This is a genomic window from Sphingomonas sp. 320_CC (genome assembly GCF_059691795.1).
Genome location: NZ_JCAWAE010000002.1, coordinates 57,672 through 173,014 on the forward strand (window position 1 = coordinate 57,672; position 115,343 = coordinate 173,014).

A 115,343-nucleotide genomic window follows, 5' to 3' on the forward strand; every position below is an offset into this window, starting at 1 on the left:
TCGTCGCGGGGCGCGGACAACCACCCCCTAGAAACGCCAAATTCCGAGACGTCACGTCCCAGCAGTGCGAGGTACAGATGACCCGTCCCGACATCACGCTACCGACCCCGAACGATCGGCTGGAGACCTTGTTTCTTGAGAATTATCGAGCGCTACTCGGATTTATACGCTCGCGCGGTACCGGCGAAGCAGCGGAAGATATTGTCCAGGAACTCTGGTTGAAGGCTCGCTGGACGGATGCAAGGGTCCAGACGACACCTCTTCTCGATGACCCCCGCGCGTTCCTTTACCGCATGGCTATCAACCTCGTTGCCGATCATTACCGCACTAGACTTCGCCGGCAGCGGCGTGATGGCCTCTGGGTGGAGTGTACTGGACCAGTAGCAATCGGCAGTTTCGAAGCATCAGCCGAAACGACCTTGATCGTCCGCGAGCAACTCAGCGCTGTCGAAGGCTGGCTGACCACGATGGGCGCGCGCGCATCCGCCATATTCAAGCGCTATCGTATCGAAGGTGCCAGCCACGCCGAAATTGCACGGGAACGGGGCATCACGGTGAGCGGCGTCGAGAAGCACCTCTGCCGATGCTATCGCGCGCTGGAGCATTTACGCTGCGACCTCGCAGTTTAGATCCAGCGACAACGCCGCGGCGTACCTCGCATTACAGGGTTCAAGGATCGGGATATAAGGATGCCGCCCCCCAGCAAAACTGTACCAGCGCAGTTGCGCGCGATCCTTCAATTCGACGCGTATGCCGCCTTGATCCCTTTGCCGGGTATGGCGCTGCTGCTGTTCGGGGGAGTCCAGCTCCATGAGCAGATCGCCGCTGGAATTGCGGCGGGCGCAGCCTATTCCGTCGGCCTTGGCGTAACCAAGAAATTTTGGCGAAGTCGTAGCTACGCAGTGGTTCTTACCGGCACTGGTATGACGGCGGTGGCGTTCATTGGCACGCTTGTCGGCAATGACCCGATCGTCGAGCTTGCCGCCACCGCTATACTGGGCGCGTGCTGCGGCGCGCTATCACGCCGTAACGCAGACCATTGGTGGGCGTGCCTGCAGATCATCATCGCCTTTCTGCTGGCCGCAAGCTTCCCAGGTACGGTTACGGATGGGGCGCTTCGTGCCGCAATCGTTGCCGGAGGTGCGGCGCTTCAGTGCGTCAGCGTCATGGCGATGATACATCTCATTGGCGAACCCCGTCCGACAATTCCCGGCCCCGCCGATCATTCGAGCACGGTCGAAGTCCGATTTCACGCGTTGCGCGCGGCCATCTGCATATCGGTCGCACTCCTAGCAAGCCGAACGGCTGGCTTCGCCCACAGCTATTGGGCGCCCATGACCGCGATGCTCGTTCTGAAGCCGGGACTGCGTGATACCGCCGGCCAGGGACTGGAACGTATCGCCGGGACAATCGCAGGGATCATCGTTGCGTCGGGCCTGACGCGTATCGCACCCTCCGACGCCTGGACGGCAACCTTTGCAATCCTCACAGCGAGCGTTTCATTCGGTCTCCAGCAGGCACGATATGCCGTGTTTAGCGCAGCCATCACGACCAGCGTTCTTCTGATGATCGCTTTGGCGGGTGGAGCCTTACCAGGCGCAGACCGGGAAAGGCTGCTGGCCACGTTGCTGGGTGGGGCGATCGCCTTGGCCGGTGCCGCAATCGCCCCGCGCTGGCGCACCAACAAGAACAGCGGCGGCGATCACCTTTGAACGAACAGTCCATGCATGTGAGGAGACCGCAGCATTGACCCCCGTTCCAGTAACGGAGCACCGAGAGAGATGTACACCCCCACCGAACTCGTTCCGTTGCTGGAAACCCTACGCTGATACAAGATCGTGCTGACCGTATAATGAAATGCGTCGTTCCGAGGCGAACGACACGTATCGACGACGATCGGCACGAGATCGCCCTTTCATGCCTATTAATAGATTTTGCCTGATCACTATACAGGTTAGATTTTCAGATATGTTGATTGATATACCTTTGTATACTTGGGCAGCACCCGCACATTCTAATAGATGGAACCTATTAGCACGCATAACGGACGCAATCACACGCTTGCTAGTGATACCCACAACCGATACTTGGCCAAGAAAGATCATCCTCCATGAAATTCCGGTCCAAACTCGTGCTTGCAGCCAGTGCTTTACTGGCGACGACTCCAGCGGTGGCTAGCGCCGAAACCGTCAAGAACATCGTTCTTGTCCATGGCGCATGGGCGGATGGCTCGGGATGGAAACCGGTGTTCGATATCCTGACGCGCAAGGGCTATCACGTCACGATCGTTCAAGAACCGCTGACGGACTTTCATGCGGATGTCGCCGCAACCACGCGCATTCTGGCTGCCCAGGACGGGCCGACGATCCTCGTCGCGCATAGCTACGGAGGATCGGTTATCACCGTCGCGGGAATGGACTCGCACGTCGTGGGCCTGGTCTATGTCGCGGCACACGCGCCCGACGTCGGCGAGAACGAGGCCGCGATGGGTGCCAAGACGCCAAGTGCCTTGAAGAACTCGCCGGCAGCCACGCAAAAGACTGCGGACGGCTTCACGTATTTGACCCGGTCGATGTTCCCCGCATTCTTCGCTGCCGACCTGCCGCGCGAACAGGCCGTTTTCGAGGCGCAATCGCAGGTTCTGACGGCGGCAAGCGTCTTCACGACACCGATGACCGCCGCCGCATGGAGATCAAAGCCCAGTTGGGGCATCATTGCCGGATCGGACAAGATCATCAGTCCAGAATTGGAAGCATTCTACTATCGGCGCGCCAACAGCCACACCTCGACACTCGTGGGCGCCAGCCACTCGGTATACGAGTCTAGACCAAACGAAGTCGCAGCGGTTATCGAAGCGGCCGCGAAAGGCGCTTCAGGGAAGACGAACGACGCCCGGCCTTGATAAGTGGCTTAGCGAGAAAACGTTCCTCGCGAAATCAGTTTGGCGGTTGCCATCATTCCGCTTGGTACAAGTCGCTCTTTGTCAGGCAGCAACACTGGTACTGCACCATACGCGGTCGAGACCGGCCACGACTTACGCCGTTGCTTCATGACAGGAAAGTCTCAGCGGGTAATGCGATCGAACGCTGGGAAGCCACCAGATGCTGCAGACCGGCGCCCCCTTGATCCAGCCAAGGCGAGGCCCTCTCTTAGTCGCAGCAGAGTTGTCCTACCGCTGCTCGCGTTTTGGGCGGGTGCCGCAGCTGCCTTTGCTTTCTCGATGTTGGGCGGAATCTTCACCGCGAACATGACTGGCAACGCCGTATTGGCAGCAATGTTCGAGCAACCGACGTGTGGCACGGTCTTGATCGACGCCTTTTCGGCAATAACTGGCTTCACCATTGCCCTTTTCATTGGATTTCGGCTCACCCGCTCACCGCATGGCAACCCTGTCCATGCGGCACTAACGGCGGCGGCTGGATGCCATGTGATGGTAGCCCTGTTGTGGTGGTTTGGACCGCACACTCGCGGGTTCGTTTGCCTTCTGCTTTCTGGGTCCGCTGCTGGCATGGCCCTACAGACGGTTGCTGTGAAACGTGGCGGAGTCGAGCATGGCCCTCCAACGACGTATGTAACCGGTGTCCTGACGGATCTAGTACACGATATCGTCGGCGGGAATGCTGGCTGGACGAACTCCCGATGGCTACCGCTTGCCGCCTTGCCTTGCGGCGCGATCGCCGCGGTTCTGGTGACGACGGCGGCGCCCTCGCTGACGCCGCTCATCCCCATGCTGACTACTTTTGCGTGCATCGCGTTGATCTCGCGACATGTCGAGCCAGGACGGACGCCCCTCGGCCCTCAATCGCAATAGTCGTCGTAGACCTGATCGTCAGGGTCCCAATAGGGGCAGTTCTGATCGTTGCCGTACGGATAATATCCGCCATACCCGAGCAAGTTGCCGCCAAACCCGTAACCCAGCGGATAGCCGGAATATCCACCATAGCCGTAACCCGGATAATACCCGCGCCCATAGCCACCACGATACCCGTGCCCGCCATGATATCCATGCCCCCCGTTGGCAAATCCGTAGCCACCCCCAGGGCGGTATCCTCCACCGCCGGGTTGTCCACCATAGCCATGATTGCCACCACCATGGCCGCCACCACCGCCGCCGTGAAATCCTCCATCATCCGGCGCTCCCCCCGCGTGCGAACCACCGCCACCGTGCGAACTACCGCCACCGTGCGAACCACCGCCACCGTGCGAACCACCGCCACCATGCTGGGCCAGCGCTGGCGTTGCTATCAGAACCGCCAAACTGGATAAGGCGGCGAACAGGCCATTTGATGTACGCATTTCCATTCCTTCATTTATCTCCCGATCGATCTACATAGGCAGTGTCGAACATCATAAATATGGAACGCGCTTCAGCTTTTCGTATAGTTGAATTAGTTCATACAGCGCTGAAACATCTCTTCACCTAGCACTCGCTCGGGTATGTTCGCACATTACCGATGGCGTGATTCCATGCTCTGTACTTTAACTGATCGGCACGAGATTGGCATTTAACTGGTGGACCGCGAGAGTTTTCCTTATCCAATTGGAAGAGCGCCGCACTAACCACCCAAACGTTCGTATAGTGTCTTGAACGACATCATCGGCCCAAGGTCATCTTCCAACAGAGGATGCACCATGACCGAACGCCGTCCAGAGGGTATCCGAGAATATGATGCGCCGGCCGGCGGCTGGGGATCGGTGCGGGCGCTGGCGCAGACGCTTCGACACCAGGACGTCGTCGTTCAGGGGATCAGTACGCTCCTGAAAGCGAACCAGCCGAACGGCTTCGACTGTCCCGGCTGCGCATGGCCCGACCCCAAGCATACGTCCTCGTTCGAATTCTGCGAGAACGGCGCAAAGGCCGTCACATGGGAGTCGACCGCACGTCGCATCGGTCCCGACTTCTTCGCGGAGCATACGGTCGCCGAACTCTGGGAGCGGTCCGACCATTGGCTAGAAGATCAGGGCCGCGTCACTCACCCGATGCGCTACGATGCCGCGACCGACCATTATCTGCCGATATCGTGGGACGCTGCGCTGGCAGAAATCGGTGCCGGACTGAGCGCGGTCGGCGATCCGGACCAAGTCGAGTTCTATACCTCGGGACGGACATCGAACGAAGCAGCGTTCCTGTTCCAGCTGTTCGCCCGGCTATACGGTACGAACAACTTCCCCGACTGCTCGAACATGTGTCACGAGGCGACGTCTGTCGGCCTCCCGAAGTCGATCGGCATCGGCAAAGCCACAGTCACGCTCGAGGATTTCGACGCTGCCGACCTGATCATCTCGATGGGCCACAATCCTGGCACCAACCATCCGCGGATGATGACACCCCTGCGCGATGCGTCCCGCAGGGGTGCGACGATTCTGGTCTTCAATCCGCTCAAAGAACGGGCGCTCGAACGGTTCGCGGCACCGCAATCGCCGATCGAAATGGCGACATACTCGTCGACGCCTATCGCGACGACATATCTTCAGGTGAAGGTCGGTGGTGATGCCGCGGCACTGAAGGGCGTCTGCAAGGCGTTGGTGGCAATGGATATCGCGGCTCGGGCGAACGACACCGCACCGGTTCTCGATCACGCCTTCATCGCTGGCCATACAGCGGGATTCGAGACGTATGCCGCGGATCTCGCGGCGACAGACTGGGCAGCGGTCGAACGCGCGAGCGGATTGCGTCGCGCCGATCTCGAGATGGTCGCCGTCGCCTATGCCAAGGCTGACGCGACCATTCTCTGCTACGGCATGGGGATCACGCAACACCGGACCGGTACGGAAAATGTCCAGCAGATCGCTAATCTGCTGCTGCTCAAGGGTAATATAGGCCGGGCAGGCGCCGGCATTTGTCCGCTTCGTGGACATTCGAACGTGCAAGGCGATCGTACGGTCGGCATCACCGAAAAGCCGTCGACCGCCTTCCTGGACCGGATGGCCGACGTCTTCGACTTCGAACCGCCGCGGCAGCACGGCCATTCGGTCGTCGAGGCGATCCAAGCCATGCTGGATGGCCGGTCCAAGGCGATCGTCTGCCTCGGCGGCAATCTGGCGGTGGCGGCATCCGATCCTCAAGCCTGCTTCAAGGCGTTCAGGCGCCTCGAACTGTCCGTCCACATAACGACCAAACTCAATCGCACGCACCTGCTGACGGGGCGGGCGACCTACATCCTGCCCTGCCTTGGTCGTACGGAGGCGGATCTCCAGGCGACGGGGCCACAGGCGGTGACGGTGGAAGACTCCATGTCGATGGTGCATGCCTCGCGCGGGTTTCTGAAACCGGCCGGCGACCAGCTTCGCTCCGAGCCGGCGATCATCGCCGGGATTGCCAAGGCAACGGTCGGATCGCGAGCACGGGTCGACTGGGATGCGCTGGCCGGGGACTACGCCTTGATCCGGGAGGACATCGAAAAGGTCTTTCCCGAATTCGAGGCCTTCAACGATCGGATCCGGACACCGGGTGGGTTCCAACTGCCGAACTCGGCGGCAATGCGGGTGTGGAAGACAACGACCGGCAAGGCCAATTTCCTGATCTTCGACGGACTGGAGGAAGATGCGCTGGTGTCGGAACCCGACGTCCTGCGACTGACCACGCTTCGATCGCACGATCAGTACAACACAACGATCTATGGTCTCGACGACAGGTATCGCGGGGTGTTCGGCCGTCGCGATATCCTTTTCATGGGCACGACCGACATCGAACGGTTGGGGTTCGCCGAGGGTGACGTCGTCGATCTCTGGACCGCGCTGGATCATGCCCGACCTGACCGGGTCGTGCGCAATCTCACGATCGTCCGCTATGCCCTGCCCGACGGATGCTGCGCGTCCTATTATCCCGAGACGCAGCCGCTGATCGCGCTGGACCACAGCGATCCGCAAAGCCTGACACCGTCCTACAAATCCGTGCCTGTCCGCCTGACGCGGTCCGCCGGGACCGAAGAACCGGACCGCATAGTGGGCCACGCCGGCGTATCGGGTCGCACCCTCAGCAAGGATCTTTGAGCATGTATCAGCCCAGCATCGTCCATTTCGCCGAGTTGGCCAAGGAAAAGGCGGCGGGCCTCAACCGCTCGCCCGTCGGCTTTTTCATCGGCGCCATGCTCGCCGGCAGCTATATCGGCATCGCCATGATCTTGTCGCTCAGCGCGGCTGCCGGGGTCCCGCCGGGCGTCCGGCCGCTGCTGATGGGAGCGGTGTTCGGCATCGGCCTGATCCTCACCGTATTCGCGGGAGCCGAGTTGTTCACGGGTTACGTGATGTATGTGGGCTTCGGCCTCGCACGACGCAGCATTTCCTGGAATGATGCAATTCGCCTGATGATAGTGGTGTGGATGGGGAACCTTGCGGGTGCCTTGGTCCTCGCAGCCATATTCTCTGCAGGCGGCGGTGGCGCGATCTTTGCGGCTGGTGCGGAAAATCTGCACGCCTATGTCGCGCACAAGGTCGAAGCCAGCGCAATGGCGCTCATTGCCAGGGGCATCCTCTGCAATTGGCTCGTGTGCCTGGCGCTTTGGACTGCGGTGCGGGTCGAGGGCGATACAGCCAAGATGGTGGCGCTGTCGTGGACGCTCTTCGCGTTCGTTACTGCTGGGTTCGAGCATTCCGTCGCGAACATGACGGCCTTGAGCCTTGGCCTCTTCGTTCCGGCAGCCACGATCGACCTCGTAGGCGCGGCACGAAACCTGCTGTTGGTGACCGTCGGCAACGTCGTTGGTGGCGTCGTATTTGTCACCGGCGCGTACCTCGCCGCCGCGCGAACCGATCCAGCGGGACGTCCCCAGCATGACGTAGGCCCACTACCTGTGTCGGCGCGCACCGGTTGAGTACTAACATCACTTTTATCACGCAGATCACTACGCCGAATACCGCGACACTCGAAAGACCGGGCCAGTCTGCACGGCACGCCCGCTGGCGATCGCACGGCACTACGCCCTTTCAGGGCCGTCCTAGAACAGGTAAATGGCGGAGAGGGTGGGATTCGAACCCACGGTACCCTCGCGGGTACGCCGCATTTCGAGTGCGGTACGTTCGACCACTCTGCCACCTCTCCGCAGGTCATCCGAAGCTCTGCGAACAGCGCCTCCGATCGGTCGAAGCGCGGCCTCTAAAGAAAGGGCCCCAGCGATGCAAGAGGGTTTTGAGCGCTCCGGGCGTCGCTCGACGCGTTTTCCTTGTGCGGCGCAAAACAAACCCTAAATTGGCGGATATGCCCCGACACGACAGTATCGCTCACGACATCACCCGCCCGATCGTGCCCGCCGAGGTGGTCGCACCGCCGGTTTCGCATGCGAATTTCTCGATCGGCGACGTCGTGCGGCACCGGCTGTTCGATTTTCGCGGGGTGATCTTCGACGTGGATCCCGTGTTTGCGAACAGCGACGAATGGTATGCGGCGATCCCCGAGGACATTCGTCCGCGCAAGGACCAGCCGTTCTACCATCTGCTCGCCGAGAACATGGAGTCGAGCTACGTCGCCTATGTGAGCCAGCAGAATCTGGTGCCGGACGATAGCGACGAGCCGGTCGACCATCCGGCGATCGATGGGCTGTTCAGTGAGTATGCGGATGGTCGGTACGCGCTGCGGCAGGTTCATCGGCACTAAGGGCGAATCGCTTAGCTTTTAAAAGCTTGTTCTCCCGCGAAGGCGGGAGCCCAAACTGGGTCCCCGCCTTCGCGGGGAAACAATCCTCTGCCTCGCCTATGGGCAGCACCTCGCGGTAAACTACCCTTTCCCGCCCCTTCGCGGTTGACAACCCTCCCCCCCTCGCTTAGCTGCCCGGCTTCTTCCGGCGGACCCTGCGTTCGTGGGATACACGTATTTGGAAAGTGACAAGGGCCATGTTCGCAGTCGTGCGCACGGGCGGCAAGCAGTATCGCGTCGCCGCCGGAGATAAGATCGTCATCGAGAAGATCGAGGGCGATGCAGGTGCGTCGGTGACGCTGGGTGACGTTCTGCTGGCGGGCGAAGGCTCGGAGCTGCGGTCCGTCGAGGGCTTCGTCGTCGCTGCAGAGATCATCGCGCAGGCGAAGGCGGACAAGGTCATCGTCTTCAAGAAGCGTCGTCGTCATAACTATCGTCGTAAGAACGGCCATCGCCAGCAGCATACGATCCTGAAGATCGTGTCGGTCGGCGGCCAGACTGCAAAGAGCAACGAGGGCGACACCGCCCCGGCCGCTCAGGCATAAGGAGTAGCTTCAGATGGCACATAAGAAAGCAGGCGGCTCTTCGCGCAACGGTCGCGATTCGGCCGGTCGTCGCCTCGGCGTCAAGAAGTTCGGTGGCCAGGCGTGCGTCGCCGGCAACATTCTCGTGCGTCAGCGCGGGACGAAGTTCTATCCCGGCACGAACGTCGGCATCGGTACCGACCATACGCTGTTCGCGCTGGTCGATGGCCGCGTTGTGTTCAGCCAAGGCAAACTCGGGCGCAAGTTCTGCTCGGTCGAGCTGGCAGCGAACGACACGGCAGAGATGCCGGTAGCAGCCGAATAACATCGGGTAACCATCCGGGTTGCCCACCAGGGTGACCCGGGTCGCGAAAGCGAACCTGAACAAGGGAGACGGGTCACCCCGGCTCCCTTTTTTATTGCTCCCTCCACGCGGCTGTCGCGGTCCCGTCATCCCGACGTGGCATGCGCGCAGCCAATGACGCGATAGGAGAGAGCCGTGTTCGCGCGCACCAAGAGACTGACATTGCGGCCGGGTTGGCCTGAAGATGCGCCTGCACTGGCGCGGGCGATCGGCCATGAGTCGGTGGTCGCCAAGCTGGCGCGGGCGCCCTGGCCGTATGCGCTAGGCGATGCCGAGGCGTTCCTCGCACAGCCGCGGGGGCCACATGACCCCCATTTCATGATCGAGACGATGGAGGCGGGCACGCCGCGACTCGTCGGCGGGATCGGTATCCGCGCGGCGGAAGCCGGGCACGAGTTGGGCTATTGGCTGGCGCCGGACGCCTGGGGTCGCGGGTATGCTACCGAGGCTGGTGAAGCGGTGGTGGCGATGGCGCGGCATGCGCTGGGCTTGCGGCGGCTGGATGCGTTTCATTTCGTAGACAACCCAGCGTCGGGGCGTGTGCTGGCGAAGCTTGGGTTTCGACCGACTGGGCGGGTCGAAGCGCGGACTTCGCGGGGGCGTGGGGGTGAGGCGCCTGCGGTGATGTTCGAGCTGGATCTGGATGAGGACCGATGTGCGCCGATGCCTTTGGCGGCGTGAGTCGGAGATTCGCTACCCCCTAAAGGTACGCCACCCCGGCGAAGGCCGGGGCCCAGTTGGGAGACGTTACTAACGAAGGACATTGCTTCGCTATTGCGACCTTTCCAACTGGGCCCTGGCCTTCGCCGGGGTGGGGCCTTAGTTTAGGCGAGCAGTTGCTCTGTACTAACTGTTCCCCCGCGAAGGCGGGGGTCCAGGAATCACAGGCGGTGTCGTTTGGTATCCTGGGCTCCCGCCTTCGCGGGAGAACTAGGAGAGTAGGGAGAAGCCTGAAGTCCGGGGCTCAGGCCACCGCTACCGCCCGCCTCGCAACCGGCAGCACCGCCGCCTCATACTCGCTCTCTGCCAAGCCGATCAGCGCGCGATCGTCGTGCTTCCACGGGTGGAAGCCCGGCAGGAAATACGCAGCCCAGACGCCGGCGATCTTGCGCGCCATTCCCGGGTTGCCGAACGCGTACCACGCCATTCGCGCCCAGACGCGAGGCCCGGTCAGCCCGTCCTGCCGCAGCAGTTCCGCCATGCCCCGCGCACGCCCGGTGAAGAACCGCCATGTCGTGATCAGCATCACCAGCGACTTCACCCGCCAGCGCGTGAACCGCGGCCAGTCCCGCGTTGCGTGCAGCCACGTGTCGTAGGCGACGCCCTTGTGCTCGATCTCCTCGGCGGCATGCCACAACCAGAGCGCAGCCGCCTGCTGATCGCCACCCGCGAGGTGCTTCGGGTTGGCGATCAGTTCGTGCGCCAGCATCGCGGTGAAATGCTCGAGCGCAGTGGTGGCGGCGAGGCTCGCGATCTCCGGGCGCCCCTTGGTCAGCGCCAGCGCCGCGTCGACATCCACGATCAACGGCGCGACGTCGTAGCCCTGGTCGGTGACGTGGCGGTTGAACGCGACGTGCTCGCGGGTGTGGATCACTTCCTGCTTGATGAAGGCGTTGATCTCGGCGTGGAGTTTCGGCGGCGTACCCTCGCGGAACTTCCGCACGCTGTCGACGAAATAGCCCTCGCCCTTCGGGAACGTCACCGACAACGCGTTGTAGAACGCGGTCGCGATGGGATCGTCGTTCAGCCACCAGCGGCGAATCGCGGCACCGCGGCCGAAGCGGCGGTCGCGCGGGGTGATCGTCAGATCGGCAGGCGTGGTTGCTTTCGCCACGGAAACCTCCAAACAGGAATGAACACTCGTTACTTACATTGATGTAAATAGGTTTCCCGGTCCGTGACGTCAACACCGCGCAAGCGACTCTCCCCCACCGAATCGCGTGAAGCCGCCGTCGAGGCTGCGCGAGCCTTGCTTGTCGAGAGCGGCCCCAGCGCTGTGACGTTGAAGGCTGTGGCAGGCCGCGTCGGGCGGACGCACGCTAATCTGCTCCACCATTTCGGCTCGGCGGAAGCGCTGCATACCGCGCTGATCACGCGGATGGCGGCGGACATCGTCGGCACCATCGGCGCAGCGGTTCTACGCGTGCGGGCGGGCGAGTTGGACCCGCGAGAGGTCGTCGAGATGACCTTCGACGCGTTCGGCAAGGGCGGCGCGGGGGCGCTGGCGAGCTGGATGATCCTGTCGGGCAATACCAATGCGCTCGATCCGATCCTGACCGCGATCCATGACCTCGTCGACGAACTGGCGGAGGGCGACATGCCCGGCGACCAGCCGATCCAGGAACAGACCCTGACACTGGTGCTGATGGCGCTCGGCGATGCGCTGATGGGGGCACCGATGGCGCGCGCGCTCGGCCTCCCGGTCGGCAAGGCACGCGAACTCGCGCTCGACGCACTGCTCGCCAGCAAGGACGCCGCCGCCCCTGCCCGCTGCTAAGCGCACCCGTTCGGGGCTCGAATCGCGAGACGAATCGCAGAGGGTGGAGATTTTCGCCAATTTCGCTATGGGGCGGCGATGCATTTTCTAGACCAAGCCAAGATCTACGTACGTTCGGGTGAGGGCGGCCCCGGTGCCGTCAGCTTCCGCCGCGAGAAATATATCGAATATGGCGGCCCCGACGGCGGCAATGGCGGCAAGGGCGGCGACATCGTGTTCGAATGCATCGCCGGCCTGAACACGCTGATCGACTTCCGCTACACGCAGCATTTCCGCGCGCCCCGCGGCTCGGGCGGATCGGGTTCGAACCGCACCGGCGCGGGCGGCAAGGACCTGGTGATCCGCGTTCCGCTCGGCACGCAAGTGCTTTCGGAGGACAAGGAAGAGGTGCTGATCGACTTCACCGAGGTCGGCCAGCGCGAAGTGCTGTTCCGCGGCGGCGACGGCGGGCGCGGCAATGCGAGCTACAAGACGTCGACCAACCGCACGCCACGCCAGCACGGCACCGGCTGGCCGTTCGGCGAGGCGTGGGTCTGGCTGCGGCTGAAGCTGCTCGCCGATGCGGGCCTTGTGGGCTTGCCGAATGCGGGCAAGTCGACCTTCATCAACCAGGTGACGAATGCGCAGGCGAAGGTCGGCGAATATGCCTTCACGACGACGCGACCGCAGCTGGGCGTGGTGCGCCACAAGCAGCGCGAGTTCGTGGTCGCGGATATTCCGGGGCTGATCCAGGGCGCGGCCGAAGGTGCGGGGATCGGCGACCGGTTCCTCGGGCATATCGAGCGGTGCCGGGTGCTGCTGCATCTGGTCGATGCGAACGACCGTGACGTAGCCGAATCGTACCGGATCGTGCGCGACGAGCTGGAGAATTACGGCGAGGGGCTCACCGACAAGAAGGTGATCGTCGCGCTGAACAAGATCGACATGCTCGATCCTGAGCTGATCGCGGCACTGTCGGCGGAGCTGGCGGAAGCTAGCGGTGCCGAGGTGATGGCGATTTCGGGGGCTAGTGGCGCTGGTATCGAGGCGGTGCTGGACCAGCTGATCGAGGCGATCGGGCCTGCGCCGGGCGCAGCGAAGGAACTGGAAGAAGGCGAAGTGCCGGTCGCATGGTCGCCGCTTTAGGGGCCGTCTTAGCCCTCTCCCCTCCGGGGAGAGGGTTGGGTGAGGGGTTGTTCCAAGTGGAGCACTGCTTGGCTACCCCTCACCCCGGCCCTCTCCCCGGCGGGGAGAGGGAGCAGTGATGTTTCCGCCTTCGTCTTGCGCGCGGCTGATCGTGAAGATCGGGTCGGCGTTACTTGTCGACCCTGATGGGAGCGTTCGGCGGGAGTGGCTGACCGGTCTCGTCGCTGACATTGCCGCTCGGACCGATGAAGGCCAGCAGGTTGCGATCGTGTCGTCCGGCGCAATTGCCTTGGGTGCGCGCCGGCTGGGTCTTCCAAAGGGTGGGCGAGCTAGTCTCGAGGACGCGCAGGCCGCCGCGGCGACCGGCCAGATCGCACTTAGTCAGGTCTGGGCCGAACTCCTCGCCGCGCAGGGGCTTAACGCGGCGCAGATCCTCGTCACGCTGGACGACCTCGAAGACCGCCGCCGCTATCTCAACGCCGCGGCGACGCTCAACCGGCTGTTGTCGCTGAAGGTAGTGCCCGTCATCAACGAGAACGACAGCGTCGCGACCGAGGAAATCCGGTTCGGCGACAATGACCGCCTTGCCGCGCGCGTGGCGCAGGCGGCGGGTGCGCAGGGCGTGATCCTGTTGTCCGACGTCGACGGGCTCTATACCGCCAATCCGCATACCGATCCGTCCGCGACTCATATCGCCAGCGTGCCGCGGATCGATGCGGTCGCTGGGATGGCGGACGACGGATCGGGCTCTGGGATGGGTTCGGGTGGGATGGCGTCGAAGATCGCGGCCGCGCGGATCGCGACGGGTGCGGGTATTCCGCTGGCGATCGCTTCGGGGCGGATCGAGCATCCGCTGTCTACGCCTGCCCGTCATACGATCTTTACAGCTGAGCGGACGGCGTCTGCACGGAAGGCCTGGCTGGCGGGGGGGCTGACCGCGAAGGGTGCGATCCATGTCGATGCGGGGGCTGCGGCTGCGCTTGGACGGGGGCGGAGTTTGCTCGCCGCTGGCGCTACTCGAATCGATGGCGGGTTCGTGCGGGGCGATCTCGTGACGATCGAGGGGCCTGCCGGGACGGTCGCGCGAGGCCTGGCTGAGTATGATGCGGCGGATACCGCGCGCCTGCTTGGTCGACATAGCGACGATCATGCGGCCATCCTCGGCTACGCTCCAAGATCCGCGCTGGTGCACCGCAATCACTTGGCGCTCATATGATCGGCCAAACAATGTTCACCCGCGAAGGCGGGTGCCCAGACTGGGCACCCGCCTTCGCGGGTGAACATACTTCTTATGCTACCTCGGGAGCGCGGTCATGATCCTGGCCATCACCGGCGGCACCGGGTTCGTCGGCAGCCACCTGATCGATCACGCGCTCGAGACCGGGCACATTGTCCGTGCGCTCGCCCGGAAACCGCAGGCCAAGCGCATCGGCGTAACCTGGATCGAAGGCGCACTCGATCGCCCGAAGAGCCTCGCGACCTTGGTCGAAGGCGCGGACGTGGTCATCCACGTCGCCGGTGTCGTCAACGCGGCCGACCGCGCGGGCTTTGCCGAGGGCAATGTCGCCGGCACCGAAGGCATCCTACAGGCGACGCGGGCGGCCGGCATCCGCCGCTTCGTCCATGTCTCCTCGCTTGCCGCGCGCGAGCCGACGTTGTCGAACTATGGCTGGTCGAAGGCCGAGGCGGAAACGCGGGTGCAGACGTCGGGGCTGGACTGGACGATCGTCCGCCCGCCCGCGATTTTCGGCCCGCGCGACCATGAGCTGCTCGACGTCTTCAAGGCGGCACGGTCCGGCTACGTCCCAATGCCTCCGGCTGGCACGCGCGTCTCGCTGCTGTATGTCGAGGACCTGACCGCGCTGCTGCTCGCGCTCGCCGAGACCGCCGATGCGCCGTCGATCATGGAGCCCGACGACGGGGTGCCGAACGGCTGGGACAACCGCGACTTTGCGCGCGCGATCGGCGTGGCCGTTGGCAAGCCGGTCAAGGTCTTCTCGACGCCCCGCGGGCTCCTTAAGCTCGCGTCCGCCGCCGACCGGCTCGTCCGGCGTCGCAAGGCGAAGCTCACGCGCGACCGGGTGAGCTATTTCTGCCACCCCGACTGGGTCTCGCACAAGCCGCCGCCGCCCGCGCTGTGGACGCCGTCCGTCCCGACTCCGCAGGCGCTCGCGCAAACCGCGGCGTGGTATCGCGCCGCCGGGCTGCTATAGCGCCGAAAAGCCGCCGCAATTCCCTGTCAGGACTGCGCCGACACCCGGAAGGATTACGATGAGCGACCGCCAGCAGATCTACGACACCGTCACCGCGCAGATCGAGCCGTTCAACAAGAAGAACGCGCCGCTGACCGATGCGACGACGTTCCAGCGCGACTTGGAGTGGGACAGCCTGACCGTCATGGATTTCGTCGCCGCGATCGAGGACGAGTTCGACATCATCATCACGATGAACATGCAGGCCGAGATCGAGACGGTCGGCCAGCTGGTCGACGCGGTCGCGAAGTTGAAGACCTGACCCCCCTTGCCGTTCGTGCCGAGTAGGGATCGAGCGTAGCCGAGAGCCCGTATCGAGGTACATGTCCTTCGATACGCCATCTCGACAAGCTCGACGGCTACTCGGGACGAACGGTTGGGATACACATTCCAACCTCATGGAATCATTAGAATGACCGAAGCCGCCACCACCGCCCACGCCCTCCCCGTCGACGCGCCCGAGGTCGCCCCCGAACGCGACCTCATGTCGAAATTCGACGCGCTTATCGCCGAACGCGAGGCGCTGATCGCCAGTGGCGTGCGCAATCCGTTCGCGATCGTGATGGACGAGGTGAAGGGGCCGACGCAGGCGGTGATCCGCGGCAAGGACACGATCCTGCTCGGCACCTACAATTACATGGGCATGACGTTCGACCCCGACGTGATCCAGGCGGGCAAGGACGCGCTCGACGCGTTCGGGTCGGGCACCAACGGCAGCCGGATGCTCAACGGCACGTTCCACGATCATATCGACGTCGAACAGGCGCTGCGCGAATTCTACGACATGACCGGCGCGATCGTGTTCTCGACCGGGTACATGGCCAATCTCGGGATCATCTCGACGCTCGCCGGCAAGGGCGAATACGTCATCCTCGACGCCGACAGCCACGCGTCGATCTACGACGGCTGCAAGCAGGGCAATGCCGAGATCGTCCGCTTCCGCCACAACGACGTCACCGATCTCGACAAGCGGCTCGGTCGCCTGCCGAAGGAAGCGGGCAAGCTGGTGGTGCTCGAAGGCGTCTATTCGATGCTCGGCGACATCGCGCCGCTGAAGGAAATGGTCACGGTCGCCAAGAAGCATGGCTGCATGGTGCTGGTCGACGAGGCGCATTCGATGGGGTTCTTCGGCCCCAATGGTCGCGGCGTGTACGAGGAGATGGGCCTCACCGACGAGGTCGACTTCGTCGTCGGCACCTTCTCGAAGTCGGTCGGCACGGTCGGCGGGTTCGTCGTGTCGAACCACCCGAAGTTCGAGATGGTGCGGTTCGCCTGCCGTCCGTACATCTTCACCGCCTCACTGCCGCCGTCGGTGGTCGCCACCGCCGCGACCTCGATCCGCAAGCTGATGACCGCGCACGACAAGCGCGCTCAGCTCTGGAAGAACGCGCGGCGGCTACACGGCGGGCTGAAGGCGATGGGCTTCAAGCTCGGCACCGAGACGTCCGATTCGGCGATCATCGCGGTGATCCTGACCGACCAGGAACAGGCGATCGCGATCTGGCAGTCGCTCCTCGAGGGTGGTCTCTACGTCAACATGGCGCGTCCGCCCGCAACGCCCGCGGGGACATTCCTGCTGCGGTGCTCGCTGTGCGCGGAACATACCGACGAGCAGATCACGACGATCCTGGGCATGTTCGAGACCGCTGGCCGCGCCGTCGGCGTGATCGGCTGACGGTTTCCTCCTCTCGCGGGGAGGAGGAAACATCCGTGAAATGTTCGATCGGTACCGGCGTTCCAAGTCATTGCGTGTGGGCAACGACGCGTTAGGATGCCGGCCGTGACGCAAGACGAGGTCGAAACTGCGGCCCAGGGGGGCGGGGCGAGATGGCGCATAGCCATGCTGGTCGTGATGGGCCTGCTCGGTGCGGCTGTGCTCATTGCGCTGATCGTGACGCTCGGCCACGCCAATCGCCAGCGCGATCGCGCGCTCGAACTTCAGGCGCACAGCTATGACGTGATGATCCTCGCGCGCACGCTGTCCGGGACGATCGCGCGATCGGAGGCGTCGCTCGGGCGGTACGTCATCAGCGGCGACAAGCAATTGGGGCAACTCTATTTCGACGAATGGCTGCTCGCGGGGACGCAGATCGACCGGCTCGACCAGATCACCAACGACAATCCCGAGCAGCAGCCGCGAGTCGATCGGCTTCGTGCCGCCTATGACGCGCGCGGGCGGGAGTTGTCGCTGACGGCGCTCAACACGCGCTACGGCAAGAACGGCCAGGCGCTCGCACGCTATTACCAGGGGCGAAAGGCGCCGACGCTCATCGAGATCAACACGACGCTCGACACGCTGATCGCACGCGAGCGCGCGTTGCTCGACGACCGGACGGCGGCGGCCTTGGGGTCGGTCGAGCGATCGAGCTGGGTCGCAGGGGTGCTGGCGATATTCGGCGTGCTGATCGTGCTGGGCGCGATCCTGCTCGGCTGGTTCACGATCCGTGCGGTCGGCGAGCGGGCGACCGCGCTGGCCGATGCGGAGCTGGAACGCGAGCGCGCCGACGAGCTGACCACCGCGGTCGCTGCCGCCACCGCCGAACTGCGCGTGCAGGAGGCCAAGCTGCGCCAGATCCAGAAGATGGAGGCGGTCGGGCAGCTGACCGGCGGGATCGCGCATGACTTCAACAACATGCTGGCGGTGGTCTTGGGCGGCCTGGAACTGGCGCGGCGCAATCTCGCGAGCGATCCGGCCAGCGTCCGTCGCCATATCGATAGCGCGACCGAGGGCGCCAATCGCGCGGCGGCGCTGACCCGCCGGCTGCTCGCCTTCAGTCGCGAGGATTCGCTGAAGGCCGAGACGATCGACGCCGCCGCGCTGGTCTCCGGGATGTCCGACCTGCTCGATCGCACGCTCGGCGACGCGATCACCGTCATCGTGCGCGACGATGCGGCGGGCGGATGCGTCCGCGCCGACCGCGTCCAGCTGGAGAACGCAGTGCTGAACCTGGCGGTCAACGCGCGCGACGCGATGAACGGGCGCGGCACGCTGACCGTCGCGACCGGCATGACGACGCTAGCGGCGGAGCAGGTCGGGCGGTGCGCGGCGGGCGACTACGTCACGATCATGGTCGGCGACGATGGCTGCGGAATGGCGCCCGACGTCGCCGAGCGCGTGTTCGAACCGTTCTTCACCACCAAGGAAGTCGGCAAGGGCACCGGGCTCGGGCTCAGCCAGATCTTTGCGCTGGTCCAGCAGTTGCACGGCGAGGTCGGCATCGTTTCCGCACCGGGCGAAGGGACGACCGTCACGCTGTATTTCCCGCTCGCGGCCGAGCTCGTCGCAACGCCCCTGCCGACCGTCCCGATCGCGATGGTCGAGCCGATCGCACCGACGATGCCCGAGACGTTGCAGATCCTGGTGGTCGAGGACGATCCGCGCGTGCTGGCCGCGACGACCGGCGCGCTGGAGGAGATCGGGCATCACCCGATCGCGTGCGACGATCCGCTTGCCGCCCCTGCGATACTGGCGGCGAATCCGGGGATCAGGCTGATCATCTCAGACGTGCTGATGCCGCGCCAGACAGGGCCGGAGATGATCGCCGCGCTCTCGCCACTCTATCCGCACGTCGCGGTGCTGTTCGTTACCGGGTTTGCCGGCGAAGTGAACGTCGCGCAGTTCGGCGGACACGAGGTGCTGCGTAAACCCTTCACGCTCAACGGGCTGGAGCGCGCGGTCATGACGGCGATGGCCGCGGAACGCCGCGAGACGAACCACCCGATCGCCGCGGAATGATCGTTCAATGACGTGTTGCGATTGAGGATGACGCCTAGCGCGTGCGCCCCTATACCCGCGCGACCCAGCATACCGAGCCCAACCCGCGCATGAAATCCATCGACCGCTACATGGCCCGGCTGATCGCGGTGCCGCTATTTTCGACGCTGCTGATCGCCGTCATGCTGTTCGTGCTCGATCGCATGCTCGGACTGTTCAATTTCGTCGCGACGCAAGGCGGCCCGATCAGCGTCGTATGGCGGATGCTCGCCAATCTGCTGCCCGAATATCTCGGGCTCGGTATCCCGATCGGGCTGATGCTCGGCATCCTGCTCGCGTTCCGCCGGCTGTCGACCTCATCGGAGCTGGACGTCCTGCGCGGCGTCGGCATGAGCTACAATCGGCTGCTGCGCGTGCCGTACATGTACACGATCGCACTGGCGCTGCTGAACCTGGCGATCGTCGGCTATGTCCAGCCGATCGCGCGTTATTATTACGAAGGCCTGCGGTTCGAGCTGCGCACGGGTGCCCTCGGCGCGTCGATCAAGGTCGGCGAGTTCACCAATCTCGGCGACCGGATGACGCTGCGGATCGAGGAGAGCAAGGACAAGGGCCGCGAGCTGTCGGGCATCTTCGTCCATGCGTCGAGCCAGAATGGCGACTGGCTGGGGGTGACCGCGGAGAAGGGCAAGTTCCTCGCGACCGACGATCCCAACGTCATCATCTTCCGCCTTGCGAACGGGACGCTGATCCACAACCGGCCCGAGTTCAAGACGCCGCGCGTGCTGACCTTCAGCAGCCACGATCTGCCGATCAACCTGCCGAAGTTCGAAAGCTTCCGCAGTCGCGGCGGGCGCAATCTCGAATACACGCTGCCCGAGCTCGCCAAGCAGGGCCAGCGCGGCGCGACGCTGGAGCAGCGCGACGGCAGCCGGTCCGAATTCCACTTCCGCCTCGCCGAAGTCGCGACGATGTTCCTGTTGCCGCTGCTCGCGCTCGCGCTCGGCGTGCCGCCCAAACGATCCTCGTCCGCGCTCGGCGTGTTCCTTTCGATCGTGATGATCGTCACCTATCACAAGGTGAACCAATACGCGGCGGACGTCGGCGAACTCGGGCGGATCGATCCGATCATCGCGCTGTGGGTGCCGTTCACGATCTTCGCCGGGCTGATCCTGTGGATGTACTACACGATCGCCTATGTACCCGGCGGGCAACCGATCGGTGCGCTCGAACGCGTCTTCTCGAAGACGTTCAAGGCGATCACCAAGCGTATCCCGGGCTTCCGCAAGAGCAAGGCCGCATGAACATCGTCAGCTTCTTCCCGTCGCGGACGGTCGCGATCTACATGGGACGGATGTTCCTGGTGCGGACGTTCGCGGTGCTCGCCGCGCTCGTGCTGGTGCTCCAGGCGCTCGACCTGCTGAGCAACTCCGGCGACATCCTCGCCTTTCCGGGCAATGGCGATGCGCAGGTCTGGCAATATGTGTCGCTGCGCGCGCCGCAGATCGTCTCGCGGTTCCTGCCGTTCTCGGTCCTGCTCGGCACCATCCTGACGCTGATCACGATGAACCAGAACAGCGAGATCGTCGCGCTGAAGGGCTCCGGCCTGTCCGCGCACCAGGTGCTGGCGCCATTGCTGGTCGCGAGCCTGGGTGTCGCGGTGATCAGCTTCGTGTTCAACGACCGCGTGGTGGCGCGGGCGACGGCGACGCTGAACCAGTGGCAGAAGGTGAATTACGGCAAGCTGCCGATCGATCGCGGCGACCGCGCCAACGTGTGGGTGCGCGACGGCGACGACCTGATCGAGGTCGCGCAGATCCGCGGGCGCGGCGACGCGACGCGGCTTGGCGGGATTACGCTGTATGATCGCACCGGCGGCAACCTCGTCGCGATCCTGCGGGCGGATCATGGCAGGCGCGTCGCGAGCGGCTGGGAGGTAAGCCCTGCGACCCGGTTCGACGTGAAGAGCGGCAACGTCCGCCCCTTGGGCGCGGTGGTGATCGCAAAGGACGTACGGCCGGACCAGTTCACGCTGGCGAGCGTCGATGCGGACGGGCTGTCGTTCGGCGCGTTGAAGGCGGCGATCGCCGACCTGTCCGACGCGGGGCGACCGACCAAGGCGCTCGAAGGGTCGTTGTGGCACAAGCTGTCGGGGCCGCTGTCGTCGGTGCTGATGCCGCTGCTGGGCGCGGTCGCGGCGTTCGGCATCGCGCGATCGGGCAAGCTGTTCGTGCGCGCCGTGATCGGCATGGGGCTCGGTTTCGCGTTCTTCGTCGCGGACAATTTCGCGCTCGCGATGGGCAATCTCGGCGCCTACCCGCCGTTCCTTGCCGCCTGGGCGCCGTTCCTGCTGTTCTTCTTTATCGGTGAGGCGGTGCTGATCCGGTCGGAGGAATAGGACTGTGCCGGTCGGTCGTACCCTTTCACGCCCCCGCCCCCGTCCCTATCTGCTGGTCCGAACAACCCTCGGAGCCAGCATGAAATATCTCCACACGATGATCCGCGTGACCGACCCGGCGAAGACGATCGCGTTCTTCGAGACGCTGGGCCTGAAAGAGGTCCGCCGGATGGAGAACGAGAAGGGGCGGTTCACGCTGATCTTCCTGTCGGTCCCCGGCGACGAGAGCGCAGAAGTCGAGCTGACGCACAATTGGGATCCCGAGGAGTATGACGAGGGCCGCAATTTCGGCCACCTCGCCTACCGCGTCGACAATATCTACGACACGTGCCAGCGGCTGATGGATTCGGGTGTGACGATCAACCGGCCGCCGCGCGATGGCCACATGGCGTTCGTGCGGACGCCCGACAACATCTCGATCGAGCTGTTGCAGGCGGATCGTCCGCTCGACCCCGCCGAGCCGTGGGCGTCGATGCCGAACACCGGCAAGTGGTGACACGCTGATGCTCGATATCGTCCGCGTTCCGGTGCTTTCCGACAATTATGCCTGGCTGATCCACGACACCGTCTCGGGCGAGACGGTGGTGGTTGATCCAGGCGAGGCGGGGCCGGTGATCGCCGCCGCCAAGATGCGCGACTGGCGGATCGACCGGGTGTGGACGACGCACTGGCATCCCGATCATACCGGCGGCAATGCCGAGATGAAGGCGTATGGCGCCACCGTCGTCGGACCGGCTGCGGAAGCGGACAAGATCCCGACGCTCGACGAGCAGGTCGGCGAAGGCGACGTCGTCCGTCTTGGTGCGCACGAGGCGACCGTGATGACGGTGCCGGGGCATACGCAGGGGCATATCGCGTTTCACTTTGCCGACGACGCGGCGATCTTCACCGGCGACACGCTGTTCGCGATGGGCTGTGGGCGGCTGTTCGAGGGCACGCCGGCGGACATGTTCGCGAACATGCAGCGGTACGCCAAGATGTCGGACGAGACCGAGGTGTTCTGCGGGCATGAATATACGCAGAGCAACGGGCGCTATGCGCTGGTCGCCGAGCCCGACAATGCGGACATCGTCGCGCGGATGGCAGAGGTTGACGCGGCGCGCGCGAAGGGTGAGCCTACCGTGCCGACGACGATCGGGCGGGAGCGGGCGACCAATCCTTTCCTGCGGGCAACCTCGCTTGAGCAGTTTGCGGGCTATCGTGCGGCCAAGGATGCGTTTCGCGGGTGAAGCGCGTATGAGGACGATGGGATTTTGAGGAGCGTTTCGATGCGTATGCGGACCCTGCCACTCTTGATGCTGCCGGCGCTTTTGTTGCCCGCTATGACATTAGGCGCCTGTACGCAGACCCAGGCGGAGGTCGAGCGCGCGCAGGTTCGTGAAGCTGGCGTGCAGGAGAAACTAGCGAAGGAACTCGCTGGGCTCGTGCCGGGCAAGCCCGAGTCGTGCATCAGCCAGTTCCCCCAGAAGCAGAGTTCAGGCTACGGCGCGACGATCCTGTACCGGGTGAATAGCGGGCTGGTGTACCGCAGCGATACCGTCGGCGGATGCGAGGGGATCGCGCGCGGCGATATCCTCGTAACGCGGACGCCAAGCGGGCAGCTGTGCCGCGGCGACATTGCGCAGACGTTCGACCAGGCCTCGCGCTTTCCGACCGGGAGTTGCAGCTTCGGCGACTTCGTGCCGTATCGGAAGCCATGATGCGCGGGGCCATTTTGGCGTCGGTGGCGCTGCTGACGGTGGGGATGCTCGGGGCGGGCAAGTCCGACCCGTTGGCGGGTCGGGTTGCGGGGGCGCCGGTGCGGTGCATCGACCTGCAGCAGCTCAATGGGCCTGAGATCGTCGATTCGCAGACTATCCTGTATCGGCAGTCGGGCAAGCGGATCTGGAAGACTGGGCCGGTTGGCGAATGTCCTTCGTTGCGACCACTCGATACGTTGATTGTCGATGTTTACGGCGGGCAATTGTGCCGGAACGATCGGTTTCGGACGGTGTCGGTCGGTATGTCGATTCCGTCGGGCTATTGCCGGTTTCGGGATTTCACGCCTTATGACAAGGCGAAGTAGACGCATCCACGCTACACATTCGCCACCCCGGCGGAGGCCAGGGCCCAGTTGAGGGACGATGATGGCGTAAGACAGCGCTCCGTTACAACGACCTTTCCAACTGGGCCCCGGCCTTCGCCGGGGTGGTAGAAGTGGGACCGAACGTCGCCCCCCCCCTCGTCATCCTGACGAAAGTCAGTATCCAGGGTTACCCAGGGCAACGCGCGTGGCTCTGGATCCTGACTTTCGTCAGGATGTCGGAAGGTTCAGTCCTCGAACACCGCCGCCCGCTTCTCCATGTTGGCCCGCACCTGTTCGACCTGATTGGGCGTGCGGATGACCTTCAGCTGCTCTTCGGTTTCCGCGTGCAGCACTGCCGCCGCGTCCGCATCCGCCGCGAGGTTATAGAGCGCTTTCGACCCGCGGATCGCGTGGGGGTTCCTCGCCGCGATCTCGCGGGCGAGCATCATCGCCTCGCCGAGCGGGTCTTCCGACAGCCGCGTGACGAAGCCGTGCCGCAGCGCTTCCGCGCCATCGAACTCGCGCGCGGTGTAGGTGAGTTCGCGGAGCACGTCGTCGCGGGCGAGCGTACGCCAGAGCGCGATGCCGGCCATGTCGGGGACTAGGCCCCAATACGTCTCGCGAATTGCGAAGCGGGCTTGCGGATGCGCGATGCGGATGTCGGCGCCGGACATAATCTGGAAGCCGCCGCCGAACGCGACGCCGTGGACCGCGGCGATCACCGGCATCGGCAAGGTGCGCCAGCCCCAGGCGACCTGTTGGACTAGGTTCGCGCCCTCTTCGGTCCGGTCGCCTAGTGCCAGCCCGGAACCGCCGTTCGCCATCGAGGCCATGTCGAGGCCGGCGCAGAACGCCTTGCCCTCGCCGGAGAGGACAACGCAGCGGACTTCGGGCATCCCCTTGAGTCGGTCGATCGCCGCGGCAATGCCCTCGAACATCGCCGGGTCGATCGCGTTCATCTTGTCGGCGCGGGCGAGGCGGACGTCGGCGATGCCGTCCGTGACGGTGATGGTGACCCGGTCGTTCATAGTGGCGATCCTCTCGATCTTTGCATCGACGCTAACCGGCCCTGCCCCCACCTGCAACGGCGCCCGCAATGTTGCGCGCGCTCACGCGGCGTGTAGAGGCTCGCGCATGGCTGGTTTTGATCCACAATGGTTTGCGACGCGCGGGTTCGGCGGGCACGGCGCCGCGCTGGGGATGCGCTATCACGCGCATGGCGACGACTGGGCGGAGCTTGCGCTGCCCTATGACGAACGGCTGATCGGCGATCCGGCGAGTGGCGTGATCGCGTCGGGGCCGATCATCACCATGATGGACATGGCGACGAGTCTGGCGATCTGGATCAAGCGCAACGCGTTCGTGCCGCATGCGACGCTCGACCTGCGGGTGGATTACCTGCGGCCGGCGACGCCGGGGAAGACGGTGATCGGGCGCGGGGAGTGCTACCGGATCACGCGCTCGATCGCGTTCGTGCGGGGGCAGGCGCATGACGGCGACCCGGGCGATCCGCTCGCGCATGTCGCGGGGACGTTCATGGTGGTGGGCGATGTCGCGGGCATGGGTCTCAACAGGAGGATCGAGGCATGACGATCGGCCTGCCGCCCTATGCGGAGATCCTGCGCGTGTCGGTCGAGGCCGAGGACGGCGCGCCGCCGGTATTGCTGATGCCGTTTGCCGACGACGTGCTGGGGCGGCCGGGGTTTTTGCATGGGGGTGCAATTTCGGGATTGCTGGAAATGGCGGCGATTGCGGCTTTGCAGCATGCGTTGGAGGCTGAGGGTGCTGGTTCCGAAGCTCGGATCAAGCCGGTGAACGTCACGGTCGATTTCATGCGGGGTGGTCGGGACAAGCCTACGCGGGCGGCGGGCGTGGTGACCCGGTTGGGGAACCGGGTGGCGAATGTCGAGGCGACGGCTTGGCAGGACGAGCGCGACAAGCCGATTGCGGCTGCGCGGATGAACTACCTGATCATGCGGGATTAGCGCACTTCTACTCCCCTTCCGCTTAGCGGGAGGGGTCGGGGGAGGGGTGTGCCTCAAAGACCGGACGCCAGTACGTACGTCGTGCCCTCCCCTGACCCCTCCCGCAAGCGGAAGGGGAATTTCACTTACTTCGCGGTCAGTTTTATCAGGCGGCCTTGGGAGTCGCCGCCGTCTTCCAGGAGCCAGATTGCGCCGTCGGGGCCTTGTTCTACTTCGCGGATTCTTGCTCCCATGTCCCATTGGTCGCCTTTTGCAGCATTCGTGCCGGTGAGGTGGACGCGGACGAGGGACTTCGACGACAACCCACCGATGAAGGCGTCGCCCTTCCACTGCGGGAACATACTGCCTGAATAGATCATCAACCCGCCGGGCGAGATAACCGGGTTCCAGAACACCTTGGGCGGCTCATAGCCATCGCCGGGCTTGTGATCGGGAATGTCGGTGCCGTCGTAGTTGCTGCCGTTCGAGGCGTTGGGCCAGCCATAGTTGAGGCCGGGCTTGATCAGATTGACCTCGTCGCCACCCTTTGGCCCCATCTCCTGCTCCCAGAGATTGCCCTGCTTGTCGAACGCGATGCCTAGCAGGTTGCGGTGGCCGTAGCTCCAGATCTCGGGTGCGAAGCCTTTGGCCGCGAGCGGGTTGCCGGGGGCGGGTTTGCCGTCGAGCGTGAGACGCAGCACCTTGCCGAGCGTCATCTTCGGGTCCTGCGCCGGGGTGAATTTCTGGCGTTCGCCATTGGTGAAGAACAGGTATTTGCCGTCGGGCGAGAAGGCGATGCGGCCGGAGTAATGGCCGTTGCCCTCGACGAACGGCCGCGCGCTGAACAACGCTTCGATCTCGCCGAGACGCTCGCCGCCACCACCATCCGGACGCAGACGACCACGCGCGAGGACGACGCCCTTGCCGCCCTCGCCTGCAGTCGAATAGCTGAAATACACGCGCTGGCTGGTCGCGAAGTCGGGCGCGAGGACGACATCCATCAGACCGCCCTGCCCGGCCGAATCGACGGTGAGCGTCGCGACCGTCTGGCGCGACTTGCCGTCGGCGGAGACGAGCAGCATCTGGCCCTTCTTCTCGGTCACCAGCATGCGCTTGTCGGGCAGGAACGTCATCGCCCAAGGCGAATCGAAATCGGCGACCACGGTCTCCTTGAACGGCTTCCCCGCCGCGGCCGGTTGCGCGGAACAGGCGGTCGAGGCGAGCAGCGTGGTTGTCAGCAACCCAGTGGCGAACAGCGTTTTGCGAATCATGATCTTCTCCCGGAAATCCCTGCGCTAACGCAGCGTACTAAACGAAGGTTGCTCCCGCTTGCGGACGGGCGCCACCCCGCGTATAGAGGCACCACTTCTCTACATCGCCAGATGAAGAGGCTGCGGGGCTTGCTCCGCGGCGGCAATCACCTGTGCTTTGGCCCTGTTTGGAATTTCGATGGCGAATATCGCCCTGCTGACCGACCTGATCGAACCCGAGGCGACCGCGCTCGGCCTCAGCCTCGTGCGCGTGCGCATGCAGGGCGGCAAGTCCGATCCGACGTTGCAGGTGATGGCCGAGCGCCCCGACACCCGCCAGCTGGTGATCGAGGATTGCGCCGAGCTGTCGCGCCGGATTTCGGACAAGTTCGATGCGCTCGAGGCCGAGGGCAAGGACCCGGTCGGCGAGGACGCGTATCGTCTCGAAGTGTCGAGCCCCGGTATCGATCGGCCGCTGACCCGGCTCCAGGACTTTGCCGACTGGGAAGGCCAGGAGGCGCGCATTCGCCTCGTCGAGCCGTTCGAGGACCGCAAGCAGATCTCGGGCAATTTGATGGGCGTTGAGGGGACGAAGATCACCGTCGACGTCAACAAGCACAAGCTCATGACGATCGACTTTTCGCAGGTCGCCGACGCCAAGCTCGTCATGACCGACCGTCTCATCGCCGCGACCGCGCCGCTTTCGACCGAAGGCGCGGACGAGGTTTTCTATCAAGATACGCCCACCGATGAGCCCGATGCTCACGAGGCCGACACCGAAGAAGGACAGCATTGATGGCCACGGCAGTCACCGCAAACCGCGCGGAACTGATCGCGATCGCGAATTCGGTCGCGTCGGAGAAGATGATCGACAAGGCGATCGTGATCGAGGCGATGGAGGACGCGATCCAGCGCGCCGCCCGCTCGCGCTACGGCGCCGAGAACGACATCCGCGCGAAGCTCGATCCGAACACCGGCGATCTGCGCTTGTGGCGCGTCGTCGAAGTGGTCGAGGCGGTCGACGATTATTTCAAGCAGGTCGACGTCAAGGGCGCGCAGAAGCTCCAGAAGGACGCCGCACTCGGCGACTTCATCGTCGATCCGCTGCCCCCGATCGAGTTCGGCCGCATCGCCGCACAGGCCGCCAAGCAGGTCATCTTCCAGAAGGTCCGCGACGCCGAGCGCGAGCGCCAGTTCGAAGAGTATAAGGACCGCGCCGGCGAGATCATCACCGGCGTCGTCAAGCGCGTCGAGTTTGGCCATGTCGTCGTCGACCTGGGCCGCGCCGAGGGCGTCATCCGTCGCGACGCGCAGATCCCGCGCGAAGTGGTGCGCGTCAACGACCGCATCCGTTCGCTGATCCTGAACGTCCGCCGCGAGAACCGTGGGCCGCAGATCTTCCTGTCACGCGCGCACCCCGACTTCATGAAGAAGCTGTTCGCGCAGGAAGTGCCCGAGATCTACGACGGCATCATCGAGATCAAGGCCGCGGCCCGCGATCCGGGTTCGCGCGCGAAGATCGGCGTCATCTCGCACGATTCGAGCATCGATCCGGTTGGCGCATGCGTCGGCATGAAGGGCTCGCGAGTCCAGGCCGTCGTGCAGGAAATGCAGGGCGAGAAGATCGACATCATCCCCTGGTCGCCCGACATCGCGACCTTCGTCGTCAATGCGTTGCAGCCGGCTTCCGTGTCGCGCGTCGTGATCGACGAGGAAGAAGAGCGCATCGAGGTGGTCGTTCCCGATGACCAGCTTTCGCTGGCGATCGGCCGTCGTGGCCAGAACGTGCGGCTCGCGTCGCAGCTGACCGGCAAGGCGATCGACATCCTCACCGAGGCCGATGCGTCGGAGAAGCGCCAGAAGGACTTTGTCGAGCGCTCGGCGATGTTCGAGAAGGAGCTCGATGTCGACGAGACGCTCGCACAGTTGCTGGTGGCCGAAGGGTTCACCAACCTCGAAGAGGTCGCCTATGTCGAGGTCGAGGAGATCGCCGGTATCGAGGGCTTCGACGAGGACCTGGCGGGCGAGTTGCAGAACCGTGCGACCGAGGCTTTGGAGCGTCGTGATGCTGCGAGCCGCGAAGAGCGTACCGCTCTCGGCGTCGAGGACGCGCTGGCCGGCATGCCGTATCTCAACGAGGCGATGCTGGTGACGCTCGGCAAGGCGGGCATCAAGACGCTCGACGATCTCGCCGATCTCGCGACAGATGAACTGGTCGAGAAGAAGCGCGTCGAGCCACGTCGTCGCAACGAAGACGCACCGAAGCGGCCTGAGCCGAAGGGCGGGATTCTTGCCGAGTATGGCTTGAGCGACGAGCAGGGTAACGAGATCATCATGGCCGCGCGTGCGCACTGGTTCGAGGACGAGGCTCCCGAGGCTTCGGCTGACGACGTCGAGGCGGACGAGACTTCGGTGGACGAGGCTTCGGCTGACGACGCCGTGGTCGAGGACGCTGCGACTGAAGAGACGACGGCCGACGAAGCCGTGGCTGAGGACGCTTCGGCGGACGACGCTTCGGTCGAGGACGCTTCGGTTGAAGACGCGGCGGACAAGACCGACACGAAAAGCGAGGGCGACAAGGCCTAATGCCCTTCGTCAGCATCCGCATCTCGGGGTCCGCCACCAAGGACCAGAAGTCCGGCATCGTCGCCGACGTCACCCAGTCGCTCGTGCAGCGGCTGGGGAAGAACCCGGCTGCGGTGCAGATCGTGATCGAAGAGGTCTCGACCGAGAATTACGGCGCGGGCGGCCAGCTGCTGGTCGACCGCGACGCTCCGAAAGCAACTCCGGCGCAGGAGGACGCACATGCGGAACCCTCCCGATGACACTGCGCCGCTAAACTCCCCTCCCGCTGGCGGGAGGGGTCGGGGAAGGGCAGTCACGGCTGCTGCCCCTGCGGATGGCCCCTCCCCTGACCCCTCCCGCGAGCGGGAGGGGAATGAGCCCGTTCGCAAGTGCATTCTTTCGGGCGAGCGCGACGTCAGGCCCCACCTCGTGCGACTCGCGTTGTCGCCCGATGGCCAGATCCTTCCCGACGTGCGCGCCAAGGCTCCGGGCCGCGGCGCGTGGATCGGGGTGACTCGAGTCGAACTCGAAGCCGCGATCAAGAAGGGCAAGCTCAAGGGCGCTCTCTCCCGCGCGTTCAAGACCGGCGAGTTCACCATCGATCCTGAGCTTCCGGCTAAGATCGAATCCGCACTCGAGCGTAACGCGCTCGACCGGCTCGGCCTCGAATCGCGCTCGGGGACGGTGCTGATCGGCTCCGACCGGATCGAGCAGAACGCGCGACAGGGCAAGCTGAAGGCGCTCTATCACGCGTCCGATGCGGCCGAGGATGGCAACCGCAAGCTCGATCAGGCTTGGCGCATCGGCAACGATGTCGAGGGCTCGGGTTTGCGGGGGTTGGCACTCCCGGTATCGCGCACCATATTGGCGTTGGCGCTGGGGCGGGAAAATGTGGTACACATTGGCCTGACCGACCGCGCTGCAGCAAAGCGGGTGAGCGAAGCGCTCGACCGTTGGCTGCATTTTATCGGCCCCGAACCTTCTTCCGTGTCTTGCGAAACGGCCTCGCAGGGCGCATCGGCGTCACCACAAAATGGGGCGCCACCGATACAACAGGCGTCCGGATCGACCGGAACACGCCCGGCCGTGGACATGACTGAGGAATTTGAGTGAGCGACACGGACAACGAGAAGCCGAAACTTGGCATGCGCGCACCTTTGGGTGTGAAGCGCACGGTCGAGACCGGCCAGGTGAAGCAGAGCTTCAGCCACGGCCGATCGAATACGGTGATCGTGGAAACCAAGCGCGCGCGCGTCCTGCGCCGTCCGGGCGAGCCCGACGTGCAGGTCGCGGATGCCGCACCGGTTGCCGCGCCCGCCCCGGCGGCTGCCCCCGCAGCCCCGGCACCGCAGGCGCGCGCACCGCAGCCTGCGCCCGCCCCCGTGCGTCAGCAGCAGAGCAATCTGTCGCCGCAGGAGCGTCAGGCCAAGCTGCTCCGCGAGGCTGAAGAGCAGCGCATGAACACGCTGGAAGAAGGGCGTCGTCGCCAGGAAGCCGAACGCGCCAAGGCGATCGAAGACGAGCGCAATCGCGTCGCCGATCGTGCGCGTGCCGAGGCTGAAGCTAAGGCGCCGAAGCCGGTCGAGGCCCCTGCGCCCGCACCGGCCCCCGCTCCTGTGGTCGAAGCGGCTCCCGCTCCGGTCGCGGCACCGGCTCCAGCGCCTGCGCCGGCCCCGGTCGAAGCTCCCGTTGCTGCGGCTCCTGCCCCGGCACCGATTGCCGCGGCACCTGCGCCTGCACCGAAGCCAGCTCCAGTCGTGGCTGCTCCCGCACCGGCTCCCAAGCCTGCGCCGGCCCCCGTCGCTCCGCCGGCACCGCCGCCCGTCATCGAACTGACCCGCGATCCGGCGTTCCCGGCACCGCGCCGGTTTTCGCCGGTGGCGCGTCCCGAGCGTCCTCCTCCGCCGCCGAAGCCTGTCGCAGCACCCGCTGCCGCGGCGCCGACCACGGCTGCGAATGCCGGCACGACCGCGGCTCGCCCCGGCGCGACCGGCGTCAATGCTCCGGCTGGTGGCGTCCGTCGCGACGCAGTGCCGGCGCGTCCGCAGCAGCGTGACCGCAAGGGTGACGATCGTCGCACCTCGGGCAAGCTCACCGTCAACCGCGCGCTCGGCGATGGTGATGGTGCACGCGCTCGCTCGCTCGCCGCACTGAAGCGTGCGCGCGAGAAGGAGCGTCGTGGCACCGGTGGTCCGCGCGAGGCGCAGGCCAAGCAGATCCGCGACGTCGTCGTTCCAGAGGCGATCACCGTGCAGGAACTCGCCAACCGCATGGCCGAGAAGGGTGCCGACCTCGTCAAGGCGTTGTTCAAGATGGGCATGCCCGTCACGATGACGCAGACGATCGACCAGGATACCGCCGAGTTGCTCGTCACCGAGTTCGGCCACAACCTGACGCGCGTCAGCGATGTCGACCAGGATCTGGCCAACGACACGATCGACGATGCCGAGGAGACGCTGAAGCCACGTGCCCCGGTCGTCACGATCATGGGTCACGTCGATCACGGCAAGACGTCGCTGCTCGATGCCCTGCGCGGCACCGACGTGGTGCGCGGCGAAGCGGGTGGCATCACCCAGCATATCGGCGCGTATCAGGTGACCCTGAAGGACAAGTCGAAGATCACCTTCCTCGACACCCCGGGCCACGAGGCGTTCACGCAGATGCGTGCGCGCGGTGCGGACGTCACCGACATCGTCATCCTGGTGGTGGCGGCGGACGACGGCCTGATGCCGCAGACGGTGGAGGCGATCGCCCACACCAAGGCGGCGGGCGTGCCGATGATCGTCGCGATCAACAAGATCGACAAGGAAGGCGCCAATGCCCAGAAGGTGCGCGAGCGCCTGCTGAGTGAGGAGATCGTGGTCGAGGACATGGGCGGCGACGTCCAGGACGTCGAAGTCTCCGCGACCAAGAAGATCGGTCTCGATGCGTTGATCGAGAAGATCCAGCTCCAGGCCGAACTGCTCGAACTGCGCGCCAATCCGGATCGCGCGGCCGAGGGTACGGTGATCGAGGCCAAGCTCGACAAGGGTCGGGGGCCCGTCGCGACGATCCTCGTCAACCGCGGTACGCTGCGGGTCGGCGACATCTTCGTGGTCGGTGGCGAGAGCGGCAAGGTCCGTGCGCTGGTCGACGACAAGGGCAAGCAGATCAAGGAAGCGGGTCCGGCGATGCCGGTCGAGGTTCTCGGTCTGTCGGGTGTTCCGCAGGCGGGCGATCCGTTCCAGGTCGTCGAGAACGAGGCACGGGCCCGCGAAGTCGCGGAATATCGTCGCAGCGTGAAGACCGACAAGCGGACCGCATCGGTTCCTGCCAGCCTCGAGAGCATGTTCTCGGCGCTGAAGGAAAAGCAGGCGATCGAATATCCGCTGGTCGTGAAGGCGGATACGCAAGGCACGGTCGAGGCGATCGTCGGGGCGATCAACAAGATCTCCACCGACCTGATCAAGGCGCGCGTGCTGAGCTCGGGCGTCGGCGGCATCACCGAGTCGGATGTCACGTTGGCAGCTGCATCGGGTGCTCCGATCATCGGCTTCAACGTTCGCCCGAACGCCAAGGCGCGTGAAATCGCCGAGCGCCAGAAGGTCGCGTTCAAGTATTATGACGTGATCTACGACCTGATCGACGAGATCCGGGCGGGGATGGCTGGCGAGCTTGGGCCGGAAGCGTTCGAGACGGTCGTCGGTCGTGCCGATATCCGCGAGGTCTTCTCGGCGGGCAAGCACGGCAAGGCGGCGGGTCTGCTGGTCACCGAGGGCAACATCCGCAAGGCGCTCAAGGCGCGCATCACGCGCAACGACGTCATCATCTACCAGGGCGAAATCGCATCGCTGCGTCGCTTCAAGGATGATGTCGCCGAGGTCCGTGCGGGGCTCGAGTGCGGCGTGACGTTCACGTCGAACTTCGTGGATATCAAGGCCGGCGACGTCCTCGAGACGTTCGAAGTCGAGATGCGCGAACGTACGCTTTGAGGCCGAGAGCCCTCTCCCCTGCGGGGAGAGGGTTGGGTGAGGAGCAGTACCGCGCGACAGCGTTCGTGGCCGCCCCTCACCCCCACCCTCTCCCTGGAGGGGCGAGGGAGTTAGAAGAATGAAGACCGATACCCCAGAAGCAAAGGCCGTCCGCTCGTTGCGAGTCGGCGAACAGGCGCGTCATGCGCTGTCCGACATCCTCGCGCGCGGAGACGTCCACGATCCGGTGCTCGAAAAGCACCTCGTGACGATCACCGAAGTCCGCATGTCCCCGGACCTCCGACACGCCACCGTTTTCGTGAAGCCGTTGCTCGGCAAGGACGAAGAAAAGGTGCTGAAGGCGCTGCGCACCAACACCGCCTACCTTCAGCGCGAAGTCGCGAACCGTGTGCAGATGCGGTACGCGGCGAAACTAAAGTTTCTTGCGGACGAGAGCTTCGACGAAGGCACGCACATCGACCAGTTGTTGCGGGATCCGCATGTTGCGCGGGATCTGGCTGAAGATTGATTTGCAGGGCTGCGAGCACCTCGCTCGCAGTCAGTAAGGGCTTTGCGGCGATTGGAATGAAACGCCTCCTACGTCCTGTCCCGTTCCGAACCTTCTGCGCTCCTCGTGCCCTTCCCCCTCCCCGTTCGTGCTGAGTAGAGACCGAGTAGGCTCGAAGAGCCGTATCGAGGGCTCGTATCGAAGCACAGGTCTTCCGCGCCAATCCATCCTTCGATACGCCGCTTCGACAAGCTCAGCAGCTACTCAGGACGAACGGGTGGTGGGGGCGGTGCCACGGGACGGGTGATGAGCGGCGGTCGTACGGGAGCAGCTTGCTGCTTGCGGAATTCCCGGCCTAAGACTGCGACGCCTCTGGACATCCCCCCGCGTTCCCGCTCTTTGCCCCCATGGCCAAGCTGTATTTCTACTACGCCTCGATGAACGCGGGGAAGTCGACGAACCTGTTGCAGGCGGACTTCAATTATCGCGAGCGGGGGATGCGGACGATGCTGTTCACGGCGGCGATCGACGATCGGTTCGCGGCGGGGACGATCACGTCGCGGATCGGGCTGGAGGCACCGGCGATCGCGTTCGATGCGGGGACGGATATCGGGGCCTGCGTTGTTCGACAGCACGGCGAGGACGCGATTTCGTGCGTGCTGGTGGACGAGGCGCAGTTTCTGACGTCTGCGCAGGTGGATCAGCTTGCGCATATCTGTGATGTGGTCGGGATTCCGGTGCTGGCCTACGGGTTGCGGACCGATTTCCAGGGGGCGCTGTTTCCGGGGTCGGCGCGGTTGCTCGCGCTCGCGGACTCGCTGGTGGAGATCAAGTCGGTTTGCATGTGCGGACGCAAGGCGACGATGAACCTGCGGGTCGATGGGAGCGGCCGGGCGATTGCCGAGGGGCAGCAGACCGAGATCGGCGGGAACGACCGGTATGTCGCGCTGTGCCGGCGGCATTTTTGCGAGGCTTTGGGGTAGGCTTCACCCCTCCCCGTCATCCTGACGAAAGTCAGGACCAGGGTACCAAACACCGTCGCTTGTGGCTCTGGATCCTGACTTTCGTCAGCATGACGGAGTAGATGGGCGGCCGCTCCCGCCTAAACTGAATTCTAGGACTTACGCGCATGCATGGCTGGATCATTCTCGACAAACCGCTGGAGCTTGGCTCGACGCAGGGGGTGTCGGCGGTGAAGCGTGCCTTGCGGAGCGGCGGGTATGGGAAGTTCAAGGTGGGGCATGGGGGGACGCTCGATCCGCTCGCTACGGGGGTGCTGCCGATCGCGGTTGGGGAGGCGACGAAGCTGGCTGGGCGGATGCTCGATAGCGACAAGATCTATGATTTTACGGTTGTGTTCGGGGTTCAGACGGATACGCTGGATGCTGAGGGGGTGAGCATCGCTACGTCCGACGTCCGGCCGACCCTGGCTGCGGTCGAGGCGGTGCTGGCGCAGTTTACCGGACCGATTTCTCAGGTGCCGCCCGCCTATTCCGCGCTGAAGATTGACGGGGAGCGGGCTTATGATCTGGCTCGGGCTGGGCAGGAAGTAGTGCTCGCGAGCCGGGACGTGACGATTTATTCGCTATCCTCCCCGGTACGGGGAGGGGGACCAGCGCAACTGGTGGAGGGGGGCTTCCGCGAGCGTACCGTTGGTGACGAGCCCCCCTCCACCCCCGTCCAAGTGAACGGCGGTCCCCCTCCCCGTGCCGGGGAGGAATTGCAGGATGCACCCCTGCTCCACTCCCCGCTGGAGGAGGTCACGCTTACCGCGCATGTGTCCAAGGGCACCTACATCCGCTCCCTCGCGCGCGACATCGCGATCGCCCTCGGCACCGTCGGCCACGTCACGATGTTACGCCGCACCAAGGCCGGCCCGTTCGACCTCTCCTCCGCGATATCGCTGGACAAACTGGACGAACTCGCTAAGGCCTCCGCGCTTGAAGATGTACTTCTGCCCTTGAGGGTGGCGCTGGACGACATCCCGGCTCTCTCCCTCACCCCCGACCAGGCAGGGGCGCTCCGACAGGGGCGTATCTTGGCCGGGATTGCCGCAGACGATGGCCAATACTTCGCCGAACTGGACGCTGTCCCGGTCGCGCTGGTCGAGGTCGAGGACGGAGACGTCCGGGTCGTTCGCGGTTTCAATCTGTGATGTCGAGGACATGAATTCATGACGATTACCGCTGAACGCAAGACCGAGCTCGTCAAGGAGCATTCGCGCGCCGAGGGTGACACCGGTTCGCCGGAAGTCCAGGTCGCGATCCTGACCGAGCGCATCAAGAACCTGACCGAGCATTTCAAGGGCCACAAGAAGGACAACCACTCGCGTCGTGGTCTTCTCATGATGGTCAACAAGCGCCGGACGCTGTTGGATTATCTCCGTCACAAGGACGGCCAGCGCTATCTGGATTTGATCGCGAAGCTCGGTCTCCGCAAGTAACACGAACGGCTCCCCTCGGGGGGCCGTTTTCGTATATAGGGTTTTGATTCCGCGCATTTCGCGCGGAGGCAAACGCCAGGACACAATTCGGTGCAATGGCAAGGAGCGACAACTCGCTCCACACCGCCGCGGGCCGGCTAAGCCCGCACACCAGGCTTCCATGAAAGTACTACTTTCATGGAGACCTCAACGGCCCCAAACGCATCTGGCGTTTGGAGTGAAGGAAAAAGAATGTTCGATACCAAGACCGTAAGCGCCCAGTGGGGCGGCAAGACTCTGACGCTCGAGACCGGCCGCGTTGCGCGCCAGGCTAACGGCGCAGTGCTCGCCACCCTCGGCGAGACCGTCGTTCTTTGCGCCGTGACGGCTGCACGGACCGTCAAGGAAGGGCAGGATTTCTTCCCGCTCACCGTCCATTACCAGGAGAAGTTCTCCGCAAGCGGCCGCATCCCCGGTGGCTTCTTCAAGCGTGAGCGCGGCGCGACCGAAAAGGAGACGCTGACCAGCCGTCTCATCGATCGCCCGATCCGTCCCCTTTTCCCAGAGGGTTTCTACAACGAGATCAACGTGATCTGCCAGGTTCTGTCGTATGACGGCGAGAACGAGCCGGACGTCCTCGCGATGGTCGCGGCATCGGCAGCCCTGACGATCTCGGGCGTGCCGTTCATGGGCCCGATCGGCGCAGCGCGCGTCGGTTACGTCGATGGCGCGTACATCCTCAACCCGACGCTGGAAGAAGCCAAGGCTGGCGATCTCGACCTCGTCGTCGCCGCCACCGGCCAGGCCGTGATGATGGTGGAATCGGAAGCCAAGGAGCTTTCGGAAGAGATCATGCTCGGCGCCGTGCAGTTCGCCCACAAGGCCTGCCGCGAAGCCGCCAACCTGATCATCGATCTGGCCGAGATGGCTGCCAAGGATCCTTGGGAAATGGCCGAGCAGGCCGACCTGTCGACCGCCAAGGACAAGCTGAAGAAGCTGATCGGCAAGGACATCGCGGCTGCCTACAAGGTGACCGACAAGTCCAAGCGGTCTGACCTGCTCAACGCGGCGCGCGCCAAGGGCAAGACGGCGTTCGCCGATGCGTCGCCGCAGGACCAGATGGCAGCCGGCAAGCTGATGAAGAAGCTGGAGGCGGAGATCGTCCGCGGCGCCATCCTCAAGGACGGCACCCGCATCGACGGCCGCACCACCACGCAGATCCGTCCGATCGAGGCGATGGTCCACTTCCTCCCGCGCACGCATGGCTCGGCGCTGTTCACGCGCGGCGAGACGCAGTCGATCTGCACCACCACGCTCGGCACGCGCGATGCGGAGCAGATGATCGACGGCCTGAACGGCCTGTCGTACGAAAACTTCATGCTGCACTACAACTTCCCTCCCTATTCGGTTGGTGAAGTCGGTCGCTTCGGTGCGCCGGGTCGTCGCGAAGTCGGTCACGGCAAGCTCGCATGGCGCGCGCTGCACCCGGTTCTGCCGACCAAGGAAGAGTTCCCGTACACGATCCGCGTTCTGTCGGACATCACCGAGAGCAACGGTTCGTCGTCGATGGCGACGGTCTGCGGCGGTTCGCTGTCGATGATGGATGCGGGCGTTCCGCTGAAGCGTCCGGTGTCGGGCATCGCGATGGGCCTGATCCTCGAGGGCAAGAACTTCGCGGTTCTATCGGACATCCTCGGCGACGAGGATCACCTCGGCGACATGGACTTCAAGGTGGCTGGCACGTCCGAGGGCATCACCACGATGCAGATGGACATCAAGATCGCCGGCATCACCGAGGAGATCATGGGCAAGGCGCTGGCGCAGGCCAAGGAAGGCCGCGCGCACATCCTGGGCGAGATGGCGAAGGCGCTCGACCACACGCGTGAGGAACTCAGCGCCCACGCACCGCGCATCGAGAGCTTCCAGATCGACAAGTCGAAGATCCGTGAAGTCATCGGCACCGGCGGCAAGGTGATCCGCGAGATCGTCGCGCAGACCGGCGCCAAGGTCGACATCGACGACGAGGGCGTGATCAAGGTGTCGTCGTCCGATCCCGCGCAGATCGAAGCCGCGATCAAGTGGATCAAGGGCCTCGTCGAGGAAGCCGAAGTCGGCAAGGTCTATGACGGCAAGGTCGTCAACCTGGTCGATTTCGGGGCGTTCGTGAACTTCATGGGTGGCAAGGACGGTCTCGTCCACGTGTCCGAAATCAAGAACGAGCGCGTCGAGAAGGTCTCCGACGCCCTGACCGAAGGCCAGGAGGTCAAGGTCAAGGTTCTCGAGATCGATCCGCGCGGCAAGGTTCGCCTGTCGATGCGCGTCGTCGACCAGACGACCGGCGAAGAGCTCGAGGACACGCGTCCTGCCCGGGAACCCCGCGAGGGTGGCGATCGTGGTCCGCGCGGTCCGCGTCGTGATGGCGATGGCGGCCGTGATGCTGGCGGCAACGGCGGCGGTCGCGGTCCACGCGGCGAAGGCGGCGGCGGTCGTGATGGGGGCGATCGCGGCTCGCGTGGCCCACGTCGCGACGGCGATGGCGGCCGTGACGCAGGGGGCAACGGCGGTGGCCGTGGTCCGCGTCGCGATGGCGGCGGCAACGGCGGCGGCGAGCGTGCTGCACGCACCGACGGCGACAAGGCTCCGGAGTTCGCACCGGCATTCCTGACCGGCGATCGCGACTAAGCCTTTACGGCCTAACGGCAGTGATGGAGGGGCTCGGGAAACCGGGCCCCTTTCTCATGTCAGGCTCGCTTTGCCCCGTTATGCCTTGAGAACATGACTTATATTGGAACGGAGCGGCATGCCGGATGTTCGAACCGGTATGAACGCCATTGCGAAGTCCGTTATCCTCGTCGTCGATGACGATGCCCTCGTCCGGGTCCATTCCAACCTCGCGCTGGAGGATGCCGGCTATGAAGTCGTCGAAGCCAGCAACGCGGCCGACGCCTTGGCGAAGCTCGAAGAGCGGCCCGATATCGCCGCGCTGTTTACCGATGTCCGCATGCCCGGAGACCTGAACGGCATCGACCTTGCCAATGCCGTTCACGCGCAGCGCCCCGATATCGCGATCCTGGTCACGTCGGGTGCCGACAACGGCACCACCGAGGCGCTGCCCAAGGCCGCGCGGTTCGTGCAGAAGCCCTATACCGGCGCACAACTCAGCAAGCTTCTGCAACTCTGAGCAGTTAACGGACTGGAAGAGTATTCAGGATCTTACATCTACTAGTCTAGGCAATCCTCATTCGTCATGAGTATTGCCCGTTATCAGTATTAGGGCCATCGTCCGTCGCTTGAGCATCGACTCGCGGGGGCGGTCCAATGGCATCGTTAAATAGTGTACGGCCTGCGCAACGGAATGTCGTCGCGAGCGAGCGTCGCTTCTTCCTCGGCATGGCGATAGCGATCGCCGTCACGGTGATCTTCGGCTTCACGCTGAATGCAGCGCGGATGAACTGGACGTTTCTCGAACTGCCCTTGCAAGTTCATCTGCATGCCGCCGCCTTCCTGGCGTGGATCATTCTCTACGTCGTGCAGAACTGGCTGGTCGTTCGGGGATTGATCACTTGGCATCGACAACTCGGCGTACTCGGCGCCGTTATCGCAGCGTCGATGGTCGTGCTGGGCATCGTCACCACCGTCGCGGCGATCCAGCAGCACCGCGTACCGCCATTCTTTCCGCCTGGGATCTTCCTCGTGCTAGATGTGCTGGGGGTGATCGGGTTTGGCATTCTGACCGCCTGGGCGATAGCGCTGCGGAAACAGGCGGCGTGGCACAAGCGACTGATGTTGTGCGGCACGATCCTGGTCATGTCTCCGGCGCTCGGGCGGATCCTGCCGATGCCGCTGCTTGGCCAGTTCGCGCCGCTCGCGGTGTTCGCGTCGATGGCGGTGTTCGTCATCGCAGGGATGATCTCCGACTTGCGCCTGCGCGGGAAGATACATCCGGCCTATTACTGGGGTGGCGGGGTGCTGGTCGTGACCAACGTGCTGGTCGGTCCGCTCGGCTTCAGCCCGCCGGTGTTGCGACTGGTCGAGCGCCTTGCTGCCTGATCGGAGCTGCGTGATGAGACCAAGTGTCGGGTTAGTGGGGAGCTTCTGTTGCTCGGTGCCCCCCGTACCGCCGGTGTCCACTTCTGTTGCCCGGTGTGGCCCGAACCGCGCTTTCGTCCGTATAACTTAGGTCGTTAGACCGTCAGTTATGCGGCAATTGCGAGTGCTTCGTTATCGTTGGCACTTGTGTATGGGCCGTTGCGGTGGTCCCATTCCGAGCGAAACATAGCGTCGTTGAACACACGTCGATCCTAGTTCGACCCCGTCATCGTCCCCCTCTTGCGAAGAGGGCGGTGGTGGAGTCGCCGGGTACTGCCCCCGGGTCCGCTGTGTCTATGACACGCCACGGTTTATCGCCATAGCCGCCAAGAGAAGATTCCCCCGACGGCATGACCGATATAGGGGGGCCGCATCGATCTGAAAAGCCCGGCCAAATGAAAAGACTGGCGCCGTGGCGCGACCTGCCCCGGATAAATCTCCGATGGGTTAGCACACAGCGTGCCAAACCGCCTTCCGCTCGCCACAAAGCGCGTGCATAGCAACCTGCATTATGTTGACGCAGCGCTCCCGCTACGCGCTCCGCGCGATGATCTTCCTTGGCGGCGCCCCCGTCGGTGGCCCTCCCATCCCGATGACGCGGATCGCCGCCGAGGCGAACGTGCCGCGCAAATTCCTCGAGCTGATCCTCGCCGACCTGCGCGAGTCCGGCCTGTTGCACAGCCATCGCGGCAAGATGGGCGGCTATCGCCTCTCGCGGCCGAGCCATCTGATTTCGCTTGGCGAGATCATCCGGATCATCGAGGGCCCGCTCGCACTTGTCCCGTGCGTCAGCCGCACGGCGTACCGGCCGTGCCTCGACTGCAAGAGCGAAGCCGACTGCGCGATCCGCTATGCGATGATGCGCGTGCGCGACGAGACTGCGCGGATTCTGGATGGGACGAGCCTGGCGGATGCGAACGCCGAGGATCTGGTAGCGGCTTAGGCTTTCCTTCTCCCCTCGGGGAGAAGGTGGCGCGGCAGCGTCGGATGAGGGGGAGTTGGGATCCCGTCCCGAGCCTCAGGCCCCTCACCCTTCCGTCGCCTACGGCTCCTCCCTCCCTCTCCCCGGCGGGGAGAGGGACAAGGCGATCACCCCCGCGCCTTCAACTCGTCGCGGATCTCGCGAAGCAGCGCGATCTCGACCGGCTCCGGCGCAGGTGCGACGACAACCGCCTCTTCCTCGCGCTTCAACCGCGCCGTCTCGCGCTCGATCAGCGCCGCCGTCCGGTTCACCACGCGCAGGATCATGAAGATGATACCCGCGACGATCACGAAATTGACCAGCTGCGTCGCGAACGCGCCATAGCCGAGCAGCGGCACGCCCGCCTTCTTCAACGCCGCGTAATCGCTCAGCGAGCCCGCATAGTTCGCCGGCACCGGCCCCATCCGCCAGAAATAGCTCGAGAAATCGAGCCCGCCGAAGATCTTGCCGATCACCGGCATCAGCACGTCGTCGGTCAGCGACGTGACGATCTTGCCGAACGCCGCACCGATGATCACCGCGATGGCGAGATCGAGCACGTTGCCGCGCATGATGAACGCCTTGAATTCCTTGAGCAATGCCGCCCCCTTCTGTTGCCAGCCCAAGGCTAACCGCCGATTTCGGTTTCGCCAACCCTGCGGACTGTCCTATGAGGGTGACACAGGTATTCAGGAGAGCCCCGATGTCACGTGCCCCAATCGCCCGCGGTACCGCCGCGATCCTCCTCGCATCGGCGCTGGCCGGGTGCGGGATCAACAGCATTCCGACCGCGGAAGAGAACGCGAAGGCACGCTGGGCCGACGTCCAGAACAATTATCAACGCCGCGCCGACCTGATCCCCAACCTCGTCGCGACCGTGAAGGCGGCGGGCGCGCAGGAGAAGGATATCCTCGTCCAGGTGACACAGGCGCGCTCGGCTGCGAACTCGGTCCAGGTTTCGGCAGCCGATCTCTCCGATCCGGCGAAGATGGAGCAGTATCAGCGCGTCCAGGGTGCCGTCGGCGTATCGCTCCAGCGCTTGCAGGAAGCGTATCCTGAGTTGAAGAGCCAGGCCAACTACACCACGCTGATGAGCCAGCTCGAGGGCACCGAGAACCGCATCACGATCGCGCGGCGCGATTACAACGGCGCGGTGCAGGCGTATAATACCAAGATCCGCACCTTCCCCGACGCGGTCGGCGCGAAGATCTTCTATGGCGCCAAGCCGATGGTGCCGTTCGCGGCGACCACGCCGGGTGCCGAGACCGCACCGACGGTGAACTTCGGCAACGCGAGCTGATCCGCGCGTCATGCTCCGCCATCTCCTGACGCTCGCGTTCGCGGTGCTGCTGGGAAGCAATGCTTCGACCGCGCAGACGCTTCCCAAGTTCACCGGCTTCGTCGTCGACGCCGCGAACGTCATCCCGCCCGATCAGGAAGCGGCGCTGACCAAGCGGCTCGACGACCTGCAAAGGACGACCGGCAACCAGCTGGTGGTCGCGACGGTGTCCGATCTCGAAGGCTATCCGATCGAGGATTACGGCAATCGCCTGCTGCGGAGCTGGGGCGTCGGGCTGAAGGATGCGAACAACGGCGCGATCCTGCTGGTCGCGCCGAACGACCGGAAGGTGCGGATCGAGGTCGGCTATGGGCTTGAGCCGGTGCTGACCGACGCGTTCTCCAGCGTCGTCATCAACCAGCAGATCCTGCCGCGTTTCAAGGCGGGGGACATCCCGGGCGGGATCGTCGCGGGGACCAACGCGGTGGCAGACCAGCTTGCGCTGCCCGATGCGGAGGCGCGCGCGAAGGTTACGGCGGCGGCGGCGGAGTATGACAAGACGCATCGTCGCTCGAACTCGGGTGGCGGCGGCGTGCCGATCGGGCTGATCTTCTTTGGCATCGTCCTGGCGGCGATCGTCATTCCGATGATCTCGCGGCGGGCCGGCGGCAAGCATTACGTCGATGGCGGCAACCGGAGCGGCGGCAGCGGCGCCTTGCCGATCGTGTTGTGGAGCATCGCCGACGCGATGACCCGTGGCGGCGGCGGTGGCGGCGGCGGAAGCTGGGGCGGTGGCGACGACAGCGGTGGTGGCGGCTGGGGCGGCGGTGGTTTCGGCGGCGGCGGCGGGGGATCCGGCGGCGGCGGCGGCGCATCGGGGGGATGGTGACATGCGATTGAGCGACACCGACCACGACCGCGTCACCGCGGCGGTCACGCAGGCGGAAACCGAGACGACCGGCGAGATCGTCACGATCGTCGCGCGGCAGTCGGATGCGTATCACGACGTGTCGATGCACTGGGGCGTGCTGGCGATGCTGCTGACGCTGGCGCTGCTCGCGTACCACCCGGTCGCGGCGGACCATATCTACGCGCTGGTCGATCCCTGGCAGGCGGCACCGCAGGGTGCGCTGTACGTGGTCGCGCTGGTGCTAGTGACCTTGGTGTTCCTGGCGGTGCGGCTGGTGCTGGCGTGGACGCCGGCGCGGCTCGCGCTGACGCCGGGTGCGACCAAGGCGCGGCGCGTGCGGCGGCGGGCTTTGCTCCTGTTCCGTGCGGGTGCCGAGAAGCGGACCAAGGGCTCGACCGGCGTACTGCTGTACCTGTCGCTGGCCGAGCACCGCGCGGAGATCATCGCCGACGATGCGATCCATTCGCGCGTGCCGAACGAAACCTGGGGCGCAGCTATGGCAGCGGTACTCGCCGGCGTGCGCGACGATCGTCCCGGCGACGGGATGGCGGATGCAGTCGCGCAGATCGGCGCGGTGCTCGCCGAACATTTCCCGCGGACCGGTGCGCCGGTAAACGAACTTCCGGACAGGCTGATCGAACTATGAGCAAGACCGTATGGGCCGGGAAATTCCTGACCGTGCAGACCGAGGGCACGTGGGAATTCGCCGCGCGCCAAGGCGAGATCGCGGCGGCGGTGATCGTCGCTATCGACGACGGCGACGTGATCCTGGTGGAGCAGTTCCGCGTGCCGCTCGGGCGCGCGTGCCTAGAGCTGCCGGCGGGGCTGGTCGGTGACGAGACCGCGGGCGAGAGTGTCGCGGTCGCTGCCGGCCGCGAGCTGGAGGAAGAAACCGGCTACCGCGCGAAGGCAATCGAGGATCTGGGGGTGTTCTATTCGTCGCCCGGGATGACGTCGGAATGCTTCACGCTAGCCCGCGCGACCGGGCTGACGAAGGTGAGCGATGGCGGCGGCGATGGCGACGAGAACATCACCGTGCACCGCGTGGCGCTTGCCGACGTGCCGGCGTTCGTGGCCGAGAAGCGGAAGGCGGGCGTGGCGATCGATACCAAGATGCTGCTGATCCTGGCTGGGTCGATCCTCTAACCAAGACCTGTTTCCCCGCGAAGGCGGGGACCCAGACTGGGCTCCCGCCTTTGCGGGAGAACAAGGAGGTGCGGGAGGGCCTAGCGCCGCTCCCGCGGGCTTACTTGAAGTTGTCGGCGTAGCTCTGCAGCTTCAGCGTCTTCTGCGGCGCCGGCACGACCGTGTAGCCGAACCCCTCGCGCTCGCAGTGCGCGATCGCCGCCTCGGCGGTCGGGAACAGCAGGCGCAGCTGGTCGCGGGTGTCGCCGCTGCCGGCCCATCCGGTGAGCGGGTCGGGGCGCTTGGGCTCCGAAGGTTCGAATTCGAGCTGCCAGGCGTCGGTCCGGTGCTTGCCGGACTGCATGGCGTTCTTGGGGCGCTGAAAGATACGGGCGGTTGGCATGAGACCCCCTTATCGCGAACCGGCGGCCCTTGCATCCGCCTTTTTCGTGCGCAGCGTCGCCGACGCCGCGGCGGGGTCGTCGGGCCACGGATGCTTGGGGTAGCGCCCGCGCATTTCCTTAGCCACCGCGGTCCAGCTGCCCGCCCAGAATCCGGTGAGATCTCGCGTCGTCTGGATCGGACGGCCGGCGGGCGATGTGAGGCTCAGCACTAGCGGTACGCGGGCCTCGCCGATCACCGGGTGGACCGCGAGGCCGAACAGGGCTTGCACGCGGAGTTCGACCCGGGGGCCACCTTCGGCTGCGTAGTCGATCTCGTGTGTGCTGCCGGCGGGGCTGGTGAAATCGGGCGGCGCGAGGCGGTTGATCGTCTGCATCGCGTCCCAGCCGAGCAGGTTGCGCAGCGCTTCGGCAAGCGCGCCGGGGGCGATCGCTTCGAGTCGGCGTTTGCCGGTCAGAAGCGGGGCTAGCCATCCGTCGGCGCGGTCGAGAAGGGTAGCGTCGTCGAGCGGTACGCCGGCATAGGCGGCACGGTCGCGCAGGGCCTGGGCGCCGTCGCTCCACGGTAGCAGCGCAAGGCCGTGCTCGCGGACGCCGTTGATCAGCGCGGCGAGAATCGCGTCAGGGTCCGCGCCGCTGTCGGGGCCGCTGGAAAGACGGATCGCGCCGAGACGACGTTCCCGGAGGGCCTGGATGCCGCCGGTTATGGGGTCGAACGTGACGGTGCGGCGGGAGTCGATGCGGTCGGCGAAGAGGGTTTCGACGGTGGTTTGGTCGATCGCCACGGCGGAGAGAATGCGCGCGCCGGCGGCCGAGCCTTGCGTGTCGGCGACGGCGAGCCATTCCGAGCGGGCGAGTGGCGAGGTCGGGTCGAGCTTGAACCCGCGGCCGCCGACCGAGGCCCAGGTTTCGCCGGATGCATCGCGGCGTCGTGCGACGCGGTCGGGGAAGCCAAGCGCGACACAAATTTCTGCCCCCCTTCCGCTTGCGGGAGGGGTCGGGGGAGGGGCTGACCCAGCATTGCCGTGCTCTTGGGGTATGTCGCGCCCTCCCCCGACCCCTCCCGCAAGCGGGAGGGGAGCCAGGCGCGCCCAGCGATCGGCCATCGCTCTTGCCGCTTGCGCCTTGGCCCCACGTTCGGTTTTCCAGCGGCGGAGGCGGGTTTCCAGGTCGACGTCCTGTCCACCAATACCGCGTTCGCCTAGCAGGACCGCGATTTGTGCCGCTGTGTTTGCCAAGCCCCGCTCCCCCGCTCGCAGGAGCATGTGCGCCAGTCTCGGCGGCATCAGGAGTTTCGCGATCGCGCGGCCATGCGACGTCGGACGACCGTCTTCGATCGCTTCCAGCGTCGTCAGTCGCGCAATCGCCTCGTCGATCGCGGCGGCGGGGGGCGGGTCGATCCAGCGGAGGTCTCGCGGATCGCCGACGCCCCAGAGTGCGCAAGCCAGCACCAGCGCGGACAGGTCCGCCTCCAAGATTTCGGGCGGATCGTAGCGCGGGAGGCCAGCGGTGGCGGCCTCTTCCCACAGGCGGTACGCTATGCCCGGCCCGAGGCGCGCGGCGCGGCCAGCGCGTTGGGTCACCGCGGCTTGGCTCGCGCGTTCCGTTACCAGCCGTGTCATGCCGGCGGCGCGGTCGTACCTCGGGCGTCTGGCGAGGCCGGAGTCGACGACGATGCGGATGCCGTCGAGCGTCAGGCTGGTCTCAGCGATGCTAGTGGCGAGCACGACTTTCCGCCGGCCGTCCGGTTCGGGGAGAATCGCGGCGCGCTGCGCTGCGGGGTCGAGGCTGCCGTGGAGTTCGTGCAGGACAATGCCGTCGGGGAGGTTGGCGAGGCGATCGGCGGTCCGTTCGATCTCCGCAACGCCGGGGAGGAAGGCGAGCACGCCGCCCTCCGCTTCGCCGAGTGCGCGGCGGATCGCGGCGGCGACCGAGTCCTCGATGCGGAGTTCGGCTTGGCGACCGATGTGGCGGAGGGTGAGTGGGTAGCTGCGGCCTTCGCTTTCGATGACGGGGGCGCCGTCCATCAATGCCGCGAACCGCGCACCGTCGAGCGTTGCGGACATCGCGACGATACGGAGGTCGGGGCGGAAACCGGCTTGGACGTCCAGCGCCAGCGCGAGGCCGAAATCGCCGTCGAGGCTGCGTTCGTGGACTTCGTCGAAAAGAACCGCGGACACGCCGGCGAGTTCTGGGTCGGCTTGGATGCGGGCGACGAAGATGCCTTCGGTGATCACCGTGACGCGGGTGGCGGCGGAGCGCTTGCTGTCCATGCGGGTGGCGTAACCGAAGGTCTGGCCGACGGGTTCGCCCGCGGTGGAGGCCATGCGTTCGGCGGCGGCGCGGGCGGCCAAGCGACGGGGGGATAGGAGGAGAATCTCGTCCGTGCACCAGGGTTCGGTGAGGAGGGCCGGCGCTACCGCGGTGGTCTTGCCGGCGCCCGGGGGGGCGACGAGGACTGCCGAAGTTCGATCGCGGAGCTTGGCAAGGAGATCGGGGAGTACGGCTAGGATCGGGAGCGGCGGCGGGGTCATGCGCGCCTGCTGCCACAGTAGCGAAGTTCGCGACAGGTTTTGCTTGGGCAGTCCCTTGGGAAGGTGCGATTTCAAACCAACGATTGCGCGCTTTCGATCCTTCCCCGCCAGGGGGAGGTGGCAGGCGCTTGCCTGACGGAGGGGGCGGTAAGCGACAACCTCAGCTCCGTGTCCTCCCCCTCCGTCACCTTCGGTGCCACTTCCCCCTGGCGGGGGAGGATCGTTCGAGCTCACGGACGTCGATGGCTTACCTACCCGCCAACAGCACCGCCCCGGCGAAGGCCGGGGTCTAATTGGGAAACGGCACTGACTGCTGTTGCGCTCCGTTATTGCCGCCTCTCCGATTGGGCCCCGGCCTCCGCCGGGGTGGTGGGCATATCCGGACGGGCCGGGCACCAGACGAGTTGATCGCTGCCGAACGCGTTGCGACAGCCCGCCCCGCCCCCATCCCACCGAAGGCTGGCAAGCGCCCGCGAACCTGCTAGACGCTGCGGCAGTAATCATGGCGTCCTATCCCTCCCCCACCTCGACGACGGCGACAGGCCGCACTTTCGACCGGCTGCGCGGCAGGGTAGCGCGCGCCTGGGCGAGTCGGTGGACCAAGGCGGCATTGGCGCTGGTGGTACTCGGCTTCGTCGCGATCTTCGCATTCTGGTTCGCGGTTATGCGCGACCTGCCTTCCGTGGATACGTTGCGCACCTATGAGCCACCGCTGCCGACCAACGTGCGCGGGATCGATGGCGCGCCGATCCACAGCTACGCGCGCGAACGGCGCGTGGAACTCAGCTATGCCGAATATCCGCCGCTGCTGGTGAAGGCGTTCCTCGCCGCCGAGGACAAGTCGTTCTTCGAGCATCACGGCGTCGATTATCCCGGCCTCGCCGGCGCGGTGTACGATTATGCGACCAAGCTCGGCACCGGCAAGCGCGCCAAGGGCGGCTCGACGATCACCCAGCAGGTCGCCAAGAACCTGTTGATCGGCAACGCCTATTCGCCGTCGCGCAAACTGCGCGAGGCGGTGCTGGCGTACAAGATCGAGGATACGCTGACCAAGGAGCAGATCCTCGAGCTGTATCTCAACCAGATCGCGCTCGGGCGTAATGCGTTCGGCGTCGAGGCGGCGAGCCATGCGTATTTCGACAAGGAACTCGACCAGCTCGATCTCGCGCAGATGGCGTATCTCGCGATCCTGCCCAAGGGTCCGTCGAACTACGATCCGGTGCGCAACACCGAGAAGGCGATGACGCGGCGCAACTATGTGCTCAACCGTATGCTCGACAACGGCTTCATCACGCGCGCGCAGCATGACCAGGCGAATGCCGAGCCGCTCGGCGCGGTGATGCGCCGCACGCCGAAGTTCGAAAGCGTCGGCGGCTATTTCGTCGAGGAAGTCCGTCGCCAGCTGATGGCGAAATTCGGCGAGAACGCGAAGGACGGCCCGTACAGCGTGTATTCGGGCGGACTGTGGGTGCGGACCTCGTTCGACGCGAAGCTGCAGGATCTCGCGCAGCAAGCCTTGCGTGATGGTCTGGTGCGGTTCGACAGCGGGCGCGGCTGGAACGGGCCGATCCGTCATGTCGAGATCGAGGACGACAACTGGCTCCAGCCGTTGCTCAACAGCAATATCGCGCTCGATTACCGCGATTGGGTCGCGGCGATCGTGACGGCCAAGGACGGCAACGCCTGGAGCCTCGGCTTCCGCACCGGCAAGACCGGCACGCTGCCGCGCTATGCGGCGCAGATGCCGGTGCGCGGCAAGGGCGGCAACGCGTTCGGCGCGATCAAGGTCGGCGACATCATTGCGGTGGCGCCGGACGGTGGCGAATTCTCGCTGCGGGCGATCCCGAAGGTCTCGGGCGCGTTCGTCGTGGAGGAACCCTCGTCAGGCCGCGTGCTGGCGATGCAGGGCGGCTTCGACGACCGGTTGCAAGCGTTCAACCGCGCGACTCAGGCGATGCGCCAGCCGGGTTCGACGATCAAGCCGATCGTCTATTCCGCCGCGCTCGACAATGGCATGACGCCTGCGTCGATCATCATCGACGGGCCATTCTGCGTCTATCAGGGCGCGCGGCTCGGGCAGAAATGCTTCCGCAACTTCGGCAATTCGCGCGGGTCAGGCCCCCACACGATGCGCTGGGGTATCGAGCAGTCGCGCAACCTCATGACGGTGCGCGCCGCCGCGCAGACCGGCATGCCCAAGGTGGTCGCGACGATCAAGAAGATGGGCGTCGGCGATTACGCGCCCTATCTCTCCTACGCGCTCGGCGCCGGCGAGACGACCGTCGGGCGGATGGTCAACGCGTATTCGATCCTGGCCAACAACGGCAAGGGCGGCCCGCCGTCACTGATCGACTTTGTCCAGGATCGCCACGGCAAGGTGATCTGGCCCGAGAACTGGCGGCCGTGCGATCGCTGCAACGCGCCCGACTGGGACGGCAAGCCGATGCCGCGGCCGATCACGCGCCAGCGTCAGGTGCTCGACGCGATGACGGCGTACCAGATGGTCCACATCACAGAAGGCGTCGTCCAGCGCGGCACCGCGGTGACGTTGCGCGATCTCGACCGGCCGATGTTCGGCAAGACCGGCACCAATAATGGCCCGACCGATGTGTGGTTCGTCGGCGGCACGCCGCAGTTCGTCGGCGGGCTGTACATCGGGTTCGACACGCCGAAGAACCTCGGGGGCGCGGCACAGGGCGGCACGCTCGCCGCGCCGATCTTCAAGCAGTTCGCGGTCAAGGCGTATGAGGATCTGCCCAAGCTGCCGTTCCGCGCGCCGGCGGGGATCCGCATGGTCCGGATCGATCGCGGCAGCGGCCGGCCGGTCTATGGCACGTGGCCCGATACGAGCGATCCCAAGCCCGCGGTGATCTGGGAAGCGTTCAAGCCCGAGAGCGAACCGCGGCGTGCCGCGCGACGCTCGGATGCCGCTCCTACTGCTGCCACGACGACCGCGGTGAAGAAGGCCGAAGCCCCGCGCGACAGCGATTTCTTGCAAAGACAAGGCGGAATCTACTAGCGCGCTTATATAGACGTCATCCCGGCGTCCGCCGGAGACCCGCCCCGCTCGCTTGGGACGGTGATCCCGGCCTCCGCTGGGACGACGAAATTTCCCCGGCCTTCGCCGGGGCGGCGGAATTTTTGGAGAATATCATGCGCGCCGAAGCGCAGGCTCACGTAGACACCATCAACGACGCGCTGGCGCTGCTGCGCCGCTTCCTCGACTGGGACCGCGCGCTGCGTCGTCTCGACGAGCTGAACGCGCGCGTCGAGGATCAGGCGCTCTGGTCCGATCCCAAGGCCGCGCAGGAGGTGATGCGCGAGCGTCGTCGTCTCGACGAGGCGATAAGCGCGACGCGCGCGATCCAGAGCGAGCTGTCGGACACGTCTGAGCTGATCGAGATGGCCGAGGCCGAGGGCGATACCGAGATGGAAGCGGACGGCGTTGCGTCGCTCGCCGAACTCGCCGCGCGTGCGGACAAGGACAAGATCAAGGCGTTGCTCGCGGGCGAAGCCGACGCGAACGACACCTATATCGAGGTCAACGCCGGCGCCGGCGGGACCGAAAGCCAGGACTGGGCGGGCATGCTCAGCCGGATGTATTCGCGCTGGGGCGAGCGCCACGGTCTGAAGGTCGAGCTGGTCGACCAGCATTCGGGCGAGCAGGCGGGGATCAAGTCCGCCACGCTGCTGCTCAAGGGCGAGAACGCGTACGGTTACGCGAAGACCGAAAGCGGCGTGCACCGGCTCGTCCGGATCAGCCCCTACGATTCGGCGGCGCGGCGGCACACCTCGTTTGCCAGCGTCTGGGTGTATCCGGTCGTCGACGACAATATCGAGGTCGAATACAACGAGAGCGACCTGCGCATCGACACGTATCGCGCGTCGGGCGCCGGCGGCCAGCACATCAACACGACCGATTCGGCGGTGCGCATCACGCACATCCCGACCGGGATCGTCGTGCAGTGCCAGAACCAGCGTTCGCAGCACAAGAACAAGGCCGAGGCGTACAACCAGCTCCGCGCGCGTCTGTACGAGCGTGAACTGGCGATCCGCGAGACTGCGGCGAATGCCGAGAATGCCGGCAAGACCGATATCGGCTGGGGTCACCAGATCCGCAGCTACGTTCTCCAGCCGTACCAGATGGTGAAGGACCTGCGCACCGGCGTGGTCTCGACCAGCCCGTCGGACGTGCTCGACGGCGACCTCGAGATGTTCATGGCGGCGGCGCTGTCGCAGCGCGTGACCGGCGAGGCCGTCGAGGTGGAGGACGTCGATTGAGCTTGCGGGGTGTCCTTGCCCTGATGGTCCTGCCGATGCTTGCGCTATGCGCGTGTGACGGCAGCAAGCCACTGATCAAGCGCGAGCCCAAGGAACCGGTGTTCCCCGCCGCCGACCGTCCGGTCGCGTCGATCGTCTCGACGCGCTGGTCGAACGAGGAAGCGCGCGACCGGCTGAACGAGGCCGGCGAGGTCATGAACAAGGGCGAGATCCGCAAGGGTATGACGGTCGCGGATATCGGCGCGGGCGAAGGCTATTACACGATCCGTCTCGCGGCGCGCGTCGGCAAGGATGGTCGCGTGCTCGCCGAGGACATCATCCCGGCGGTGCGCGACCAGCTCGCCGAACGCGTCGCGCGCGAGGATCTGGCGAACGTGAGCGTGAAGCTGGGCGAGGCGAACGATCCGAAACTGCCCGAGGCGAGCTTCGACCGGGTGCTGATGGTGCATATGTACCACGAGATCGAGCAGCCGTATGAGTTCCTTTGGCGGTTGCGGCCGTCGCTGAAGCCCGACGGGCTGGTGGTGGTGGTCGATGCGAACCGGCCGACGCAGAACCACGGCACGCCGCCGGCGCTGCTGAAGTGCGAGTTCGCGGCGGTCGGGTATACGCAGGTGGATACCGACGACATGCCCTCTGCGGGCGGGTACATCGCGACGTTCCGCGCTAACGGGCCGCGGCCGGCGCCGGAAGCGATCCGGGCGTGCCGGCTGGGGTGAGCTTTGGTTCGGGCCGTTACCGATCCAGATGCACCACCCCGGCGGAGGCCGGGGCCCAATTGGAAAGGTCGCAGTAACAGCGAACTGCGTGTCGTTGGCAACGTCCCCCAATTGGGCCCCGGCCTTCGCCGGGGTGGTGGAATTGGGAACAAGCGCTCCTCACACCCACGCCAATCCCGCAAACTTGAGAAGCCATCGCCCGCAACCCGACGGCAGCCCACGCTTCCTTGTTCTCCCGCGAAGGCGGGAGCCCAGTCCGGGTCCCCGCCTTCGCGGGGAAACAAGCTTTTGTGTCGTCAACTAGCAGACGCCCCCCATCTCGGTGATGTCCGCCACAGGTTCGATAGGAATCGATGCGACAAGTCAGACGATCCCCATCGCTCGCAAACTCGTCACCTCGTCCCCCGCGATCACCAGGTGATCGATCAAAACCACTTCCAACGTCCGCAACCCAACGGCCAGTGCCCGCGTGAACGCCACATCGCGCGCACTCGGCGTAGCATCCCCGCTCGGATGGTTGTGCGCGATGATCACCCCGTAAGCCCCGAACGCCAACGCATCCACCGCGACCGTCCGGATCGGGATCGCCACCTGATCCCGCCCCCCGACGACAGGCCGCATCCCGAGAAGCCTCCGATTCGGATCAAGATACGCGACCGCGACTGTCTCTACCGTGGCATCACGTAAGCCAGCGAACAGCGCGCGCGCCGTCTTGAGGTCGGTGATACGAGGGGATGGTACGGGTGGCGGCGGCACATACCCGACTGCGTCGGCGCGCGGGCGGCTGCACGCGCAACCGCGTCCACATCGGCTTGAGCCGCCGCCACTACGCCGCTACGCCCCCCGCATGCGCCAATATCTAGACCTCATGGACCGCGTGCTCTCGACCGGCGTCGAGACGATGGACCGCACCGGCACCGGCACGCTCAGCGTGTTCGGCGCGCAGATGCGGTTCGATCTCGCGCAGGGCTTCCCCGTGCTCACCACCAAGAAGCTTCACCTTCGCTCGATCATCGTCGAACTTCTGTGGTTCCTCCGCGGCGACACCAACGTCCGCTGGCTGCAAGAGCGTAAAGTCGCGATCTGGGACGAATGGGCGGACGAGGACGGCGATCTCGGCCCGGTCTACGGAAAGCAATGGCGCGACTGGGTTGCTGCGGACGGCCGCCACATCGACCAGATCGCCGAGCTGATCGGCCAGATCAAGACCAACCCCGCCTCGCGCCGCCAGATCGTCAGCGCGTGGAACCCGGGCGACCTTCACGCGATGGCGCTCGCGCCGTGCCACTGCCTCTTCCAGACGCACGTCGCCAACGGCAGGCTCTCGCTCCAGCTCTACCAGCGCTCGGGCGACATCTTCCTCGGCGTGCCGTTCAACATCGCCAGCTACGCGCTGCTCACGCACATCCTCGCGCAGCAATGCGGGCTCGAGGTCGGCGAGTTCATCTGGACCGGCGGCGATTGCCACCTCTATTCGAATCATCTGGAGCAGGCGCAACTGCAACTGACCCGCTCGCCGGGGCCTCTCCCGCGCCTTGAGATTTTGCGGAAGCCGGACTCGATCGACGCGTACGAGTATGAGGATTTCGTCCTCCACGACTACGTCGCGCAGGCGCACATCAAGGCCCCCGTAGCGGTCTGAACAGGGAGCGACCCCGCGGCAGCGCCGCGCGACCGAATCGCAATAGGAACCGCCCGTCCGCTGTGCGGTTCAGATGCGCATGGATATCACACAGCTCATTCTCGACGAACACGCGCAGCAGCGCGCATTGTTCGCTCAGATCGATTCGATCGACGCCACGGACACCGAGGCGCTGTCGGCTCTATGGACTCGCCTCAAGAACCTGCTCGACGCGCATGCCGAGGCCGAGGAGCGCTTCTTCTACCCGCGGCTGATGAAGATCGGCACCGGTGGCAACGATGCCGACTCGGCCGCCGAGGAGACCGAGGACGCGATTGAGGATCACAACGACATTCGCGAGACGGGCGAGGCGGTCGACAAGCACCCGGTCGGCTCGGACGCCTGGTTCGAAGCGGTCGGCGAGTGCAACAAGGCGAACAGCGATCACCTGGCTGAGGAAGAGCGCCAGGGCCTGACCGACTTCCGCAAGCATGCGACGCTGGAGGAACGGCACGAGCTCGGCGTGCGGTTTGCGGCGTTCGAGGCGAATCACCTGAACGGGGTGAAGGTCGTCGAGAAGGATCCCGAGGCGTATGTGAAGGAACACGCGCCGGGTTGAGCCACACGGTTTATCTACCACCCCGGCGAAGGCCGGGGCCCAATTGGAAAGGTCGGAGTAACAGGGCGCGGCGTCCATCAGCAGCGTTTCCCAATTGGGCCCCGGCCTCCGCCGGGGTGGTTGCTCGTTAGGCGGAGTATGCCGACTTAAACGGAAGTGTAGCCCCCCTTCCCTCATTCCGGCATGACCGAAACATGATCACCTTCTACCTCGCCCGCGCTACCAACGGCGTCATCGGCCGTGACGGCCAGCTACCCTGGCGCATCCCCGCCGACCTCAAGCGCTTCAAGGCGCTGACGATGGGCAAGCCGATGGTGATGGGGCGCAAGACGTTCGAGAGCTTCCCGAGCCCCCTCCCCGGCCGCCGACATATCGTTCTCACCCGCGGCGACTGGACGGCTCCAGGCGCCGAGGTCGCGCATTCGGTCGAGGAAGCGCTGGCGATGGCGGGCGATGACGTCGCAGTCATCGGTGGCGCACAGATTTATGCGCAGTTGCTCCCCCATGCGGACCGGATCGAACTGACCGAAGTCCATGACGAACCCGAGGGCGACGCTGTGGTCCCCGCGTTTGAGGGCTGGCACGAAATCGCCCGCGAGGACCACCCAGGCGAACAGCAACGGCCCGCTTTCAGCTTCGTCACCCTCAACCGCGCCTAAGACGTGTTCTCCCGCGAAGGCGGGAGCCCAGGCTGGACTCCCGCCTTCGCGGGAGAACAGGGAGTTGCGGGAGACGACCGCACGGAAGGACTATCGCCTTTCGCGGCGGCTGGTTACTGAACCGCGCATGCAGCGGCTCGACGGCGGCGCGTCCATTCCTTCGCATCTCGCGAACGGGATCGTCGCGCTGGGCAATTTCGATGGATTCCACCTCGGTCACCAGGCGGTGGTCGCGCGCGCGATCGCCTGGGCCAAAGCCGAGGGCCGCCCCGCGCTGGTGGCGACGTTCGATCCCCATCCGGTCCGGCATTTCCGCCCCGACACCGCGCCATTCCGCCTCACCACACTCGACCAGCGCGAGCGGCTGTTCGCGGACGCCGGCGCCGACGCGATGGTGGTGTTCCATTTCGACGGCGATCTTGCCGCGCTGACCGCCGAGGAGTTCATCGCCCAGCGGCTCGAGGACAATCTCCGCATCGGCGGCGTCGTCACCGGCGAGGACTTCACCTTTGGCAAGGGCAAAGCCGGCACCGTCCACACGCTTGCCTCGCGCGGCCCGGTCCACGGGTTCCGCGCGGAGACCGTCGGCGCGGTCGCGCTGAACGGCGAGACCGTCTCGTCCACGCGCATCCGCGACGCCTTGCGCAGCGGCGACATGGCGACCGCGACGCGCCTGCTCACCCGGCCGTTCGCGATCGAGGGCGTGGTGCAGCACGGCGACAAGCTGGGCCGGACGATCGGCTATCCGACCGCCAATCTCGACATGGGCAATTACCTTCGGCCAGCGTACGGGATTTATGCGGCGACCGGGCGGCTGGACGACGGCCGCGTGCTGAAGGGCGCCGCCAACCTCGGCATCCGCCCGAGCTTCGATCCGCCGAAGGAATTGCTGGAGCCGTATTTCTTCGACTTCTCGGAGGATCTGTACGGCCGTCGCGTCGAGGTTTCGCTGGTCGAGTATCTCCGCCCGGAGGCGAAGTTCGACAGTCTCGAAGCGCTGACGACGCAGATGAATGCCGACTGCGCGCGGGCCCGGGCGATCCTCGGTTGACTTCCCCCCTCCCTGAAAGGGAGGGGTCGGGGGTGGGTCGGCCGGTTGGCGGACGTGACGGCAATTCCGAACCAACCCACCCCCAGCCCTTCCCTTCCAGGGAGGGGAGCAAGAGCGGGACAGGGATGGCAACGCGGCAAGCTACCGGCTACAGCCCGGCCCACTTATGACCGATACTCCTGCGCCCGCCCGCGATTACCGCGACACCGTCTTCCTGCCGAAGACCGACTTCCCGATGAAGGCGGGCCTCGCCGCCAAGGAGCCGGCGATCCTGGAGCGCTGGGCCAAGCTCGGCATCTACGACCGGTTGCGCGAACAGCGGCTCGGGCGCGAGCGGTTCATCCTGCATGACGGCCCGCCCTACGCGAACGGCGACATTCACATGGGCCACGCGATGAACAAGGTCCTGAAGGACATCATCGTCCGCTCGCAGTCGCTAATGGGCAAGGACGCGCCGTACGTCCCCGGCTGGGACTGCCACGGCCTGCCGATCGAGTGGAAGGTCGAGGAAGCGTATCGCGCCAAGAAGCTCAACAAGGACGACGTCCCCGTCGACCAGTTCCGCGCCGAATGCCGCGCCTATGCCGAGAAATGGGTCGCCGTGCAGAAGGCCGAGTTCGAACGGCTCGGCGTGATGGGCGACTGGGCCGATCCGTATCTGACGATGAAGTACGAGGCGGAAGCCGCCATCGTCGGCGAGCTTTTGAAGTTCGCCGAGAGCGGCCAGCTGTACCGCGGCGCCAAGCCGGTGATGTGGTCGCCGGTTGAAAAGACCGCGCTCGCCGAGGCCGAAGTCGAGTATGAGGACATCGTTTCCACGCAGATCGACGTGGCGTTCGAGATCGACTCTGCGCCGAACGCGCCCGAACTGGTCGGCGCGCATGCGGTGATCTGGACGACCACGCCGTGGACGATCCCGGTGAACCAGGCGCTGAGTTATGGGCCTGAGATCGAGTATGTTCTGCTGGCGGACGGCGATCGTCGCTTCCTGATCGCCGAGGCGCTGATCGACAGCTTCTTTGCCCGTACCCTCCCCTCCCGTCATCCCGGCGGAGGCCGGGACCCACTTACCAACGGGGGAGACCGCGGTGAGGTGGGCCCCGGCCTCCGCCGGGGTGACGGAGAGGAGGGTGGCGCTGCGATCCTTTGGCGCGGGAAGGGTTCTGCGCTCACCGACGCAACCGTGCGGCACCCGATGCACGCACTCGGCGGGTTCTTCGCAAAGCCGCGCCCGTTCCTCCCCGGCGAGTTCGTCACGACCGACGCGGGCACCGGACTCGTCCACATGGCGCCGGATCACGGCGAGGACGATTTCGAACTCTGCAAGCAATACGGCATCGACCCGGTCTTCGCGATCGACGGCGCCGGCATGTACCGTGCCGACTGGGCCTGGCTCGGTGGCCAGGGCAGCGTCATCAACAAGAAGTTCGTTAGCGCGGATGGCCCAATCTGCACCGACCTGCGCGAGGCTGGTGCGCTGCTGACGGCAAGCGACGACTTCAAGCACAGCTACCCGCATTCGTGGCGCTCGAAGGCGAAAGTGATCTTCCGCGCGACCCCGCAATGGTTCATCCCGATGGACCGGAGCGACACCGAGTCCCCCTCCCGCTTGCGGGAGGGGCTAGGGGAGGGCAGTGCCGCGAATGCTGCGCTCGACGCCTCCCCTCCCCCAACCCCTCCCGCTAGCGGGAGGGGAGCAGAAGCAGAAGGCAACGGCGCCACCCTCCGCGAAATCGCGCTCGACGCGATCGCGGCGACCACCTGGATCCCCGCGCGCGCCGAAAACCGGATCACGTCGATGGTGCAGGGCCGCCCCGACTGGGTCATCTCGCGCCAGCGTGCCTGGGGCGTGCCGATCGCGTTGTTCGTCAACCGCCTCACCGGCCAGTATCTCAACGACCCGGCCGTCAACGCCCGCATCGTCGAAGCCTTCCGCCAGAACGGCGCGGACGCTTGGTACGCCGACGGTCACCAGGCGCTGCTCGGCCCTGACTACGACCTGGCCGACTATGAGGTCGTCAAGGACATCCTGGACGTCTGGTTCGACTCCGGCTGCACGCACGTCTTCACCGTCGAAGCGCGCTACGGCGAAGGTACGCGGGCCAATCTGTATCTCGAAGGTTCGGACCAGCATCGCGGCTGGTTCCAGTCGTCGCTGCTCGAAAGCTGCGGCACGCGCGGTCGCGCACCGTATGACGCGGTCCTCACCCACGGCTTCGCGCTCGACGGCCAGGGGCGGAAGATGTCGAAGTCGCTCGGCAACGTCGTCGATCCCTTGAAGATCATCGGCGAGTCCGGCGCGGACATCCTGCGCATGTGGGTCGCCTCGACCGACTATTTCGACGACGTGAAGATCGGCAAGGAAGTGCTCGCCACCGCCTCCGACGCGTATCGGAAGCTGCGCAACACGTTCCGCTACATGCTCGGCGCGCTCGAAGACTTCGACGAGTCGGAGCGCGTAGCCGTGTCCGACATGCCCGAGCTGGAACGCTACGTGCTCCACCGCCTCGGCATGATCGACACGGAGCTGCGCCAGGCGGCCGAAGCCTACGAGTTCAACCGCTATACGCGCCTGCTGACCGACTTCGCGAACGAGGACCTGTCCGCGTTCTTCTTCGATATCCGCAAGGACTCGCTCTATTGCGACGCGCCGGGCGACATCAAGCGCCGGTCGTACCGCACCGTCCTCGACGTGCTGTTCCACGCGCTGGTCCGCTACGCCGCGCCGGTGCTCTGCTTTACCGCGGAAGAAGTGTGGCAGTCGCGTTTCCCGAGCGACGACAGCTCGGTCCACTACCTCGAATGGCCGACGCTACCGTCGCTCGACGCCGACGACGTGGTCGGCCGCAAATGGCATGAGATCCGCCAGCTACGCGTTCAAGTCACCGAGGCGATCGAACCACTCCGCCGCGAAAAGACCGTGCGCTCCAGCTTGGAGGCCGAAATCACCGTGCCGTCGATGCTGCTCGATGCGGACGCGCTCGCCGAAGCGTTCATCGTCGCCAAGGTCACGCCGGGCGACGTGGTCACCGTGACGCGCACCGAGTTCCACAAATGCGGCCGGTGCTGGCGCCACCTCCCCGAGGTGACGGTCGATGGCGAGCTCTGCAACCGGTGCGACGAGGTGGTGGCCGATGCGTAACCTGCCAAAAGCCGGGTTCGGCGCGGCGATCGCGCTGTTCCTAGCCGACCAGCTCAGCAAATGGGCCGTCACCAAGCCGCTCGGGATCGATTCGCTCGGCGAGTCGCAGACGATCACCTCGTTCTTCGACCTGCGCTTCGTGCCGAACATCGGCATTTCGCTCGGCCTGCTCCCCGCCGACGGGCACCTGACCCGCTGGGCGCTGGTGCTGCTGACCGGCGCGATCGCGATCGGCGTCGCGGTGTGGATGACGCGCGAGAAGAACCCCGCCGATCAGGTCGCCTTGGGCTTCGTGCTCGGCGGCGCGGTCGGCAACATCCTTGACCGGATCCGGCTCGGCTACGTGGTCGATTTCTGCGACCTGCATATCGGCGAGTGGCGTCCGTTTTTGGTCTTCAATGTCGCCGATGCAGCGATTACTGTCGGCGTGCTCGTCCTGCTTGTTCGGGCGCTCCTCGTGCGCGAGAAGCCCCCTGTGGAGAATTCCCATGCGTAAGTTCGTACCCCTGGCCGCCGGCCTCACATGCGTCGCGCTGCTTTCGGGTTGCGGGGCAGGCCGTAGCCTCGATCGCGCACGTCCGGACGAGTTCGCCGTCGCGCGCCAGGCGCCGCTGGTGATCCCGCCCGACTTCGCGCTGGTCCCGCCGCAGCCCGGCGCCGCCCGCCCGCAGGATACCGCGGCCAACGCGCAGACGCTCGACGCGCTGTTCGGTGGGGCCGCTGCGCGCAGCCCGGCCGAGTCGGGTGTCGTCGCTGATGCGGGCGCCGACAATGACGATCCCGGCATCCGCTCCAGCGCAGGCGATCCCGGCACGACGGTCGTCGACAAGGGTTCGACGACGCGCGACATCGTCGCCGCACCGGAGGGCGACGGCCAGGACGCGAAGACCACCGCGAACTGAGTAGGTCCTAGCGGCTGACGAAAGAAGGGCGGCTCCTCGCGGGGCCGCCCTTTTTCGTGCCTAAAGATTCGAAGAGCAGGAGATGCCAGTGGAAGCCTTAGCTTCCCTTCCTTGTTCTCCCGCGAAGGCAGGAGCCCAGTCTGGGTCCCCGCCTTCGCGGGGAAACAAGCTTTCAGGTTGAGGGGCGCGGAAAGCTCGCCGCGCCCTCTCCTCAGGCGTTCAAAACGCCGCGGTCAGCGACACCAGCACCTTGCCGCCAGCAATCGAGCCGGTGCCGTCCTGGCCACGGCTGAAGCTCGGCTGGAGATACGCCGACTCGCGCTTCGAGATGTCGGTGTCGACATACGCCACGCCCAGCGTCAGCGGGGTCGTCGGGATCACGTAGTCCGCACCGAACAGCCAGTCCCAATACTCGCCGGTCGGCGACACGCTGGTCGCGAACGGCCCGAGGCCCTTGTTGCCGTTCGAATGGCCGACATGCGCCTTCACGGTCAGCCCGGTGTTGGGGATCCCGCTGCTGATATCGCCCCAGAGATAGAGGTTGTCGTCCTTCGCATTGACGCGGTCGTACACCCCGTTCGCAGCCGACGTGCCGTTGACATACCAAGGCCCGAGCGCCTGCTGCTTGGGCGCATAGGCGACGCCCGCGAGCAACGCGACCGGGCCGACGGTACCCGACAGCTTGGCATAGGGCTCGATGAAGTCGGTGTTGTCGAAGCCGCCTGGATACATGTACCAGGTCGCGCCGACGTCGATCGCGCCGCCGCCACCGATCGGCGTCTTGTAGCCGGCGATCAGATCGAGCTCCATGTTGGAACCGCCGAACGTACCCCAGCCCGCGAGGTTTGAACCCCAGGTGCCGATATACACGCCGCTCTTGTGCGCGATCGTGATGCCGCCCTGGACGGCGAGATTCTCGTCCGATTGCGACACGCCGCGAAAGCGATAGTCGTTGGTGAGGCCGACCGAGCCGGAGACGGTGACCTCCTTGGGAGGCGCCGTAGCCGCATCCTGTGCGAACGCTGGCGTTGCGGCAGCCAAAGCAATGCCGCCGAGAAGAAGTGTGGTGAAGCGCATCGTTTCCCTTTCGATACCGGAAGTCGATGTCCGCCCTGCATCCGTGAACGCCGCATCTTTCGGGGCCAAACCCCAGTGCGGTCTTTCCAACGGTGACACCGCGATGACAGCCCATGGTGCGCCGCACAAGCGAATCTTGCGTACAACCGGGCTTTGACAGCGCGCATGTTGCGCAACCGCCACACTTATTTAAAAGGCAGCCGTCGCATCCAACGCGCGTTCAGCGCGCTATGGCGTTAATCGGGCTTCGGTTTTCCCACCCTTCGCGCTCGAGTTCAGGGACGACCGCGTCGGTCTCGGGATAGCCGATGCAGAGATATGCGACGAGCTGCCAGGTCTCGGGCACGTCGAGGATCCCACGGATGCGCGACGGGTCGAGGATCGAGACCCAGCCGAGGCCGATCCCTTGCGCGCGGGCGGCCAGCCACAGCGTATGGACCGCGATCACCGCGGAATAGGCGACGGCTTCGGGCATGGTCCGGCGGCCGAGACCGTGGCCCTGCTCCGGGTCGGGTTCGACGAACACCGCGACATGGCACGGCGCCCGTTCGAGCCCGGCAAGCTTGAGCCGTGCGTAGCTAGCTGCCCTCGCCCCCTCCTGCGTCGTCAACGCCGCCGCGTTGCACGCCTCGAAGTCCGCGCGGACTGCGGCGCGGCGGGCGGGGTCATCGATCGTGACGAACCGCCAGGGCTGGCTGAGCCCGACCGACGGCGAGGCGTTGGCGATCTCCAGCAACCGGTCGAGCAACCCGGTCGGCAGCGGGTCGCGCCGAAAATGCCGGACATCGCGGCGCCAGCGGAACAGCGTTTCGAGTTCGGCTTGGAACGCGGGTGCGAAGATCGGTGCTTCGGTGGCCTCCCCCGCGTGCGCGACTTGGTCGAAAATCGCCTAGGTCCGCGCTGCGGTGAAGGCCGCGAGCCCGGCTTCGAGATCGGCGATCAGGTCGGCGGGGTCTTCGAGGCCGATCTGGAGGCGGACCATCGGGCCTGCGGCGTCGCGCTTGGTGACGCTGCGGTGGCGCTGCGGGTCGGCGGGGATGGCGAGGCTTTCGAAACCGCCCCAGCTATAGCCGATGCCGAACAGTTGCAGCGTGTCGATCAAGGCGGCGCGGGACGCTTCGTCACCGCCGTTCAGGACGAACGAAAACAGGCCGCTGGAGCCCTTGAAGTCGCGGACGAACAGGTCGTGGCCGGGGCAGTCGGGAAGCGCGGGGTGGAGGACCTGCGCGACTTCGGGGCGGCCTTGGAGCCACTTCGCGATGGTCAGCGCGCTCGACTGATGCTGCGTGAGGCGGACCGCCATCGTCCGCAGACCGCGGCTGCCGAGCCAGCAATCGTCAGGGCTGGCGACCTGGCCGAGCTGGAAACTCGTCTCGCGCAGTTTCTTGAAATGCCCGGGTGCGGCGGTGACCGAGCCGAGCATGACGTCCGAATGGCCGACGACGTACTTGGTGCCGGCGAGAATCGTCAGGTCGACGCCGCGTTCGATCGCGGGGAAGAACAGCGGGGTCGCCCAGGTGTTGTCGAGCAGGGTGGTCACCCCCCTCGCCTTCGCGACGGCGACGATCGCGGGGACGTCCTGCACTTCGAAGCTCAAGGAGCCGGGGCTCTCCATGAAGATCGCCCGCGTCTTCTCGCCGATCAGGTCGGCGATGCCCGCGCCGATCATCGGGTCGTAATAGCGCGTGGTGATCCCGAACCGCTTGAGCAGCCCGCCCGCCATGCCGCGCGTCGGGTCGTAGGCGCTGTCGACCAGCAGCAGTTCGTCGCCGGGGGACAGCACCGACAGCAGGGCCGCCGCGATCGCCGCGACGCCAGAGCAATAGAGGAACGTCCCCTCCGCGCCGGGCTCGAGCGAGGTCAGCGCGTCGGCGAGGCTCCACTGCGTCGGCGTACCCTTGCGCCCGTAGAACAGGCGGTGATGCGTATCGCGCGTGGCGCTGTCGCGAAGGTGGCCGACCGAATCGTAGAGGATGGTCGAGGCGCGCCAGACCGGCGGGCTGACGATCCCTTGAGTCCATTCCGGGCGACGACCGGCGAGGACGACCTTGGTCGCGTCGCCGACCGGCTTGTTCGTGTCGCTCATACTGTGCCTGTCGCCTTGGGTGTCTCGGGATCGCCGCCCCATTCGGACCAGCTGCCGTCGTACAGCGCCGCGTCGTTACCGAGCAGGTGCGCGCCGAACGCAAGGACAGATGCCGTGATCCCCGAGCCGCAGGTCATCACCAGCGGCTTCGCCAGGTCGATGCCGGCCTTGTCGAACTCGGCCTTCAGCGCGTCGCCGGTCTTCCACGTCCCGTCCGCGTTGAACACCGCACCTTGCGGCAGGTTCTTCGACCCCGGAATATGCCCCGGCGCCGTCCCCGGCCTCGGATCTTCCTCCGCACCCGTGAAGCGTGCCCCGGAGCGCGCGTCGAGTACCTGCTCCGCCCCGCTTGCGACGTTCGCCTTCATCTGGTCGAGATCGCGCACGCCCTTCAGGTCCGCCCAGGTCGTGAAATGACGATGCCGCGGCGTATCCTTGCCCGATGCGGTCTCGCGCCCCTCGGCCGGCCACTTGGCCAGCCCGCCATCGAGGATCGCAACGTTGTGCGCGCCGAACAGCCGCAGCATCCACCACGCTCGCGCCGACGTGTGCCAGGGCGAGCTGTCGTACAAGACGATCCGGCTGCCATCGCCGAGCCCCAGCGTCTGCATTTGGCTCGCGAACTTATCTGCAGAGGGCAGCATGTTGGGCAGGTCGCTGTCGGTATCGCGAAGTTCGCCCAAGTCATGAACACCGCGCCGGGAATATGCGCGGCCTCATACTCCGCCGCCGCATCGCGCCCCTCGGCGTAGGTCGCGTCGACGATCCTCAGATCGCTCGCGCCCAGTTCGTTCGCCAGCCAATCGGTGCTTACCAACGCGTCCATATGCGGCTCCTTGTGCTCGATCGGTCAGTAGCCAGCCGGGCCGCTCGCGTCGAGGGACGCGAGGAACCCGGCCGCCTGCGCACGCGTCGCCTCACGGTCCGCCTCGGACTGTTTCGCCCAGTTCCGATACGGCATCGCCAGCCGGTTGTTCCGCCCGAGCTTGTCCTCGTGCCGCGCGAGGAAATCCCAGTACAGCGCGTTGAACGGACACGCATCGGGCCCGATCCGCTGCTTCACGTTATACCGGCACGTCCCGCAATAATCGGACATCCGGTCGATATACGCGCCCGACGAGATATACGGCTTAGACCCCAACAAGCCGCCATCGCCGAACTGGCTCATCCCCAGCGTATTGGGCAGCTCGACCCATTCATACGCGTCGACATACACCTCCAGATACCAGAGGTGCACCTTGGCCGGGTCCGCGCCGATCAGCAGCGCAAAATTGCCCGTCACCATCAACCGCTGGATATGGTGCGCGTGCGCGGTCTCCAGCGTCTGGCCGATCGCCTCCCGCAGGCAGTGCATGTCGGTCTCGCCGGTCCAGTACCAGCCGGGCAGCTCGCGGTGGTGATCGAGGAAGTTGCGCTCGACATAGTCCGGCCCCTCGCGCCAGTAGATCCCGCGCATGTATTCACGCCAGCCGATGATCTGGCGAATATACCCCTCGACCGCGTTCAATGGCGCTCGACCGGCGCGATATTCCGCTTCCGCGCGCCGGCACAGGTCGAGCGGATCGAGCAGCCCCGAATTGATGTAGGGCGACAGGATCGAGTGCCACAGGTGCCGCTCGCCGGTGAGCATCGCGTCCTCGTAATCGCCGAACTGCGCCAGCGCGTGCTTGAAGAAGTTCGCCGCCTGCCGCTCCGCATCCTTCGCGGTCACGGCGTATTCGAACCCGTCGAGGCTCCCCGGATGCTCGGCGAACCGCTCCGCCACCAGCGCCAGCACGTCCTTCGTAATCGCATCCGGCGCGAAGACTAGCGGGCGCGGCATCAGCAGGTCGTTCTTGGCGGGCTTGCGGTTCTCCTTGTCGAAGTTCCAGCGGTCGCCCTCGGGCTTGCCGGCGGTCATCAACAGCCCGGTGCGCGTCCGCATCTGGCGATAGAACCATTCCATCGTCAGCGACTTGCGCTCCGCCGCCCAGGTCTCGAAATCGGCATGGCTGGCGAGGAAGCGGTCGTCGCTGCGGATCTCGACCGGGATGCCGAACAGCGTCTCCCAGCTTTCGAGCATCGCCATCACGCGCCACTCGCCGCCCTCGGTGACGACGATCCGATCCGGGTCATGCCGCTCGACCGCGCGCGCGATCTCGCCGGTGAAGCTGCCTGCATTATCGGGGTCGTCGAGCTGCGTGTATTCTACCGTCCACCCGGCCTCGCGCAGCGCCTCGGCGTGGTGCCGCATCGCCGACAGGATATACGCGATCTTGCGCTTGTGGTGACGGACATAGGTCGCCTCCCCGTCGACCTCCATCATCAGCACGATCGCGGTTTCAGGATCACAGTCCCGCAGCGAGGCGAGGTCGATCGTGAGCTGGTCGCCGAGGATCGGTACGAGTGTGGTTTTCTTGCGCGTCATCGCATCCTACATGGCGGCACATGACCGCTCCCCAGAACCCATTGCATCTCGGCCAGAACAGCGCCCTCCCCGCCTCTCCAGAAGAGGCCGTGCTCGATTATGTTCCGAACCCGCGCCCGGGCCGGACGTATCTCGTGCGGTTCGCGGCGCCCGAGTTCACGTCGCTGTGCCCGGTCACCGGCCAGCCCGACTTCGCGCATCTCGTCATCGACTATGTCCCCGGCGAGACGATCGTCGAGTCCAAGTCGCTCAAGCTGTTCCTGAGCAGCTTCCGCAACCATGCCGGGTTCCACGAAGACTGCACCGTCGGCATCGGCGAGCGCCTGTTCGACGAGATGAAGCCGGTGTGGCTGCGCATCGGCGGTTACTGGTATCCGCGCGGCGGAATCCCGATCGACGTGTTCTGGCAATCGAGTGCACCGCCGCACGATCTGTGGCTGCCGGACCAGGGAGTCGCCTCTTATCGCGGTCGCGGATGAGGCACGCGCAAAACCGGTTTGATCTGGGTTGATAGTATTGCCGTGCTGCACTGCAGTATGTGATGAAACTTTATGCTACCTGAACCGTTCAAATGGATGCGCGACCGGGTTTTCCCAGAAGTGCGCGCTCAAACGAGGGACAGGGTATGGTGAAACCGGCGGACGGTGGGAATATCGCGCGACTGGCGCTGATCGGTAATTTCCTGCCGAGACAGTGTGGCATCGCCACCTTCACGACCGACGTTTTCACGGCCATGCGCGCGCGCTTCCCCGAGATCGCCGTCGACGTCTACGCGATGGACGATCACCCCGGCAAATACGATTATCCGGCCGAAGTCACAGGGACGATCCCCGAGCCTGATCTGTCGTCATACATCGACACCGCACGGAAGATCGAGGCCAGCGGCGCGCAGGCGATCTGGCTCCAGCACGAATACGGCATCTTCGGTGGCCCGGCAGGCGAGCACATCCTCGCACTGCTCGATCGCACCACGCTGCCCGTCATCGTCACGCTGCACACGATCCTCGAAAAGCCCAACGCCGACGAGCGTCGCGTGCTCGAGGGCCTGCTCCGTCGCGCCGCTCGCGTGATCGTCATGGCCGAACGTGGTCGCGACATCCTCCAGCGTGTCTACGGTGCCAATTCGCGCCAGATCGTCATGATCCCGCACGGCGTGCCCGATCGCGACCTGCTCGATCCCGCCGTGCTGAAGGACAAGTTCGGCTGGGAAGGGCGGAAAGTCATGCTGACGTTCGGCCTGCTCGCGCCCAACAAGGGGATCGAGACGGTCATCAACGCGCTCCCTGCGGTGATCGCGAAGCATCCCGACCTGCTGTACGTCGTGCTCGGCGCGACCCACCCGAACCTCGTCGCGTACGAGGGCGAGAAGTACCGCGACAAGCTGAAGGCGCTCACTGCCGAGAAGGGCGTCGCCGACAACGTCTCGTTCGTCGATGCCTTCCTCGAGCATGGCGAACTGCTCGATTATCTCCAGGCGTCGGACGTCTATGTGACTCCGTACACAAACCCCGCGCAGATCACGTCGGGCACGCTCAGCTACGCGATCGGCGTCGGCAAGCCCGTCATCTCGACGCCGTACGTGCACGCGACCGAGATCCTCGCGGATGGTCACGGTGTGCTCGTGCCCTTCGGCGATGTCGATGCGTTCGCGCGCGAGATCGATGCGCTGATGTCGAACGACCGCGATCGCAACCGTCTGGCCGAGCGTGCCTATGCGCGCGGCCGCACGATGATCTGGCCGAAGCTCGCCGAAGCGATGATGACGGAGATCCGTGCGATCGTGGCGGCGCGCCCTTTTCGCCTCGCCAAGGTGCCAGCCCCGCTGAAGCAGCTGACGCCTGATTTCGCCGCGGTCGAGCGGATGAGCGATTCGACCGGCATGCTCCAGCATTCGATCTACTCGATTCCCGATCGTCGCCACGGCTACTGCATCGACGATAACTGCCGCGCGCTGATGTTGATGAGCGCGATACCGGGTCTCGACGACGTGACACGCGACAAGTGGATGACGATCTACGCGTCGTTCGTGCAATACGCCTGGAACCCGGACACGCGCCGGTTCCGCAACTTCATGAACTTCGATCGCACATGGTGCGAGGATTCGGGGTCGGAAGATTCGAACGGCCGCACGCTCTGGTCGCTCGGCGTCACCGCGCGCGATGCGCAGGCCGCCAAGCACCGCGACTGGGCGACCGCGATGTTCGATTCGACCGCGTCGATGGCATTGGAACTCGGCTCCTTGCGCGCGCAGGCGTTCGCGATGCTCGGCGCGGCGGCGATGCTGGAAGCCAAGCCCGGTCACCAGCTGTCGCTGTCGATCCTCGAAGCCTTCCCCAAGGTCCATCTCGACCTGCTCGCCAAGGCGCGCCGCCCCGAGTGGCAGTGGTTCGAGATCGTCCTTGCCTACGACAATACGCGCCTTCCGCAGGCGCTGATCCGGGCAGGCCAGGCGCTCGGGCGTCAGGACCTGATCGACTGCGGCCTCGCCACGCTCGACTGGATCGTCGCCAAGCAGACCTCTCCCGAGGGCCGTTTCCGCGCGGTCGGGTCGGAGAGCTTCAACCGACCCTATGCCGAGCCGTTGCAGTTCGACCAGCAGCCGCTCGAAGCGCAGGCGACCGTCGACGCGTGCGCTGCTGCGTACGACGCGACCGGCGACGTGCGCTGGCGTGACGAGGCGTTGCGCGCCTACGGCTGGTTCCTCGGCGTCAACGACCTCGACCTGCCGCTCGCGAGCGTAGCGGACGGCGGTTGCTATGACGGCCTGATGCCGACCGGGCTCAACCGAAACCAGGGTGCCGAGTCGATTTTGGCGCTCCAACTCGCAAGCTGTGCGATTTCAGGGGTATCAAAGGCAGCGCAAAGCGTGGCAGGAGCGGCGCGCGTCGTCGCCTAGCCACGCTAGTGACAGCCTGACAGGCGACGGTGCGCTGAGTGGAACGACGCGGGGCACTGCTACGATGGATCTGTTCAACCACCAGCTGCGGCTGCACGCGGACCCTTCGCGTGTCGTCGTGCGGCCGTTCCATATCGCCTGGGGCGGTCATGGCGGCGCACCGAGCCGCACCGAGCGGCTCGTCGGCGAAGTGCTGGAAATGTCGCCCGCACAGGCGCGCGCGCAGCTCGAGGTCGTGCTGAAGGATTTCGAGGCGCGCCACTGGCAGACGCGCCGCGTGTTCATGACGCGCTACGACCAGATCGAGGACATGCTCGGGCTGAACGGCGCGGAGATCGGCGACGAGAAACGCCAGTTGATCGGCGCGTATTTCTGTCACGAATACAGCTATGCCGCCGCCGCGCTGATGAACCCTAGCGCGGTGCCGCATTTCGACCAGTCGGGCATGCCGCCGGGCTCGATGCGTATCCTGATGTCGCTGCGCGCGGTCGGCGAGGGTCACATCTCGTCGGTGGCGTTCCGCGAGGGCATCATCACCTGCGAAAACCAGATGAAGCTTGCGCCGGAACCCCCGTTCGCGACCGCGACCGATGCGGTCGGCAGCGGCGAGGACGAGATGCCGATCGGCCCCGTCACCGTCTACCGCCACCGCGACAGCACGCTGAGCGGCACGGTGATCTTCCCGATCACGCAGGCGCAGTCGAAGGGCCTCGAGGATCTCCGCATCGTCCGCTTCCAGCACGAGGACGGCGATTACGAGTGGATCGGCACCTACACCGCGTATAACGGCTCGGTGATCCAGTCCGAACTGATGCGCACCCGCGACTTCCGCGCGTTCGACCTCGTGCCGATGACCGGCCCCGCCGCGCGCAACAAGGGCATGGCGCTGTTCCCGCGCAAGGTGAACGGCCAGTACATGATGATCGGCCGGCAGGACGGTGAGAACCTCTTCCTGCTCAAGTCGGACACGCTGACCGACTGGGACGACGGCGAGAAGATCCTGACGCCCGAATATCCATGGGAACTGGTGCAGATCGGCAATTGCGGCCCACCGATCGAGCTCGACGAGGGTTGGCTGCTGCTGACGCACGGCGTCGGCGCGATGCGGAAGTATTCGATCGGCGCGGTGCTGCTCGACAAGGACGACCCGTCGAAAGTGATCGGCCGGACGAGCCAGCCGATCCTGGCCGCGAAGGATCAGGACCGCGAGGGGTATGTCCCCAACGTCGTCTATAGCTGCGGTGCGTTGAAGCACGGCGACACGATCTTCATGCCGTACGGGATCGCGGACAGTTCGGTGGGCTTCGCGTTCGTGCCGATCAAGGACATGCTTGCTGCGATGAAGTGACGGGGCGTCAAGACGGACGCCATCCTTCTCCCACGCGTTAGCACCACCCCGGCATTAAGCCGCCACCCCGGCGGAGGCCGGGGCCCAGTTGGCAAGGCTGTAGTGACGAAGCGCATTGCTCAATTAGCAACGCCCCCCAACTGGGCCCCGGCCTCCGCCGGGGTGGTACGCTAGAACAGAGCGCATCTCCTGCTCCTTGTTCTCCCGCGAAGGCGGGAGCCCAGTCTGGATCCCCGCCTTCGCGGGGAAACAAACTCTCTACTCCCTCTCCCCTCGGGGAGAGGGAAGGGGCCCGCCCGGCGCTTACCGGGTGGGAAGGGTGAGGGCACGTGCCTAGCGCGAAGCCGCCATCGTCCGCCGGTACATCACCCAAGTCAGCACCGCGAACAACAGCGTCCCGCCAACCAGCGCCACGCTCGCGAACCCATCGCCAACCAGCGCCAGCGGCGTCTCCTTGTTGGTCAGATACACAATCCCCGCAAAGCCAACGCCCCACAGCGACTCCCCGACGATCATCCCCGTCGCAGTGAGCACCCCCATCCGCTTGGCAAGCTCAGGATCCCGAGCCCGGTCCGCCCAACGATCATACGCAAACCCCACGACCGCCCCGATCGTAACCGGCAACGTCACCGACATCGGCAGATACACCCCGAGCCCAACCCCCAGAGGCGGCAACCGCAGCTTCCCTGCCTTGCCCAGCAGTTCGTCGACCGCGATCACGACCACGCCGGTCAGCGCCCCATACCCGATCATAGCCCAGTTCAGGTTCCCCCCCAGCACGCCCTTCGCCAGCGCCGAGATCAACGCCGCCTGAGGTGCCGCCAGCGCATTCGGCCCCGCCCCCGGCGCACCGGCAAACCCGAGCGTGCTCCCCAGCAGGTTCAACACCGGCGGCACCACGATCGACCCGAACACCACGCCGATCAGCAACGCCACCTGCTGCTTCCACGGCGTCGCGCCGACCAGCTGCCCGGTCTTCAGATCCTGCAGGTTATCATTCGAGATCGTCGCGATCCCGAACACGATGCCCGTCACGATCAGCCCGTAGGCGACCAACGCCTGCGTCGTCCCCGGCTCGACCGCGCGACCGAACCACGACACCAGCAGAATCGACGCCGCGAGGATGGCGAGGATGCCGATCCCCGACACCGGCGAGTTCGATGCACCGATCAGCCCCGCCATGTACCCGCACACTGCCGCGATCACGAGGCCGATGACGAGGATGAACACGAGGCTCCCCGCGATCAACCCGATCGCCGACGCCTCCAGCGGCCCGCCCTGCAACACGGTCCAGAGCAGGATGCCGATCGGCACCAGCATCGCCAGCGAGCCGATCCCGACGATCCCGATCGGAATGTCGCGCTCTTCGAGAGCCAGTACTTCGCCGCCCCGCTTCGCCGCCGACGCCGCGAGAGCCGAACGGACGCCGCCGACGACCGGCCCGGCAATCTTCAACAACGTCCAGATCGCCGCGACGCCGATGACGCCAGCGCCGAAGAAGCGGACGTCCGAGCGGAACACGGTGTTGGCGATCACCTCCGCGGTCCCAGTGACGCTGCCGCCTGAGGTCAGGATCGGCAGCAATATCCACCAGCCGATCACCACGCCCGCGAACATCGCCATGCCGACCGAGATACCGACCAGATGCCCTGCGCCGAGCAACGCGAACGACAGCCCTCCCGAGATCCCGGTCGCGCCTGCACCGACGCGGAACCACGTCGCGGCCTCCGCGGCGGCGAGCTTGGTCTGCGTCAGGATCGCGAACCCGGCCGAGACGACCGCGTTGGCGACGATGATGCCGAGCCCGCGCGCACTCTCCTCGCCGCCTTCGCGACTACCTGCGCCGACCTTCAGCACCTCCGCCGCCGCGCGGCCTTCCGGATACGGCAGCACGGTGTCGACGACGAGCGCACGACGCAGCGGCACCGAGAACAGCACGCCGAGCACGCCGCCGAACATCGTGATCGCCGCGGTGGTGAAGAATGGGAAGCCCTGCCACCAGCCGATCATCACGAGGCCGGGCAGCACGAAGATGATCGCCGCGAGCGTGCCCGCGGCGGACGCGATCGTCTGGACGATGTTGTTCTCGAGGATCGTCGAATCCTTGAACAGCCGCAGCACCGCCATGGATATGACCGCAGCCGGGATCGACGTCGCGAACGTCAGCCCGATCTTGAGCCCGAGATACACGTTGGCCGCAGTGAACAGCAGCGTGATGATCCCGCCGAGCACGATCCCGCGGAACGTCAGTTCGCGCATGCTGGTCTCGGGGCCCGTGTCGGTTACGCCCCGCGTCGCGTCGGTCATCTGGTCAGCCTCAAAGCAATTCGGGCGACTTGTGACATGATGTGGGGCGTGAGGAAACCGTATCGACCGTCACTAGTGTGTTCTCCCGCGACGGCGGGAGTCCAGACTGGGCTCCCGCCTTCGCGGGAGAACAAGGAAGGGCGGGCTGACCTCGCCCAACCCGCAACCCAAACCTACCGCGTTGCCATCCGCCGCGCGAAATGCACCTCGACCGCCCGCGTCACGCTCTCCGCGATCCGGTGCCGCCCCTCTTCGCTGTCCAGGAACGCCGCGTCCTGCGGGTTCGAGATATACCCCGTCTCGAACAGGATCGACGGCATGTCCGGCGCCTTCAGCACCATCAGCGACGCCATCCGGTGGAAGTTCGCCTTCAAAGGCATCAACGGCTTGGCCTCCCGCCCGAGCAGCCGCGCGAACGTCGCCGACGCGTTCATCGTCTCGCGCTGCGTCAGGTCGATCAGGATCGACGACACGTCCGCGGGCGCCTCGCCGAGGTTCACGCCGGAGATCACGTCCGCCTTGTTCTCGCGCGCCGCCAGCCGCGCCGCTTCCTTGTCCGACGCCACCTCCGACAACGTGTACGCCGTCGCCCCGGTCGCGTTCTCGGAACCCGTGCTGTCGCAATGGATCGAGATGAACAGGTCACCCTTGAGCCGCCGAGCAACGCCGTACCGCTCGCGCAAGATCAAATAGCGGTCGTCGTTCCGCGTCAGCGCCACGCGCACCCGCCCCGACGCCAGCAACTCGTCGCGGATCGCCTTAGCGACCTTCAGCGTCACGTCCTTCTCGCGCAGCCCGTTCGGCCCGATCGCGCCCGGGTCGACACCGCCATGTCCCGCATCAATCACCACGAGCGGCCGCGTGTCGTCGCCCTGCACGCGCGGCAGTTTTATGCCCCGCGCCTTGGGCGGCACCGGCACCGACACCTTGTACTTGGGCCGCGAGCCTGCGCCGAAATTGAACGGGAAGAAATTCAGCGGCCCGGCGATCCCGGCTTCCGCGAACTGATCGTAATCGACCGTGCGCAACGCCAGCGTCAGCTCCCGCCCGTCGGAGTCGAACCCGCCGTCGGTGACGATCGCCGGCTCGGCCAGATCGAACACCATCCGCATCCCCGATCGCCCGCTGCGCATCTGCGTGACACCAGTCACCAGACCGCGCCCCAACACCTCCCGGCCCGGTGTAGCGCCCGACACGTCGACGGCGATCTGGCGCGGTCCGGTGAGCACGCGGCTGGCGGCATCGCCGACCGCCTCGTCGAAGCGAATGACGATCCGCCCGTCCCGGATCGCGACGCTCTGCACGGTCGCGGCCCAGGCGGGAACGCTCGCCAGCCAGCCGGCGATGAGGGCGATGACCGTCAACACCTCGCGTCCTTGCCGTGCGGCCCTGCCGCCGGTCCAGCGAAAACCCATGCTACACCCCTTTGATCGATACATCCGATCTCTGTGAGCGAGCGATAGCGCCTCGCATCACAAGACGCGGTTGCGCAGTGCGGTTAATTTGCCGTTTGCCATGTATTTGCCGGCAAGGCTCTGCCGCCCCGGCAAGTCTGCGCCTCGCTGCCCCGAATTCGAGCCGAAACGCCCACGAAAGCGACGGTTCCGGGGCCAGTTGCGGGATCGGGTATGCAGTGCTAGTCCTGTCGTACAGCCGTGTGTCGCCTGGATTTTACCAGCGACGCGCCGGTCTCGACGCCCGCCAGCGGATTCTCGCCGGCGCGGCAATTCAGGTTGACGCTCGAATGATGCATTCCCCCCGCCCCGCACTCCGACCGGCCTTCGCCGACGGACTCGCGGTCGTGCGGGCGCCGCAGGGAGAGTTCCCGCGGCATGCACTTCGCGCAGAGGCAGTTTCGCACACCATCCGCGAGTCCGGGCGTCCGTGCCCGACCGCACCACCATCAAGCGCGCGACGGCTGCCGACAGGCCCGGCGCGCGCGCGGAGAATTTACAATGACAACGCGCATGCTGATCGACGCACGCCACCGGGAAGAGACCCGGATCGCAGTCGTCAAGGGTAACCGGATCGAGGAATTCGATTTCGAGAGTGCCGAACGCAAGCAGCTCAAGGGCAATATCTACCTCGCCAAGGTCACGCGGGTCGAGCCGTCGCTCCAGGCGGCGTTCATCGATTACGGCGGCAATCGCCACGGCTTCCTCGCGTTCAGCGAGATCCACCCCGATTACTACCAGATCCCCAAGGAAGATCGCGACGCGCTGCTCCGTGAGGAAGCCGAGCACGCCGCCGAGGAAGCCGCCCTGCGCGCCGACTACGATTCGGACGACGAAGAGGGTGACGACGAGGACGACATCGAGCGCTTCGAGGACGATGGCGGGGTAGATCCCGACGTCGCCGAGGAACTCGAAGGCGGCGAAGCGGGCGAAGCCCCCCGTCGCAAGCGCAAGCCGAGCGCCGACGATGCCGCGGTCGAGGACCTGCGCGAGCGTCGCATGAACCTGCGCCGTCGCTACAAGATCCAGGACGTGATCCATCGCCGCCAGGTGCTGCTCGTCCAGGTCGTCAAGGAGGAGCGCGGCAACAAGGGCGCGGCGCTGACCACGTACCTGTCGCTCGCCGGTCGTTACTGCGTGCTGATGCCGAACACGTCGCACGGCGGCGGCATCTCGCGGAAGATCAGCAACGCGGGCGATCGTAAGCGCCTCAAGACGATCATGGCCGACATGCAGTTGCCGCCGTCGATGGGCTGCATCGTCCGCACCGCGGGCCTCCAGCGCTCGAAGGTCGAGATCAAGCGTGACTTCGATTACCTCGCCCGCCTGTGGGACGGCATCCGCGAAGCCACGCTGAACGCATCGGCCCCCGCGCTCGTCTACGGCGACAGCGACCTGATCAAGCGGGCGATCCGCGACATCTACAACAAGGAAATCGAAGAGGTCATCGTCGAGGGCGAGGACGGCTATCGCCAGGCGCGCGAGTTCATGCGCCTGCTGATGCCGACGCACGCGCGGCGCATCAAGCATTACGCCGACCCCGTGCCGCTGTTCCAGCGCGCCGGCGTCGAGGATCAGCTTGCCGCGATGTACCACCCCGTCGTCCAGCTGAAGTCGGGCGGCTACCTGGTCATCAACCCGACCGAAGCGCTCGTCTCGATCGACATCAACTCGGGCCGCTCGACGCGCGAGCACAGCATCGAGCAGACCGCGACCGCGACCAACCTCGAGGCGGCTCAGGAAATCGGCCGCCAGCTCCGCCTGCGCGACATGGCCGGGCTCGTCGTCATCGACTTCATCGACATGGATAACAATTCCAACGTCCGTAAGGTCGAGAAGGCGATGAAGGAGGCGCTCAAGAACGATCGCGCGCGCATCCAGATCGGCCGCATCTCGTCGTTCGGCCTCATGGAAATGAGCCGCCAGCGCCTGCGCACCGGCGTGCTCGAAGCGTCGACCCGCGCCTGCCCGCATTGCGAAGGCACCGGGCTGGTTCGCACCGCATCGTCGTCGGGCATCTCCGCATTGCGCCTGATCGAGGACGAGGCCGCCCGCGGTCGCGGTTCGCTGCTCACCCTGCGCGCGAGCCAGGAAGCCGCGGTCTACATCCTCAACCGCAAGCGTGCCGACATCGCCGAGATCGAAGATCGCTACGGCGTGATCGTCGAGATCATCCCCGGCCAGGACGAGGAAGGCGCGCACATGACGGTCGAGGCCAGCGGCCCACCGCCCGCGCACGCGCCGAAGTTCGTCCAGATCATAGAGGAAGACGAAGACGACCTCCCCGAGGAGATCGAGGACGAGATCGAGGAAGAGGAAGTCGAGGAGGCCGAAGCCGAGCAGCCGCGTCGTCGTGAGGGGGGTCGCGAGCCCCGCGAAGGCAATGGCGAGCAGCGTGCGCCGCGTGAGGCTCGCGATGCGGATGGTGAAGGCGGCAAGAAGCGCCGCCGTCGTCGCGGTCGTCGCGGTCGTGCACGTCCCGGCGAGGAAGGTGCAGCAGAGGGCGTCAACGAGGACGGCACGTTCGAGGACGCCGACACCAACGTCGAGGAGATCGACGAGGTCGAGGGCGACATCGTCGAAGTCGGCGGTGGCGAAATGGTCTCGGCTGGTGCGCCATCCGAGCAGGCCAATGGCGCAGAGGGCGAAGGTCGTCGTCGTCGCGGTCGTCGGGGACGTCGTGGCGGTCGTCGCAACGAGCAGGGCGCCGAGAACGGCCAGTCGGTGGCCGTCAGCAGCGTCGACGATGCCCAGCTGATCGCCGAGGCTCCCGAGCCGGAAGCGTATGAGCCGGTCGAGTCGACCTATGCCGAGCCGCCTTACGAACCGGCGTTCGAACCGGTCGTCGAGGAAGCCCCGGTCGCGGAAGTCGCCGAGGGTCCGAAGATGCGCCGTCGTCCGCGTGCCCGTGCGGCAGCCGCAGCGGCGAACATCGCCGAGGCGGTGGCCGACGCAGCACCAAAGGCTCGTCGTGGTCGCAAGCCACGTGCGGTCGAGGCGGAAGCCGAGACGGTTGCACCGGAGCCAGTGGTTCCCGAGCCGATCGCTCCGGAGCCCGTCGCTGCCGAGCCGGCTGCACCGAAGCCCGGTCGTCGCCGTCGCGAAGCGGTTGCGGAGGCGACGACGGACGAGGTGAGCGCAACGCCCGCCGAGACGATCGAAGCGTCGGCGCCGAAGCCCAAGCGTGCGCGTCGCAAGGCGTCGGACGCGGTGGTCGAAGCGCCAGCGGTGGAAGCGCCGGTCGTCGAGGAAGCGCCAGCCAAGGTCGCCAAGCCCCGCGGTCGTCCGCGCAAGGCAGCCGTGGTCGACGCAGGCGATGCCGCTCCGACCAGCGAACCCCTCGCCGAGCCGATCGCAACCACCCCGCCCAAGGCCGAAGTCCAGCCCCAGGACGTCGCGACCTCGGACACCAACGACGGCGCCAACGACGACCCCGACGGCGCCCCCCGCCGCGGCTGGTGGCAGCGCACCTTCGGCTAAACCCGGACGCCGAGACCAAAGAACGGGCGCGACCGAAAGGCCGCGCCCGTTTTCGTTTGTGGGAAGCGATCCTCCGGCAGCACGATATCCGTGAGCGCCCAATGCCTCACGTGGCGAACGAGAAAAGCTTGTATCCCCGCGAAGGCGGGGACCCAGACTGGGCACCCGCCTTCGCGGGTGAACACGACAGAAGGGCGGCCCTGGGCTTGTGTTCTAGCTCCTCTGATGATGCACGCCGAGCTCCCCCCACCCACCACCACCCCGGCGAAGGCCGGGGCCCAATTGGAAAGGTGCCAATAACGAAGCGCCACCCTCAGTTCGCTCGGTCCCCCAATTGGACCCCGGCCTCCGCCGGGGAGGTGGTCTGATAGCCAGGGAGGAAACCAATAGCCGGGTAAGTGGCCGATAGCCGGCGCAGCAACCTCTTAGGGCGCCCCCCCCTCAAACCCCTGTCCTACACACCCAAACCCTGCTCCCCTCCCCCAATGCCCCCCCCACCCCCAACGAACCGCAAAAACCGCTCCCAGCGCCTGCACTTCCTATACTTCACTCCACCGCACGCCCGACCGCACGACCATTGCCCCCCCGCCCCCAATCGACGATACCCCGTAATATGAAGCGCTTCGTAGCCGCCGCAGCCACCGCCCTCCTCCTCGGGACGACGCCCCTCCAAGCCCAGTCGATCCTCCGCGACGCCGAGACCGAAACCATGTTCGCGGAGATGTCGAACCCGCTGATCAAGGCGGCCGGGCTCTCGACGCGCGATGTGAAGGTCGTCCTCATCAACGACGACTCGATCAACGCGTTCGTCGCCGGCGGCCAGACCGTCTACGTCCACTCAGGGCTCATCCAAGCCGCCGACAACGCCAACGAAGTCCAGGGCGTCATCGCGCACGAGCTCGGCCACATCGCCGACGGCCATGTCGTCCTCGCTGACCGCGGCACCAAGCCGGCAATGGGCATGTACCTGCTCTCGATGGTCCTCGGCCTCGCCGCGATGGCGGCCGGCAGCGGCGAGGCAGGCGCAGGCATCATGGCGGCGGGCCAGCAGGCGGCGATGGGCAGCTACCTCTCGTTCAGCCGAGTCCAGGAATCGACCGCCGACGCGACCGGCGCGAAATTCCTGCGCGAGGCCAACGTCTCCGGCCGCGGCATGCTCAGCTTCTTCAAGAAATTGCAGCAGCAGGAATACCGCTTCGGCACCGCCAACATCGATCCGTTCATGCAGTCGCACCCGCTCTCGGGCGAACGCGTCGCCACCCTCACCGCCGACCTGCAAGCCTCGCCCGCCTGGGCCAACAAACCCGACGCCGCGCTCGAAGAACGCTTCCGCCGTGTAAAGGCCAAGCTCGCCGGCTACGTCATGCCCGCCGACCAGACGCTGCAGGCCTTCCCGCCCAGCAACCAGTCGATCTACGCGCACTACGCCCGCGCCTACGCGTATCACAAAGCCGGCTACCCCGAGAAAGCCGACGCCGAAGCCAACGCGCTGGTAAAGGCCGAGCCGACCGACCCGTATTTCCTCGAGATCAAGGGGCAGATCCTGCTCGAGGCGGGCAAGCCGACCGAATCGCTGGTCCCCCTGCGCGAAGCCACGGAAGGCTCGCGCAACAACCCGCTGATCGCCACCACCTTCGGCCACGCGCTGATCGCGACCGAGAACAAGGCGAACTACCCCGAGGCGACTCGCGTGTTGCGCACCGCGGTAGGTCGCGACGACCAGAACCCGTTCGCCTGGATGCAGCTCGGCACCGTCTACGAACTGACCGGCGATACCGCGCGCGCCGCGCTCGCCACCGCCGAGCGCGCCAGCATGGGCGGCGACATGCGGACCGCGTCGGCGAGCGCGCAATATGCGCTCGCGAACATCCCGGCGAACACCACCGACTGGATCCGCGCACAGGATATCGCGATGGCCGCGCAGAACGAGATGGACGACAACCCGAAGCAGTATAAGCGCCGCAAATGAGCAAACTTACATTCCCGGCAATTGCCGTCGCGGGCGCCGTCATCGGAGGCCTCGCGGTCTGGGGCTATGACCGCCAGGGTGGCGGCGTCGAGCGCGCGCAGGTCGAATCGATCGTCCACGACTATGTCCTGGCGCACCCCGAGATCCTCCCCGAGGCGATGGAGAAACTGCGCGACCGCGAGTCCGGCAAGACCGTCACCGCCAACCGCGACGCGATCGTCACCCCGTTCGGCAGCGCCTGGGCCGGCAACCCCAAGGGCGACGTCACGCTCGTCGAGTATTTCGATTACAATTGCGGATATTGCCGCGCGAGCCTGCCGATGATCGCCAAGCTAATCGCCGCCGACCCGAAAGTCCGCGTCGTCTTCCGCGAACTCCCGATCCTCAGCGCCGAAAGCCGCATCGCCGCCCGCGCCAGCCTGGCGGCCGCGCAACAGGGCAAGTTCGCCACCTTCCACGACGCGCTCTACGCCGGCGGCCCCGTCAGCGACGCCTCGATCGCCGCCGCTGCGGGCAAGGCCGGGGTAGACACCACGCAGGCGAACTTCACCAAGACCGCCGACGCCGAGATCGCCAAGAACATGGAAACCGCCGCCAAACTCGGCATGACCGGCACGCCAAGCTGGGTAGTCGGCGACCGCGTGTTGTCGGGTGCGTTGCCGCTAGAAGACCTCCAGAAAGCCGTAGCAGCCGCCCGCGCCGGTTGACGCCCCCTCCTTGTTTCCCCGCGAAGGCGGGGACCCAGTCTGGGGTCCCGCCTTCGCGGGAGAACAAGAAGAGGAGGGAAGACCTATCATTCACGTCCCGCCACCCCCATCTTCCCCTCACAAAAAGGGGTGCCAATGACCGAACCGATCCTGTCCATCGCGGGCGTCACCAAGACCTACAAGAGCGGCACCACGGCCCTCCACCCCGTCGACCTCGACATCCAGAAAGGCGAGATCTTCGCCCTCCTCGGCCCCAACGGCGCCGGCAAGACGACGCTCATCAGCATCATCTGCGGCATCGTCACGCCGTCCGCCGGCACGATCAAGGTCGCCGGCTACGACGCGATCCGCGACTATAAGCAGGCGCGCAGTCGGATCGGACTAGTGCCGCAGGAACTCAACGTCGACATGTTCGAGACGGTGCTCGCCACCGTCACCTTCAGCCGCCGCCTGTTCGGCCGCTCGGGCCACAGCGCATACATCGAACAGGTGCTCCGCGACCTCTCGCTCTGGGACAAGCGCGACGCGAAGATCCGCGAACTCTCCGGTGGGATGAAGCGCCGCGTGCTGATTGCGAAAGCCCTCGCGCACGAACCCGAAATCCTGTTCCTCGACGAACCCACCGCGGGCGTCGACGTGGCGCTGCGCCGCGACATGTGGAAGCTCGTCCACCGCCTGCGCGAAGGCGGCACGACGATCATCCTGACAACGCACTACATCGAGGAAGCCGAGGAAATGGCCGACCGCGTCGGCGTCATCGACAAGGGCAAGCTGCTCCTCGTCGACGACAAGGCGTCGCTGATGAAGAAGCTCGGCAAGCGCGAACTCGACATCGCGCTCCAGGACCCGATGACGGCGCTTCCCGCGGACCTTGCCGACTGGGATGTGTCACTGGAAGACGACGGCAAACGCCTCCGCTACGTGTTCGACGCACAGGCGGACCACACCGGCATCCCCTCGCTGCTACGCAAGCTCAGCGAGCTCGGCATCGGCTTCAAGGACCTCGAAACCAGCAAATCGAGCCTCGAAGACATCTTTGTCGACCTGGTGGGGGAACGCGCATGAACACTCACGGTATTTGGGCGATCTACCGCTTCGAAATGGCGCGCGCATTGCGCACCCTGTGGCAGAGCCTCGTCACGCCCGTTCTCACCACCTCGCTGTATTTCATCGTCTTCGGCGGCGCGATCGGCAGCCGGATGCAGCAGGTCGGCGGCGTCGGTTACGGCAGCTTCATCGTCCCCGGCCTGATCATGCTGTCGCTGCTCACGCAGAGCATTTCGAACGCATCGATCGGCATCTACTTTCCCAAGTTCACCGGCACGATCTACGAGCTGTTGTCGGCGCCCGTGTCGGCGATGGAGATGGTGATCGGCTATGTCGGCGCCGCGACCACCAAGTCGGTGATCCTCGGGCTGATCATCCTCGCCACCGCGTCGTTCTTCGTGCCGCTGCGGATCGAGCACCCGTTCGCGATGATCGCGTTCCTGATCCTGACCGCGGTCGCGTTCAGCCTGTTCGGGTTCATCATCGGCGTGTGGGCCAACGGCTTCGAGCAGCTGAATTTCGTTCCCGCGCTGCTGATCACGCCGCTGACCTTCCTCGGCGGTGCGTTCTACTCGATCGACATGCTGCCCCAGCCGTGGCGGACGTTCAGCTTGTTCAACCCGGTCGTCTACCTGGTGAGCGGCTTCCGCTGGAGCTTCTTCGGGGTCGGCGACGTCGCGGTCGGTGTGAGCCTCGCGGTGACGGCCGGCTTCCTCGCGGCATGCCTGATCGCGATCGCCTGGATCTTCAAGACCGGCTGGCGGATGAAGAACTAACCGAAGAACCATGTTTCCCCGCGAAGGCGGGGACCCAGTCTGGGCTCCCGCTTTCGCGGGAGAACAAGCTTCTTACCGCATTACCGGCAACGTCACCCGCGAGCCCGCACAAACCTTCTGCGTCGCCTTCACGTAATCGCTCGGTTTCGTCCGCCCGATGTTCGGCACGAACGACTGCGGGTTGCGGTCGATCATCGGGAACCAACTCGACTGGATCTGCACCATGATCCGGTGCCCCGCCTTGAACACATGGTCATGGTCGCGCAGCGGCACGTCCCACGCGACCACCTTGCCCGGCACCAACGGCTGCGGCGTCGTATCGCTCGCGAGGAACCGTCCGCGCCGCACCTCCATCGCAATCGGCAACTGATACCCGTTCAACGTCTTCGCGTAATCGCCAGGCCGGGCCTGAGACTTGTCGAACGCCTCGGTATCGTCGGGCAGCACATCGATCAGCTTCACCACGAAATCGCTGTCCGTCCCGCTGGTCGACGCCTGCAACGTCGCCGACAGTCCTCCCGTCACGGTCAGGTCGGCAGTCAGAGGCTCCGACACATATCCCAGCACATCGGGCCGGTGATCGACGAAGCGCTGGTCGTCCGCCTCCCACCACGCCCAGTCCGGGCTGGCATAGGTCGCCGACATCGGTCGCCGGCGGAACGGCACCGGGTTCGCCGGATCGGACACGTAATCGCGACACCCCTCGCCCGCCGCCGGCGCGGTGAACGACAGGCTGCCGTCCGCATGCAAATACAGCTCGGTCGCCTTCGCACCAGTCGGAGGCCAGGCAGCATAGGTCTTCCAAACGTTCGAGCCCGACTGGAACATCTTCGCCGCAAAGTCCGGCCGCGGCCCTTTGCCGTGCAGCCAGTATGCGAAAAACGGCGCCTGGATCTGCTCCTGAAACTGCGTGCCACTCGCCGTGCCAAGCGGGATCGGCCCGAGATGATCCGCCACGCCCTGCCACCCGCCGTGCCGCCACGGCCCCGCCACCATCTGCGCCAGATGGTTCGGATCGTTGCGTTTTTGCTTGGCGTAGATCTGCCACGAGCCCCATGGATCCTCCTGATCCCAGAACCCGGCGACGTTCAGCGTCGGCACCGTCGTCTTGCCGAGCGAATCGGTCCAGCGTTGCGCAGTATAGAACGCATCATGATTGGGATGATCGAGCAGCGACGTGAACATCGGCACCCGCCCCTTGAACACGGTCCGGTCGATCGCCTCCGCCGAGCCAGCCTTGAGGAAATAGTTGTAGGTATCGCTCGGATACACGAAGTCGGAATTCTTCGTCTTGTCGAGTTGCAACGACGACACCCAGTCGGTCGCATAGCTCAACCGCAGCGCGCCGTTGCGGTGGAGATCGTCCGACTGCCAGTAATCGATCCACGCCGCCTGCGGAGACACCGCCTTCAGCGCGGGATGCGGATTCGCCAGCGCGACGGCGGCGGCGAAACCGGGGTACGACACGCCCCACATGCCGACCTTGCCGTTGTTGGCAGGAACGTTCTTCACCAGCCAGCCGACGGTGTCGTACGCATCCGTCGCCTCATCGACCGCTTTAGGATCACCCGGGTGGACTGCGGTTGAGAGCGTGAATACGCCATCCGACTTGAATCGCCCGCGCATCGATTGGACAACGAAGACATAGCCGTCCTTCATCAACGGCGCGAAGCGATCGGCGGTGGGAAACGGCGCATCCGGCACGCCGTAGGGCGTTCGCTGGAGCAGGATCGGCAGCGGCCCGGTCATCCCGCGCGGCCGCATGATGACCGTCTGCAACTTCGCCCCGTCGCGCATTGGCACCATCACCTCTTCGAACGTGAAAGGCGACTGGGTAACGGTTTGCGGCGCGGTCTGCGCGAGCGTGGCGGCAGGGACCGTGGTCATGACCGCGAGCGCGAGCAGGAGGGCGTGGCGCGACATTTTCTTCCCCTTGAACGTTTGCGCGATTGGACAAATCCACACGCGCGAAGTCAAGCCGCGCGCCACGCTCCGGTCAGTATCGGCCGCAATACCAGCGAGTTGAGATCGATCAGCGCGTGCAGGACCATCGCCAGCCACAGCTCCCCGGTCATCAGATACACTGCCGCCATCAGCGCGCCGACGAGCGTGGTCGCGATCACGCCCGCCCGCCCCTGATACACATGCATCGCGCCGAAAGCCGCGACCGCGACACCGAACGCGACGAACGCGCTACCGGAGACGAGCGCGACCAGCAGCGGCAGGAACAGGCGGAAGGCGAGCTCCTCTGAGATGCCCGCCGCGATCGACATGGCGACGGCGTGCGCGATCTCAGGCCGGTTGCGCGGGAGCAGCGAGCCGACATTGCCGATCGTCTTGAGGATACGCCAGTTACGCCGCGTCGCAAGCACCGCGCCGATGATCAGGCCACCGAGCGCGCTGCCGCCGATCATCCCGAGCAGTTCCGCGCGGCTGTAGCCTTCGAAGCTGGGAAGGAGCGTGCGGAGCGCAGCGAACTCGGGCGGCACGGTGACGAGCGCGTCGAGGCGCCCCAGCAAGGCTAGGCCGATCACTGCCGGCAGGACGAAGGCGATCGCGGCCTTGGCGATCCACAGGCGGTAGGTCTTCTGGCGCGACGCGGTGTCGGGGAGGCGCTTGATACGGCGGTAGCCGAGGAGGTCGCCCTTGAGGAACCAGACCAGGCTCATGATCGTGACGAGGAGGAGGACGTTGGGCAGGATCATGCCGACACTTCGCTCCTCCTGCGTTCCACCGCTCGGCCTTTATGTTCTCCCGCAAAGGCGGGAGCCCAGTCTGGGTCCCCGCCTTCGCGGGGACACATGGTGGTTTGTTCACCACCCTCACCCGGCGCTCCACCCCGGCGAAGGCCGGGGCCCAGTTGGGGGACGTTGCTGATTACGGACAACGCTCCGTTACTCCGACCTTCCCACCTGGGCCCCGGCCTCCGCCGGGGAGGTGCTGAGCTGCTGGTCAGCGCAGTATCGAATCAATCGGTGCGATGCTCGCCCTTGACCCAACGCACCGTCCCCGACGACGCGCGCATCACAACGCTCTCCGTCGTCATCTTGCCCTTCTTCCGCTTCACGCCAGCCAGGAGCGACCCATCCGTAACCCCGGTCGCCGCAAAGATGCAGTCGCCCTTCGCCAGTTCCGAAAGGTCATACTGCTTGTCGAGATCCGTAATCCCCCACTTCGCCGCACGCCCGCGCTCGTCGTCGTTGCGGAACAACAACCGTCCCTTGAACTGCCCACCGACGCAGCGCAGCGCCGCACACGCCAGCACGCCCTCGGGAGCACCACCCGAACCCATGTACACGTCGACGGTCGTCTCGGGATCGGACGTCGCGATCACGCCGGCGACGTCGCCGTCACCGATCAGCATGATCCCGCAGCCGACCTGACGCAGTTCGGCGATCAGCGCCTCGTGACGCGGCCGATCGAGCACGCACACGATCAGGTCGCGCGCCGGCACGCCCTTGGCAGCGGCGACCGCGTTGATGTTCTCGGTCGGCGTCTTGTCGAGATCGATGATGCCCTCGGGATAACCCGGCCCGACCGCGATCTTGTCCATGTAGACGTCGGGCGCGTTGAGCAGCCCACCCTCTTCAGCGATCGCCAGCACGGCAAGGCTGTTCGGCCCCGCGGTCGCGCAGATCGTCGTGCCTTCGAGCGGATCGAGCGCGATGTCGATCTTCGGGCCCTTGCCGATCGCGGAGCCGACCTTTTCGCCGATGAACAGCATCGGCGCCTCGTCGCGCTCGCCCTCGCCGATCACGACGGTGCCGTCCATGTACAGCGAGTTGAGCGCCTCGCGCATCGCCTCGACCGCCGCTGCATCGGCTGCCTTCTCGTCGCCGCGCCCGACGAGCGTGGACGCGGCGATCGCCGCAGCTTCGGTCACGCGGACCATTTCGAGGACGAGAACGCGGTCGAGAACCTGGCTGGCGGCAGCGGTCAAAATATTTCTCCTCGGTATGTTTCATCCCGGATAGGCAGCGGCCATCCGGTTGTCGACCCGATCAGTCCCTCAGCAGGTCGTTGATCGAGGTTTTGGAACGAGTTTGCGCATCGACACGCTTGACGATCACCGCGCAGTACAAGGCCGGCTTGCCGTCCCCGCCACCGATCGAGCCCGGCACGACGACGGAATAGGGCGGCACTTCGCCCTTGAACACTTCGCCGGTCGCGCGGTCGATGATCTTGGTCGAGGCGCCCAGATACACGCCCATCGACAGCACTGCACCCTCGCCGACGCGGACGCCCTCGGCCACTTCCGCACGCGCGCCGATGAAGGCGCCATCGCCGATGATGACGGGGTCGGCCTGCAACGGCTCGAGCACGCCACCGATCCCGGCGCCGCCCGACAGATGCACGTTCTTGCCGATCTGCGCGCACGACCCGACCGTCGCCCAGGCGTCGACCATCGTCCCCTCGCCGACATACGCGCCGATGTTGACGAAGCTCGGCATCAGGATCGCACCCTTGGCGATGAAGCTCCCGCGGCGAGCGACCGCACCGGGAACGACGCGGATGCCCGCCGAACGGAACTCCGCTTCACCCCAGCTCGAGAACTTCGACGGCACCTTGTCGAACCCCGGGGACCCCGCCGAACCGCCGTCGATCACGACATTGTCGTTGAGGCGAAACGACAGCAGCACCGCCTTCTTCAACCACTGGTTGACCTGCCAGCCATCCGCGGTCGGCTCGGCAACGCGCGCGGTGCCGGCATCCAGCATCGCCAGCGCGGACTCGACGGCGTCGCGCACTTCGCCCTTGGTATCCAGGCCGAGGTTGGCGCGATCGTCCCAGGCGGCGTCGATGATGGTCTGCAAGGTCATGATGTCTCCAGGATGGTTTCGAGCCACGGCGCAAGCACCGGCACGGTAAAATCGATGTGATCGCGCGCCGCATCGGGCGACTGCTCGGAGCCGTTGTCGATCCACACGGTGGTCATCCCGATCGCCTTGGCCGGCGTCAGGTTGCGCGCCATGTCGTCCGCGAACAGCGACTCCCGCGGATCGATGTCGAACGCCGCGCAGAACCCGGCATAGGCCGACGCATGCGGCTTCGGCATCAAGTTCATCGCATGGATGTCGTGGATCGCCTCGAAGCTCTCGCTCAGCCCGAGCCGCTCCAGGATCCGCGTCGCATACGGCGTATCGCCATTGGTGAAGACGAGCTTGCGCCCCGGCAGCTTGGCGATCGCGGCGACCAGCGGTGCGTCATGCTCGATCACGTCCATCTCGATGTCGTGGACATGCGCCAGGAACGCATGCGGATCGACCTGATGCTCGGCCATCAGCCCCGACAGCGTCGTGCCGTGATTGTGGAAATACCCCTTTTGCACGCGCCGCGCCTCGTCATGCTCCAACCCGAGGAGGTCCTGGATGAACCCGGTCATCCGCGCATCGACCTGCGCGAACAGGTCCGCGCTCGCCGGGTACAGCGTGTTGTCGAGATCGAAGATCCAGTTGCGGACATGGTCGAGGCGGGGGTCAAGGCGGGCAAGCATCGGCCGGAACCTCTACGGACCGCGACACGCGGCGACAAGCGGGGTGCGACACTGCCGACCTTCAGGACCGATGTTTACGATCGCGTAAGGCTTTGCATTCCAGTATGTTACGGAAAATCACAAAAGGGCGGGATGAATGCGCGGCACGAAGGCGGGGCTGCTGAGAACGGCGGCGGTGGCAAGTGGCCTGCTCCTCGCCGCCTGTGGAGGCGGCGGCGGTGGTGGCATCAACAGCACGCCGGCCCCTCCCACGGTTTCCACCCCGACGCCGACACCGCTTCCGACACCAGCGCCCTCCCCTGCTCCGACTCCCGCGCCGACCCCGACCCCGACACCGTCCAGCAACGACACCAGCGAATATCGTGCGACCGTCGGCGCGGTCTCGATGAACGCGCTGGCCGCCTACAATGTCGGCGCGACCGGCAGGGGGATCGGCGTTGGCGTGATCGACAGCGGCATCGACCTGCAAAGCCAGGAGTTCGGCACCCGCGTTTCGTCCGCCTCGCAGGACGTCGCCGGCAATAGCTCGATTGACGACGAAGGCGGCCACGGCACCGCGGTCGCCTTCACGCTGGCGGGCCGTAGGAATGGCGCGGGCTCGCACGGCGTGGCGTTCGACGCAACGCTGATCGTCCTCCGCGCCGACCGCCCCGGTACTTGCGCCACCGCGAGCAAGGACGACGACGATTCGGGCTGCAAGTTCGGCACCGACGCGATCACCCGCGGGGTCGATGCGGCCCGCACGGCCGGTGCGAAGGTCGTCAACATCTCGCTCGGCGGCTCCGAGATGCCGCAGAGCTTGAAGGATGCGATCGGCCGCGCGACTGCTGCCGGGCTGGTCGTCGTAATCGCCGCGGGCAATGACGGTTCGGTCAACCCCGATCCGTTCACCAACGTCGCTGGCGAAGCGCAGGGCCGCAACCAGGTGATCATCGCCGGCTCGGTCGGCGCGAGCGACGGAATCTCCACCTTCAGCGACCGCGCGGGCACCGGCGCCGCGCACTTCCTCACCGCGGTCGGCGAAAGCGTCCGTGCGCCCGACGCGACCGACACCGCCTATCTCTGGTCGGGCACGTCGTTCGCCGCGCCGCAGATTTCCGGCGCGGTGGCGTTGCTGGCGCAGGCCTTCCCCAACCTGACCGGCGCGCAGATCGTCGACATCCTGTTTCGCAGCGCGCGCGATGCCGGCGCGCCCGGAGTCGACGCGGTCTACGGTAATGGCGTGCTCGACCTGACGCGCGCATTCCAGCCCCTCGGCACGACCTCGATCGCGGGATCGAAAGCGGTCGTGTCTACGATCAGCAACGCCAGCCTGTCCGCGCCGATGGGCGACGCAACCCAAGGCGAACTCGGCGCGGTGATCCTCGACGGCTACAGCCGCGCGTTCGCGATCGACCTCGCCAAGACGATCGCGCGCCGCAGCCCCGAACGCTCGCTCGGCAGCGCGCTCCAGTCACGATTCCGCACGGTCGCTTTGGCGCAGGGCGGCATGACCGTCTCGATGACGCTCGCACCGCGCGCGAACGGCGACATCGCGCTCGATCGCACCTCGTTGTCGAGCTCCGACGCGATCAGCGCGCGCGCGATCGCCGGGATGGTGACGCAGAAGCTCGGCAGCACGCTGTCGTTCGGGTTCGGCTTCGCACAAGGATCGAGCGCGCTCAGTGCGCAGTTGTCGGGCCAGTCCGAACCCGCCTTCCTGATCGCCAACCCCGGCGGCATAGGCTTCGACAGCACCACGCGGGCATCGAGCGCGATGCGGCAGAGCTTCGGCGGGTTCGGCTTCACCTTCGGAATCGAGAATGGCGACGTCGTGACGCAGCGTGACAGCGACCTTCGCCTGCGCGACCGCTGGCAACGCTCGGGCTACAATCGCGTCTCGCTTGCAGTCGACCGACGCTTCGGCGCGCTCTCGACGATGGTCGCCGCGACGCGGATGGACGAGCGCGACACCGTCCTCGGCGCGCGCTTCGACGCAGCCCTCGGCGGGACGCGCGCCGCAACGTGGTTCGTGGACACCAAGGCGCGGTTCGATGCGGGGAGCGGCTGGAGCATCGGCGGATCGATGCGCCAGGGCCGAACCCGCGCGGCGGTACGCGGCGGTCTCAGCGGCGACGGCCTCGTCCGCACTAACGCCTTCGCGGCAGACATCGGCAAGGACGGTGTGTTCGGCCATGACACGCTCGGCCTCCGCGTCGCGCAACCGTTGCGGGTCGCGCGCGGCGGCATCGACCTCGGCCTCCCGACCTATTACGATTACACGTCCGGTACCGTCACCAACTGGACCACCCAACGCCTCAACCTCGCCCCGCAAGGCCGCGAACTCGACGTAGAACTACGCTACGGCGTCCCCGCCCTCGGCGGCGGCCTGGATACGAACCTGTTCTTCCGCCGCGACCCGGGCAATTTCGCGGCGTTGCCGAACGATTACGGCATGGCGATGCGCTACAGCCTGGGCTTCTGAGGAAAGCAGCGGCGATCCTCCCCCGCCAGGGGGAGGTGGCTGGCGCTTGCCAGACGGAGGGGGAGGAAAGGGAAACCTCTGCTCCGTGTCCTCCCCCTCCGTCGCCTTCGGCGCCACCTCCCCCTTGCGGGGGAGGATTATAGGTCAATTCATCAAAAAGCTGGATAAGCTACCGCTCGGTACCTATCTCTGCCGCATGACACGCTATTCCCTGCTCGATCTGGTCCCCGTCATCGAAGGCGGCACCGTCTCCCAATCGCTCGCCAACGCGGCCGACCTCGCGCGGCACGCCGAGAGCGTCGGGTTCCAGCGCTACTGGGTCGCCGAACATCACGGCATGACCGGCATCGCGTCGGCCGCGACCGCCGTCGTGATCGCGCACATCGCCGCCGCCACGAAGACCATCCGCGTAGGCTCGGGCGGCATCATGCTCCCCAACCACGCTCCGCTGGTGATCGCCGAGCAGTTCGGCACGCTCGACGCGCTCTTCCCAGGCCGCATCGATCTCGGCCTCGGCCGCGCACCCGGTTCCGACCAACGCGTCGCGCGCGCGATGCGCCGCACGCTGGAAACCGACGCCAACGCCTTCCCGCAGGACGTGATGGAGCTGCAAAGCTACTTCGCCAACGACGGCCAGACCGGCATCGTCGCGACCCCGGGCGCAGGCGCGGACGTCGAGATGTGGATCCTTGGCTCCAGCACGTTCGGCGCGCAGTTGGCGGCCGCGCTTGGCCTCCCCTACGCGTTCGCCTCGCACTTCGCCCCCGATGCGCTCGATGCCGCGCTCGCAATCTACCGCCGCGATTTCCGCCCCTCGGCACGCCTCGCCAAGCCCCACGTCATGGCCGGCTTCAACGTCTTCGCAGCCGACACCGATGCGGAAGCCGAACTGCTCGCCACCTCGCAGCAGCAGTCGTTCGTTGCACTGCGCACCGGCAACCCCGGAAAGATGAAGCCCCCCCTCGCCGGCTACCGCGAGTCGCTCGGCGCGCAGGGCAACCAGATCCTCGACCACGTCCTGCAATGCTCGGCGGTCGGCAGCCCGGCCAAGGTCGCCCGCGGCATCGCGGCGTTCGTCGAGCGGACCGGCGTCGACGAGGTCATGGTGACCAGCGCGATCTACGACCACGAAGCCCGCAAGCGGAGCCTCTCGATCACCGCCGACGTGATGCAGGACTTGAAGATCGCGGCATAAGGCTGGGCTAGTGGTCACGGACTGAACGCGGATCGACGCCGCGTTCAGTCCGCTCAGTCGCCGCCGGCTTCGACATACTCGAAATAGCTGAAATCGGCCGGTTCACCTGCGCCCGACATATCCTGGCAGGCCACCCCGACAAAGGCACCGGTGAAGTTGGGCAGGCCCGGCAGGGTCGCCTCGTCCGACAGGATACTCGCGTTGAACCGTTCGGCTAGCCAGGTCCACGCGCTCGATCCCGCACACCGGTATCCGAAGCGAAGGCTTTCGTGATCCACCTCGACCCGCAGTCCGATCGGTCCCGCGTCGATCGCGATCGGCTGGGTGATCACGCTGCTGCCGAGCGGGGTCGGGATCGCCGACAGTACCTGCAGCACGCGCCGGCCATCGTCGTCGGCGGTGACGTGCAGATAATGGAACTTCGTCGAATTATAGTAGCAGACCAGCCCCGCCGCCTGCTGGAAGTGACGCGGTTCGAACGTCACGAGCGTCTCGGCGGCGTAGGCGAACGCCTGCTGCCGGCGCGCGACCAGCGACTGCGTGAAGTGGCTGCCGATCGTCTCGCGGCCGTAGAGGCGCAGATAACCGGGCCGCGCGGTCAGGCTGAACAACCGGTCGGCATCCGGAGTACGCAGCCACTGGAAAGCCTCGGGCAACGTCGCGGTATCGAACACGCTGCGCTCGCGTCGCGGTTCGGGCGCGGCTGACGCCGTGCCATCCTCCACGACCAGCGCGGGACTCGCGTCGCCGTCAAGCGTCCGCAGCCAGCCATCCTCGCCCCATCGCATCGGTTGGATCGCGGTCTCGCGGCCCAACACGCACCGATCACTGACGGGCAGCGGCCGCCCGCATAGATACACCATCCAGGTTTCGCCGGTCGGCGTCTCGACCAGATCGCCGTGCCCTGTCCGCTGCAACTGTACGCCCTGCTTGCCCGCCGCGGTCAGTACCGGGCCATCCGGATGCACCTCATACGGGCCGAACAGCGACCGTGCCCGCGCCATCACGACGGCATGGTTGCGCTCGGTGCCGCCTTCCGCGACCAGCAGGTGATACCAGTCGTCGCGCTTGTAGAGGTGCGGGCCCTCGGTGAAGCCAAGCGACGTGCCCTCGAAGATCATGCGACGGTCGCCGAGCATGTCGCCCGTCGCGAGGTCGATCTCCTGCGCGACGATCCCGGCAAAGCGACGCCCGCCCGGCCGGTGGTCCCACAGCATGTTGAGCAGCCAGCTCCGCCCGTCATCGTCGTGGAACAGCGCCGGGTCGAAGCCGCTGCTGTTGAGATGGACGGGATCGGACCACGGCCCGTCGATATGCTCCGCCGTGACCCAGTAATTATGGAAATCGCGCAGCGACGCCCCGCGCGCACCGTCGATCGTGGTCTGGCCGTAGCGCTTCACGTCGGTGTAGATCAGGTGGAACCGGCCGTTCGCATGGCTCAGGTCCGGCGCCCATACTCCGCACGAATCCGGGTTGCCGCGCATGTCCAGCTGGCTCGCGCGGTTGAGCGGCCGCGCTGCCAGCCGCCAGTTCGCGAGGTCGCGCGAATGGTGGATCTGGACGCCCGGATACCATTCGAAGGTCGAGGTTGCGACGTAATAATCGTCGCCGACGCGGACGATCGACGGGTCCGGATTGAAGCCGGGAAGGATCGGGTTGCGAATAGTCATGCGGGCTTTCGTATCAGGACCCAGAGGAGTGCGGCGCCGACCAGGTCGAGCAGTCCGAGCAGAATGAAGAACGGCTGGTAGCCGACCTCCGCGACCATCGAGCCGAGCACCAGCGTGAAGATCAGGACGCCGAGATTGGCGGCGGTGCCCGACATACCCGTCGCGGTCGCGACCTGGTCCTGCGGGAACAGGTCCGACGACAGCGTGATGACCGTCACCGACAGCGTCTGGTGCGCAAAGCCGCCAAGGCACAGCAGTGCGATCGCCGCGATCGGGCTGGTCACCGTGCCGACGAACATCATCCCCGTCATCAGCACCGCACCCACCGTGAAGGCGCCACGCCGCGCATCGATCAGGTCGACCCCGCGCCGTTGCAGCCACGCCACCACGATCGGCCCGAACAAGCATCCGAGGTCCGCCGCCAGGAACGGCAGCCACGCGAACATCGCGATCTGGCCGAGATCGAAATGGCGCACCTGCACGAGGTATAGCGGCATCCAGAACGACAGCATGCCCCACACCGGATCGGCGAGGAACCGCGCCGCCGCGATCGCCCACAGGTTACGACGCCGCAGCAGTTCGCCGAGCGGCGGACGCTTGCGATGCGTGGCGAGCGATGCCTCCTGTCCTTCGACGATCAGCGTGCGTTCCGCCGGCGACAGTCGACGATGTTTTGCGGGCGGCGCATACCAGAACAGCCAGGCGATCACCCACACCAGCCCGAGCGCGCCGGCGATGAAGAAGGCCGCCCGCCAGCTATGGTTGAGCACCGCCCAGGCCACCAGCGGCGGCGCGAACACCGCGCCGAACGAGGCTCCGATCTGATAGATGCCGCCCGCGACGCCGCGCTCGCGGGCCGGAAACCATTCGGCGACCAGCTTCATACCCGCCGGCTGCGCCGATCCCTCGACCAACCCCAGCGCGCCGCGCAGGCCGGCAAACCCCATCCAGCCCGTCGCCAGTCCATGCGCCATCGTGATCAGCGACCAGATCGCGACGAACAGCGTGAAGCCGATCTTCAGCCCTACGACGTCGAGCACATAGCCGGCGAGCGGCTGGAACATGATGCCGATCTGGAATGCGCCGGTGATCCAGGAATATTCGGCGGCGCTGATATGCTGCTCGGCCATGATCGCCGGCGCCGCGACGCCGAGCACGCTGCGCGCGAGATAGTTGATGACCATCGCCACCACGAACAGGCCGATGATGGTCCAGCGGATATTCCTGAAGCGCCGCACCCTCACCCCCTCGGTAACGTTATCATCGCGTGGTAGCCGCCGACGCTCGTCTTAGGCAAGCATTGCTGCTGCAAAAACGCGTCGAAATGCGGTCGAGAGCAACTGTAGCCACGCGCGGCGCGGTCGCGGTCCGGCTCAGTGCGCCGCCGCGATCGGCAATTCGTAGATCGCCGCGGAGATCGCCGGTACCATCACGGTGCGTGTCTCCGCCACCTTGCTTTCGACGATCGTCACGCCATTCGGGGACGCAATGGTGTTCGCCGCCTCCACCGTCTTGCCGGTCATGACCCAGCGCCTGCCGCCGCCGCGCAGCCTCATGCCGGAAAGCGCAAGGTTCAGTCGCTGCGGCTGGAACGTCGCGTTCACCACTGCGAGGCGCAGTTTGGTGCCGTCCGGCGACAGTCCCGCGATCACGTCGAGCGGATAGGTCGGGCTGCCCGCGCGCACCTTGGGATGCGCATGGCCGACCGGATACTTCGGCTCTGGTTGCGGTACATCGCCATCGACTTTCAGCGGAACCGTCCCGGCGCCGAAATGCTCGCCGTACAGTTTGAACACGGTGCCAGTGGCGTTGAGGGTCGCGGCGGATGGCGAGATGTCCATCGTCGACACGCCGGTCGTGAACGCCGACATCGTCAGGAAATCGGTGTGGCGGAGCATCTCCTGGAATACCATCGCATAAGCCAGCGAGGATTTCAGCGTCGGCGGCCCCGCCATGTACGCGTATTCGTCGATCGACAGGAACGTCTTGGCAGCGCGGATCTTGGGGAACTTCGTCTCGTAGATCGCCCATTCCTCCGCTTCCATGCGGACATGGTTCGAGGGCGAACGGACGAACTCGATAAGCTCGTCGGCGGCCGGCGCTTCGGGTCGCTTCTCCGCGCGATCATACCAATGCTCGGTGATGCCGTCGAAATTACCCCATGCCTTGGCGAAGAAGCCGCCGGTCCAGTCCTCCTCGGTACCGAACTTCGCCTGGATGCTCTCGATCGACGAGTTCTGTTGCACGCCCTTCGGATGCAACTGGTCGGGCATCGCGCCCGATGCGATCAGCGTTATCGAAGGGTCCTTCGCGCGCATCGCCTTCGCGAATTCGTTGTGCTTGATCATGAAGTAATCGAGCGAGGTCTTGCCGATCTGCCACCAGCCGAACGGTTCGTTGCCGATGTTCCACCATTTGACGCGATATGGCTCGGGATGACCGTTCGCCGCCCGCTTGGCGCCCCATTCGGAGGTCGCCGCACCGTTGAGATATTCGACTTCCTCCGCCGCCGAGTTCGCATCGCCCAGCCCGGCATTGACCGTAACATAGGGTTCGACGCCCAGGATACGCGTCAGGTCCATCCATTCGTCCATGCCGAGATCGTTCGGCTGCATCGCGCTCCAGGCGTGATCGAACATCGGCGGGCGTGCATCGCGGGGCCCGATCGCCTCGTGCCAGTCCCAGTCGGACAGGAAGTTTCCGCCAGGCAGGCGCCAGAAGCCCGAGTTCAGCGACTTCGCGATCGCGGTCGTATCCGCACGCCAGCCATTGACGTTGTCCGCCGGCATCAGCGACACCACGCCGACCCGAAAAACGGCCGTACCGGTGGAGTGGCCGGTGCCAGTGATCTCCAGCCGCGCATCGGTCGCCGCCGCGGTCGGCGTGAACGCAAAGCTGGCCTCGCTCCAGTCCGCGCCCGGGGTCGGCAACGACACGACCTGCCGGTCCTGCGGTCGATCGCCCCAGACCAACGTCACCGACACCGACACGCCTGGCTCGCCACTCAGCCTGAGCTTGCCGACATACCGCCGGTCGCGGACGACCTCGATCCCGCTTTGGCCGATGCCGGTGACATGGTCGGGGGACACTGCGATCCGCGCGCTCTGCGTGCCGACGTACGGATGCTGCGTGTCCATCTTGACGGCCGCGTCGCCGCCGATCGGGCGCCATTTGCGGTAGACGACACCGGGCCGCCCTTCGGCATTGACCGGTGGCGGCGCGTCGCTCGCCGCAGGACCTATCGGGTAATAGAATTTGCGGTCGTCGAGCATCTCTGCCCACAGCGTCCGCGCGACGAGTCCGCCGATCGGTTCGATAAACATGCCGTATTCATAGGGTGTGACGGCCGCAGATCGCGCCGTTGCGTCGATCCGGACGGCAACAGGCTGAGCCTGTTGCGCCTCGGCCGAGACGAAAACCGTGGCTTGACCCGCAAACAGGACAAACGCTGCGACGACCGGTTTCATCGACCTCTCCCCTTTTGTGCGTGCTCGCCATTCCGGCGATGATCGCGACGCGCCGGTTCGATTCCGACGTCGCAGCGCATTTCCAGATAGATTACGCAGACTAATGATAACGTCAACATGGACGTTCGGCGTGTCGGCATACTCTGGTCGAGATCCGACCAACTTGCATCGCGGGGCCAAAGGTCTAGGTCGCTTCGACGTGTATGGTTCGTATTGAGGGGCTCGACGTGACGGTCGTCGGGCGGGGTTGAAGGGATCGGTGTGAAGGAACGCGCTCGGCGCTCGCGCAGCCCGACGATCATCGATGTCGCCGCGCAGGCCGGGGTATCGCCGATGACCGTGTCGCGCGTCATCAACGGCCGCGCCAGCGTCGATCCGACCACCCGCGCCAGCGTCCAGGATGCGATCGACGCACTGGGCTACACGCCGAACCTCGCCGCGCGCAGCCTGGTCACGTCCACCGAACTCAAGATCGGCGTGATCTACGCCAACCCGAGCGCCGCGTTCATGAGCGATTTCCTCACCGGCGTGTTCGAGGAGGCCTCGATCCGCGGCGCACGGCTGATCCTGCTGAAGGGCGAGGACGGTCGTCCGCCGAGCCCCGCCGCGCTGGAAAATCTGGTCGCAACGGGCATCTCCGGCATGATCTGCGCGCCGCCGTTAAGCGAATCCGCGGCGGTCCTCGACGTGTTGCGCAAGGCGCGCGTGCCGGTGGCGGCGGTCGGCGCGCACGATGTCGACAACGTGATCTGCGTCCGTATCGACGATCGCCTCGCCGCGTACGAGATGACGCGCGAGCTGATCGCGATGGGTCATCGCCGGCTCGGGTTCGTCGTCGGCAACCCCGACCAGGTCGCCAGTGTCAAGCGGCTCGACGGCTTCTATGCCGCGGTGCGCGAACATCCGGGCGTTCGTGCGACGATCGCGCAGGGCGATTTCAGCTTTGCCTCGGGACTCGCCGCCGGCGACCAGTTGCTCCAGGCCGATCCGCCCCCCACCGCGATCTTCGCCAGCAACGACGACATGGCCGCCGCCGTCGTGTCGGTCGCGCATCGGCGACAGCTCGATGTACCCCGCGAACTGACGGTCGTCGGGTTCGACGATACCACCGCCGCCGTGATGCTGTGGCCGCCGCTGACCACGGTACATCAGCCGGTCCGCCGACTCGCCGCGGAAGCGCTCGGCCTTCTGGTCGCGGAGATCGCCACGCCGCCGAGAACACCCGCCAAGCGCGCCGACCGGGTGCTGGACCACGAAATCGTCAAGCGACAGTCCACGTCGCCGCCACAGGACGACGCCACGCCTTAACGCCATCCGCCGTTTCTGCGGACGTCGACGACCTCACTCCACGCCACCGATAGTATGAGTATTGACTCCTCAACGATGTCGACGCATTGTTGCGTGGTAACGTTATCAAACAGCAACATCGAGTTGCGGGATGACGTGGCAGGAACGCTGGTAAATCGGCGCGCCGAAAAAGGGGGTAGGATGCAATGGTTTCCAGAATCACGACTCTGTCGGCTCACGTCCGCGCCAGCGTTTGGGCGCAAGAGACATCGCGTTTAACAACAGCGGCACGATCGGTTTCTACCGTTTCCAGTCCGACTACACGGCAACGGCGCACCCTCATCGCCGGATCGAGCAGCATCGCCGCGCTCATCCTCTCGCTATACGCAGCGCCGTCTTTCGCGCAGGCCGCCCCAGCGCAAACCACGGACACCGCCGCCGCCCCAGAGCCGGTCGCCGAGACGCCCAAGGCCGCCGAACCCGAGGCCGTCAGAACCGCCGACATCATCGTCACCGGCTCCCGGATCCAGTCGAGCGGCTTTACCGCCCCGACGCCGACCACGGTCATCAGCGAAGCCGATATCCAGAACAACGCGCAGCCCAACGTCTTCACGACGATCGCGCAGCTGCCGTCGTTGCAGGGATCGAGCGGCTCGACGACCAACACGTTCAGCACGTCGAGCGGCCAGCAGGGCCTGAGTTCGTTCTCGCTCCGCGGCCTGGGCACGATCCGCACGCTCACCCTGGTCGACGGCCAGCGTGTCGTCGGCGCCTATTATACCGGCGTCACCGACGTCAGCCTGCTCCCGCAATTGCTGATCAAGCGAGTCGACATCGTCAACGGCGGCGCGTCGGCGTCCTATGGATCGGACGCGGTCGGCGGCGTCGTCAACTTCATCACCGACACGCATTTCCAGGGCTTCAAGGGCAACGTCCAGGGCGGCATCACCAACTACGGCGACGACGGCCAGGGGCTGGTCCAGCTTGCCGCGGGACGGAGCTACCTGAACGATCGACTGCACCTCGTCGTCAGCGGCGAATATGCCAAGGAAGCAGGTGTCGGCCCCGGCGATTTCGGCACCGACCTCGCCGGTGGTCGCGACTGGTTCACGCAGACGACGATGATCAACCGCAACGTAGTCGACGACGGATCGCCGCAATACGTCCTGCGCGATTTCGCCCAGCCGTATAACTTCACGAAATACGGCCTCATCACCGCCGGTCCGCTGCAGGGCACGGCGTTCGACCAGAGCGGCCGCCCCTTCCAGTTCCAATATGGCTCGAACGGCGTGCCGGCCCGCGACAATTCCGGCGCGGTCCGAGGCTGCCTGCCCGGCTTCTGCGTCGGCGGCGACCTGTCGGGGAACATCGATACCGGCCGCACCTTGCAGTCGGCGATCCAGCGCCTCGATAGCTATGGGCGTATCGGCTATGATTTCGCGACCGACAACGAAGTCTATGTCAGCGTCAATGTCGGCCAGGTGAAGACTCATAACCAGCCGACCAACGGCGCCAACCGACCCGGCCTAAGGCTGCAGTGCGCGAACCCGTTCGTCCCGGCCTCGATCCAGGCGGCGTGCGCGACCGCGGGGATCACGGACTTCCAGTTCGGCGCCAGCGTCGCGATCCTGCCGAACACCATCGTTCATACCGATCGCCGCCAATACCGTGTCGTAGGTGGCCTGAAGGGCAAGTTCGATCTCGGTGGTTCGCCCTGGACCTATGACGCCTATTACGAGCGCGGCATCACCGATACCGCGATCGACGTCGACGACATCGTCCTCACGCCGCATTTCAACCAGGCGATCCAGGCGATCACGCTCAACGGCGCCATAGTCTGCGCCAATCCGGTCGCGCGCGCCAATGGCTGTATCCCGCTCAATATCATCGGCGGCGCGACGCCATCGGAGTCGGCACGCCGCTACGTCCAGCCCGAGAACGGTCCGATCCAGCGCCTCCACTTGACGCAGGACGTCGCGAGCCTCGCCTTCTCCGGCACCCCCGTCGAACTCTGGGCGGGTCCCCTGTCGGTCGCGTTCGGCGGTGAATATCGCAAGGAATTCTACAAGGTCCGCGCCGATGCATACGGCGCCGGCGTCTCCGCGCTCAGTCCCTATACCAGCGAATACCCCGCCGACCCGACGCTGCTAACCGCGGGCAACAACTGGTATGCCGGCAACTACAAGAACGGCACCGGCGCCTACGACGTCAAGGAAGCGTTCCTCGAGCTCGACGTCCCACTCTTCAAGTCGGACATGATGGGCAGGGCCAACGTCAACGGCGCGGCACGCATCACCGACTACAGCACGTCGGGCCGGGTCTGGACGTGGAAGATCGGCGGGACATGGGAGACGCCGCTCAACGGACTTCGCCTGCGCGGCGTCACCTCGCGCGACGTTCGCGCACCCAATCTGTCCGAGCTGTTCGCCGCACCGGTGACGACCACGCTGCCGAACTTTCTCGACCCTGCGCGCAACGTCAACGTCGTGGCCATCCAGAACGCGATCGGCAACCCGGCACTCACGCCCGAGATCGCGCGAAATACGGAGGTCGGCGCGGTATACGCCAACCCGTCCTGGCTGCCGGGGTTCAGCGCTTCGGTCGATTACTATAATATCAAGGTCACCGACGTGATCTCCAGCCTCGGCGCGGCCCAGATCGTCGACCTGTGCTTCCGCAACATCCTGCCCGAAACGTGCAGCGCGTATAATTTGAACAACACCGCCGGCCCCAATTTCATCAACACGCAGGCGTTCAACCTCGCCTCGATCAAGACCGACGGCTTCGATATCGAGGCAAGCTATCGGTGGCGGCGCCCGCTCGGTGTGGACGGGACGTTCACGCTCCGCGGCCTGGCGACGCACATCCGGAAGTTCGTCACGGATACCGGCCTGCCGGGGACGATTCCGACCGACGGCGCCGGCGTCAACCTCGGCGCCACCCCGCGCTGGAAGTTGCTCGCGGTCCAGGCATTCAGCAACGACCGCTTCAGCCTGACGGTACAGGAACGCTGGTTCAGCGACGGCAATTACGGCAACCAGTACGTCGTCTGCGCGCCCGGAACCTGCCCCAAATCGACCACGACCGCGCCGACGATCGACCGCAACTTCATGCCCGGCGCCTTCTATCTCGACGTCGGCGGAACGTATACCATCACCAAACAGGTGTCCGGGTATTTCAAGGTCGACAACGTCTTCGATCACGACCCGGCCGCCTCGCCGCAGAGCGCTAACCCGGCGTTGTACGACATCGTCGGGCGCATCTACCGTGTCGGCGTCCGCTTCTCGTTCTGACGCCCCCCGCCTACCAATACGGAGATCCAGCATGCGCGCTCTCGCCCTTCTGATTGCCGGCATGATGCTGGGTTCGCCCGCGATCGCGCGCACCGTTGACGGCGCGGTGGCGCAACCAGCGCCACGGGAACGCGGGTCGGGCACGTACCCCGCGATCTTCGAGGAACGACCGGACCTGTCCGACCATGTCGTCTACCGCCCGGCGGACCTTGGTGCGCTGGGTCGGGCCAAGCTCGGGATCTACGTCTTCGGCAATGGCGGCTGCAGCGCGGACGGGACGAGTTCGCGCAACCACCTGCTGGAGATCGCCTCGCACGGCTATCTCGTCATCGCGTCGGGCACGATCCCCAAGCCGAAGTCCGACGCCGCCACCAAACCCGGCCCAACCCCCGCCCCCGGCACGAAGCTGACCTCGGCAACGCCGACACGCGCGCTGACCGACGCGATCGACTGGGCACAGCGCGAGAATGCCCGCGCCGGCAGTCCGTTCAAAAACAGGATCGCCACCACCGAGATCGCGGCGTCCGGCTGGAGTTGCGGCGGCTTGCAGGCATTATCGGCGGCGCAGGACCCACGCGTGACCACCGCGGTGATCATGAACAGCGGCTTCTTTCCCGAGGACGCGAACCCGATCGGCGGCGTGGTGTCCGACAAGGCGTTGCTGAAGACGCTGCACGGCTCGATCCTCTATGTCCTGGGCGGCCCGACCGACATCGCGGTCGCGAACGGTACCGACGATTTCCAGCGGATCGACCATATCCCCGCGGTGCTGGTCAACATACCGGTGGGTCATGGCGGCACCTACATGCAGCCGCATGGCGGCATCGCGGCAGAGGTCGTGACCGCCTGGCTGGACTGGCGGCTGAAGAACGACCGCACTGCCGCCGCGCGCTTCGTCGGCAAGGACTGCGGGTTCTGTCAGGACAAGCGGATCACGATCGAGCGCAAGCACTTCGACTAAGCGAGCCGTCCGCACCATGACGGACGGAGAGAGGGAAACCGCTTTTCCCGGAAGGCGAGGTCGGTAACCGAAACGAGGATGATCGCCGGGAGGCCGCTGCGCCGTCCCGTCAGAACCAGCCGGTTCGACACCAGGGCGCGCGCTTGCCCCCACCATAACGCCGCGCGAGCCCGGTCCGTACCAGCGCCTCGCCGAGCGATTTCCCGTCACGCTCGACGATGCGCAGTTTGCGGCCATAGCGATCGACGTCGCGCTTGATCGGGACCAGCGTGAAGGGGCCGGCGTTTAGCAGCGCCTGCATCTTGAGCGTGGCGGCCTTGCCGGCGCGGGCTTCGGACGCGCAACGGGGCGGATGGGTTTCGGGCGTGTCGATGTCGGCGATGCGGATCTTGGTCCCCGCCATCCAGAAGGTGTCGCCGTCGACCATGCAGTCGATCCGCTTGGCATGGCCGCATATCGTGAAGCGCGCGGATACCGCCTTGCCGCCCGACAGCGCGGAGGCGGCGGCAGCGGCGGTCGACGCCGCACTCGCGACGCCTGCCGCGGTGGCCAGCGCCCCGGTGGTGGTGGAAGCGGCGGCGGCGGCAGCGTTTGCCGAGGACGACGCGTCCGCCGCGGCAGCGTCCGCAGCCTTGCTCCAGCCGCCGGGCACACGTAGATGCCCGGCGGGCCAGGCGATCCCGAACCCGCTGGGCCATTCGACCTTCAAGCCCGGCGGCACCAGAGCCGCCCAGTCGATCTGGCGGATTACCGGCACCATCAGCCCGAGCAGCACGCCGTAGAATACCAGGCGGAGTTGCAGCAGGACTCCGGGCGCCGGGCGTCGACCGGATCCACCGCGGCGCGTGGCGCCAGCGCGATCGCCACTCAGCAACCGCATGAAATCAAACACATACTCCATCGTCCCTCGCGCGTACGCGCGCGCGCGACGATGTCACCTCGCGGCGGCGAAGGTTGCGACGGGCGGAGTCGGAAATAAGGCGAACGCATCGTGAACATCGACGGATGAACATCTCGGCTACGATAGCCGGTGTGCGTCGCGGCATCAGCGTCGTGCCGCAGCAACTTCATGGTGGCGTCCAGCATCCCGGGAACGCGCCGTGGGCACGCGCGATGCCGCTGTCCTACATCGCCGAGCCGTGATCAGATGCGGCGTGAGCATGGCATCCATCCGCATCCGGACGACCGATTACAACGCTGTCGCGCGATGTGCACAACCGCGCCAGCGTGTGAACTTTGTGCACTTCCGCGCAATCCGGGCATCGGCAACACCGCGATGGCAAGCGTTCGAACCGCTCGATCTCGGCCCGAAAACCCAACGATTCCAGACACACGAAGGGCGGGAAATGGCCCTAGCCACTCCCCGCCCCCGTTACGCGTCCGGCTTTTCCCTCTTGCGAGGCAAAGGCTTAGAAGTGCGTGATGATACCGAGCATCGGACGGAAGCTCTGCGCGTCGCCGAAGGTGTTGACCTCTGCACGGATGCGGAAGCCTGCGTTGCCGGTGATGCCCTTCAGGCCGATGTTCTGCGGACCGACTTCTGCGCCGATGCCGTAGGTGATCGCGCTGTAGTCACGACCGGTGTCTGCGACGACGTTCGAACGACCCGAGAAATGGTCGAAGTTGACCCACTGGTAGCCGACCTTGCCGTAGATCAGGCCGCTGTCGCCAGCGCGGAAGCCGAAGCGGCCTGCTGCGCCGTATTCCCAATCGATGTTGCCATCGATGCCCTTGATCACGTTGCCTTCTGCGCCGACGAAGACCGGGCCGAGCGGCACGTTCACGCCGAGCACGCCCTGGACCAGCGAGCCCGAAGGCTTGTAGCTGCGACGGGTCGAACCGTCAGCGTTGATCGCCTGCGGAATGCCGTGGCCGCGCTCGTTGTCGAACTGCTCCCAGCCGCCCATCACGCCGAAATACGGCTCGATGCCGAATGCCTTCGAGCCGTCGGGCGCTGCTGCTTCGCCGGGCTGTGCGCTGTTGTCGACGGGTGCCGGTGCCGACATGTCCTGCGCGAAGGCGGGAACTGCGACCGTTGCGGCGGCGAGGGCGATTGCCAGGGAAAGCTTACGCATGAGTTTGACCTTATACCGTGTTGTTGCGTGGATCGCCGACTGCACGGTGCGTCGGTTCGGTCCAGGCAAGCCAAACCGGTCGGCGAGCACATGGTTGCACAAAAAACGTCACATTCAGGGAACTGGCAGGGAACTGTTCCGCTGTGTTGCGTTACAGCAACGGTTCCTGTCATTTGGATGAACGAACCATGGCCGCTGCGGGGCGGACTAGGCAGGAATACAGCGGAAAAGCGGCAAAAAGCAGCCGCGGCTGGTGTTAACGCCGTCTGTTTACCCTCTGGTGACATCCAGTGTGCGATGCAGCATCAATGGGGTTTTCACGCCTGTTCCGCAGCCGCTGGGCGGCGCTCTTCTGGTCCGCGGGAATCGTGTGGACGGCCTATGACGTCGCGAGCGACGCACCGGAACCAGTCGCGACGAACGCGACTTTGTATAATACGATGGAGCGACCGACCGACGCCGCCGGTGCTGCATTCAACGCAGACGATCTCGCGATCCTCGCGAACGCGGCCGGCTGAGAGCGACGCGCCCGGTACAGGCGCGCCGCGGATAGTTCAGGGCTTCAGCGCGACGTCGTCAGCGTCCTTAAGGTCTTCGTCGTCGTCGATCGTGTCGTCGTCGAGTTCGTCCTGGACGTCGTCCTCGTCCATGTCGGCTTCGTCCATCGTCACCGACGAGTCCGTCTCGCCGACCTCTTCCGAATCCATCTTGGTCTCGTCGATCGACTCGTCGTCGGTGTCGTCTTCGCCGAGATCGGGTTCGAGGTCGGTCAGGATGATGCCGTCGCTCGGCCCGTTGCGCGTCGCCTCGAGGATCTCGGCGCGCTGGCTCTCGTCATAGCCCTCTTCGTCATAACCGTCGTCGCCCGATCCGGCACTCGGCACCTGATGTCCGCCCATGGTCACACTCCCTCGTTCCAGGACGCCCGCACGTTGCGGGCCTACCAGATGCGAACGGTGGACGTGCGCGGTGGTTCCTTCAAGCGCGGACGGGCGCCGTCGATGCGGGCCGGAACAGCCGCCCGCGTTCGGTCACCAGGATCGACAGGAGTGCAGCGAGCCCGGCGAGCAGGAACCCGCCGACCAGCGGCACGGTGGTGCCGTTGAAGGCCTGCCCGATCAATGCGCCGAAGACCGCACCGACGGTCACGCTCAGGAACCCCTGCACGCTCGACGCGGTACCGGCGATCCGCCCCATATTCTCCATCGCCATCGCCGAAAAGTTCGACGTCGCCAGCCCGAAACAGCCGAGCGTCAGCGCCTGGAAAACCGCAAAGCTGACCAGCGTCTCGAACCCGACCTCGATTGCGAACAGATGGACGAGCGACACCAGGATCATCAGCGACAGCGCACCATGGCTGATCAGTCGCGTCCCCAGCCGCATCACGATCCGCGAGTTGAGCAGGTTGCAGATCGCCATCGTCACCGACGTGGTGGCAAAGATCAGCGCGAGCAGCGACGGCTTGTGGAACACGTCCGCCATGATCTGCTGAATCGAATTGAGATAGCCATACAAGGACCCAAGCAGCGCGGTCGAGGCGAGCGTATAGCCAAGCGAATTGCGATCGCCGAGCGTCTGCTGCCAGTCGCTGAGGATCCGCCCCGGCGTGATCGGCAGGACGTTCTCGGGCGCCAGCGTCTCGGGCATCCGCAGATAGAACCAGATCAACACCCCCAGCGTCAGCACCGCAACCGTCCAGAAGATCGCACGCCAGTCGCCGAACTGGAGCACCGCCCAGCCGAACGTCGGCGCGAGAATGGGGACAATCATGAACACCATGAACGCGATCGACATGACCCGCGCCATCGCCCGCCCGTGGTAACAGTCCCGCACCAGCGCGATCGTCGCGACACGGGCCGCGGCGATCACCGCGCCGCCAAACGCGCGCGCGGCCAGCAACAAAGTGAAGCTTCCCGCGGTCGCGCAGGCAACGTTGGCGATGATGTAGAGCATGAGCGACCAGAGCAGCACCGTCCGCCGCCCGAACCGATCCGCAAGCGGGCCGTGGACGAGCTGCGCGACGCCGAAACCGATCACGAACGCGGTGACGACGAACTGCCGCCCGTTCTCGGTCGCTACACCGAGCGAGTTGCCGATCGCTGGCAGCGCGGGCAGCATCGAGTCGATACCGAGCGCGGTCAGCGACATCAGCGAGGCGACGAGCGCGACGAACTCGACGAAGCCGATCGGCGCGCCGCGCATCGCTGGCGCGTCGGATTGTGGATCCTGGGTCTGCATGATGCGTGGCCCTGTACCCGCTCGGGCAGTCGCGCGGAACCCGCTAACCGGCGCAGCTACGCGACGATTGCGCAGTGCACCGACGACCCCTATCTGTATTGCCAGAACAACACACTTCGGAGATGACCATGATCCGCCCGTATTTGCTCGCCGCTGTCGGTCTCACCAGCGTGCTCGCCCTGTCCGCCTGTGATCGCTCGAACGAGGGCGCATCGGTCTCGATCAACGCAGATGGCGGCAATGTGCTGGGCGCGATTAACGGCGAGACCGGCGAGATGAAGATCGACGTCCCCGGCTTCCAGGGCTCGGTGAAGCTGCCGAAAATCAAGATCGACACGAGCAATTTCGATCTCAACGGTGTGCGCCTGTATCCGGGGTCTTCGATCAAGAACCTGAATATCGTCGGTAACGAAAACAACGGTAGCGATGCAGGAAGCGGCCTACGTGTTGCATTCACCAGCCCGGCGACTCCGCTAATCGTCCGTGACTGGTTCGCGCAGCGCTTGGGCAAGGTCGGCTACAAGGTGCACGGCGAAGGCGCGAATCTGATCGGCACGACCGACGAGAACAAACCCTTTCGCCTCGAACTCGCCCCAGATGGCAAGGACAAGGCGACCGGCACGATCGTCATCAGCGGCTAACGCTCCAATCCTCCCCCGCCAGGGGGAGGTGGCTGGCACTTGCCAGACGGAGGGGGAGGAAGGAGCGACGCTGGTTCCTTGTCCTCCCCCTCCGTCGCTTCGCGCCACCTCCCCCTGGCGGGGGAGGATCGTGAAAAATCGAAATCAACCCTAATCCAGGCATTTGGCACGCCACTCCCGATCGCCTATATCGGGCATCCCCCAAACCGGACACGCACCCCATGCTCGATACCCCCGCCGCCCAGGTCCCGACGCTCAGCCTCGCCACGCAGGATACCGACCCCGACGGTTTCGCCGCCGCGTTCGGCGAATCGTTCGAGCGATACGGTTTCGCGATCGTCGCCGACCACGGCATTCCCGCCGACCTGATCGAGCGCGCCTGGGCCGAAACCAAGCTCCTGTTCGACCTCCCCGAGGACGAAAAGCGTGGCTACCACATCCCCGGCGGCGGCGGTGCGCGCGGCTACACGCCGTTCAAGACCGAGATCGCCAAGGACGCCAAGGTCGTCGACCTCAAGGAATTCTGGCACGTCGGTCGCGAACTGCCCGAGGGTCATCGCTATGCCGACACGATGGCGCCGAACGTCTGGCCGACGCGGCCCGAGGGCTTCAAGCCGGTCTTTCTCGAACTCTTCGCCGCGTTCGACCGCGCCGGCGACAAGCTCCTGTCTGCGATCGCGCGCCATCTGAAGCTTAAGCCCGACTGGTTCGATCCGGCGGTGAAAGACGGCAACAGCATCCTTCGCCTGCTGCATTACCCGCCGATCCCCGCCGACGCCGAGGGTGTCCGCGCCGGCGCGCATGAGGACATCAACCTCATCACGCTGCTGCTCGGCGCCGAGGAAGCCGGCCTCGAACTGCTCGACCGCGCGAACGGCCGCTGGCTGTCGATCAAGCCGCCCGAGGGCGCGATGGTCGTCAACGTCGGCGACATGCTCCAGCGGCTGACCAATAACGTGCTGCCCTCGACCACGCACCGCGTCGTCAACCCGCCGCCGGAGCGTCGCGGTCACTCGCGCTATTCGATGCCGTTCTTCCTGCACCCCGCGCCGGACTTCCTGATCGAGACGCTGCCGGGCACGATCACGCCGGACAACGCGAACCGCTATCCAACGCCGATCACCGCGCATGATTACCTGTACGAGCGGCTGGTCGAGATCGGGCTCATCAAGAAGTAGAGGCATCATGTTTCCCCCCTAAGGCGGGGACCCAGACTGGGCTCCCGCCTTCGGGGGAGAACAAGGAAGCGCTGGCACTGACCACCGCCCCACCCCGGCGAAGGCCGGGGCCCAGTTGGAAAGGTTGCAGTAACGACACGCATCGCTTCGTTATCGCCGTCCCCCAACTGGGCCCCGGCCTCCGCCGGGGTGGGGCGTTTGTTGGGCGGCTGGGATAACCCCCAAACACCCCACCGCTTTTCTCCCCACCTGATACCCAACAACCACGCTTCGCCCATTGGTGCGGGCCCTCGCATCCGCTAGACCGCGCGCGATGCCCCATCTCTATCTCGTCGACGGCTCCGGCTATATCTTCCGCGCCTATCACCGGCTGCCGCCGCTCACCAACAAGCATGGCGAGCCCGTCGGCGCGGTGTACGGCTATACGACGATGCTGTGGAAGCTCGCCGACGAGGTTCACGCCGCCGACGGCCCGACCCACATGGCGGTCATCCTCGACAAGTCGTCGAAGACCTTCCGCAACGATCTCTACGACAAGTACAAGGCGCAGCGTCCGCCCCCGCCCGAGGACCTCGTCCCCCAGTTCCCGATGATCCGCGACGCCACGCGTGCGTTCAGCCTCCCCTGCATCGAGACCGAAGGCCTCGAAGCCGACGACATCATCGCGTGTTACGCGAAGGCCGCACTCGCCCAAGGCTGGGAAGTCACGATCGTCAGTTCCGACAAGGACCTGATGCAGCTGATCGAGCCCGGGCTCGACATGTACGACACGATGAACAACCGCCGGCTCGGCGCGGAGCATGTCGCGGAGAAATTCCACGGCGTCACGCCTGCGCAGCTCGGCGACGTGCTCGCGCTGATGGGCGACAGCGTCGACAACGTCCCCGGCGTCCCCGGCGTCGGCCCCAAGACCGCCGCGAAGCTGATCCTCGAGCACGGCGATCTCGAATCCGTGCTCGCCGCCGCCGACGGCATGAAGAAGGGCAAGCTCCGCGACAATCTGATCGAGCATGCCGAGATGGCGCGGCTGTCGAAGGTGCTCGTCACGCTCAAATGCGACGTTGCGCTGCCCGAACCGCTGGAGGATCTCGAACTCAAGGGCATCCCCGACGCGCCCTTGCGTGCATTCCTGGAGCATCACGGCTTCAAGTCGCTGATCGCCAAGCTCTCCGCAGTCGCCGAGGCCCCTGTCGAGGCGCCCACTAGCACCGCCGATCTCGACGAGGACGAACCGTGTAAGCACGACGACTATGAAACCGTCGTCGACGAAGCCGCGCTCGACCGCTGGATCACGGTGGCGAAACACCAGGGCTGGATCGCGATCGATACCGAAACCACCGGCATCGACGCGACGCGCGCCGATCTCGTCGGGGTGAGCATGGCGCTGCATCCGAACCTCGCCTGCTACTTACCTATCGCGCATGGCGGCACCGATTTGCTCGCGGAAAACCCGGTCCAGCTCGATCGCGCGCTCGTGCTAGCGAAACTGAAGCCGTTGCTGGAGGATCCCAGCGTCCTGAAGATCGGCCACAACCTGAAATACGACATGATCGTGCTCGGCCGCGCCTATGCGTCCACCGGCGGCGTAAATATCACGCCGTTCGACGACACGATTGTGATGAGCTTCGATCTCGACGCCGGGCTGCACGGTCACGGCATGGACGAACTCGCCGCCACGCACCTCTCGCACAGCTGCATCGCGTTCAAGGACGTCGTCGGCACCGGCAAGACGCAGCGGACCTTCAACGAAATCGACCTCAAGGCCGCGACGCGCTACGCCGCCGAGGACGCCGACGTGACGCTCCGCCTCTGGCGCCGGTTCAAGCGCCGCCTGCCCGCGGAAGGCTCGACCCGCGTGTACGAGATGGTCGACCGCCCGCTCGTCCCCGTCATCGCGCAGATGGAGATGCACGGGATCAAGGTCGACGCCGCGAAACTGTCGAAGCTCTCGACCGAGTTCGCCGGGCAGATGGCGAGCCTGGAGACCGAGATCCACGCGCTCGCGGGCGCGCCCTTCACGATCGGCAGCCCCAAGCAATTGGGCGACGTGCTGTTCGAGAAGATGGGCATCAAGGGCGGCCGCAAAGGCAAGTCCGGCGTCTATTCGACCGACGTCAACGAACTCGAGCGGATTGCGGCGGACAAGGACTCGCCCGGCGCAGTGATCGCGCGGAAAGTGCTCGACTGGCGCCAGCTGTCGAAGCTGAAATCGACCTACACCGATGCGTTGCAGGCGCAGATCAACCCGGCGACGGGCCGCGTCCATACGTCCTACTCGCTGACCGGCGCACAGACCGGACGGTTGTCGTCGACCGATCCGAACCTCCAGAACATCCCGATCCGCACCGAGATCGGCCGCCAGATCCGCGACGCGTTCGTGGCGGAACCCGGCAACGTCATCCTCGCCGCCGATTACTCGCAGATCGAACTGCGGCTGGCGGCGCACATGGCGAACGTCCCGGCGCTGAAGGCCGCGTTCGCGAACGGCGACGACATCCACAGCCTCACCGCGCAGGAACTGTTCGGCGAGGTAAACCGCGACACTCGCGGCCGCGCGAAGACGATCAACTTCGCGATCCTCTACGGCATCTCGCGCTGGGGCCTCGCCGGGCGTTTGGACGTGTCAGCCGACGAAGCGCAGGCGATGATCGACCGCTATTTCGATCGCTTCCCGGGCATCTCGAACTACATCGTCGAGACCACCGAAAGCGTTCGCGCGAGCGGCTACACGACCACGTTGTTCGGTCGCAAAACGCACTTCCCGCGCATCCGCTCGAAGATCCAGCACGAGCGGCAGGGCGCCGAGCGCGCGGCGATCAACGCGCCGATCCAGGGGACGAGCGCCGACATCATCAAGCGCGCGATGGTGCGGATGGGGCCGGCGTTGCTCGAAGCGGGTCTGCCCAATGTCCGCATGCTCCTTCAGGTCCACGACGAACTCGTGTTCGAATTGCCGGAAGGTGACGTGGACGCAGCCAAGCCGGTGATCGAGCAGGTCATGGCGAACGCCGCGCAACCTGCGGTCACGCTCGACGTTCCGCTGGGTATCGAGATAGGCACCGGCCTGAGCTGGGGCGCGGCGCATTGAGCCAGTCAATGCCCGAAAACCTTCCCCCCTCCCTGGAAGGGAGGGGCCGGGGGTGGGTCGGCTTGGGGCAGGCGCAGCCGAACCTCACGGGCCAACCCACCCCCTACCCCTCCCTTCCAGGGAGGGGAGACACGTGACCGAAGCCACGCAGGATATCGACACGCTCGCCAAGGGCGGCCGTACCAACATCGCCGGCTTCGTCCTCCGCCTCGCCGCGCGGATCCCGTTCCTGTTCATCGCCGGCCGCATCTACGGCCCTGACCTCGTCGGCCGGTTCGCGATCGCGGTCGTGGTAGTCGAACTCGCCGCACTCCTCGCCACGCTCGGCCTCAAGCGCGGCCTCGCCCAAGCGCTCAGCAGCGCCGACCGCCCACACGCCAACGTCGTCTGGGATGCGATGGCGGTCGCGTTCGTCGCCTCGCTGATCGCCAGTGCCGTGCTCTGCACCTTCCCGCAGATCATGTATCCGAACAGCGCGATCACCGGGCTCGACCGGTTCTTGCCACTGATCATCGTCGCGATCGCCTGGTCCGACGTCAGCCTCGCCGCGCTCGCCTACCGCCTCAACGTAAAGGCCGCCGTCACCGCCCGCGCGGTCGTCGAGCCGTGGACGATCTCGATCGCCGCCTGGGCGTTCTCCTATTTCACGATCCGCGACGGCCTAGTCCTCAGCTACGTCGCATCGATGACCGCGGCGCTGATCGCCAGCCTCGTCCCGTTCCTGCGCAGCTACGGCGTGCCGCGGGGTTGGGCGCCGCAGCTCCGCCCGCTCTACGCGCTCGCCCGCGCTAACGTGCCGCTTGCCGGCGCCGACATCCTCGAATGGGGCAGCCGTAACGTCGACCGCTTCATCCTTGGCGTGATGTTCGAGCCCAAGGTCGTCGGCATCTATTACATGGCACAGCAGGTCGCGTCGTTGCCGCAGAAGCTCAAGACCAGCTTCGACCCGATCCTCGGCCCCGTCATCACGCACAGCCTCGCGATCAACGACCGCGCCGCGATCGCCAACCAGGTCCGCCAGGTCGCGTTCTGGATCATGGCCGCGCAAGGCGGACTCGCGCTGATGGGCTCGATTCCCGGTGAAGCGGTCATGGGCGTGGTCGGTCCGCAGTTCGTCGCCGGCACCGCCGCGCTCGCGTTCCTGCTCACCGCCGAAGTGCTCGCCTCGACCGGCGCGGTCAGCGAATCCGCGCTCGTCTACATCGCCCGACACCGCAACCTTATGATCTCGGCGGCAATGCTCGCGTTCCAGGTCGGTCTGAGCTTTGCGCTGATCTTTACGATCCGCGTACTGGGCTACCCCGTCAATTACCAGGCCGCAGGCCCGGCGATCGCGCTGATGCTGTCAGTGGGTCTGACCTCGATCATCAAATCGAAGCTACTCGGCCATCTGCTCGGGACCAGCGTCTCGCCGTGGCGCTGGCCACTAGTGTGGGCCGCACTAGCAGCGATCGTGGTGGGCGCAGGCTTCACAGCGCTGCCCAAACGTTACGAATGGGTCGAGCTTGCGATCGGCGAACCCGCGATCGCGGCCACCTATCTCTACATCCTGTGGAAATACGCGTTCGGCCCTGCGGACCGCGCCTTGTTCGGCAAATCGACGCCGGTTGGCGAGGCGACGCTGCCGAATGCCGGATCACCGATCCGCTAGCGCGATCAGTATGCGCGGGCGACCGCGAACTCGACGGCTTCGATCATGGCGTCCTTGGCGGCGCCGTTAGGGAAGCCGGCGATCGAGTCGATCGCGCGTTGGCCGTAATGCCGGGCGCGCGCGAACGTGTCATCGATCGCGCGGGTCGAGCGGATCAGGCGGATCGCGTGTTGCAGATCGGCCTCGCTGTCACGACGACCTTCGACCGCATCCTTCCAGAACGCGCGGTCTTCGTCCGAGCCACGCGCATAGGCGAGGATCACCGGCAGAGTCATCTTGCCCTCGCGGAAGTCGTCGCCCGCATCCTTGCCCATCGTATCAGCATCGGAGACGTAATCGATGGCATCGTCGACCAGCTGGAACGCTATGCCGAGGTTGCGGCCATAGGCGTCGAGCGCGGCCTCCTCGGCCTCGGGACGATCGGCAACGACCGCCGAAATCCGGCACGCGGCCGCGAACAACGCCGCGGTCTTAGCGCCGATGATGTCGAGATAGCGCTCCTCGCCGAGATCGACGCGGCGTGCGGCAGTGAGCTGGTTGACCTCGCCTTCCGCGATGACCGCGCTGGTCGAGGACAGGATCTTCAGCGCTTTCAGGCTACCCGCCTCGACCATCAGTTCGAAGCTGCGGCTGAACAGGAAATCGCCGACCAGCACGCTGGCGGGGTTGCCCCAGATGATGTTGGCGGTGCGCTTGCCGCGGCGCAGGTCCGAGCCGTCGACGACGTCGTCGTGCAGCAGCGTCGCGGTGTGGATGAACTCGACCGCGGCCGCGAGCAGATGATGCTGCGTGCCCGCATAGCCGATCAGTTGCGCGCTCGCGAGCGTCAGCATCGGCCGCATCCGCTTGCCGCCACCCGCGATCAGGTGACCGGCGAGTTCGGGGATCAGCGGGATCTCGGACTCCATCCGGCCGCGGATCACCGCATTGACCTGGTCCATGTCGCCACGGACAAGCTTGACCATCGGGTCCAGCGAAGGCTGGGACTCGGGCGTGGGACGAAGGGTGTCGAGGCGGTGGACGGTGGCGCTCATCTTCCCGAGCCTCTGACGCCTATGCCCCTGCAAAGCAACCCTTGCCGGGCGTCGAGCTGCCCCGGCTCGCCCCGATCTGCCGTGCGACGCCTTGCCGATCCGGTTGCACCACCGCAAAAGGCGCGCCGAACCAACGAAAGGGTATTTTGGTGGCTGACGACCTGTTGACCGGATACCGGCAGAGCATCGACAACATCGATGCGGCACTGATCCACATGCTCGCGGAGCGCTTCAAGGTGACGCAGGCGGTAGGCCGCCACAAGGCGACGCACGGCCTGCCCGCCGCGGATCCGGGGCGTGAGGAGCGCCAAATCGCTCGATTGCGGCATCTGGCGGCGGAAGCGCAGCTCGATCCCGAGTTTTCGGAAAAATTCCTGCGCTTCATCATCGACGAGGTGATCCGTCACCATGAGCGGTTGGCGCACGATCCGGTTTGAGGGGCCAGATGGGTTCTTCTCCCCTCCCTGCAAGGGAGGGGTCGGGGGTGGGTCGGTTTCCGCATATCAGACCGTTACGGCACGAGCGAGCCACCCCACCCCCAGCCCCTCCCTGTCAGGGAGGGGAGCAGTGCGTGAAGAAAACTTCACTGTCGCTCCACGTGCCGATCACCCGCCGCGGTGCAATCGGTTGCGGATGACGTGGCTCTACCGATCCCTGCTCGCGCTGGTTCTGGCCGCTATTGTCGCGACCGGCTTCATGGGCTGGCTCGGCTATTTCGGTGGGCCGTTGTTCACCGATGTCTACCCGACCAAGCCGCAGCGGCCGTTCGCCGTCGTGCTTCTCACCGGCGACCTCGGCTACAAGATCGGCATGGCGCCGCAGATCGCGCGGCGGCTGGCGGCGGACGGCGTGCCGGTGGTCGCGGTCAACACGCTGACCTATCTGCGTACGACGCGGACGCCGGCGGACATCACGACGCTGATCGCGCGCGCCGAACAGCGCGCGTTGCGGCTCGGCCACACCGACCGGGTGGTCCTGATCGGCCAGTCGTTCGGCGCGGACATGCTGCATGTCGGGCTGATCGACCTTGCCCCCGAACTCCGCGCGAAGATTGCAAAAGTCGCGCTGATCGTGCCCGAGGACAACGTCCAGTTCCGCGCGTCGCCAAGCGAGGTCTTCGATCTCTGGACCCCGACCGTCGACGCGATGCCGACAGCGCGCCAGCTGACCTGGGCGCCTTTGCTATGCGTCCAGGGCGCGGAGGAAGTGGGCAGCCTGTGCCCGTTGCTGACCCAGGCCAATGCGACGCGGATCGCGTTGCCGGGCGGACATCCGCTTCACCGCGACGCCGATGCGCTCTACGAGGTGCTGGCGCGGTTCGTTTTCGCGGATTGAGGATCGACCGATGATTCCTGTGATGATGGCGCTCGCGATGGCCGTGGGCAGCCCGGCCCCTGCTTCCCCCGTGGAAGGCACCTGGCACAATCCGAAGAACAGCGTGGCCGTAAAGACAGGCGCCTGCGGGGACAGGCTGTGCGGCTGGGTGGTGCGCGCTAGCGACGAGGCGCAGGCCGACGCCCGCGACGGCG

101 protein-coding genes, 1 tRNA gene, 1 other RNA gene and 1 pseudogene (1 of these 104 only partly in view) are annotated in these 115,343 nt (G+C 65.7%); 74 read left to right on the plus strand and 30 right to left on the minus strand.

Annotated elements, in window-relative coordinates:
• The first annotated feature begins 77 nt into the window (after positions 1-77).
• From AC59GX_RS07105 to AC59GX_RS07120, 4 genes are all read left to right on the plus strand, one after another.
• Positions 78-629: an RNA polymerase sigma factor gene (locus AC59GX_RS07105; RefSeq protein WP_426279674.1), complete on the plus strand. Its 552-nt coding sequence runs from the start codon at positions 78-80 to the stop codon at positions 627-629.
• A gap of 93 nt (positions 630-722) precedes the next feature.
• Entirely contained in the window at positions 723-1,712 is a 990-nt protein-coding gene (locus AC59GX_RS07110) for an FUSC family protein (protein ID WP_497301377.1), read from the plus strand.
• A 398-nt stretch (positions 1,713-2,110) separates the two neighbouring features.
• Complete coding sequence (locus AC59GX_RS07115) at positions 2,111-2,902, plus strand: alpha/beta hydrolase (protein WP_426279676.1); 792 nt, start codon at positions 2,111-2,113, stop codon at positions 2,900-2,902.
• A 318-nt stretch (positions 2,903-3,220) separates the two neighbouring features.
• A complete protein-coding gene (locus AC59GX_RS07120) occupies positions 3,221-3,811 on the plus strand; it encodes a YoaK family protein (RefSeq protein ID WP_426279677.1) in 591 nt (196 codons plus the stop codon).
• Here AC59GX_RS07120 and AC59GX_RS07125 read toward each other — a convergent pair.
• Positions 3,799-4,296: a hypothetical protein gene (locus tag AC59GX_RS07125; RefSeq protein WP_426279678.1), complete on the minus strand. Its 498-nt coding sequence runs from the start codon at positions 4,294-4,296 to the stop codon at positions 3,799-3,801. The two genes, AC59GX_RS07120 and AC59GX_RS07125, sit on opposite strands and share 13 nt — an antisense overlap.
• A 336-nt stretch (positions 4,297-4,632) precedes the next feature.
• Between AC59GX_RS07125 and AC59GX_RS07130 the strand changes: the two genes are divergently transcribed.
• Both AC59GX_RS07130 and AC59GX_RS07135 read left to right on the plus strand, forming a co-directional pair.
• Complete coding sequence (locus AC59GX_RS07130) at positions 4,633-6,993, plus strand: FdhF/YdeP family oxidoreductase (protein ID WP_497301379.1); 2,361 nt, start codon at positions 4,633-4,635, stop codon at positions 6,991-6,993.
• A 2-nt stretch (positions 6,994-6,995) separates the two neighbouring features.
• Entirely contained in the window at positions 6,996-7,814 is an 819-nt protein-coding gene (locus tag AC59GX_RS07135) for a formate/nitrite transporter family protein (protein ID WP_497301381.1), read from the plus strand.
• A 137-nt stretch (positions 7,815-7,951) separates the two neighbouring features.
• On the opposite strand, the gene AC59GX_RS07140 is transcribed toward AC59GX_RS07135, so the two are convergent.
• Positions 7,952-8,041, minus strand: a tRNA-Ser gene (locus AC59GX_RS07140).
• 156 nt (positions 8,042-8,197) lie between these two features.
• Between AC59GX_RS07140 and hspQ the strand changes: the two genes are divergently transcribed.
• The 4 genes from hspQ to AC59GX_RS07160 all read left to right on the plus strand — a co-directional run bounded on the left by hspQ (position 8,198) and on the right by AC59GX_RS07160 (position 10,201).
• On the plus strand, positions 8,198-8,593 hold the full coding sequence (hspQ, locus tag AC59GX_RS07145) for a heat shock protein HspQ (protein WP_056065959.1): 396 nt from the start codon (positions 8,198-8,200) through the stop codon (positions 8,591-8,593).
• Between the two features lie 236 nt (positions 8,594-8,829).
• Positions 8,830-9,177 carry a 50S ribosomal protein L21 gene (rplU, locus tag AC59GX_RS07150; RefSeq protein WP_107963253.1) on the plus strand — a complete coding sequence of 116 codons (348 nt, stop codon included), beginning with the start codon at positions 8,830-8,832 and terminating at the stop codon, positions 9,175-9,177.
• 13 nt (positions 9,178-9,190) lie between these two features.
• A complete protein-coding gene (gene rpmA, locus AC59GX_RS07155; RefSeq protein WP_132738101.1) occupies positions 9,191-9,481 on the plus strand; it encodes a 50S ribosomal protein L27 in 291 nt (96 codons plus the stop codon).
• Between the two features lie 174 nt (positions 9,482-9,655).
• The gene (locus AC59GX_RS07160; RefSeq protein ID WP_426279681.1) at positions 9,656-10,201 is read left to right on the plus strand and encodes a GNAT family N-acetyltransferase; all 546 of its coding nucleotides are present in this window, start codon (positions 9,656-9,658) and stop codon (positions 10,199-10,201) included.
• A 283-nt stretch (positions 10,202-10,484) separates the two neighbouring features.
• Here AC59GX_RS07160 and AC59GX_RS07165 read toward each other — a convergent pair whose 3' ends face one another.
• On the minus strand, positions 10,485-11,354 hold the full coding sequence (locus tag AC59GX_RS07165; RefSeq protein ID WP_426279682.1) for a metal-dependent hydrolase: 870 nt from the start codon (positions 11,352-11,354) through the stop codon (positions 10,485-10,487).
• A 63-nt stretch (positions 11,355-11,417) separates the two neighbouring features.
• On the opposite strand from AC59GX_RS07165, the gene AC59GX_RS07170 reads away from it, so the two are divergent.
• The 13 genes from AC59GX_RS07170 to AC59GX_RS07230 all read left to right on the plus strand — a co-directional run bounded on the left by AC59GX_RS07170 (position 11,418) and on the right by AC59GX_RS07230 (position 23,572).
• Entirely contained in the window at positions 11,418-12,017 is a 600-nt protein-coding gene (locus AC59GX_RS07170; protein ID WP_056055838.1) for a TetR/AcrR family transcriptional regulator, read from the plus strand.
• A gap of 78 nt (positions 12,018-12,095) precedes the next feature.
• The gene (obgE, locus tag AC59GX_RS07175; protein ID WP_056055836.1) at positions 12,096-13,142 is read left to right on the plus strand and encodes a GTPase ObgE; all 1,047 of its coding nucleotides are present in this window, start codon (positions 12,096-12,098) and stop codon (positions 13,140-13,142) included.
• A 118-nt stretch (positions 13,143-13,260) separates the two neighbouring features.
• The gene (gene proB, locus AC59GX_RS07180; RefSeq protein ID WP_426279683.1) at positions 13,261-14,358 is read left to right on the plus strand and encodes a glutamate 5-kinase; all 1,098 of its coding nucleotides are present in this window, start codon (positions 13,261-13,263) and stop codon (positions 14,356-14,358) included.
• A 97-nt stretch (positions 14,359-14,455) separates the two neighbouring features.
• Positions 14,456-15,355, plus strand: a complete 900-nt coding sequence (locus AC59GX_RS07185; RefSeq protein WP_426279684.1) for an NAD-dependent epimerase/dehydratase family protein — start codon at positions 14,456-14,458, stop codon at positions 15,353-15,355.
• Positions 15,356-15,413: 58 nt separating this feature from the next.
• Complete coding sequence (locus AC59GX_RS07190; RefSeq protein ID WP_497301385.1) at positions 15,414-15,656, plus strand: acyl carrier protein; 243 nt, start codon at positions 15,414-15,416, stop codon at positions 15,654-15,656.
• Between the two features lie 150 nt (positions 15,657-15,806).
• Positions 15,807-17,069: a serine palmitoyltransferase gene (spt, locus tag AC59GX_RS07195; protein WP_497301386.1), complete on the plus strand. Its 1,263-nt coding sequence runs from the start codon at positions 15,807-15,809 to the stop codon at positions 17,067-17,069.
• A 165-nt stretch (positions 17,070-17,234) separates the two neighbouring features.
• On the plus strand, positions 17,235-19,130 hold the full coding sequence (locus AC59GX_RS07200) for an ATP-binding protein (protein WP_497301387.1): 1,896 nt from the start codon (positions 17,235-17,237) through the stop codon (positions 19,128-19,130).
• An 89-nt stretch (positions 19,131-19,219) separates the two neighbouring features.
• The gene (lptF, locus tag AC59GX_RS07205; protein ID WP_175518216.1) at positions 19,220-20,413 is read left to right on the plus strand and encodes an LPS export ABC transporter permease LptF; all 1,194 of its coding nucleotides are present in this window, start codon (positions 19,220-19,222) and stop codon (positions 20,411-20,413) included.
• Positions 20,410-21,507 carry an LPS export ABC transporter permease LptG gene (lptG, locus tag AC59GX_RS07210; RefSeq protein WP_056489568.1) on the plus strand — a complete coding sequence of 366 codons (1,098 nt, stop codon included), beginning with the start codon at positions 20,410-20,412 and terminating at the stop codon, positions 21,505-21,507. The genes lptF and lptG overlap by 4 nt, the downstream gene beginning before the upstream one ends.
• Positions 21,508-21,586: 79 nt before the next feature.
• On the plus strand, positions 21,587-22,003 hold the full coding sequence (locus AC59GX_RS07215; protein ID WP_426279687.1) for a VOC family protein: 417 nt from the start codon (positions 21,587-21,589) through the stop codon (positions 22,001-22,003).
• A 7-nt stretch (positions 22,004-22,010) separates the two neighbouring features.
• Positions 22,011-22,736: a hydroxyacylglutathione hydrolase gene (gene gloB, locus AC59GX_RS07220; RefSeq protein ID WP_426279688.1), complete on the plus strand. Its 726-nt coding sequence runs from the start codon at positions 22,011-22,013 to the stop codon at positions 22,734-22,736.
• A gap of 39 nt (positions 22,737-22,775) precedes the next feature.
• Positions 22,776-23,207 carry a hypothetical protein gene (locus tag AC59GX_RS07225; protein ID WP_243650177.1) on the plus strand — a complete coding sequence of 144 codons (432 nt, stop codon included), beginning with the start codon at positions 22,776-22,778 and terminating at the stop codon, positions 23,205-23,207.
• Positions 23,207-23,572: a hypothetical protein gene (locus tag AC59GX_RS07230; protein WP_497301389.1), complete on the plus strand. Its 366-nt coding sequence runs from the start codon at positions 23,207-23,209 to the stop codon at positions 23,570-23,572. The genes AC59GX_RS07225 and AC59GX_RS07230 overlap by 1 nt, the downstream gene beginning before the upstream one ends.
• Before the next feature lie 245 nt (positions 23,573-23,817).
• Here AC59GX_RS07230 and AC59GX_RS07235 read toward each other — a convergent pair whose 3' ends face one another.
• Complete coding sequence (locus AC59GX_RS07235) at positions 23,818-24,600, minus strand: crotonase/enoyl-CoA hydratase family protein (RefSeq protein ID WP_426279690.1); 783 nt, start codon at positions 24,598-24,600, stop codon at positions 23,818-23,820.
• Between the two features lie 106 nt (positions 24,601-24,706).
• On the opposite strand from AC59GX_RS07235, the gene AC59GX_RS07240 reads away from it, so the two are divergent.
• Together AC59GX_RS07240 and AC59GX_RS07245 are read left to right on the plus strand one after the other, a co-directional pair.
• Positions 24,707-25,162: a PaaI family thioesterase gene (locus AC59GX_RS07240; RefSeq protein WP_121904285.1), complete on the plus strand. Its 456-nt coding sequence runs from the start codon at positions 24,707-24,709 to the stop codon at positions 25,160-25,162.
• Entirely contained in the window at positions 25,159-25,557 is a 399-nt protein-coding gene (locus AC59GX_RS07245) for a PaaI family thioesterase (protein WP_426279691.1), read from the plus strand. Before AC59GX_RS07240 ends, AC59GX_RS07245 begins: the two co-directional genes overlap by 4 nt.
• Before the next feature lie 125 nt (positions 25,558-25,682).
• Here the strand turns inward: AC59GX_RS07245 and AC59GX_RS07250 are convergent, their stop codons facing one another.
• On the minus strand, positions 25,683-26,807 hold the full coding sequence (locus AC59GX_RS07250) for a PQQ-dependent sugar dehydrogenase (protein WP_426279692.1): 1,125 nt from the start codon (positions 26,805-26,807) through the stop codon (positions 25,683-25,685).
• 178 nt (positions 26,808-26,985) lie between these two features.
• Between AC59GX_RS07250 and rimP the strand changes: the two genes are divergently transcribed.
• From rimP to AC59GX_RS07310, 12 genes are all read left to right on the plus strand, one after another.
• The gene (rimP, locus tag AC59GX_RS07255; RefSeq protein WP_056065919.1) at positions 26,986-27,582 is read left to right on the plus strand and encodes a ribosome maturation protein RimP; all 597 of its coding nucleotides are present in this window, start codon (positions 26,986-26,988) and stop codon (positions 27,580-27,582) included.
• Positions 27,582-29,372, plus strand: coding sequence for a transcription termination factor NusA (gene nusA / locus AC59GX_RS07260; RefSeq protein ID WP_426279693.1), 1,791 nt, complete (start codon positions 27,582-27,584; stop codon positions 29,370-29,372). Before rimP ends, nusA begins: the two co-directional genes overlap by 1 nt.
• Positions 29,372-29,611, plus strand: a complete 240-nt coding sequence (locus AC59GX_RS07265) for a tautomerase family protein (protein WP_332795938.1) — start codon at positions 29,372-29,374, stop codon at positions 29,609-29,611. The genes nusA and AC59GX_RS07265 overlap by 1 nt, the downstream gene beginning before the upstream one ends.
• Positions 29,592-30,464, plus strand: coding sequence for a DUF448 domain-containing protein (locus AC59GX_RS07270; RefSeq protein WP_426279694.1), 873 nt, complete (start codon positions 29,592-29,594; stop codon positions 30,462-30,464). Before AC59GX_RS07265 ends, AC59GX_RS07270 begins: the two co-directional genes overlap by 20 nt.
• The gene (gene infB, locus AC59GX_RS07275; protein WP_426279695.1) at positions 30,461-33,322 is read left to right on the plus strand and encodes a translation initiation factor IF-2; all 2,862 of its coding nucleotides are present in this window, start codon (positions 30,461-30,463) and stop codon (positions 33,320-33,322) included. The genes AC59GX_RS07270 and infB overlap by 4 nt, the downstream gene beginning before the upstream one ends.
• A 118-nt stretch (positions 33,323-33,440) precedes the next feature.
• Positions 33,441-33,830: a 30S ribosome-binding factor RbfA gene (rbfA, locus tag AC59GX_RS07280; protein WP_107954753.1), complete on the plus strand. Its 390-nt coding sequence runs from the start codon at positions 33,441-33,443 to the stop codon at positions 33,828-33,830.
• Positions 33,831-34,216: 386 nt separating this feature from the next.
• Positions 34,217-34,792: a thymidine kinase gene (locus tag AC59GX_RS07285; RefSeq protein ID WP_426279696.1), complete on the plus strand. Its 576-nt coding sequence runs from the start codon at positions 34,217-34,219 to the stop codon at positions 34,790-34,792.
• Between the two features lie 146 nt (positions 34,793-34,938).
• Positions 34,939-35,964, plus strand: coding sequence for a tRNA pseudouridine(55) synthase TruB (gene truB / locus AC59GX_RS07290; RefSeq protein ID WP_426279697.1), 1,026 nt, complete (start codon positions 34,939-34,941; stop codon positions 35,962-35,964).
• An 18-nt stretch (positions 35,965-35,982) separates the two neighbouring features.
• Entirely contained in the window at positions 35,983-36,252 is a 270-nt protein-coding gene (rpsO, locus tag AC59GX_RS07295) for a 30S ribosomal protein S15 (RefSeq protein ID WP_055881152.1), read from the plus strand.
• 231 nt (positions 36,253-36,483) lie between these two features.
• The gene (pnp, locus tag AC59GX_RS07300) at positions 36,484-38,913 is read left to right on the plus strand and encodes a polyribonucleotide nucleotidyltransferase (RefSeq protein WP_426279698.1); all 2,430 of its coding nucleotides are present in this window, start codon (positions 36,484-36,486) and stop codon (positions 38,911-38,913) included.
• 118 nt (positions 38,914-39,031) lie between these two features.
• Positions 39,032-39,412 carry a response regulator gene (locus tag AC59GX_RS07305; RefSeq protein WP_207897157.1) on the plus strand — a complete coding sequence of 127 codons (381 nt, stop codon included), beginning with the start codon at positions 39,032-39,034 and terminating at the stop codon, positions 39,410-39,412.
• Positions 39,413-39,549: 137 nt separating this feature from the next.
• A complete protein-coding gene (locus AC59GX_RS07310) occupies positions 39,550-40,281 on the plus strand; it encodes a hypothetical protein (RefSeq protein ID WP_426279699.1) in 732 nt (243 codons plus the stop codon).
• Positions 40,282-40,353: 72 nt separating this feature from the next.
• Here the strand turns inward: AC59GX_RS07310 and ssrA are convergent.
• Positions 40,354-40,709: a transfer-messenger RNA gene (ssrA, locus tag AC59GX_RS07315) on the minus strand.
• 122 nt (positions 40,710-40,831) lie between these two features.
• On the opposite strand from ssrA, the gene AC59GX_RS07320 reads away from it, so the two are divergent.
• On the plus strand, positions 40,832-41,263 hold the full coding sequence (locus AC59GX_RS07320) for an RrF2 family transcriptional regulator (protein ID WP_176501167.1): 432 nt from the start codon (positions 40,832-40,834) through the stop codon (positions 41,261-41,263).
• A 146-nt stretch (positions 41,264-41,409) separates the two neighbouring features.
• Here the strand turns inward: AC59GX_RS07320 and mscL are convergent, their stop codons facing one another.
• Positions 41,410-41,880, minus strand: a complete 471-nt coding sequence (gene mscL / locus AC59GX_RS07325) for a large conductance mechanosensitive channel protein MscL (protein ID WP_056065888.1) — start codon at positions 41,878-41,880, stop codon at positions 41,410-41,412.
• A 104-nt stretch (positions 41,881-41,984) separates the two neighbouring features.
• Between mscL and AC59GX_RS07330 the strand changes: the two genes are divergently transcribed.
• The 4 genes from AC59GX_RS07330 to AC59GX_RS07345 are packed head-to-tail and all read left to right on the plus strand — an operon-like array spanning position 41,985 to position 44,616.
• Positions 41,985-42,581 carry a LemA family protein gene (locus tag AC59GX_RS07330; protein ID WP_277984471.1) on the plus strand — a complete coding sequence of 199 codons (597 nt, stop codon included), beginning with the start codon at positions 41,985-41,987 and terminating at the stop codon, positions 42,579-42,581.
• 10 nt (positions 42,582-42,591) lie between these two features.
• Positions 42,592-43,449 carry a TPM domain-containing protein gene (locus AC59GX_RS07335; RefSeq protein ID WP_426279700.1) on the plus strand — a complete coding sequence of 286 codons (858 nt, stop codon included), beginning with the start codon at positions 42,592-42,594 and terminating at the stop codon, positions 43,447-43,449.
• A gap of 1 nt (position 43,450) precedes the next feature.
• A complete protein-coding gene (locus AC59GX_RS07340; protein ID WP_426279701.1) occupies positions 43,451-44,116 on the plus strand; it encodes a TPM domain-containing protein in 666 nt (221 codons plus the stop codon).
• Positions 44,113-44,616 (plus strand): NUDIX hydrolase, encoded by a 504-nt coding sequence (locus AC59GX_RS07345; RefSeq protein ID WP_426279702.1) that lies wholly within the window; start codon positions 44,113-44,115, stop codon positions 44,614-44,616. Before AC59GX_RS07340 ends, AC59GX_RS07345 begins: the two co-directional genes overlap by 4 nt.
• Positions 44,617-44,716: 100 nt before the next feature.
• On the opposite strand, the gene AC59GX_RS07350 is transcribed toward AC59GX_RS07345, so the two are convergent.
• Positions 44,717-44,998 carry an ETC complex I subunit gene (locus AC59GX_RS07350; RefSeq protein ID WP_056051595.1) on the minus strand — a complete coding sequence of 94 codons (282 nt, stop codon included), beginning with the start codon at positions 44,996-44,998 and terminating at the stop codon, positions 44,717-44,719.
• A gap of 9 nt (positions 44,999-45,007) precedes the next feature.
• Positions 45,008-47,530 (minus strand): ATP-dependent helicase HrpB, encoded by a 2,523-nt coding sequence (gene hrpB, locus AC59GX_RS07355; protein WP_497301396.1) that lies wholly within the window; start codon positions 47,528-47,530, stop codon positions 45,008-45,010.
• A gap of 502 nt (positions 47,531-48,032) precedes the next feature.
• Between hrpB and AC59GX_RS07360 the strand changes: the two genes are divergently transcribed.
• The 3 genes from AC59GX_RS07360 (at position 48,033) to AC59GX_RS07370 (ending at position 52,530) form a co-directional block, all read left to right on the plus strand.
• Positions 48,033-50,549, plus strand: coding sequence for a penicillin-binding protein 1A (locus AC59GX_RS07360; RefSeq protein WP_497301397.1), 2,517 nt, complete (start codon positions 48,033-48,035; stop codon positions 50,547-50,549).
• A 134-nt stretch (positions 50,550-50,683) separates the two neighbouring features.
• On the plus strand, positions 50,684-51,811 hold the full coding sequence (gene prfB, locus AC59GX_RS07365) for a peptide chain release factor 2 (RefSeq protein WP_056065876.1): 1,128 nt from the start codon (positions 50,684-50,686) through the stop codon (positions 51,809-51,811).
• Positions 51,812-51,846: 35 nt separating this feature from the next.
• Positions 51,847-52,530, plus strand: coding sequence for a class I SAM-dependent methyltransferase (locus AC59GX_RS07370; protein ID WP_497301399.1), 684 nt, complete (start codon positions 51,847-51,849; stop codon positions 52,528-52,530).
• Positions 52,531-52,893: 363 nt separating this feature from the next.
• Here the strand turns inward: AC59GX_RS07370 and AC59GX_RS07375 are convergent, their stop codons facing one another.
• Positions 52,894-53,286: a JAB domain-containing protein gene (locus AC59GX_RS07375; RefSeq protein WP_497301400.1), complete on the minus strand. Its 393-nt coding sequence runs from the start codon at positions 53,284-53,286 to the stop codon at positions 52,894-52,896.
• Between the two features lie 91 nt (positions 53,287-53,377).
• Here AC59GX_RS07375 and AC59GX_RS07380 point away from each other — a divergent pair, with 91 nt between their 5' ends.
• From AC59GX_RS07380 to AC59GX_RS07410, 7 genes are all read left to right on the plus strand, one after another.
• Positions 53,378-54,172, plus strand: a complete 795-nt coding sequence (locus AC59GX_RS07380) for a thymidylate synthase (RefSeq protein ID WP_426279705.1) — start codon at positions 53,378-53,380, stop codon at positions 54,170-54,172.
• Between the two features lie 79 nt (positions 54,173-54,251).
• Positions 54,252-54,770, plus strand: a complete 519-nt coding sequence (locus AC59GX_RS07385) for a hemerythrin domain-containing protein (protein ID WP_426279706.1) — start codon at positions 54,252-54,254, stop codon at positions 54,768-54,770.
• A 194-nt stretch (positions 54,771-54,964) separates the two neighbouring features.
• Entirely contained in the window at positions 54,965-55,429 is a 465-nt protein-coding gene (locus AC59GX_RS07390; RefSeq protein ID WP_426279707.1) for a dihydrofolate reductase, read from the plus strand.
• A gap of 127 nt (positions 55,430-55,556) precedes the next feature.
• Entirely contained in the window at positions 55,557-56,480 is a 924-nt protein-coding gene (locus AC59GX_RS07395) for a bifunctional riboflavin kinase/FAD synthetase (protein ID WP_426279708.1), read from the plus strand.
• A gap of 166 nt (positions 56,481-56,646) precedes the next feature.
• A complete protein-coding gene (locus AC59GX_RS07400; protein ID WP_426279709.1) occupies positions 56,647-59,622 on the plus strand; it encodes an isoleucine--tRNA ligase in 2,976 nt (991 codons plus the stop codon).
• Positions 59,615-60,118 carry a signal peptidase II gene (gene lspA / locus AC59GX_RS07405; RefSeq protein ID WP_426279710.1) on the plus strand — a complete coding sequence of 168 codons (504 nt, stop codon included), beginning with the start codon at positions 59,615-59,617 and terminating at the stop codon, positions 60,116-60,118. Before AC59GX_RS07400 ends, lspA begins: the two co-directional genes overlap by 8 nt.
• A complete protein-coding gene (locus AC59GX_RS07410; RefSeq protein ID WP_056065856.1) occupies positions 60,111-60,524 on the plus strand; it encodes a DUF3035 domain-containing protein in 414 nt (137 codons plus the stop codon). The genes lspA and AC59GX_RS07410 overlap by 8 nt, the downstream gene beginning before the upstream one ends.
• Positions 60,525-60,743: 219 nt before the next feature.
• Here AC59GX_RS07410 and AC59GX_RS07415 read toward each other — a convergent pair whose 3' ends face one another.
• The 5 genes and pseudogenes from AC59GX_RS07415 to AC59GX_RS07435 all read right to left on the minus strand — a co-directional run bounded on the left by AC59GX_RS07415 (position 60,744) and on the right by AC59GX_RS07435 (position 66,094).
• The gene (locus tag AC59GX_RS07415; RefSeq protein ID WP_426279711.1) at positions 60,744-61,601 is read right to left on the minus strand and encodes a TorF family putative porin; all 858 of its coding nucleotides are present in this window, start codon (positions 61,599-61,601) and stop codon (positions 60,744-60,746) included.
• Between the two features lie 220 nt (positions 61,602-61,821).
• Positions 61,822-62,487: a 5,6-dimethylbenzimidazole synthase gene (gene bluB, locus AC59GX_RS07420; protein WP_426280384.1), complete on the minus strand. Its 666-nt coding sequence runs from the start codon at positions 62,485-62,487 to the stop codon at positions 61,822-61,824.
• A gap of 3 nt (positions 62,488-62,490) precedes the next feature.
• Positions 62,491-63,687, minus strand: coding sequence for a cystathionine beta-lyase (gene metC, locus AC59GX_RS07425; RefSeq protein WP_426279712.1), 1,197 nt, complete (start codon positions 63,685-63,687; stop codon positions 62,491-62,493).
• Positions 63,684-64,513 (minus strand): annotated as a pseudogene (locus tag AC59GX_RS07430) (sulfurtransferase). Before AC59GX_RS07430 ends, metC begins: the two are co-directional and overlap by 4 nt.
• 24 nt (positions 64,514-64,537) lie before the next feature.
• Entirely contained in the window at positions 64,538-66,094 is a 1,557-nt protein-coding gene (locus AC59GX_RS07435) for a cryptochrome/photolyase family protein (RefSeq protein WP_426279713.1), read from the minus strand.
• A 20-nt stretch (positions 66,095-66,114) separates the two neighbouring features.
• On the opposite strand from AC59GX_RS07435, the gene queF reads away from it, so the two are divergent.
• The 3 genes from queF (at position 66,115) to AC59GX_RS07450 (ending at position 70,338) form a co-directional block, all read left to right on the plus strand.
• Complete coding sequence (gene queF, locus AC59GX_RS07440; RefSeq protein WP_120301343.1) at positions 66,115-66,573, plus strand: preQ(1) synthase; 459 nt, start codon at positions 66,115-66,117, stop codon at positions 66,571-66,573.
• Between the two features lie 146 nt (positions 66,574-66,719).
• The gene (locus AC59GX_RS07445) at positions 66,720-68,990 is read left to right on the plus strand and encodes a glycosyltransferase family 4 protein (RefSeq protein WP_426279714.1); all 2,271 of its coding nucleotides are present in this window, start codon (positions 66,720-66,722) and stop codon (positions 68,988-68,990) included.
• A 64-nt stretch (positions 68,991-69,054) separates the two neighbouring features.
• A complete protein-coding gene (locus AC59GX_RS07450; protein WP_056051630.1) occupies positions 69,055-70,338 on the plus strand; it encodes a glycoside hydrolase family 130 protein in 1,284 nt (427 codons plus the stop codon).
• Between the two features lie 333 nt (positions 70,339-70,671).
• Here the strand turns inward: AC59GX_RS07450 and AC59GX_RS07455 are convergent, their stop codons facing one another.
• Both AC59GX_RS07455 and AC59GX_RS07460 read right to left on the minus strand, forming a co-directional pair.
• Positions 70,672-72,645, minus strand: a complete 1,974-nt coding sequence (locus tag AC59GX_RS07455) for an OPT family oligopeptide transporter (protein WP_243645455.1) — start codon at positions 72,643-72,645, stop codon at positions 70,672-70,674.
• A gap of 173 nt (positions 72,646-72,818) precedes the next feature.
• Positions 72,819-74,060 (minus strand): N-acetylmuramoyl-L-alanine amidase family protein, encoded by a 1,242-nt coding sequence (locus tag AC59GX_RS07460; protein WP_426279715.1) that lies wholly within the window; start codon positions 74,058-74,060, stop codon positions 72,819-72,821.
• Positions 74,061-74,600: 540 nt separating this feature from the next.
• Here AC59GX_RS07460 and AC59GX_RS07465 point away from each other — a divergent pair.
• The 5 genes from AC59GX_RS07465 (at position 74,601) to AC59GX_RS07485 (ending at position 82,078) form a co-directional block, all read left to right on the plus strand.
• Positions 74,601-77,579 (plus strand): Rne/Rng family ribonuclease, encoded by a 2,979-nt coding sequence (locus tag AC59GX_RS07465; RefSeq protein ID WP_497301404.1) that lies wholly within the window; start codon positions 74,601-74,603, stop codon positions 77,577-77,579.
• Between the two features lie 613 nt (positions 77,580-78,192).
• Complete coding sequence (locus AC59GX_RS07470; RefSeq protein WP_426279717.1) at positions 78,193-79,548, plus strand: M48 family metalloprotease; 1,356 nt, start codon at positions 78,193-78,195, stop codon at positions 79,546-79,548.
• Positions 79,545-80,255 carry a DsbA family protein gene (locus tag AC59GX_RS07475; protein ID WP_426279718.1) on the plus strand — a complete coding sequence of 237 codons (711 nt, stop codon included), beginning with the start codon at positions 79,545-79,547 and terminating at the stop codon, positions 80,253-80,255. The genes AC59GX_RS07470 and AC59GX_RS07475 overlap by 4 nt, the downstream gene beginning before the upstream one ends.
• Positions 80,256-80,390: 135 nt before the next feature.
• The gene (locus AC59GX_RS07480) at positions 80,391-81,320 is read left to right on the plus strand and encodes an ABC transporter ATP-binding protein (RefSeq protein WP_497301406.1); all 930 of its coding nucleotides are present in this window, start codon (positions 80,391-80,393) and stop codon (positions 81,318-81,320) included.
• Positions 81,317-82,078, plus strand: coding sequence for an ABC transporter permease (locus AC59GX_RS07485; RefSeq protein WP_060526780.1), 762 nt, complete (start codon positions 81,317-81,319; stop codon positions 82,076-82,078). Before AC59GX_RS07480 ends, AC59GX_RS07485 begins: the two co-directional genes overlap by 4 nt.
• Before the next feature lie 72 nt (positions 82,079-82,150).
• Here AC59GX_RS07485 and AC59GX_RS07490 read toward each other — a convergent pair whose 3' ends face one another.
• From AC59GX_RS07490 to AC59GX_RS07510, 5 genes are all read right to left on the minus strand, one after another.
• Entirely contained in the window at positions 82,151-84,001 is a 1,851-nt protein-coding gene (locus AC59GX_RS07490) for a CocE/NonD family hydrolase (RefSeq protein WP_426279720.1), read from the minus strand.
• 50 nt (positions 84,002-84,051) lie between these two features.
• Positions 84,052-84,783 carry a CPBP family intramembrane glutamic endopeptidase gene (locus AC59GX_RS07495; protein ID WP_426279721.1) on the minus strand — a complete coding sequence of 244 codons (732 nt, stop codon included), beginning with the start codon at positions 84,781-84,783 and terminating at the stop codon, positions 84,052-84,054.
• A 263-nt stretch (positions 84,784-85,046) separates the two neighbouring features.
• A complete protein-coding gene (gene glpX, locus AC59GX_RS07500; RefSeq protein ID WP_056065803.1) occupies positions 85,047-86,018 on the minus strand; it encodes a class II fructose-bisphosphatase in 972 nt (323 codons plus the stop codon).
• A gap of 61 nt (positions 86,019-86,079) precedes the next feature.
• Positions 86,080-86,898: a 2,3,4,5-tetrahydropyridine-2,6-dicarboxylate N-succinyltransferase gene (dapD, locus tag AC59GX_RS07505; protein WP_093398760.1), complete on the minus strand. Its 819-nt coding sequence runs from the start codon at positions 86,896-86,898 to the stop codon at positions 86,080-86,082.
• Positions 86,895-87,572, minus strand: a complete 678-nt coding sequence (locus tag AC59GX_RS07510) for a pyrimidine 5'-nucleotidase (protein WP_426279722.1) — start codon at positions 87,570-87,572, stop codon at positions 86,895-86,897. The genes dapD and AC59GX_RS07510 overlap by 4 nt, the downstream gene beginning before the upstream one ends.
• 136 nt (positions 87,573-87,708) lie before the next feature.
• Between AC59GX_RS07510 and AC59GX_RS07515 the strand changes: the two genes are divergently transcribed.
• Together AC59GX_RS07515 and AC59GX_RS07520 are read left to right on the plus strand one after the other, a co-directional pair.
• Positions 87,709-90,036, plus strand: coding sequence for a S8 family peptidase (locus AC59GX_RS07515; RefSeq protein WP_426279723.1), 2,328 nt, complete (start codon positions 87,709-87,711; stop codon positions 90,034-90,036).
• 196 nt (positions 90,037-90,232) lie between these two features.
• Positions 90,233-91,231, plus strand: coding sequence for an LLM class flavin-dependent oxidoreductase (locus tag AC59GX_RS07520; RefSeq protein ID WP_426279724.1), 999 nt, complete (start codon positions 90,233-90,235; stop codon positions 91,229-91,231).
• Between the two features lie 53 nt (positions 91,232-91,284).
• Here AC59GX_RS07520 and AC59GX_RS07525 read toward each other — a convergent pair whose 3' ends face one another.
• The 3 genes from AC59GX_RS07525 to AC59GX_RS07535 form a co-directional block, all read right to left on the minus strand.
• The gene (locus AC59GX_RS07525; RefSeq protein WP_497301408.1) at positions 91,285-92,901 is read right to left on the minus strand and encodes a glycoside hydrolase family 43 protein; all 1,617 of its coding nucleotides are present in this window, start codon (positions 92,899-92,901) and stop codon (positions 91,285-91,287) included.
• Positions 92,898-94,139 (minus strand): MFS transporter, encoded by a 1,242-nt coding sequence (locus AC59GX_RS07530; protein WP_244187058.1) that lies wholly within the window; start codon positions 94,137-94,139, stop codon positions 92,898-92,900. Before AC59GX_RS07530 ends, AC59GX_RS07525 begins: the two co-directional genes overlap by 4 nt.
• Positions 94,140-94,274: 135 nt before the next feature.
• Complete coding sequence (locus tag AC59GX_RS07535; protein ID WP_497301410.1) at positions 94,275-96,368, minus strand: alpha-L-arabinofuranosidase family protein; 2,094 nt, start codon at positions 96,366-96,368, stop codon at positions 94,275-94,277.
• Between the two features lie 261 nt (positions 96,369-96,629).
• Here AC59GX_RS07535 and AC59GX_RS07540 point away from each other — a divergent pair, with 261 nt between their 5' ends.
• From AC59GX_RS07540 to AC59GX_RS07550, 3 genes are all read left to right on the plus strand, one after another.
• Positions 96,630-97,676, plus strand: a complete 1,047-nt coding sequence (locus tag AC59GX_RS07540; protein ID WP_497301411.1) for a LacI family DNA-binding transcriptional regulator — start codon at positions 96,630-96,632, stop codon at positions 97,674-97,676.
• 185 nt (positions 97,677-97,861) lie between these two features.
• Positions 97,862-100,948: a TonB-dependent receptor plug domain-containing protein gene (locus tag AC59GX_RS07545; protein WP_497301413.1), complete on the plus strand. Its 3,087-nt coding sequence runs from the start codon at positions 97,862-97,864 to the stop codon at positions 100,946-100,948.
• Positions 100,949-100,979: 31 nt separating this feature from the next.
• The gene (locus AC59GX_RS07550; protein ID WP_426279728.1) at positions 100,980-101,909 is read left to right on the plus strand and encodes an alpha/beta hydrolase; all 930 of its coding nucleotides are present in this window, start codon (positions 100,980-100,982) and stop codon (positions 101,907-101,909) included.
• Positions 101,910-102,018: 109 nt separating this feature from the next.
• Here AC59GX_RS07550 and AC59GX_RS07555 read toward each other — a convergent pair whose 3' ends face one another.
• Positions 102,019-102,801, minus strand: a complete 783-nt coding sequence (locus AC59GX_RS07555) for a thermonuclease family protein (RefSeq protein WP_426279729.1) — start codon at positions 102,799-102,801, stop codon at positions 102,019-102,021.
• 113 nt (positions 102,802-102,914) lie between these two features.
• Between AC59GX_RS07555 and AC59GX_RS07560 the strand changes: the two genes are divergently transcribed.
• Positions 102,915-103,052, plus strand: a complete 138-nt coding sequence (locus AC59GX_RS07560; protein ID WP_426279730.1) for a hypothetical protein — start codon at positions 102,915-102,917, stop codon at positions 103,050-103,052.
• Between the two features lie 266 nt (positions 103,053-103,318).
• Here the strand turns inward: AC59GX_RS07560 and AC59GX_RS07565 are convergent, their stop codons facing one another.
• On the minus strand, positions 103,319-103,984 hold the full coding sequence (locus AC59GX_RS07565) for an outer membrane protein (protein WP_056065788.1): 666 nt from the start codon (positions 103,982-103,984) through the stop codon (positions 103,319-103,321).
• A 308-nt stretch (positions 103,985-104,292) separates the two neighbouring features.
• On the opposite strand from AC59GX_RS07565, the gene AC59GX_RS07570 reads away from it, so the two are divergent.
• Complete coding sequence (locus tag AC59GX_RS07570) at positions 104,293-104,502, plus strand: hypothetical protein (RefSeq protein WP_426279731.1); 210 nt, start codon at positions 104,293-104,295, stop codon at positions 104,500-104,502.
• A gap of 36 nt (positions 104,503-104,538) precedes the next feature.
• On the opposite strand, the gene AC59GX_RS07575 is transcribed toward AC59GX_RS07570, so the two are convergent.
• Positions 104,539-104,883, minus strand: coding sequence for a hypothetical protein (locus tag AC59GX_RS07575; RefSeq protein ID WP_056065779.1), 345 nt, complete (start codon positions 104,881-104,883; stop codon positions 104,539-104,541).
• Positions 104,884-104,962: 79 nt separating this feature from the next.
• A complete protein-coding gene (locus AC59GX_RS07580) occupies positions 104,963-106,222 on the minus strand; it encodes a multidrug effflux MFS transporter (RefSeq protein ID WP_426279733.1) in 1,260 nt (419 codons plus the stop codon).
• Between the two features lie 128 nt (positions 106,223-106,350).
• Between AC59GX_RS07580 and AC59GX_RS07585 the strand changes: the two genes are divergently transcribed.
• The 4 genes from AC59GX_RS07585 (at position 106,351) to AC59GX_RS07600 (ending at position 112,780) form a co-directional block, all read left to right on the plus strand.
• Positions 106,351-106,863, plus strand: a complete 513-nt coding sequence (locus AC59GX_RS07585; protein WP_497301416.1) for a hypothetical protein — start codon at positions 106,351-106,353, stop codon at positions 106,861-106,863.
• 221 nt (positions 106,864-107,084) lie between these two features.
• On the plus strand, positions 107,085-108,041 hold the full coding sequence (locus AC59GX_RS07590) for an isopenicillin N synthase family dioxygenase (RefSeq protein ID WP_120301325.1): 957 nt from the start codon (positions 107,085-107,087) through the stop codon (positions 108,039-108,041).
• Positions 108,042-108,354: 313 nt separating this feature from the next.
• A complete protein-coding gene (polA, locus tag AC59GX_RS07595) occupies positions 108,355-111,129 on the plus strand; it encodes a DNA polymerase I (RefSeq protein WP_426279735.1) in 2,775 nt (924 codons plus the stop codon).
• A gap of 133 nt (positions 111,130-111,262) precedes the next feature.
• A complete protein-coding gene (locus AC59GX_RS07600) occupies positions 111,263-112,780 on the plus strand; it encodes a lipopolysaccharide biosynthesis protein (protein ID WP_426279736.1) in 1,518 nt (505 codons plus the stop codon).
• A 5-nt stretch (positions 112,781-112,785) separates the two neighbouring features.
• Here the strand turns inward: AC59GX_RS07600 and AC59GX_RS07605 are convergent, their stop codons facing one another.
• Positions 112,786-113,814 (minus strand): polyprenyl synthetase family protein, encoded by a 1,029-nt coding sequence (locus tag AC59GX_RS07605; protein WP_426279737.1) that lies wholly within the window; start codon positions 113,812-113,814, stop codon positions 112,786-112,788.
• A gap of 149 nt (positions 113,815-113,963) precedes the next feature.
• Here AC59GX_RS07605 and AC59GX_RS07610 point away from each other — a divergent pair, with 149 nt between their 5' ends.
• From AC59GX_RS07610 to AC59GX_RS07620, 3 genes are all read left to right on the plus strand, one after another.
• Positions 113,964-114,251 carry a chorismate mutase gene (locus tag AC59GX_RS07610; protein ID WP_107954710.1) on the plus strand — a complete coding sequence of 96 codons (288 nt, stop codon included), beginning with the start codon at positions 113,964-113,966 and terminating at the stop codon, positions 114,249-114,251.
• Positions 114,252-114,447: 196 nt separating this feature from the next.
• Positions 114,448-115,149: an AcvB/VirJ family lysyl-phosphatidylglycerol hydrolase gene (locus tag AC59GX_RS07615; RefSeq protein ID WP_497301418.1), complete on the plus strand. Its 702-nt coding sequence runs from the start codon at positions 114,448-114,450 to the stop codon at positions 115,147-115,149.
• Between the two features lie 10 nt (positions 115,150-115,159).
• Positions 115,160-115,343, plus strand: the start of a protein-coding gene (locus AC59GX_RS07620; RefSeq protein ID WP_120301320.1) for a DUF2147 domain-containing protein. The gene runs 203 nt beyond the window's last position; only the first 184 of its 387 coding nucleotides appear in the window; it begins with the start codon at positions 115,160-115,162; its stop codon lies off the right edge, out of view.

Coding starts and splice junctions, on each gene's coding strand:
- AC59GX_RS07605 (WP_426279737.1), bottom strand. CDS start 113,814: ATGAGCGCCACCGTCCACCGCCTCGACACCCTTCGTCCCACGCCCGAG.
- AC59GX_RS07335 (WP_426279700.1), top strand. CDS start 42,592: ATGCTCCGCCATCTCCTGACGCTCGCGTTCGCGGTGCTGCTGGGAAGC.
- AC59GX_RS07190 (WP_497301385.1), top strand. CDS start 15,414: ATGAGCGACCGCCAGCAGATCTACGACACCGTCACCGCGCAGATCGAG.
- AC59GX_RS07225 (WP_243650177.1), top strand. CDS start 22,776: ATGCGTATGCGGACCCTGCCACTCTTGATGCTGCCGGCGCTTTTGTTG.
- AC59GX_RS07215 (WP_426279687.1), top strand. CDS start 21,587: ATGAAATATCTCCACACGATGATCCGCGTGACCGACCCGGCGAAGACG.
- AC59GX_RS07330 (WP_277984471.1), top strand. CDS start 41,985: ATGTCACGTGCCCCAATCGCCCGCGGTACCGCCGCGATCCTCCTCGCA.
- AC59GX_RS07550 (WP_426279728.1), top strand. CDS start 100,980: ATGCGCGCTCTCGCCCTTCTGATTGCCGGCATGATGCTGGGTTCGCCC.
- AC59GX_RS07475 (WP_426279718.1), top strand. CDS start 79,545: ATGAGCAAACTTACATTCCCGGCAATTGCCGTCGCGGGCGCCGTCATC.
- AC59GX_RS07395 (WP_426279708.1), top strand. CDS start 55,557: ATGCAGCGGCTCGACGGCGGCGCGTCCATTCCTTCGCATCTCGCGAAC.
- AC59GX_RS07415 (WP_426279711.1), bottom strand. CDS start 61,601: ATGCGCTTCACCACACTTCTTCTCGGCGGCATTGCTTTGGCTGCCGCA.
- AC59GX_RS07345 (WP_426279702.1), top strand. CDS start 44,113: ATGAGCAAGACCGTATGGGCCGGGAAATTCCTGACCGTGCAGACCGAG.
- rplU (WP_107963253.1), top strand. CDS start 8,830: ATGTTCGCAGTCGTGCGCACGGGCGGCAAGCAGTATCGCGTCGCCGCC.
- AC59GX_RS07385 (WP_426279706.1), top strand. CDS start 54,252: ATGGATATCACACAGCTCATTCTCGACGAACACGCGCAGCAGCGCGCA.
- AC59GX_RS07545 (WP_497301413.1), top strand. CDS start 97,862: ATGGTTTCCAGAATCACGACTCTGTCGGCTCACGTCCGCGCCAGCGTT.
- AC59GX_RS07125 (WP_426279678.1), bottom strand. CDS start 4,296: ATGCGTACATCAAATGGCCTGTTCGCCGCCTTATCCAGTTTGGCGGTT.
- gloB (WP_426279688.1), top strand. CDS start 22,011: ATGCTCGATATCGTCCGCGTTCCGGTGCTTTCCGACAATTATGCCTGG.
- AC59GX_RS07465 (WP_497301404.1), top strand. CDS start 74,601: ATGACAACGCGCATGCTGATCGACGCACGCCACCGGGAAGAGACCCGG.
- AC59GX_RS07240 (WP_121904285.1), top strand. CDS start 24,707: ATGGCTGGTTTTGATCCACAATGGTTTGCGACGCGCGGGTTCGGCGGG.
- rpmA (WP_132738101.1), top strand. CDS start 9,191: ATGGCACATAAGAAAGCAGGCGGCTCTTCGCGCAACGGTCGCGATTCG.
- AC59GX_RS07115 (WP_426279676.1), top strand. CDS start 2,111: ATGAAATTCCGGTCCAAACTCGTGCTTGCAGCCAGTGCTTTACTGGCG.
- AC59GX_RS07535 (WP_497301410.1), bottom strand. CDS start 96,368: ATGAAACCGGTCGTCGCAGCGTTTGTCCTGTTTGCGGGTCAAGCCACG.
- AC59GX_RS07400 (WP_426279709.1), top strand. CDS start 56,647: ATGACCGATACTCCTGCGCCCGCCCGCGATTACCGCGACACCGTCTTC.
- obgE (WP_056055836.1), top strand. CDS start 12,096: ATGCATTTTCTAGACCAAGCCAAGATCTACGTACGTTCGGGTGAGGGC.
- lptF (WP_175518216.1), top strand. CDS start 19,220: ATGAAATCCATCGACCGCTACATGGCCCGGCTGATCGCGGTGCCGCTA.
- AC59GX_RS07230 (WP_497301389.1), top strand. CDS start 23,207: ATGCGCGGGGCCATTTTGGCGTCGGTGGCGCTGCTGACGGTGGGGATG.
- truB (WP_426279697.1), top strand. CDS start 34,939: ATGCATGGCTGGATCATTCTCGACAAACCGCTGGAGCTTGGCTCGACG.
- AC59GX_RS07470 (WP_426279717.1), top strand. CDS start 78,193: ATGAAGCGCTTCGTAGCCGCCGCAGCCACCGCCCTCCTCCTCGGGACG.
- AC59GX_RS07370 (WP_497301399.1), top strand. CDS start 51,847: ATGCTTGCGCTATGCGCGTGTGACGGCAGCAAGCCACTGATCAAGCGC.
- metC (WP_426279712.1), bottom strand. CDS start 63,687: ATGAGCGACACGAACAAGCCGGTCGGCGACGCGACCAAGGTCGTCCTC.
- AC59GX_RS07560 (WP_426279730.1), top strand. CDS start 102,915: ATGAACATCTCGGCTACGATAGCCGGTGTGCGTCGCGGCATCAGCGTC.
- AC59GX_RS07585 (WP_497301416.1), top strand. CDS start 106,351: ATGATCCGCCCGTATTTGCTCGCCGCTGTCGGTCTCACCAGCGTGCTC.
- AC59GX_RS07235 (WP_426279690.1), bottom strand. CDS start 24,600: ATGAACGACCGGGTCACCATCACCGTCACGGACGGCATCGCCGACGTC.
- AC59GX_RS07590 (WP_120301325.1), top strand. CDS start 107,085: ATGCTCGATACCCCCGCCGCCCAGGTCCCGACGCTCAGCCTCGCCACG.
- AC59GX_RS07350 (WP_056051595.1), bottom strand. CDS start 44,998: ATGCCAACCGCCCGTATCTTTCAGCGCCCCAAGAACGCCATGCAGTCC.
- polA (WP_426279735.1), top strand. CDS start 108,355: ATGCCCCATCTCTATCTCGTCGACGGCTCCGGCTATATCTTCCGCGCC.
- AC59GX_RS07305 (WP_207897157.1), top strand. CDS start 39,032: ATGCCGGATGTTCGAACCGGTATGAACGCCATTGCGAAGTCCGTTATC.
- hrpB (WP_497301396.1), bottom strand. CDS start 47,530: ATGACCCCGCCGCCGCTCCCGATCCTAGCCGTACTCCCCGATCTCCTT.
- AC59GX_RS07460 (WP_426279715.1), bottom strand. CDS start 74,060: ATGGGTTTTCGCTGGACCGGCGGCAGGGCCGCACGGCAAGGACGCGAG.
- AC59GX_RS07520 (WP_426279724.1), top strand. CDS start 90,233: ATGACACGCTATTCCCTGCTCGATCTGGTCCCCGTCATCGAAGGCGGC.
- AC59GX_RS07485 (WP_060526780.1), top strand. CDS start 81,317: ATGAACACTCACGGTATTTGGGCGATCTACCGCTTCGAAATGGCGCGC.
- nusA (WP_426279693.1), top strand. CDS start 27,582: ATGGCCACGGCAGTCACCGCAAACCGCGCGGAACTGATCGCGATCGCG.
- AC59GX_RS07105 (WP_426279674.1), top strand. CDS start 78: ATGACCCGTCCCGACATCACGCTACCGACCCCGAACGATCGGCTGGAG.
- AC59GX_RS07380 (WP_426279705.1), top strand. CDS start 53,378: ATGCGCCAATATCTAGACCTCATGGACCGCGTGCTCTCGACCGGCGTC.
- prfB (WP_056065876.1), top strand. CDS start 50,684: ATGCGCGCCGAAGCGCAGGCTCACGTAGACACCATCAACGACGCGCTG.
- AC59GX_RS07340 (WP_426279701.1), top strand. CDS start 43,451: ATGCGATTGAGCGACACCGACCACGACCGCGTCACCGCGGCGGTCACG.
- lspA (WP_426279710.1), top strand. CDS start 59,615: ATGCGTAACCTGCCAAAAGCCGGGTTCGGCGCGGCGATCGCGCTGTTC.
- AC59GX_RS07250 (WP_426279692.1), bottom strand. CDS start 26,807: ATGATTCGCAAAACGCTGTTCGCCACTGGGTTGCTGACAACCACGCTG.
- proB (WP_426279683.1), top strand. CDS start 13,261: ATGTTTCCGCCTTCGTCTTGCGCGCGGCTGATCGTGAAGATCGGGTCG.
- AC59GX_RS07135 (WP_497301381.1), top strand. CDS start 6,996: ATGTATCAGCCCAGCATCGTCCATTTCGCCGAGTTGGCCAAGGAAAAG.
- AC59GX_RS07490 (WP_426279720.1), bottom strand. CDS start 84,001: ATGTCGCGCCACGCCCTCCTGCTCGCGCTCGCGGTCATGACCACGGTC.
- AC59GX_RS07510 (WP_426279722.1), bottom strand. CDS start 87,572: ATGCTTGCCCGCCTTGACCCCCGCCTCGACCATGTCCGCAACTGGATC.
- AC59GX_RS07270 (WP_426279694.1), top strand. CDS start 29,592: ATGCGGAACCCTCCCGATGACACTGCGCCGCTAAACTCCCCTCCCGCT.
- spt (WP_497301386.1), top strand. CDS start 15,807: ATGACCGAAGCCGCCACCACCGCCCACGCCCTCCCCGTCGACGCGCCC.
- AC59GX_RS07245 (WP_426279691.1), top strand. CDS start 25,159: ATGACGATCGGCCTGCCGCCCTATGCGGAGATCCTGCGCGTGTCGGTC.
- rimP (WP_056065919.1), top strand. CDS start 26,986: ATGGCGAATATCGCCCTGCTGACCGACCTGATCGAACCCGAGGCGACC.
- rbfA (WP_107954753.1), top strand. CDS start 33,441: ATGAAGACCGATACCCCAGAAGCAAAGGCCGTCCGCTCGTTGCGAGTC.
- dapD (WP_093398760.1), bottom strand. CDS start 86,898: ATGACCTTGCAGACCATCATCGACGCCGCCTGGGACGATCGCGCCAAC.
- AC59GX_RS07455 (WP_243645455.1), bottom strand. CDS start 72,645: ATGACCGACGCGACGCGGGGCGTAACCGACACGGGCCCCGAGACCAGC.
- AC59GX_RS07570 (WP_426279731.1), top strand. CDS start 104,293: ATGGGGTTTTCACGCCTGTTCCGCAGCCGCTGGGCGGCGCTCTTCTGG.
- AC59GX_RS07575 (WP_056065779.1), bottom strand. CDS start 104,883: ATGGGCGGACATCAGGTGCCGAGTGCCGGATCGGGCGACGACGGTTAT.
- AC59GX_RS07435 (WP_426279713.1), bottom strand. CDS start 66,094: ATGACGCGCAAGAAAACCACACTCGTACCGATCCTCGGCGACCAGCTC.
- AC59GX_RS07390 (WP_426279707.1), top strand. CDS start 54,965: ATGATCACCTTCTACCTCGCCCGCGCTACCAACGGCGTCATCGGCCGT.
- AC59GX_RS07360 (WP_497301397.1), top strand. CDS start 48,033: ATGGCGTCCTATCCCTCCCCCACCTCGACGACGGCGACAGGCCGCACT.
- rpsO (WP_055881152.1), top strand. CDS start 35,983: ATGACGATTACCGCTGAACGCAAGACCGAGCTCGTCAAGGAGCATTCG.
- lptG (WP_056489568.1), top strand. CDS start 20,410: ATGAACATCGTCAGCTTCTTCCCGTCGCGGACGGTCGCGATCTACATG.
- AC59GX_RS07285 (WP_426279696.1), top strand. CDS start 34,217: ATGGCCAAGCTGTATTTCTACTACGCCTCGATGAACGCGGGGAAGTCG.
- AC59GX_RS07480 (WP_497301406.1), top strand. CDS start 80,391: ATGACCGAACCGATCCTGTCCATCGCGGGCGTCACCAAGACCTACAAG.
- queF (WP_120301343.1), top strand. CDS start 66,115: ATGACCGCTCCCCAGAACCCATTGCATCTCGGCCAGAACAGCGCCCTC.
- AC59GX_RS07445 (WP_426279714.1), top strand. CDS start 66,720: ATGGTGAAACCGGCGGACGGTGGGAATATCGCGCGACTGGCGCTGATC.
- AC59GX_RS07495 (WP_426279721.1), bottom strand. CDS start 84,783: ATGATCCTGCCCAACGTCCTCCTCCTCGTCACGATCATGAGCCTGGTC.
- AC59GX_RS07580 (WP_426279733.1), bottom strand. CDS start 106,222: ATGCAGACCCAGGATCCACAATCCGACGCGCCAGCGATGCGCGGCGCG.
- AC59GX_RS07450 (WP_056051630.1), top strand. CDS start 69,055: ATGGATCTGTTCAACCACCAGCTGCGGCTGCACGCGGACCCTTCGCGT.
- AC59GX_RS07320 (WP_176501167.1), top strand. CDS start 40,832: ATGTTGACGCAGCGCTCCCGCTACGCGCTCCGCGCGATGATCTTCCTT.
- AC59GX_RS07310 (WP_426279699.1), top strand. CDS start 39,550: ATGGCATCGTTAAATAGTGTACGGCCTGCGCAACGGAATGTCGTCGCG.
- AC59GX_RS07565 (WP_056065788.1), bottom strand. CDS start 103,984: ATGCGTAAGCTTTCCCTGGCAATCGCCCTCGCCGCCGCAACGGTCGCA.
- AC59GX_RS07130 (WP_497301379.1), top strand. CDS start 4,633: ATGACCGAACGCCGTCCAGAGGGTATCCGAGAATATGATGCGCCGGCC.
- AC59GX_RS07515 (WP_426279723.1), top strand. CDS start 87,709: ATGCGCGGCACGAAGGCGGGGCTGCTGAGAACGGCGGCGGTGGCAAGT.
- hspQ (WP_056065959.1), top strand. CDS start 8,198: ATGCCCCGACACGACAGTATCGCTCACGACATCACCCGCCCGATCGTG.
- AC59GX_RS07410 (WP_056065856.1), top strand. CDS start 60,111: ATGCGTAAGTTCGTACCCCTGGCCGCCGGCCTCACATGCGTCGCGCTG.
- AC59GX_RS07615 (WP_497301418.1), top strand. CDS start 114,448: ATGACGTGGCTCTACCGATCCCTGCTCGCGCTGGTTCTGGCCGCTATT.
- AC59GX_RS07265 (WP_332795938.1), top strand. CDS start 29,372: ATGCCCTTCGTCAGCATCCGCATCTCGGGGTCCGCCACCAAGGACCAG.
- AC59GX_RS07185 (WP_426279684.1), top strand. CDS start 14,456: ATGATCCTGGCCATCACCGGCGGCACCGGGTTCGTCGGCAGCCACCTG.
- AC59GX_RS07120 (WP_426279677.1), top strand. CDS start 3,221: ATGTTGGGCGGAATCTTCACCGCGAACATGACTGGCAACGCCGTATTG.
- pnp (WP_426279698.1), top strand. CDS start 36,484: ATGTTCGATACCAAGACCGTAAGCGCCCAGTGGGGCGGCAAGACTCTG.
- AC59GX_RS07525 (WP_497301408.1), bottom strand. CDS start 92,901: ATGACTATTCGCAACCCGATCCTTCCCGGCTTCAATCCGGACCCGTCG.
- AC59GX_RS07200 (WP_497301387.1), top strand. CDS start 17,235: ATGCTGGTCGTGATGGGCCTGCTCGGTGCGGCTGTGCTCATTGCGCTG.